101 protein-coding genes and 1 tRNA gene (1 of these 102 only partly in view) are annotated in these 115,343 nt (G+C 42.8%); 55 read left to right on the top strand and 47 right to left on the bottom strand.

The window, feature by feature from the left end:
- The 3 genes from ABIB39_RS03600 to pdeM form a co-directional block, all read right to left on the bottom strand.
- Window positions 1–1,530, bottom strand: partial view of a beta-galactosidase trimerization domain-containing protein gene (locus ABIB39_RS03600; protein ID WP_354427378.1) — the 5' portion only. It extends 426 nt beyond the left edge of the window; the window shows 1,530 of its 1,956 coding nt (coding positions 1–1,530); the start codon lies at window positions 1,528–1,530; the stop codon falls past the left edge of the window.
- Window positions 1,531–1,603: 73 nt separating this feature from the next.
- Entirely contained in the window at window positions 1,604–2,038 is a 435-nt protein-coding gene (locus tag ABIB39_RS03595; RefSeq protein WP_354427374.1) for a CBS domain-containing protein, read from the bottom strand.
- 84 nt (window positions 2,039–2,122) lie between these two features.
- Window positions 2,123–2,788 carry a ligase-associated DNA damage response endonuclease PdeM gene (gene pdeM / locus ABIB39_RS03590; protein ID WP_354427372.1) on the bottom strand — a complete coding sequence of 222 codons (666 nt, stop codon included), beginning with the start codon at window positions 2,786–2,788 and terminating at the stop codon, window positions 2,123–2,125.
- A 111-nt stretch (window positions 2,789–2,899) separates the two neighbouring features.
- Here pdeM and ABIB39_RS03585 point away from each other — a divergent pair, with 111 nt between their 5' ends.
- Both ABIB39_RS03585 and ABIB39_RS03580 read left to right on the top strand, forming a co-directional pair.
- Window positions 2,900–3,226, top strand: a complete 327-nt coding sequence (locus ABIB39_RS03585) for a nucleotide pyrophosphohydrolase (RefSeq protein WP_354427370.1) — start codon at window positions 2,900–2,902, stop codon at window positions 3,224–3,226.
- Window positions 3,227–3,341: 115 nt separating this feature from the next.
- Window positions 3,342–4,253 (top strand): DUF4349 domain-containing protein, encoded by a 912-nt coding sequence (locus ABIB39_RS03580; protein ID WP_354427368.1) that lies wholly within the window; start codon window positions 3,342–3,344, stop codon window positions 4,251–4,253.
- Here ABIB39_RS03580 and ABIB39_RS03575 read toward each other — a convergent pair.
- From ABIB39_RS03575 to rnhB, 4 genes are read right to left on the bottom strand one after another with little or no spacing between them, the layout of a single operon-like run.
- Window positions 4,240–4,959, bottom strand: a complete 720-nt coding sequence (locus ABIB39_RS03575; protein ID WP_354427366.1) for a 2-phosphosulfolactate phosphatase — start codon at window positions 4,957–4,959, stop codon at window positions 4,240–4,242. The genes ABIB39_RS03580 and ABIB39_RS03575 overlap by 14 nt on opposite strands.
- A gap of 30 nt (window positions 4,960–4,989) precedes the next feature.
- Window positions 4,990–6,069 (bottom strand): glycine cleavage system aminomethyltransferase GcvT, encoded by a 1,080-nt coding sequence (gene gcvT / locus ABIB39_RS03570; RefSeq protein ID WP_354427364.1) that lies wholly within the window; start codon window positions 6,067–6,069, stop codon window positions 4,990–4,992.
- Window positions 6,070–6,123: 54 nt separating this feature from the next.
- Complete coding sequence (locus tag ABIB39_RS03565; RefSeq protein ID WP_354427363.1) at window positions 6,124–7,317, bottom strand: glycosyltransferase family 4 protein; 1,194 nt, start codon at window positions 7,315–7,317, stop codon at window positions 6,124–6,126.
- Window positions 7,318–7,356: 39 nt separating this feature from the next.
- A complete protein-coding gene (gene rnhB, locus ABIB39_RS03560; protein WP_354427362.1) occupies window positions 7,357–7,992 on the bottom strand; it encodes a ribonuclease HII in 636 nt (211 codons plus the stop codon).
- 110 nt (window positions 7,993–8,102) lie between these two features.
- Between rnhB and ABIB39_RS03555 the strand changes: the two genes are divergently transcribed.
- The gene (locus ABIB39_RS03555; protein WP_354427360.1) at window positions 8,103–8,567 is read left to right on the top strand and encodes a DUF4920 domain-containing protein; all 465 of its coding nucleotides are present in this window, start codon (window positions 8,103–8,105) and stop codon (window positions 8,565–8,567) included.
- A gap of 113 nt (window positions 8,568–8,680) precedes the next feature.
- On the opposite strand, the gene ABIB39_RS03550 is transcribed toward ABIB39_RS03555, so the two are convergent.
- From ABIB39_RS03550 to panC, 7 genes are all read right to left on the bottom strand, one after another.
- Window positions 8,681–9,337: an acyl carrier protein gene (locus ABIB39_RS03550; protein ID WP_354427358.1), complete on the bottom strand. Its 657-nt coding sequence runs from the start codon at window positions 9,335–9,337 to the stop codon at window positions 8,681–8,683.
- Window positions 9,338–9,457: 120 nt separating this feature from the next.
- Window positions 9,458–12,274: a carbamoyl-phosphate synthase large subunit gene (gene carB, locus ABIB39_RS03545; RefSeq protein ID WP_354427357.1), complete on the bottom strand. Its 2,817-nt coding sequence runs from the start codon at window positions 12,272–12,274 to the stop codon at window positions 9,458–9,460.
- 161 nt (window positions 12,275–12,435) lie between these two features.
- On the bottom strand, window positions 12,436–12,618 hold the full coding sequence (locus tag ABIB39_RS03540; protein WP_354427355.1) for a sterol desaturase family protein: 183 nt from the start codon (window positions 12,616–12,618) through the stop codon (window positions 12,436–12,438).
- 93 nt (window positions 12,619–12,711) lie between these two features.
- On the bottom strand, window positions 12,712–13,197 hold the full coding sequence (locus tag ABIB39_RS03535) for a hypothetical protein (RefSeq protein ID WP_354427354.1): 486 nt from the start codon (window positions 13,195–13,197) through the stop codon (window positions 12,712–12,714).
- A 1-nt stretch (window position 13,198) separates the two neighbouring features.
- Window positions 13,199–14,839: a hypothetical protein gene (locus ABIB39_RS03530; RefSeq protein ID WP_354427353.1), complete on the bottom strand. Its 1,641-nt coding sequence runs from the start codon at window positions 14,837–14,839 to the stop codon at window positions 13,199–13,201.
- A 105-nt stretch (window positions 14,840–14,944) separates the two neighbouring features.
- Complete coding sequence (gene panD, locus ABIB39_RS03525) at window positions 14,945–15,295, bottom strand: aspartate 1-decarboxylase (protein WP_354427351.1); 351 nt, start codon at window positions 15,293–15,295, stop codon at window positions 14,945–14,947.
- A gap of 93 nt (window positions 15,296–15,388) precedes the next feature.
- Window positions 15,389–16,240, bottom strand: coding sequence for a pantoate--beta-alanine ligase (gene panC, locus ABIB39_RS03520; RefSeq protein ID WP_354427349.1), 852 nt, complete (start codon window positions 16,238–16,240; stop codon window positions 15,389–15,391).
- 155 nt (window positions 16,241–16,395) lie between these two features.
- Here panC and ABIB39_RS03515 point away from each other — a divergent pair, with 155 nt between their 5' ends.
- The 4 genes from ABIB39_RS03515 (at window position 16,396) to ABIB39_RS03500 (ending at window position 20,913) form a co-directional block, all read left to right on the top strand.
- Window positions 16,396–17,220: a glycogen/starch synthase gene (locus tag ABIB39_RS03515; RefSeq protein ID WP_354427348.1), complete on the top strand. Its 825-nt coding sequence runs from the start codon at window positions 16,396–16,398 to the stop codon at window positions 17,218–17,220.
- A gap of 15 nt (window positions 17,221–17,235) precedes the next feature.
- On the top strand, window positions 17,236–18,606 hold the full coding sequence (locus ABIB39_RS03510) for a DUF4270 family protein (RefSeq protein WP_354427346.1): 1,371 nt from the start codon (window positions 17,236–17,238) through the stop codon (window positions 18,604–18,606).
- Window positions 18,607–18,748: 142 nt separating this feature from the next.
- A complete protein-coding gene (gene glmS, locus ABIB39_RS03505) occupies window positions 18,749–20,584 on the top strand; it encodes a glutamine--fructose-6-phosphate transaminase (isomerizing) (RefSeq protein WP_354427344.1) in 1,836 nt (611 codons plus the stop codon).
- 197 nt (window positions 20,585–20,781) lie between these two features.
- The gene (locus tag ABIB39_RS03500) at window positions 20,782–20,913 is read left to right on the top strand and encodes a hypothetical protein (RefSeq protein ID WP_354427342.1); all 132 of its coding nucleotides are present in this window, start codon (window positions 20,782–20,784) and stop codon (window positions 20,911–20,913) included.
- 75 nt (window positions 20,914–20,988) lie between these two features.
- On the opposite strand, the gene ABIB39_RS03495 is transcribed toward ABIB39_RS03500, so the two are convergent.
- Window positions 20,989–22,482 (bottom strand): catalase, encoded by a 1,494-nt coding sequence (locus ABIB39_RS03495; protein ID WP_354427340.1) that lies wholly within the window; start codon window positions 22,480–22,482, stop codon window positions 20,989–20,991.
- Between the two features lie 90 nt (window positions 22,483–22,572).
- Here ABIB39_RS03495 and ABIB39_RS03490 point away from each other — a divergent pair, with 90 nt between their 5' ends.
- A complete protein-coding gene (locus ABIB39_RS03490) occupies window positions 22,573–23,508 on the top strand; it encodes a hydrogen peroxide-inducible genes activator (protein ID WP_354427338.1) in 936 nt (311 codons plus the stop codon).
- Between the two features lie 92 nt (window positions 23,509–23,600).
- On the opposite strand, the gene ABIB39_RS03485 is transcribed toward ABIB39_RS03490, so the two are convergent.
- From ABIB39_RS03485 to ABIB39_RS03475, 3 genes are all read right to left on the bottom strand, one after another.
- On the bottom strand, window positions 23,601–24,008 hold the full coding sequence (locus tag ABIB39_RS03485; RefSeq protein ID WP_354427336.1) for an HIT family protein: 408 nt from the start codon (window positions 24,006–24,008) through the stop codon (window positions 23,601–23,603).
- Between the two features lie 83 nt (window positions 24,009–24,091).
- Window positions 24,092–24,565 carry a transcription elongation factor GreA gene (gene greA / locus ABIB39_RS03480; RefSeq protein WP_354427334.1) on the bottom strand — a complete coding sequence of 158 codons (474 nt, stop codon included), beginning with the start codon at window positions 24,563–24,565 and terminating at the stop codon, window positions 24,092–24,094.
- A gap of 222 nt (window positions 24,566–24,787) precedes the next feature.
- Window positions 24,788–25,723 carry a 2-hydroxyacid dehydrogenase gene (locus ABIB39_RS03475; RefSeq protein WP_354427333.1) on the bottom strand — a complete coding sequence of 312 codons (936 nt, stop codon included), beginning with the start codon at window positions 25,721–25,723 and terminating at the stop codon, window positions 24,788–24,790.
- Window positions 25,724–25,995: 272 nt separating this feature from the next.
- Between ABIB39_RS03475 and ABIB39_RS03470 the strand changes: the two genes are divergently transcribed.
- Complete coding sequence (locus tag ABIB39_RS03470) at window positions 25,996–26,559, top strand: hypothetical protein (protein ID WP_354427331.1); 564 nt, start codon at window positions 25,996–25,998, stop codon at window positions 26,557–26,559.
- On the opposite strand, the gene rsmA is transcribed toward ABIB39_RS03470, so the two are convergent.
- The gene (gene rsmA / locus ABIB39_RS03465; protein ID WP_354427330.1) at window positions 26,556–27,341 is read right to left on the bottom strand and encodes a 16S rRNA (adenine(1518)-N(6)/adenine(1519)-N(6))-dimethyltransferase RsmA; all 786 of its coding nucleotides are present in this window, start codon (window positions 27,339–27,341) and stop codon (window positions 26,556–26,558) included. The genes ABIB39_RS03470 and rsmA overlap by 4 nt on opposite strands.
- 218 nt (window positions 27,342–27,559) lie before the next feature.
- Between rsmA and pdxA the strand changes: the two genes are divergently transcribed.
- The 5 genes from pdxA (at window position 27,560) to ABIB39_RS03440 (ending at window position 31,920) form a co-directional block, all read left to right on the top strand.
- The gene (gene pdxA / locus ABIB39_RS03460) at window positions 27,560–28,615 is read left to right on the top strand and encodes a 4-hydroxythreonine-4-phosphate dehydrogenase PdxA (RefSeq protein WP_354427328.1); all 1,056 of its coding nucleotides are present in this window, start codon (window positions 27,560–27,562) and stop codon (window positions 28,613–28,615) included.
- 80 nt (window positions 28,616–28,695) lie between these two features.
- Entirely contained in the window at window positions 28,696–29,880 is a 1,185-nt protein-coding gene (locus ABIB39_RS03455) for a DUF5009 domain-containing protein (protein ID WP_354427326.1), read from the top strand.
- A 197-nt stretch (window positions 29,881–30,077) separates the two neighbouring features.
- Window positions 30,078–30,566 carry a cupin domain-containing protein gene (locus tag ABIB39_RS03450; RefSeq protein WP_354427324.1) on the top strand — a complete coding sequence of 163 codons (489 nt, stop codon included), beginning with the start codon at window positions 30,078–30,080 and terminating at the stop codon, window positions 30,564–30,566.
- A gap of 52 nt (window positions 30,567–30,618) precedes the next feature.
- On the top strand, window positions 30,619–31,011 hold the full coding sequence (locus ABIB39_RS03445; protein ID WP_354427323.1) for a VOC family protein: 393 nt from the start codon (window positions 30,619–30,621) through the stop codon (window positions 31,009–31,011).
- A gap of 111 nt (window positions 31,012–31,122) precedes the next feature.
- Window positions 31,123–31,920, top strand: a complete 798-nt coding sequence (locus ABIB39_RS03440) for a hypothetical protein (protein WP_354427321.1) — start codon at window positions 31,123–31,125, stop codon at window positions 31,918–31,920.
- A 143-nt stretch (window positions 31,921–32,063) separates the two neighbouring features.
- Here ABIB39_RS03440 and ABIB39_RS03435 read toward each other — a convergent pair whose 3' ends face one another.
- A complete protein-coding gene (locus tag ABIB39_RS03435; protein ID WP_354427319.1) occupies window positions 32,064–32,246 on the bottom strand; it encodes a hypothetical protein in 183 nt (60 codons plus the stop codon).
- Between the two features lie 387 nt (window positions 32,247–32,633).
- On the opposite strand from ABIB39_RS03435, the gene ABIB39_RS03430 reads away from it, so the two are divergent.
- The 13 genes from ABIB39_RS03430 (at window position 32,634) to ABIB39_RS03370 (ending at window position 46,676) form a co-directional block, all read left to right on the top strand.
- On the top strand, window positions 32,634–35,372 hold the full coding sequence (locus tag ABIB39_RS03430) for a class I SAM-dependent DNA methyltransferase (RefSeq protein WP_354427317.1): 2,739 nt from the start codon (window positions 32,634–32,636) through the stop codon (window positions 35,370–35,372).
- A gap of 386 nt (window positions 35,373–35,758) precedes the next feature.
- Window positions 35,759–36,154: a hypothetical protein gene (locus ABIB39_RS03425; protein ID WP_354427315.1), complete on the top strand. Its 396-nt coding sequence runs from the start codon at window positions 35,759–35,761 to the stop codon at window positions 36,152–36,154.
- Between the two features lie 441 nt (window positions 36,155–36,595).
- Window positions 36,596–37,117 (top strand): YceD family protein, encoded by a 522-nt coding sequence (locus tag ABIB39_RS03420; RefSeq protein WP_354427313.1) that lies wholly within the window; start codon window positions 36,596–36,598, stop codon window positions 37,115–37,117.
- Between the two features lie 17 nt (window positions 37,118–37,134).
- Entirely contained in the window at window positions 37,135–37,326 is a 192-nt protein-coding gene (gene rpmF / locus ABIB39_RS03415) for a 50S ribosomal protein L32 (protein WP_354427311.1), read from the top strand.
- A gap of 17 nt (window positions 37,327–37,343) precedes the next feature.
- Entirely contained in the window at window positions 37,344–38,282 is a 939-nt protein-coding gene (gene plsX / locus ABIB39_RS03410) for a phosphate acyltransferase PlsX (protein WP_354427309.1), read from the top strand.
- An 11-nt stretch (window positions 38,283–38,293) separates the two neighbouring features.
- On the top strand, window positions 38,294–39,298 hold the full coding sequence (locus ABIB39_RS03405) for a beta-ketoacyl-ACP synthase III (RefSeq protein ID WP_354427307.1): 1,005 nt from the start codon (window positions 38,294–38,296) through the stop codon (window positions 39,296–39,298).
- 166 nt (window positions 39,299–39,464) lie between these two features.
- Entirely contained in the window at window positions 39,465–39,938 is a 474-nt protein-coding gene (gene accB, locus ABIB39_RS03400; RefSeq protein WP_354427306.1) for an acetyl-CoA carboxylase biotin carboxyl carrier protein, read from the top strand.
- A gap of 119 nt (window positions 39,939–40,057) precedes the next feature.
- Entirely contained in the window at window positions 40,058–41,392 is a 1,335-nt protein-coding gene (gene accC / locus ABIB39_RS03395) for an acetyl-CoA carboxylase biotin carboxylase subunit (RefSeq protein ID WP_354427304.1), read from the top strand.
- A 71-nt stretch (window positions 41,393–41,463) separates the two neighbouring features.
- Entirely contained in the window at window positions 41,464–42,321 is an 858-nt protein-coding gene (gene tatC / locus ABIB39_RS03390) for a twin-arginine translocase subunit TatC (protein ID WP_354427303.1), read from the top strand.
- Window positions 42,322–42,556: 235 nt separating this feature from the next.
- Window positions 42,557–42,991 (top strand): ribose 5-phosphate isomerase B, encoded by a 435-nt coding sequence (gene rpiB / locus ABIB39_RS03385; RefSeq protein WP_354427301.1) that lies wholly within the window; start codon window positions 42,557–42,559, stop codon window positions 42,989–42,991.
- Between the two features lie 30 nt (window positions 42,992–43,021).
- The gene (locus ABIB39_RS03380; RefSeq protein ID WP_354427300.1) at window positions 43,022–44,602 is read left to right on the top strand and encodes a M28 family peptidase; all 1,581 of its coding nucleotides are present in this window, start codon (window positions 43,022–43,024) and stop codon (window positions 44,600–44,602) included.
- Between the two features lie 133 nt (window positions 44,603–44,735).
- Window positions 44,736–46,118, top strand: coding sequence for a LutB/LldF family L-lactate oxidation iron-sulfur protein (locus ABIB39_RS03375; protein ID WP_354427298.1), 1,383 nt, complete (start codon window positions 44,736–44,738; stop codon window positions 46,116–46,118).
- Window positions 46,119–46,127: 9 nt separating this feature from the next.
- Entirely contained in the window at window positions 46,128–46,676 is a 549-nt protein-coding gene (locus tag ABIB39_RS03370; RefSeq protein WP_354427296.1) for a dihydrofolate reductase family protein, read from the top strand.
- Between the two features lie 4 nt (window positions 46,677–46,680).
- Here ABIB39_RS03370 and ABIB39_RS03365 read toward each other — a convergent pair whose 3' ends face one another.
- A complete protein-coding gene (locus ABIB39_RS03365; protein WP_354427294.1) occupies window positions 46,681–47,529 on the bottom strand; it encodes a DUF4198 domain-containing protein in 849 nt (282 codons plus the stop codon).
- 58 nt (window positions 47,530–47,587) lie between these two features.
- On the opposite strand from ABIB39_RS03365, the gene ABIB39_RS03360 reads away from it, so the two are divergent.
- Complete coding sequence (locus ABIB39_RS03360; protein WP_354427292.1) at window positions 47,588–49,564, top strand: alpha-ketoacid dehydrogenase subunit alpha/beta; 1,977 nt, start codon at window positions 47,588–47,590, stop codon at window positions 49,562–49,564.
- A 44-nt stretch (window positions 49,565–49,608) separates the two neighbouring features.
- On the opposite strand, the gene ABIB39_RS03355 is transcribed toward ABIB39_RS03360, so the two are convergent.
- The 6 genes from ABIB39_RS03355 to gcvH form a co-directional block, all read right to left on the bottom strand.
- Complete coding sequence (locus tag ABIB39_RS03355) at window positions 49,609–50,223, bottom strand: SprT-like domain-containing protein (RefSeq protein ID WP_354427290.1); 615 nt, start codon at window positions 50,221–50,223, stop codon at window positions 49,609–49,611.
- A 111-nt stretch (window positions 50,224–50,334) separates the two neighbouring features.
- Window positions 50,335–52,449, bottom strand: coding sequence for a ferrous iron transport protein B (gene feoB, locus ABIB39_RS03350; protein WP_354427288.1), 2,115 nt, complete (start codon window positions 52,447–52,449; stop codon window positions 50,335–50,337).
- Between the two features lie 12 nt (window positions 52,450–52,461).
- Window positions 52,462–52,677: a FeoA family protein gene (locus ABIB39_RS03345; RefSeq protein WP_354427286.1), complete on the bottom strand. Its 216-nt coding sequence runs from the start codon at window positions 52,675–52,677 to the stop codon at window positions 52,462–52,464.
- Window positions 52,678–52,771: 94 nt separating this feature from the next.
- The gene (locus ABIB39_RS03340; RefSeq protein WP_354427285.1) at window positions 52,772–52,909 is read right to left on the bottom strand and encodes a hypothetical protein; all 138 of its coding nucleotides are present in this window, start codon (window positions 52,907–52,909) and stop codon (window positions 52,772–52,774) included.
- Window positions 52,896–53,291: a VanZ family protein gene (locus ABIB39_RS03335; RefSeq protein ID WP_354427283.1), complete on the bottom strand. Its 396-nt coding sequence runs from the start codon at window positions 53,289–53,291 to the stop codon at window positions 52,896–52,898. Before ABIB39_RS03335 ends, ABIB39_RS03340 begins: the two co-directional genes overlap by 14 nt.
- 7 nt (window positions 53,292–53,298) lie before the next feature.
- On the bottom strand, window positions 53,299–53,679 hold the full coding sequence (gene gcvH / locus ABIB39_RS03330) for a glycine cleavage system protein GcvH (RefSeq protein ID WP_354427281.1): 381 nt from the start codon (window positions 53,677–53,679) through the stop codon (window positions 53,299–53,301).
- A 142-nt stretch (window positions 53,680–53,821) separates the two neighbouring features.
- Here gcvH and ABIB39_RS03325 point away from each other — a divergent pair, with 142 nt between their 5' ends.
- The 4 genes from ABIB39_RS03325 (at window position 53,822) to ABIB39_RS03310 (ending at window position 58,517) form a co-directional block, all read left to right on the top strand.
- Window positions 53,822–54,403 (top strand): DUF4142 domain-containing protein, encoded by a 582-nt coding sequence (locus ABIB39_RS03325; protein WP_354427279.1) that lies wholly within the window; start codon window positions 53,822–53,824, stop codon window positions 54,401–54,403.
- A gap of 112 nt (window positions 54,404–54,515) precedes the next feature.
- Complete coding sequence (locus ABIB39_RS03320) at window positions 54,516–56,957, top strand: zinc-dependent metalloprotease (RefSeq protein WP_354427277.1); 2,442 nt, start codon at window positions 54,516–54,518, stop codon at window positions 56,955–56,957.
- A 33-nt stretch (window positions 56,958–56,990) separates the two neighbouring features.
- Window positions 56,991–58,007, top strand: coding sequence for a Gfo/Idh/MocA family oxidoreductase (locus tag ABIB39_RS03315; RefSeq protein WP_354427275.1), 1,017 nt, complete (start codon window positions 56,991–56,993; stop codon window positions 58,005–58,007).
- A gap of 24 nt (window positions 58,008–58,031) precedes the next feature.
- On the top strand, window positions 58,032–58,517 hold the full coding sequence (locus ABIB39_RS03310; protein WP_354427273.1) for a TlpA family protein disulfide reductase: 486 nt from the start codon (window positions 58,032–58,034) through the stop codon (window positions 58,515–58,517).
- An 81-nt stretch (window positions 58,518–58,598) separates the two neighbouring features.
- Here ABIB39_RS03310 and ABIB39_RS03305 read toward each other — a convergent pair whose 3' ends face one another.
- From ABIB39_RS03305 to ABIB39_RS03295, 3 genes are all read right to left on the bottom strand, one after another.
- Window positions 58,599–59,387, bottom strand: coding sequence for a succinate dehydrogenase/fumarate reductase iron-sulfur subunit (locus ABIB39_RS03305; RefSeq protein ID WP_502916182.1), 789 nt, complete (start codon window positions 59,385–59,387; stop codon window positions 58,599–58,601).
- Between the two features lie 81 nt (window positions 59,388–59,468).
- A complete protein-coding gene (locus ABIB39_RS03300; protein ID WP_354427271.1) occupies window positions 59,469–61,403 on the bottom strand; it encodes a fumarate reductase/succinate dehydrogenase flavoprotein subunit in 1,935 nt (644 codons plus the stop codon).
- Between the two features lie 83 nt (window positions 61,404–61,486).
- Entirely contained in the window at window positions 61,487–62,266 is a 780-nt protein-coding gene (locus ABIB39_RS03295; protein WP_354427269.1) for a succinate dehydrogenase cytochrome b subunit, read from the bottom strand.
- Between the two features lie 209 nt (window positions 62,267–62,475).
- On the opposite strand from ABIB39_RS03295, the gene ABIB39_RS03290 reads away from it, so the two are divergent.
- Window positions 62,476–63,609 carry a TlpA family protein disulfide reductase gene (locus ABIB39_RS03290; RefSeq protein WP_354427268.1) on the top strand — a complete coding sequence of 378 codons (1,134 nt, stop codon included), beginning with the start codon at window positions 62,476–62,478 and terminating at the stop codon, window positions 63,607–63,609.
- Window positions 63,610–63,656: 47 nt separating this feature from the next.
- Here ABIB39_RS03290 and ABIB39_RS03285 read toward each other — a convergent pair whose 3' ends face one another.
- From ABIB39_RS03285 to ABIB39_RS03255, 7 genes are all read right to left on the bottom strand, one after another.
- Window positions 63,657–64,106, bottom strand: a complete 450-nt coding sequence (locus ABIB39_RS03285; RefSeq protein WP_354427266.1) for a GNAT family N-acetyltransferase — start codon at window positions 64,104–64,106, stop codon at window positions 63,657–63,659.
- Window positions 64,107–64,206: 100 nt separating this feature from the next.
- Entirely contained in the window at window positions 64,207–65,070 is an 864-nt protein-coding gene (locus tag ABIB39_RS03280) for a glycoside hydrolase family 16 protein (RefSeq protein WP_354427264.1), read from the bottom strand.
- A gap of 70 nt (window positions 65,071–65,140) precedes the next feature.
- Entirely contained in the window at window positions 65,141–66,178 is a 1,038-nt protein-coding gene (locus tag ABIB39_RS03275) for a family 16 glycosylhydrolase (protein ID WP_354427262.1), read from the bottom strand.
- Window positions 66,179–66,186: 8 nt separating this feature from the next.
- Complete coding sequence (locus ABIB39_RS03270; RefSeq protein ID WP_354427260.1) at window positions 66,187–67,080, bottom strand: PKD domain-containing protein; 894 nt, start codon at window positions 67,078–67,080, stop codon at window positions 66,187–66,189.
- Between the two features lie 11 nt (window positions 67,081–67,091).
- Window positions 67,092–69,176: a hypothetical protein gene (locus tag ABIB39_RS03265; protein ID WP_354427258.1), complete on the bottom strand. Its 2,085-nt coding sequence runs from the start codon at window positions 69,174–69,176 to the stop codon at window positions 67,092–67,094.
- Between the two features lie 19 nt (window positions 69,177–69,195).
- Window positions 69,196–70,707: a RagB/SusD family nutrient uptake outer membrane protein gene (locus ABIB39_RS03260; RefSeq protein WP_354427256.1), complete on the bottom strand. Its 1,512-nt coding sequence runs from the start codon at window positions 70,705–70,707 to the stop codon at window positions 69,196–69,198.
- Window positions 70,708–70,726: 19 nt separating this feature from the next.
- Window positions 70,727–73,849: a SusC/RagA family TonB-linked outer membrane protein gene (locus tag ABIB39_RS03255; RefSeq protein WP_354427254.1), complete on the bottom strand. Its 3,123-nt coding sequence runs from the start codon at window positions 73,847–73,849 to the stop codon at window positions 70,727–70,729.
- 321 nt (window positions 73,850–74,170) lie between these two features.
- Between ABIB39_RS03255 and ABIB39_RS03250 the strand changes: the two genes are divergently transcribed.
- Window positions 74,171–77,113 (top strand): ligand-binding sensor domain-containing protein, encoded by a 2,943-nt coding sequence (locus ABIB39_RS03250; RefSeq protein WP_354427252.1) that lies wholly within the window; start codon window positions 74,171–74,173, stop codon window positions 77,111–77,113.
- Between the two features lie 128 nt (window positions 77,114–77,241).
- On the opposite strand, the gene ABIB39_RS03245 is transcribed toward ABIB39_RS03250, so the two are convergent.
- Entirely contained in the window at window positions 77,242–77,913 is a 672-nt protein-coding gene (locus tag ABIB39_RS03245; protein WP_354427250.1) for a MarC family protein, read from the bottom strand.
- 274 nt (window positions 77,914–78,187) lie between these two features.
- On the opposite strand from ABIB39_RS03245, the gene ABIB39_RS03240 reads away from it, so the two are divergent.
- Together ABIB39_RS03240 and ABIB39_RS03235 are read left to right on the top strand one after the other, a co-directional pair.
- Window positions 78,188–80,962 (top strand): TonB-dependent receptor, encoded by a 2,775-nt coding sequence (locus ABIB39_RS03240; protein ID WP_354427248.1) that lies wholly within the window; start codon window positions 78,188–78,190, stop codon window positions 80,960–80,962.
- Between the two features lie 750 nt (window positions 80,963–81,712).
- Window positions 81,713–81,973 (top strand): KwaA family protein, encoded by a 261-nt coding sequence (locus ABIB39_RS03235; protein WP_502916156.1) that lies wholly within the window; start codon window positions 81,713–81,715, stop codon window positions 81,971–81,973.
- Window positions 81,974–82,111: 138 nt separating this feature from the next.
- On the opposite strand, the gene ABIB39_RS03230 is transcribed toward ABIB39_RS03235, so the two are convergent.
- The 3 genes from ABIB39_RS03230 to ABIB39_RS03220 all read right to left on the bottom strand — a co-directional run bounded on the left by ABIB39_RS03230 (window position 82,112) and on the right by ABIB39_RS03220 (window position 88,634).
- A complete protein-coding gene (locus ABIB39_RS03230; RefSeq protein ID WP_354427245.1) occupies window positions 82,112–83,758 on the bottom strand; it encodes a RagB/SusD family nutrient uptake outer membrane protein in 1,647 nt (548 codons plus the stop codon).
- A gap of 20 nt (window positions 83,759–83,778) precedes the next feature.
- Window positions 83,779–87,006 carry a SusC/RagA family TonB-linked outer membrane protein gene (locus tag ABIB39_RS03225; RefSeq protein ID WP_354427243.1) on the bottom strand — a complete coding sequence of 1,076 codons (3,228 nt, stop codon included), beginning with the start codon at window positions 87,004–87,006 and terminating at the stop codon, window positions 83,779–83,781.
- 932 nt (window positions 87,007–87,938) lie between these two features.
- On the bottom strand, window positions 87,939–88,634 hold the full coding sequence (locus tag ABIB39_RS03220; RefSeq protein WP_354427241.1) for a hypothetical protein: 696 nt from the start codon (window positions 88,632–88,634) through the stop codon (window positions 87,939–87,941).
- Between the two features lie 298 nt (window positions 88,635–88,932).
- On the opposite strand from ABIB39_RS03220, the gene ABIB39_RS03215 reads away from it, so the two are divergent.
- The 5 genes from ABIB39_RS03215 to ABIB39_RS03195 all read left to right on the top strand — a co-directional run bounded on the left by ABIB39_RS03215 (window position 88,933) and on the right by ABIB39_RS03195 (window position 91,700).
- Window positions 88,933–89,199: a helix-turn-helix domain-containing protein gene (locus tag ABIB39_RS03215; protein WP_354427240.1), complete on the top strand. Its 267-nt coding sequence runs from the start codon at window positions 88,933–88,935 to the stop codon at window positions 89,197–89,199.
- Complete coding sequence (locus ABIB39_RS03210) at window positions 89,196–89,510, top strand: hypothetical protein (RefSeq protein ID WP_354427238.1); 315 nt, start codon at window positions 89,196–89,198, stop codon at window positions 89,508–89,510. The genes ABIB39_RS03215 and ABIB39_RS03210 overlap by 4 nt, the downstream gene beginning before the upstream one ends.
- Before the next feature lie 181 nt (window positions 89,511–89,691).
- The gene (locus ABIB39_RS03205; RefSeq protein ID WP_354427236.1) at window positions 89,692–90,087 is read left to right on the top strand and encodes a plasmid mobilization protein; all 396 of its coding nucleotides are present in this window, start codon (window positions 89,692–89,694) and stop codon (window positions 90,085–90,087) included.
- Window positions 90,077–91,057 carry a relaxase/mobilization nuclease domain-containing protein gene (locus tag ABIB39_RS03200; protein WP_354427234.1) on the top strand — a complete coding sequence of 327 codons (981 nt, stop codon included), beginning with the start codon at window positions 90,077–90,079 and terminating at the stop codon, window positions 91,055–91,057. The genes ABIB39_RS03205 and ABIB39_RS03200 overlap by 11 nt, the downstream gene beginning before the upstream one ends.
- A 40-nt stretch (window positions 91,058–91,097) precedes the next feature.
- The gene (locus ABIB39_RS03195; RefSeq protein WP_354427232.1) at window positions 91,098–91,700 is read left to right on the top strand and encodes a hypothetical protein; all 603 of its coding nucleotides are present in this window, start codon (window positions 91,098–91,100) and stop codon (window positions 91,698–91,700) included.
- Window positions 91,701–91,783: 83 nt separating this feature from the next.
- On the opposite strand, the gene ABIB39_RS03190 is transcribed toward ABIB39_RS03195, so the two are convergent.
- Entirely contained in the window at window positions 91,784–92,191 is a 408-nt protein-coding gene (locus ABIB39_RS03190; RefSeq protein ID WP_354427231.1) for a helix-turn-helix domain-containing protein, read from the bottom strand.
- 127 nt (window positions 92,192–92,318) lie between these two features.
- Here ABIB39_RS03190 and ABIB39_RS03185 point away from each other — a divergent pair, with 127 nt between their 5' ends.
- Window positions 92,319–92,582 (top strand): hypothetical protein, encoded by a 264-nt coding sequence (locus ABIB39_RS03185; RefSeq protein ID WP_354427229.1) that lies wholly within the window; start codon window positions 92,319–92,321, stop codon window positions 92,580–92,582.
- Between the two features lie 265 nt (window positions 92,583–92,847).
- Here the strand turns inward: ABIB39_RS03185 and ABIB39_RS03180 are convergent, their stop codons facing one another.
- Complete coding sequence (locus ABIB39_RS03180; protein WP_354427227.1) at window positions 92,848–93,858, bottom strand: helix-turn-helix transcriptional regulator; 1,011 nt, start codon at window positions 93,856–93,858, stop codon at window positions 92,848–92,850.
- Window positions 93,859–94,197: 339 nt separating this feature from the next.
- Here ABIB39_RS03180 and ABIB39_RS03175 point away from each other — a divergent pair, with 339 nt between their 5' ends.
- From ABIB39_RS03175 to ABIB39_RS03145, 7 genes are all read left to right on the top strand, one after another.
- Window positions 94,198–96,330, top strand: coding sequence for a reverse transcriptase family protein (locus ABIB39_RS03175; RefSeq protein WP_354427226.1), 2,133 nt, complete (start codon window positions 94,198–94,200; stop codon window positions 96,328–96,330).
- Window position 96,331: 1 nt separating this feature from the next.
- The gene (locus tag ABIB39_RS03170; protein WP_354427224.1) at window positions 96,332–96,991 is read left to right on the top strand and encodes a hypothetical protein; all 660 of its coding nucleotides are present in this window, start codon (window positions 96,332–96,334) and stop codon (window positions 96,989–96,991) included.
- On the top strand, window positions 96,981–98,798 hold the full coding sequence (locus ABIB39_RS03165; protein ID WP_354427222.1) for a response regulator: 1,818 nt from the start codon (window positions 96,981–96,983) through the stop codon (window positions 98,796–98,798). Before ABIB39_RS03170 ends, ABIB39_RS03165 begins: the two co-directional genes overlap by 11 nt.
- Before the next feature lie 112 nt (window positions 98,799–98,910).
- Window positions 98,911–99,153, top strand: a complete 243-nt coding sequence (locus ABIB39_RS03160) for an AAA family ATPase (RefSeq protein WP_354427221.1) — start codon at window positions 98,911–98,913, stop codon at window positions 99,151–99,153.
- Between the two features lie 42 nt (window positions 99,154–99,195).
- Window positions 99,196–101,136 carry an ATP-binding domain-containing protein gene (locus tag ABIB39_RS03155; RefSeq protein WP_354427219.1) on the top strand — a complete coding sequence of 647 codons (1,941 nt, stop codon included), beginning with the start codon at window positions 99,196–99,198 and terminating at the stop codon, window positions 101,134–101,136.
- Entirely contained in the window at window positions 101,126–102,712 is a 1,587-nt protein-coding gene (locus ABIB39_RS03150) for a DUF7017 domain-containing protein (RefSeq protein WP_354427217.1), read from the top strand. Before ABIB39_RS03155 ends, ABIB39_RS03150 begins: the two co-directional genes overlap by 11 nt.
- A gap of 69 nt (window positions 102,713–102,781) precedes the next feature.
- Window positions 102,782–103,150, top strand: a complete 369-nt coding sequence (locus tag ABIB39_RS03145; RefSeq protein ID WP_354427215.1) for a hypothetical protein — start codon at window positions 102,782–102,784, stop codon at window positions 103,148–103,150.
- Between the two features lie 191 nt (window positions 103,151–103,341).
- Here the strand turns inward: ABIB39_RS03145 and ABIB39_RS03140 are convergent, their stop codons facing one another.
- From ABIB39_RS03140 to ABIB39_RS03130, 3 genes are all read right to left on the bottom strand, one after another.
- Complete coding sequence (locus ABIB39_RS03140; RefSeq protein WP_354427213.1) at window positions 103,342–104,328, bottom strand: virulence RhuM family protein/type II toxin-antitoxin system death-on-curing family toxin; 987 nt, start codon at window positions 104,326–104,328, stop codon at window positions 103,342–103,344.
- Between the two features lie 52 nt (window positions 104,329–104,380).
- Complete coding sequence (locus tag ABIB39_RS03135; protein WP_354427211.1) at window positions 104,381–105,613, bottom strand: site-specific integrase; 1,233 nt, start codon at window positions 105,611–105,613, stop codon at window positions 104,381–104,383.
- 263 nt (window positions 105,614–105,876) lie between these two features.
- A tRNA-Asp gene (locus ABIB39_RS03130) sits at window positions 105,877–105,950 on the bottom strand.
- 177 nt (window positions 105,951–106,127) lie between these two features.
- On the opposite strand from ABIB39_RS03130, the gene ABIB39_RS03125 reads away from it, so the two are divergent.
- The 6 genes from ABIB39_RS03125 (at window position 106,128) to ABIB39_RS03100 (ending at window position 112,209) form a co-directional block, all read left to right on the top strand.
- Window positions 106,128–107,621, top strand: a complete 1,494-nt coding sequence (locus ABIB39_RS03125; protein ID WP_354427210.1) for a xylulokinase — start codon at window positions 106,128–106,130, stop codon at window positions 107,619–107,621.
- Between the two features lie 51 nt (window positions 107,622–107,672).
- The gene (gene xylA / locus ABIB39_RS03120) at window positions 107,673–109,001 is read left to right on the top strand and encodes a xylose isomerase (RefSeq protein ID WP_354427209.1); all 1,329 of its coding nucleotides are present in this window, start codon (window positions 107,673–107,675) and stop codon (window positions 108,999–109,001) included.
- Between the two features lie 47 nt (window positions 109,002–109,048).
- Window positions 109,049–110,734, top strand: a complete 1,686-nt coding sequence (locus ABIB39_RS03115; RefSeq protein ID WP_354427207.1) for a sodium/sugar symporter — start codon at window positions 109,049–109,051, stop codon at window positions 110,732–110,734.
- 111 nt (window positions 110,735–110,845) lie between these two features.
- Complete coding sequence (locus ABIB39_RS03110) at window positions 110,846–111,466, top strand: hypothetical protein (protein WP_354427206.1); 621 nt, start codon at window positions 110,846–110,848, stop codon at window positions 111,464–111,466.
- A gap of 77 nt (window positions 111,467–111,543) precedes the next feature.
- Window positions 111,544–111,759, top strand: coding sequence for a hypothetical protein (locus ABIB39_RS03105; protein ID WP_354427204.1), 216 nt, complete (start codon window positions 111,544–111,546; stop codon window positions 111,757–111,759).
- A 30-nt stretch (window positions 111,760–111,789) separates the two neighbouring features.
- Window positions 111,790–112,209, top strand: coding sequence for a hypothetical protein (locus tag ABIB39_RS03100; RefSeq protein WP_354427202.1), 420 nt, complete (start codon window positions 111,790–111,792; stop codon window positions 112,207–112,209).
- 65 nt (window positions 112,210–112,274) lie between these two features.
- On the opposite strand, the gene ABIB39_RS03095 is transcribed toward ABIB39_RS03100, so the two are convergent.
- Window positions 112,275–115,238 (bottom strand): outer membrane beta-barrel protein, encoded by a 2,964-nt coding sequence (locus ABIB39_RS03095; protein WP_354427200.1) that lies wholly within the window; start codon window positions 115,236–115,238, stop codon window positions 112,275–112,277.
- Between the last annotated feature and the right edge of the window lie 105 nt (window positions 115,239–115,343).

Genomic DNA, 115,343 nt, shown 5'->3' with positions numbered 1-115,343 from the left:
CCATTGGTAGGCGGACAGCGCTATGCCATCTGCAATTAATTCTTCTATTTTATCGATAGCTTTATATTCTAACACATCACCCCCAAACAAGTTGCGTAAAGGTAAACCAAGGCGCGTAGTGGCAACAGCATTTTCGTCGTAATAGCCTGTTAAACCGTCGGCAATTAGTTTGCCGCCCTTCTGTACAAAAGCTTCCAGTAATTGCCAGTATTTAGAGGGAATTGAAATTTGATGCGCTAAAATAATAACTGACCCGGTGTAGTTATCTTGATTAAAATCATATTCGCCTATTTCTTTAAAATTAGCTTGCACACCGGCCTCGCTTAAGGCCTCGTAATAAGCGATTGCCGATTTCATAACTCCACCCTCGTTGCGCCCCTCAAAGCTTTTGCCGCCCATTTGTAGCTTCTTTTCTACCCAAAGTGATTCGCGGGTATAAAGAATTTTGATGCCGGATGCTACTTCTTTTGCATCCTCAAAAAATGCGATGTGATCGTTCAGGGTGCTTATAACCCCGGTGGTAGCCTGCAACCTGTCTGATGGTTCATTATGATAATTCAGCATGCCCCACTCGCCGGCTTCTATACCGGATGAGCGTGGGTTAAGGCACCAGAATATGGCGCCCTTGCTTTCGCTGCCAATAGCTATCCAAAGCCACTGCGCTATTTCTTCTTTGGTAGGGCAAAGCGGCAAAAAGCCACTGTAAGTATTGTTGCCGCCCTGCAACTCGGTCATAAACCAGGGGATTTCGCCTGCTCCCGAGCGAATGATCTCGCAGTTGGCCGCAACCGCTAATGCGTATTGGTGACGGCTAAAATAACCAAAGTGCCAGCTTGCATGTGCCGAGCCGCCAAGGCTGGTTAAAAAGCTGCGCCAGGCAGTAAAATCATATTCGGCCACGTGGGTGAATATGGCGTGGTTGTTTACATGGATAATACTATCCGGATCGTGTTTATGGATCTCATTGATAAGCCATTGCAGGAACCAGGTGTTATAGTAAAGGTGGAAACGCTCGTCTGCAAAATCAAAGTGGTCATATCCGCCGCTGTTATAATCAAAGGCGGCCTGTGCTGCTTTCCATTCTCTAAATTTATCGGTAGCAAATTGCTCTTGTGGGAAATGCCCAACGCCGGGCTCGTTTACCGGCACCCAGCCATAGCAAGATTCGAACTGTTTAAAATGCCCAACCACGTTTTCTACATATCGCGCGATAGCACTCAGATGATCTTCATCCTTGGGGAATTTTAACCCTCCCAGATCTGTAAAGGCAGTAGCTGGGAACAGGTTTCCATAAACTTTAATGCCATACTTATCAGCAGCTTTGTAGGCCTCGTCAAACAAAGTAAAATCCCATTTGCCATCGGCAAAATGCATATAAGTCTCAAACAGGCGGATACGCGTAACCGCCATACCTGCTTCCCGGAGCCGTTTAAACCAAAGGTCAATTTCTTTGGGCGTTTGCCCGGGCTCGATAAAAACCTCGGCACCTATCATGATTGGGGTAGCCTGCTGTTTGGAAGTGTACTGCATAAATAAATATAGGGCATAATTCGCCCCCGGAAACGAATAACTTTTTAAAGCAGGAATGGTTTTAAAACGCGGTTTATGTAGACTGGATGTAGCTATGCAGCTGCTCTATGGTTTCCTTTTGCGAGTGGATGGTTTCGTAAACCAAGTCATTAATAGATACGATGCCACAAAGGTTTTGCTCTTTATCAAAAACCGGCAGGTAACGAATGTTCCGCTCGCTCATGATCAGCATGCAGCTATCCACGGTAGATTCGGGCGTAATATGCGGGAGGCCATTGCTCATAATCTCGCCAACAGTGGTATCGTCAGAGTGTTTACCCATCAATATGATCTTACGGGCGTAATCGCGTTCGGTTACCAGGCCAAGGTATTGGTCATCTTCGGTCACTACTACCGAGCCTATATTTTTTTCGGCCATCAGCTTAAGTACATCTAAAACGGTGGTTTTGGCAGGTACAGCAATAACATTGCTCCCTTTACGGGCAAGGATGTGTTTTACGCTTTTCATATAAATTCAGGTTATTGGAGACCTCAATTTACTAATAACTAATAGAAAAACAACAAGTTATATTAAAATAATAATTTTTCAGGTTCAACTTATGGCGATAACCTTATCTGTAAGCACGCCAAAAACTTTATCATCTTTTCGGCTCAGGATAGCCACTTTGCCGGTAAATTTACCAAAAGAGGGTAGTATAGCCTGGTATTTCCCAAAAGCAAAGCATGGCAACGTTACCTTTTGCCTGCCCTTGCCAACTAAGCTTACGCCGGGATGGATGTGCCCGCATAAAACGTAGCCATCCTCATCTTTCGTCTCCGGGTCGGGCAGTGGGTGATGCAACATCAGGAACGGCCCCATCACCAGTTTTATATGAAGTACAATGCCCAGGTCGTTATAATGTTTATCGCTGATAATATCGTGATTGCCTTTTATCAGGATGATCTCCAGCTTTGAAAACTGACTGCGCCAAAGCACAAACCAATCCCAGTCGTTATTCATATCGCTATGGAAAAGGTCACCCAGGAAAATCAGCTTTGCGGGTTTATGCTCGTATATCAGGTCGGATAGCATGGCAAGGTCATCCTGCTCCATATTTCGGGGGATAGCGATTCCTGCCTTACGGAAATGCCCCACCTTACCAAAATGCACATCAGTTACTATCAGTGCATTTTCTTGCGTCCAGTAAATTGCCTTTTGTGGTAACAGTAAAAGATCCTGGTCTAAAAAACAGAAAGGTGTACCCGCACTCATCGTCATATCGGGGGCAAAGATAAAGGTTTTAAAGCCTCTCCCCAACCTCTCGAGGGAGAGGGAGCTTAAAATACCGGCTTAAGGGTTGAGGTTTCCAAATTTAATATATCTTGCCTCATGGAAATTAAACAAGCCCAGCAGCTGGTTGACGACTGGATAAAAACAACCGGCGTACGTTATTTTAACGAACTTACCAACACCGCCATGCTCATGGAAGAGGTTGGCGAGGTTGCACGCATCATGGCCAGGCAGTACGGCGAGCAATCGTTTAAACCATCAGATAAGAAGGTTAACCTTGCGGATGAAATGGCCGATGTGCTATTTGTACTGATCTGCCTGGCTAACCAAACCGGCGTCGATCTAACCGCCGCACTGGAGAAAAACATGCAAAAGAAAAGCATCCGCGATGCTGACAGGCATAAGAATAATGAGAAGTTAAAATAGCTTTTTTCATTATATAATTCTATAAATGAAAGTAAAACAGAATATAATTCTGTTTTACTTTAAAAATCAAAATATAATAATGTATATTTGGCTAAACCAATTAATCTACATTGTTATGAAAAAGTATTTTTTTATCCTAATCGCCGTAATTGTAGCCTTTACAGCTTGTAACCACAAATCAAACAACGCAGAGCAAGCTGTTTCCATATCCGAGGTTCGTCTTCAACCACCTGTTGTAAAGCCTGACGAAGAGTCCAAAGAAAAAAGCATGGCTTTTGAGGCGCCGATAGTCGTTGACGAACCTCTTGGCAATGCTGATGTAAACCAAGTTGCCAGGGCTAAACCCATCAATGTTGCGAAAAAGATCGTCAAAGAGGGTGAGATGCGATTTGAGACGAACGATGTTGCCCAAACCCGCAAGCAAATCATCAGCTCACTGAAGCAACTTGGTGGATATGCTGAGGATGACAGCGAAACAACTGATGGCGGGATAGGGAGCAAGGAATATACGTTGCTAATTCGCCTGCCCGCAAAAAGCTTTGATGCTTTTTTAGGGACGGTATCTTCAACCGCTACTAAGATCGATAGCCGCAACATCCGTATAAAGGACGTTACCACGCAATTCATAGATACTAAAACCCGGTTGGATAACAAGTTACAATTAGAGAAACGTTATCTGAACTTGCTAAACCGAGCGGGTAAAATGCGCGACCTGTTGGACATTGAGGAAAAGCTGACCGAGATCCGCAGTGACATTGAGGCCACCCAAGGCCAGTTGAATTATATGAGCAAACAGGTTGAATATAGCTCGTTAACAATTACATTTTATACCAAACAGCCCGAGCAGGTTGCCGCAGGTAATGGCTTTGGTTATAAGCTTAAAAGCGCATTAATAAGTGGATGGGAATCTTTACAAAGCCTGTTTTTGGGTTTATTATCAGGTTGGTATCTACTGCTGATAATAGCCGTGCTGATTATATGGATAAAAAAATGGAGAGGAAAAAGAAGACTTGCTAAGCAAGCCTAACCAACTTCTCGCCTTCTAAAACAGGGATGGCGGTTGTAAGGTCAACCTGCAGGCAAAAGTCAATATCTTTTTCGATGCCTAATTTTTTGAGTCGTTCGCCGTGCGATGTTTTGCTTAGGTATTGGCCGATGTTGGCTTTGCCTATCTGGAAAAGGTCATTAGCTGCAATTGCCGGGTCATCAAGCATAAAGCCGTTGCCTTTTAACTGCTCGATAACTGCACCTGCAAAAAGAGTATCTTCCAGATTAAAATTGTTTTTCCACCCGGCACAAACCAATAGGATATTTTCCTGCTGTGTTTTTAACCAGTTACAAAGGGCAGTTAAGTTTAAAAAGGAACCTATTACTATTTTTTTTGCGCTGCGCGATAAATGCAGGGCGTGTGTACCGTTGGTGGTAGTAAGTACAACTGTTTTGCCGGCTACCTTTTCGGCAGTGTAAGAAAAGGGCGAATTGCCAAAATCAAAACCATCTACCACTTTACCATCGCGCTCGGCGGCGATGAGGTAGTTTAACCCTTTCTCCCGGTAAGCGGCGCATTCTTCCACTTCAGATACGGGGATAATAGCATCCGCACCGTTTTCTATCCCGTAACAGATAGACGACGTTGCCCTGAAAATATCTATAACTACCACAATATAATCCGAAACGTTATACAGCGGAATTAAGGCAGGAGAAAGGCAAACGTCTAAAGCTTTCGCAGTCATTGGGTAATTGTAATAAAGGGCGAAGCCCCTCTATTTATAAAACGGTGGCTTTACAACCTGGGCTTTTACTTTATTATCGCGGATAAGGATGTAAATCTCGGTTCCTTCTTTGGCAAATTCGTTTTTAACGTAACCCAGGCCAATTGCTTTTTGTAATGATGGCGATTGGGTACCCGACGTTACTTTACCAATAACATTTCCGTCGGCATCAACTATCTGGTAATCGTGGCGTGGGATGCCGCGGTCTACCATTTCAAACCCGATAAGTTTGCGCGCTACACCAGCGGTTTTTTGTTCTTGTAACGCTTCAGAATTGGTGAATGCTTTGCTGAATTTGGTAACCCAGCCAAGGCCTGCTTCTAAAGGTGAAGTGGTATCGTCAATATCGTTACCATAAAGGCAAAAGCCCATCTCTAAACGCAGGGTATCACGCGCTGCCAAACCAATTGGTTTGATACCGAACGGCTCACCGGCCTTAAACACCTCGCTCCAGATAAATTCGGCGTGCTCGTTATCAAAATAGATCTCGAAACCACCTGCGCCGGTATAACCCGTGGCAGAAACCACCACATTATCAATACCCGCAAATTTACCTTTGGTAAAGGTATAGTACTCCATCGAAGCCAGATCGATGTCTGTTAAGCTTTGCAAAGCGTCTGCAGCTTTAGGGCCTTGTACCGCAAGTAAAGATGTACGGTCTGATATATCCTTCATCTCCACACCTTCGGTGTTAAATTTGCTGATCCAGTTCCAATCTTTCTCGATGTTTGAAGCGTTTACAACCAGCATGTACGTTTTCTCGTCCATACGGTAAACCAACAAGTCGTCTACAATGCCGCCGTCTTCGTTTGGCAGGCAAGAGTACTGCACCTTGCTATCATATAATTTCGATGCATCGTTGCTGGTAACACGCTGGATGAGGTCAAGTGCTTTTTCGCCTTTCAAAATAAACTCGCCCATGTGGCTCACATCAAATACACCTACGCTCTTGCGCACGGTATCGTGTTCGGCGTTTATGCCAACGTATTGTACGGGCATATTGTAGCCCGCAAAAGGCACCATTTTAGCACCCAGATTGGTATGTATTTGTGTTAACGCTGTATTTTTCATGGTGAAAATTATATCACGGCAAAAATAGCAAAATAGCTGTAGTACGCGGGTAGTTTATATAATTGATTGATAAAAATCGGCAAGCTGTTGTGTAATGGTATTCACATCGTGCTGCTGCTCTATAAGGCGGCGCGCGTTGCGGCCAATTTCGCGGCAGTAATGTTCGTCGGTAATGCATCTTTTCATGGCGCGATGGAAATCGTCGGTATTGTTGGCGATAATAATATTTTTACCGTTCTGGATATTGATCCCTTCAGCACCAAGGGTGGTAGAGATGATGCATTTTTCCATTGCCATACCCTCCACAATTTTTACCCGCATGCCGCCACCGGATAGCAGCGGAACGATCATGATAGATTTGCTGTTCACAAATTTAAGTGCATTATCAACCTCGCCATGTATGAACACCTTCCCCAGCACTTCATAATCATCAAACCGCTCGGGGATGTTATGGCCTGCTACATAAAACTTGGCTTTCAGGTCGCCGTCGATTAGGTCTTTATGGAAATTATCTATAAACCACTCTATGCCCTCGCGGTTGGGCAGCCAATCCAGCGAGCCCAGGAAAAACAGGCTTGGGAAATCTTCTTTGCTGTGGTCGGGTTTATATAGCGAAAGGTCTATCCCGATAGGCAAAACCGTTAACGGTATTTTAGTACCGAATGACAGCATGGATGTTTTATCCTGATCGGTAAATACTACTATGCCGTCAAACTTATTTAGCAACTCCAACTCGTAGTTTTTGATTCGGCGGGCAAGTAGCTGCAGATACCAGCGTTTAAACGGGTCACTTTTTTGCTGGGCCAGCTTTTGCCAAACCTGGTGCTCGATGTTATGCGCCCTGAAAATTATTTTTGCCTTTGAGTTTTTGCGAATCACATCCAGGTAGGGCGCCACAAATATCCCCTCTAACTGGACAATGTCGTACTTGTTGTCTGTTAAATTCCTAAACAGCAGCTTCTCGAAGCCGGCATTATAATACTTATCAATATTGTAAGAGTTATTAGTAAACAGGTTGCTCACCGCCTCTATCATGGTTACGCGGGTGTCGATATCGTACTCGGTATAGTTAATCTTTTCAAGTAGCTCATCGCGCTCACGGGGGGCGCTGTTCTTTTTTACGTTGAGGGATATCAGGGTAACGTCGTGCCCAAGCGCTACCAAACCTTTTATGGTATTGCCTACCACAATAGGGTAACCACCATTCTGCGGAAACGGCGTGCGGTGGGTTAGTATTAATATCCTCAAAACAAAGGTCAGTTGGTTGCTGTAAAGGTATTAAACCCTTTAGGCTTTAACAATTATCTCGTCAAAAATAGGGATACCCGGCTGGGTTACTTTAAATGTTTTACGGTGATATGGCGTATGCCCGTGTTGGAGCACCATTTTACGGTGACTGATGGTTGGGTAGCCTTTATTGCTATGCCATTCATATTCCGGGTGTTCCAGGGCTATCTGCTTCATGTAATCGTCCCGGTAAGTTTTGGCGAGGATAGATGCTGCCGCGATGCTGAAATATTTGGCATCGCCCTCCACAATACAGTGGTGTGGGGTATCTCGGTATTTATTGAAACGGTTACCATCTATAATTAAAAACTGTGGGATGCAAAGTAACTTATCAATAGCGCGGTGCATGGCCAGGAATGACGCGTTGAGGATGTTGATCTCGTCTATTTCGATATTATCGCACCAGGCAACGGCATGGGCAATGGCTTTTTCCTCTATCTCTATACGGAGCTGGTAGCGGGTTTCTTCGGTTAATTGCTTAGAATCGTTTAGCAGGTGGTGGTCAAAATCACGGGGGAGAATTACTGCGGCCGCAAATACAGGCCCCGCAAGGCAACCACGACCGGCTTCGTCACATCCGGCTTCAACAAACTCGTGCTGGTACCTTGCTAATAAAACCCGTTCGCTCTTTTTCACCCTGTGCAAATATCTTAAAATAATTGGCCCGCGCCCAATTGCTGTTGAAAAATAACCGCTAAAATCAAAAGGGGCAAACTAACAACTAATACAAATGTTAAAACAGCGTAATGAAGAAATTAGTATTCGTCATTTTTATTTTTTGCGGGATAAGCTGCTTTGCTCAAAAGCACGTGCACCTGCCGCATGGAATGGTATTTGGCACCAAGCCCAACCACATAGCGCCTGTGCCCGCTAATAACATAGAAGCATTTATGGGTAAAAAGATAAGGCAAACCACCGCGCTTACCGGGACACTCATACGGGTTACCAAAGAAAAAGGCGGCTGGTTTGAAATGGATGCGGGCGGGGGTAAGATTATAGCTGCGCATTTTAAAGACTATGACATTACCCTGCCAACCCAATTAAAAGGCCGGGGCGTAATTATACAGGGAGTAGCCCAGCGCATTTTAACGGCCGATGATATGCAGCACTTTGCCGGCGATACGGTAATAGGCAGTAAACAGCACCGGGAAAAGGTTAACCCAAAAACAAGGATCACTTTCGAAGTTTCGGGGTTAATGGTAGACAGGTAGGGAAGCTTGTCCCCGCGTATCATTAAGAGATACGATAAAACAAAAATAGCGATAGGCCTAAACCCATCGCTATTCACAAGCTTTTCGCTTTATTCTTTTCGCTTTCAACCTACTTAAGCAAACCTCGCTTCTTTTCTTAAAGAAGCCGGTTCGACATGAAGGTAGTGGGCGAATAATTCTTTTACTTTTTCGGCTACTTCGGCACGGTTAACAGTTTGGGCATTACGTCGGCATTTAAGGTAATGCTCACGGGCGATTTTTTCTGACAGGTCGCCAAGGGTTTTTACCTTAAGTTCGCGGCCAAATTTACCTGCCAGTATCAAGCCGGTAATAGAGATCACCATACCTATGTAACCAACAATGCCAAATACAAAACTAACGGTTACAGATACCACCAGCGCTATGGCAAATGCCCATATTACCAACGGTTTTGGTCGCAGCAGGTTCATATGTAAACCCATTTCGTCTTCCAGGTCGGCAACAACCTCTATACGGTTATCGCGCGGGAAAAGCTCACAAAGCTTAGTTTGTGGTTTGAGGTCGCATTTCTCGATCGGTTTTTTAGCGTTGATCGCATTACGCAATTTATAAAAAGCCTGTTGCGTGGTGCAACTTTCGCCCTGTACTTGTTTAACCTTGTCAACAACCATGTCGCACAGGGCGCCAAAAGTTTTTATGTGTTTAAGATCTTCGTCTGCGAATCGGATATTGAACGATCTTTCGATCTTTAACAAAACATCACTTACATCCTCCGGATCGATATTATTCAAATTAACGACCGGTGTATTTTTTAAACTAACTTTCAATCCTATAGTACTAAATTAAACCATTTAGCCGCCGCGAAAACCCGGGGCGCTAATATTAAATTCAAAACCGGTGCCAGTTTTAAATTACTTGCTCAAATACATTGATTTTTCTTTATACAGGTGCCTGAAGTATGGATCCTGCAAATCGGGTATAAACCTTATCGCTTCCCCGGTCGATTTCATTTCGGGGCCCAGTTGTTTTTCAACCTCGGGGAACTTATCAAACGAAAATACAGGCTCTTTTATTGCATATCCTTTAAGCTTGCGCTCAATGGTAAAGTCTTTTAGTTTGTTAACGCCAAGCATTACTTTGGCGGCAATATTTATGTACGGCACATCGTAAGCCTTAGCTATAAATGGCACCGTACGTGATGCACGCGGGTTTGCCTCAATCACAAATACCTTATCTTCCTTAACCGCGAACTGGATGTTTAGCAAGCCACGAACGTTTAACGCACGTGCTATTTTGGCAGTATATTCTTCCATCTGGCTGATCACGTTATCGCTCAGATCAAACGGTGGTAATACCGCGAATGAGTCGCCCGAGTGGATGCCGGCAGGCTCAATGTGTTCCATTAAACCAATGATATGCACATCCTCGCCATCGTGGATAGAATCTGACTCAGTTTCGGCAGCGCGATCCAGGAAGTGGTCAATTAATACCCTATTACCGGGTAAATTTTTCAACAGATTTACCACAGATTTCTCCAGGTCCTCATCGTTTATCACGATGCTCATGCCCTGGCCGCCAAGTACGTAACTTGGGCGCACCAACACCGGGTAGCCTACTTCGTGCGCAACAACCAGTGCTTCTTCGGCACTTTCTGCAACACCATATTTAGGGTAAGGGATCTCTAATTCTTTCAACAGGTCGCTAAAACGGCCGCGGTCTTCAGCAACATCCATATCATTGAATGATGTACCGATGATCTTGATGCCATGCTCATGCAGCTTCTCGGCCATTTTAAGGGCGGTTTGGCCACCTAACTGAACAATAACGCCTTCCGGTTTCTCCAGGTCGATTATCTCGCGTACATGCTCCCAAAAAACGGGCTCGAAGTACAGCTTGTCGGCCATGTTAAAGTCGGTAGATACAGTCTCAGGGTTACAGTTGATCATAATGGCTTCGTAACCGCTTTCTTTAGCGGCTAATAAACCATGCACACAGCTGTAATCAAATTCGATACCCTGGCCAATACGGTTAGGGCCCGATCCCAATACGACGATCTTCTTTTTATCAGATACGATAGATTCGTTCTCGCCTTCGTAAGTAGAGTAGTAGTATGGCGTTTTCGCAGCAAACTCGGCCGCGCAGGTATCCACCATTTTGTAAACACGTTTTATGCCCAGTGCTTTGCGGCGCTGATAAACATCTTCTTCGGTTACATTACCTAAAACGTAGGCAATTTGGGTATCCGAAAAACCACGTTGTTTAAGGGTGAAGAAGAAATCTTCGGGGATATTATTTAATGAGTAGCGGCGTAGTTCTATTTCGATGTTCACTACATCCTGGATCTGGTTCAGGAACCAGCGGTCAATTTTTGTTACCTTTCGGATAGATTCAATTGGTACACCCAGGCTCATGGCATCATAGATATGGAACAACCTGTCCCAACTTGGATGCTCCAGACTGTGCATGATCTCGTCCAGGTTGCGGCTTTGGCGGCCATCGGCCCCAAGGCCGGCACGTCCAATCTCCAAACTCTGGCAGGCTTTCTGTAAAGCCTCTATAAAGCTGCGTCCAATGCCCATAACCTCGCCTACCGATTTCATGGTAAGGCCAAGCTCGCGGTTAGCGCCTTTAAATTTGTCAAAGTTCCAGCGGGGGATCTTCACGATCACGTAATCTAATGTTGGCTCAAAGTAAGCCGACGTTGTTTTGGTGATCTGGTTCTCTATTTCATCAAGGTTGTAACCTATGGCCAGCTTTGCAGCTATTTTAGCTATGGGGTAACCTGTTGCTTTTGATGCTAATGCTGATGAGCGCGATACGCGTGGATTTATCTCAATAGCGATAATGGTTTCATCGGCCGGGTTAACCGAGAACTGTACGTTACAGCCACCTGCGAAGTTACCAATGGCGCGCATCATTTTAATGGCTTGGTTACGCATCTCCTGGTAGCAGCGGTCGCTAAGGGTCATGGCCGGTGCCACAGTTATCGAGTCGCCTGTGTGGATGCCCATCGGGTCGAAGTTTTCGATAGAACAGATGATGATAACGTTATCATTACCGTCCCTCAATAACTCTAATTCGTATTCTTTCCAGCCTAAAACGGCTTGCTCTACCAAAACCTCGTGGGTTGGCGATGCCTGCAAACCGCGGCTTAAAGCAGCGTCAAAATCTTCTTTTTTATGTACAAAGCCCGCGCCTTTACCACCAAGGGTATAGCTTGGGCGAATTACCAGCGGGAAACCAATTTCCTGCGCGGCTTCTTTACCTTCCAGGAACGAGTTGGCTATTTTTGAAGGAGCCACCCCAACGCCAATATCCACCATTAACTGGCGGAAGGCTTCGCGGTTCTCCGTTTTCTCTATGGCGGCTATATCAACCCCTATAATTTTAACCCCGTATTTTTTCCATAAGCCTTGCTCATCAGCCTCGATGCAAAGGTTTAACGCGGTTTGGCCACCCATAGTAGGCAGCACGGCGTCAATCTTTTGTTCGATGAGTATTTTCTCAAGGCTTTCCACGTTAAGCGGTAGCAGATAAACATGGTCGCCAATAACCTTATCGGTCATGATGGTGGCGGGGTTGCTGTTGATGATGGATACGGTGATGCCTTCATCCTTTAACGAAAGGGCAGCCTGCGAACCGGCATAATCAAACTCACACGCCTGGCCTATAATAATAGGGCCCGAACCAATAATTAAAACGGATTTGATGGAAGTATCTCTGGGCATAGGGCTTTTTAAGTCAAAAAGTTAAAATTCAAAAGTAAAAATGGATGGTCCATTTCACATAAATCCTATGCGCTGAAAGGCGAAAAATCCCGACCTCAGCGTCGGGGTGCAAAGATAGCATTTTGCAGGTATTTGGGTAGTTAAATTTGTAAAAACATGTATTAACATTTGTGTACATCTTTAAACTTAAGCATGTCTGCCAATCGTAACTCCTTATCTGTGTCAAATCCACACGATGTTGTAAATTCTTTTGGGTTGCTGTATGTGCCAAAAAGCATGTCCCACCACACTATATCGCCGTAATTACTGGTGTGTTTATTATACTCGTGATGGATGCGGTGCATCTCGGGCCGTTAAAAAATATAGCCTATCCATTTAGGTGTTTTAATATTGGTATGGTAGAAAAACTCGCCTAATATAATAGTCCTTATTTCATATTAGTCTTTAAACAAAGTAACCAATTTGGGGAAAACACTCCCTTTTTCAGTATGATTAGTGAAATCGATTTCTGGTAGACTTGATGTAAATAATAATTCATTACTGCTAATCCGCTTCAAATTAATTTTAACATTATTCCCTGAAACTTCATCCCTGTAGGTTCCTGAAAATTCATTATTGTTACCCACTGAAATTAAAGACATATCTAACGTAAAACGATTTGCTATTTGCGACCCTCCCTTGATAAAATGTGTGACCTTTACATTTAGGAAATCTACATAGATATCTATTGTGCCGCGCTTAATTTGCTTCTTCTCGTTGGCAATGCTTAATTTAAAATCACTACCAGCTGATTTCCAATTACCTGAAAAATCATTTTTTATGGGGTTTTCGAGGTATTTACCTTGAGTTAATTCTAAGTTTTTTAACTGTGCGTTTGCACAATTGCAAAACAAAACTGACAATACTATTAAGAAATTTTTCATATTAGTTACAATTTTTTAAAGTTATAGTATTTGTAATAGGATCGTAAGATTCAACCACCCAGTTTGAAAAATCAGTGTTGGCTTTTAAAACAGAAATCCCCATATTTAGAGTGTTAATCATACTTAAAAGATTAGTTTCATTTTGAATGGTCGTATTGCCCGCCTTAATGTAGTTATTATAAATATTATCAAACAAATCTCTTCCTAACTGATCTGAAAAATACGTGGTAAATGCACTCGTGAATTTCTGATAATCACCAATCATCATAGAATACGTTGTTCCCTGACTTGTAATCACAGAAAAACTGAAACTATCTTTATTTGCAACTTTGTTTTGTTGGACATATTGAAAAAATGCATTTATATCGGAATTACTAAAAGTTGACAACGAAAGTTGAGCCGCATAATGGCTATGAACAATGTATTCTAAAGATGCATTTGCAAGGCTGCTCGGCTGAGGCGCATCCCAAGACAATGTGTTTGGTGTTCCCGTCCGATATTGTGCTACAGTACCCACTGATTTTAAATATCCGGTTTCATAGTTAAGATTAAGTTTACTTTTCAAATCTGCTAATTGAGTTTTAAGATCCGCTTTGGCTTTTTGTTTTCTGATTTTATCACAAGGATCCTCCGGTGGCGGTACTGGCGTACACGGATTGGTTCCGCCACCTCCACCACCACCAGGTACCAAGTTAACATGCTGACCGCCTACAATTGCTACCCCACCTACCGGCGGGCATGGGTTAGGGGGAGGCGGGGGAGGAAAATCGCCGGGATTTGTGCCGCCGCCGCCACTACCGCCACCGCCTGAACCGCCACTACCACCACCATCTGGTACGTCATAGCATTGGGTAATATAACTGGTCGTATAAGTGTAAGTACAATCATACATTCCCGTAGCAGGATTGGTAAAACAGCTGGCCGTTGTTGTTACCACAGGTTGAGAATAACAAAGCTGGGCTACGTTAATATCTTGCTTTGAGTTAACTTGCTTAGAAGGTGTTGCCGGTATACCGGATGTAACCGATAGCGTATTTGTGATAATGCCTTTTTCATACCGCCATCCGGCAAGGAATTCACCCTGCGCAGTATAATAGAGCAGCCTGCCGCTGAAGTCTTTATCGTGACTTTTATAAGTATTAAGGTTTAACCGGGCGAAATTTCCGTTTATGAAAGCTGTATCTGCTATTAAAACCATGTACCAGCCCCTAAATACACCTAAACTATCTTTTTGTACGATGAAAGACGTTTTAGTATAGTTGTTCTGTTGTGTAATGCCGTTCGCGTTGGTGCGGTCAAAAGCAAATACTACGGAACTGTTAACGAGGGGTAGTTCAACAAAGCTACCTTTGAATTTGCTGTAAACATCGGGTTTGTTCCAGTCAAGGTTAATTCCTTCATTCCACTTACGGTCGTTTAAAGAATTGGTGGCTTGTGAAGATTGTTTGTTGATCTTGGCGTTTGTTTCGAACCAGGCTTTTGCTTCTTTTATAGTTATAGATTGCACTGTATTATCTAAAGGGGTTGTACTTGTTGTAATTTCTTTTTTACAGCTGTAAACAAGTACAACAATAAAAAGTGAGAGCAGAAAAAAAGTAAATGCTAAATGCCGCTCAGCAAACCGCGAGAAATAATTTTTCATTTGTGATAAATTTGGTATGTATTACATCCAAATATAACACATTAATAAACTTAAAAGCAATCCCGTTAACTTTTTTTAACACGGATGAAATATTCGCTAAAAGGTTTACTTAATTAACTTATTATTAGCATCCGGGAAAATAAGAATTGGCTCGTAAGCACGGGCCTCATCAGCCTCCATGTATGCGTATGACATGATGATCACGATATCGCCAACCTGGGCTAACCTTGCCGTCGCGCCGTTAAGGCATATGGTACCGCTGCCACGTTCGCCCCTTATAACATAGGTTTCGAAACGGGCGCCGTTGTTATTGTTAACAATTTGCACCTTTTCGTTCGGGATGATATTAGCCGCGTCAATAAGGTCTTCATCAATGGTTATACTGCCAACGTAGTTCAATTCGGCCTGTGTAACCTTAACGCGATGAAGCTTTGATTTTAATACCTCAATAATCATGGTGCAAAGGTAGGAATATTTGGTTGATGGTTCATAGTTGATAGTTCATGGTAATGTTTCGCGTTTGTAATATCTGTATGACGGTTCTATGATCTATGAACCGTTAACTACTACCCATTTAATAATCACATTATCTATCAGCCTTGTTTTGCCAACGCGGGCGGCAGTTAGTGCAACAATATTTTTGGTATCCTCATTAGCAGGTAATAGCGTTTCGCCATCTACTATCCTGAAGTACTCTGGCTCAACACCATTTTCGGCTGTCAGTTTATCCATGGCTTGTTTTTGTAATGCCTCGATATTGTGATCGTCGAAATTGGCTTCTACCCAGTTAAGTGTTTTTGATAAAATGAGTGAGTATTGCCTGTCTTCGGCAGTTAAATGCACATTGCGAGAGCTCATGGCAAGGCCGTCGGCTTCTCGTTCTATAGGGCACATCACCATACTTACCGGGATGTGCATCAACTCTATCATTTTGCTCACCACCATAAACTGTTGGTAATCCTTCTGGCCCATATACAGGTTGGTTGGCTTTACAATATCAAGTAGTTTAAATACCACCTGCATAACACCCTGATAATGGCCGGGCCTAAATTCACCCTCCAGTAAATGTTCAAGTTGCCCAATGTCTAAATGCCATTGCTCATTATCGTCATACATCTCGTTAACCCCGGGGTTAAACAAAACATCACAACCGGCTTGCTCCAGCTTGGCCATATCGGCCTCGATAGGGCGGGGATATTTTTCGAGGTCTTTAGGGTCGTTAAACTGGGTGGGGTTTACAAAAATGCTGCATACGCTAATTGTATTGGCTTGGTTTGCCTGCGCAATAAGCGACAGGTGGCCATTGTGCAGCGCGCCCATGGTAGGCACAAAGCCAATAGTTACGGTGCCCTGTTCAGATAAATATTCGCGAAGATCCTTGCGGGTGATAAATGTTTTCAAACTAAAATAAAGATTGCAAAAATTTGGCAAAGGTGTACAATTACTTAAAAACTACCAAACGCTGTTGCACAAGTGGTTGCCAGTTCATATAATAATGCTTATATTTGCACACTCAAATTTTTTGAACTTCTTATACATTTATTAATAGATTAGTGATGGGTAAATCAAAACTACTGTTCATAACTCATGAAATGTCTCCCTTTCTCGAATTAACAAAAATTGCTGAGATAACGCGCCAACTTCCGCAAGCTATGCAGGATAAAGGTTTCGAGATCCGCATTTTGATGCCACGTTTTGGGAACATTAATGAGCGCAGGAACCGTTTACATGAAGTTATCCGTTTATCAGGGATGAACATCATTATTAATGATAATGATAATCCGCTGATCATCAAGGTAGCTTCTATCCCTGCAGCACGCATGCAGGTTTACTTTTTAGATAACGAAGAGTATTTTCAACGCAAGCACGTTTTCAACGACAAAGACGGTAAATTTTATGCCGATAACGACGAGCGTATGATCTTCTTCTGCAAGGGTGCATTAGAAACTGTTAAAAAACTTGGCTGGGCGCCGGATGTTATCCATTGCCACGGATGGATGAGTGCTTTGGTGCCTGCTTATTTAAAGACAACGTACAAAGACGACCCTACATTCAAAAATTCAAAAGTAGTTTACTCAATCTACGGAAATGAGTTTACGGAAAAAATGGATGATGATTTTGCACGTAAAGCCATAATGGGCGATATGACCGAAGCTAATACTGAAGTTTACAAAGAAGGTACCAATACAGCCATGTATGCGGGTGCTATCCATTACAGCGATGGTATTGTTTTAGGCAGTGCCGATATTGATGCCGATGTGTTAAATAATGTTAAAAACAGCAATAAATCGGTAATGGAATACGTTTCCACTTCTGATTTCGAAAATTATTACAATTTTTACGAAGAAATCACCAACGAACAATTGGTGGATGTTGCTTAAGCTTTAAAATTATATATGAAATTTTACAAATTAGGCTTATTAACCCTGTTAATAAGCCTTTTTATTTTGAATAGCTGCAAAACGCAGGATGGTATAGGTTTAGACCCGGCCAACCATATAAACGGTAGCTTGATAACAGATAACAGCGTTGTGGCTACAACCGTGCTTGAAGATTCTATTATTACAAATAATTTATCTTCTCGTGCACCGTTGGCCTACTTTAAGGATCCTGAATTTGGTATTACCGAAACTAACCTATCGGCAGTATTATCTTTGCCAGCTTCTGTAGCCTATACACCGCCAACAGGCGTAATTAAGGTAGATTCGGCTATATTGGTATTGCCTTATGCAACAAACGGCTTTTACGGCGATTCGCTTTTGTCAAGCTTTAAGATTGATGTACGCCAGCTAAATGAGCGTATAACGCCTTCAAAATCTTACTCTAATAACAAGCATTTTGAAACTATTTCAACTATAATAGGGTCAAAAACATTCAAATCAAGATCGCACGATAGTTTATATATTAAAGCGATAGTTATTGGCCGGCCAGATACGCTGATTAGGGTTAAGCCACAAGTTCGGATCCCACTTGATCCCGACAGGATGTCTGAATCTTTTTTTGGTGCAACGCCATCATCATTGGGCAATAATACGGTGTTTCAAAATACGTTTAAAGGATTAAATATTTCACTTGATAAATCCACAACAACTGGCGTGGGCGGTAATATGTTTTTTAGACTTGATTCTGCTGTGGTTACTTACTATTATCGCAGAACTAATGCAGGTGCTATCGATACCGCTGCGGTATCGTTGCCGTTAGCTACAAATGTAACCGAAATTAAGCACGCCTATAGCACACAAGTACAGGCTGCTTTAGACGGTACATCTACAGATAATTTGGTTTATTTACAAGGCCTTGCCGGCCTAAGGTCGAAAATTTCGTTCCCGAATGTCAAAAATATATTTACCGAAGGCGCTAATAATGTAATTATAAACCGTGCGGAACTTGTGGTAAGTGTTAAGCCAGGCACCGGTACACCATTTGCGCCAGGTAAAAGGCTTACGCTGTATAAATACGATATTGCAAAGCAACGTGTAAATTTACAGGATGCATCCCAGTTAGATCCACGGGCATCTGTTTTTGGCGGCAACTTTGATGCTACAAAAGGCGAGTACCATTTTATAGTAACCGCGTTCTTGCAAGATCTGCTGTTAGGTAAAACGGTTGATTACGGTACCTTCCTGGCACCGGTTGACCCTACTGCCACTACTACCCTTAATATTAATCCTGCTTCTACTTATGCCGATAGGACAATTATAGGCGGCAAGAATGCATCACCCTATAACATTAAGCTTAACATCATTTATACCAAGCTTAATCAATAAAAAAACTTTTTAAAGCCTTTGAAAAATACCCCAAATGGGGTATTTTTTTATATCTAATTTTTAACCTTGATAATGCTATTTATCTCCTTACTTTTGTTGCACATCTAATTCTATCAATTACAATACAAAATTCTATTTATTTATGTGCGGCATAGTAGGTTATATAGGTTTTAGAGACGCCTATCCAATAGTAATAAAAGGACTTCACAGGCTTGAATATCGCGGCTACGACAGTGCTGGTGTTGCCCTTGCAAATGATGGTCTAAAACTTTTTAAAAAGGCCGGAAAAGTAAGCGATCTGGAAGCCCATGTTGAGGGCCAGGATCTTGCCGGTACAGCGGGTATGGGCCATACCCGCTGGGCTACCCATGGCGCGCCAAGCGACAGAAATTCGCATCCGCACTCATCAGGCGACAGCAAGCTTACCATCATCCACAATGGTATCATTGAAAATTACGCTACCCTTAAAGAAGCCCTTTCATCAAAAGGCCACGAGTTTAAAAGCGATACCGATACCGAGGTATTAATACACCTTATTGAAGAAATAAAAGACGTCACAGGCCTTGGCCTGCGCGAAGCGGTTAGGCTTGCCCTAAACCGTGTTGTTGGTGCTTATGCCATTGTTATTATGAGCGCGGATGAGCCAGATGAGCTAATAGCGGCCCGCAAAGGAAGCCCCATGGTAATTGGCGTTGGTAAAGGCGAATATTTTATTGCATCTGATGCTACACCAATTGTGGAGTACACCAAAAACGTCATCTACCTAAATGATAACGAGATTGCTTACGTTAGGCGCGATGACCTGCTGATCAAAAATATAGACAATACTATTCAAACCCCTTACATACAAGAACTGGAGCTTAAGCTGGAAATGCTTGAAAAAGGCGGCTACGACCACTTTATGCTTAAAGAGATTTACGAGCAACCGCGCTCTATCCGCGATTGTCTGCGTGGCCGTATCTATCCAGAGCAGGGTTTGGTTGCCCTGGGTGGTATAAAAGAATACATTGAAAAGCTAAAGAACATCGACCGTATAATTATTGTGGCATGTGGCACCTCATGGCATGCGGGTTTGGTAGGCGAATATTTAATTGAAGAATACGCGCGTGTACCTGTTGAGGTAGAGTATGCATCCGAATTTAGATACCGTAACCCAATTATATCTTCAAAGGATTTAGTTATTGCCATTTCACAATCCGGCGAAACTGCCGATACTATGGCGGCTATCGAGCTTGCTAAAGAAAAAGGCGCTACTATATTTGGCATCTGTAATGTTGTTGGTGCATCTATACCACGTATTACGCATGCAGGGGTTTATACCCACGCAGGCCCCGAAATAGGTGTGGCATCAACTAAGGCATTTACTGCACAGGTTACTGTATTAACGCTTATAGCTTTCTACATAGCCCAGCAACGCGGTACAATTACCCAAAGCAAATTTATTGAGTACTTAACCGAGCTTGATGAGATTCCCTCATTGGTTGAGCAAACCTTGAAATGTAACGATGTGGTTAAAGCCATTGCCGAGCGTTTTAAAGATTCTACCAATTGCCTGTTCCTTGGCCGTGGCAGTTCGTTCCCGGTTGCGCTTGAGGGTGCTTTAAAACTAAAAGAGATTTCTTACATCCACGCGGAAGGTTATCCTGCTGCTGAGATGAAACACGGCCCTATCGCCTTAATTGATGCGGATATGCCGGTTGTGTTCATTGCTACCAAAAACTCATCGTATGAGAAGGTTATAAGCAATATACAAGAGGTTAAAGCCCGTGGAGGCCACGTCATCGCTATTGTATCTGAAGGTGATACCGATGTTAAAGCAATGGCCGATTACACCATCGAGATCCCGCAAACAGGCGAAACTTTTGTACCGTTACTGGCAACTATACCGTTGCAGCTGCTATCATACCACATCGCGGTAATGCGTGGTTGTAATGTAGACCAGCCACGTAACCTTGCAAAATCTGTGACAGTTGAGTAGTGATTAGTGAACTGAGATTTGTTCGCTAAATTTTATATTATACAAAGGCCGGTAGTTGTTATCGGCCTTTTTTTGCGCAATATCTTTAACCTCAAATCTTTAGCTTCAAATATATTTCACCTAATCTCCCATCTCCAGTCTCCAGTGGCTAAAACTGGAACAATCCTTGCCATAATTTATTTAACTAAAACTAATATATGGCACACCGCGGGAAACGAGGCCCATGCTGGGCAGGCTACAAAATAGCAGGCATGAAGAAAAAGAATGGCAAAAAAGTGCCTAACTGTGTTAAATCGGCGTCATCACCAAAACGAAAAGCTAAGAAATAAGGAAGCCGCCCGTGTTTGGCGGGCGGCTTCTATAAGCATAACGTTTGTCTAGACTTTTTTTGTCTTAGCTTCAACCTACGCCGGCATATGTTTCATGGTCTCGCTAAGGTCTAACTGCAGGCCTTGTGCTACTGCCATACCTAATCCAATATCCGCCCGAAACCAGTGGCAAAGCTGCCTGTTGGTTATTTCGTCTTTTTTAGGGCCATCAATACCACTCATGGAGTGTACAATGTTTTTCACCAGATCTTTTTTAGCCTCATCGCTCATCAGCTTGTATAGGTTTCCCGGTTGGGTGTAATGGTCGTTCTCGCCATCGGCATTGCGGTCATACCAATCTGCAACTTGGGCATTTATATCCCAAGCCGGTTCCTTATAACTTGGGTCGGCATGGATATCATCAAAACTGTTTGGCGAATAATTAGGGTTTCTACCGCCATTGCCATCAACCCGCATCCTGCCATCGCGCTGGTAATTGTTCACCATAAAGGGGCAACGGTTTACCGGGATCTGCTCATAATTAGCCCCAAGGCGGTAACGGTGCGCGTCGGGGTAAGAAAGTATGCGGCCCTGCAACATTTTGTCGGGAAAGTAGCCTATGCCATCTACAACGTGTGCCGGTGCAAAGGCAGCCTGCTCTACGTGTGCAAAATAGTTATCGGGGTTTTCGTTTAATTCTAAAACACCAACATCAATAAGAGGGTAGTCGCCATGTGGCCATACTTTGGTAAGGTCGAACGGATTGATATGATAGGTAGCAGCTTCCGCCTCTGGCATTACCTGGATCTTCAAATTCCACTTAGGAAACTCGCCGTTATCGATATGCGTTAAAAGGTCGTGCTGTGCAAAATCGGGGTTTTTGCCTCGCATGTCGCCGGCTTCTTCATCGGTAAAATTCTTGATGCCCTGTTGGGTTTTAAAGTGGAACTTCACATAGAAACGTTCGTTGTTATTATTAATGAACGAGAACGTATGGCTGCCAAAGCCATCCATGTGGCGGTAACCATACGGTGTGCCGCGGTCGCTCATTAAAATAGTCACCTGGTGAAGGCTCTCGGGGTTAAGCGACCAAAAATCCCACATCATGGTTGCACTTTTGCAATTGGAATAAGGATCCCGTTTTTGGGTGTGGATAAAATCGCCGAATTTTTTAGGGTCTTTTATAAAAAACACAGGCGTATTGTTGCCAACCAGGTCCCAATTACCGTCTTCTGTATAAAACTTAAGGGCAAAACCACGCGGGTCGCGCTCGGTATCGGCAGATCCCTTTTCGCCACCAACGGTAGAGAAGCGCAGGAATGTGCGGGTTTCTTTGCCTATCTCGTTAAAAAGCTTTGCGCGGGTATATTTGGTAATATCGTGAGTGATGGTTAAAGTGCCATAAGCGCCCGAACCCTTTGCGTGCACAACCCGCTCGGGGATGCGTTCGCGATTAAAGTGGGCCATTTTTTCGTGCAGGATAAAATCCTGCAATAGAATAGGGCCGCGTGGTCCTGCTGTTTGAGAGTTCTCGTTTTCTGCGTACGGCTTGCCCGATGCAGTAGTAAGTTTCTTTTTTATAGGGCCCATTATTTACTTAGATTAGTAAAATCAAACTTCACTAAAAATTATGAATAGAAAAAATCAATAATTACTATCTTTAGATAGATTATATTGATAATGACTATAACACAACTCGAATACGTTATCGCGGTTGACACCTACCGCAGCTTTGTGGCCGCCGCCAATAAATGTTTTGTTACCCAGCCAACGCTTAGTATGCAGATTCAGAAGCTGGAAGATACGCTTGGCGTAAAACTTTTCGATCGCAGCCATCAGCCGGTTATTCCTACCGAAATTGGTGAGGAGATCATAGCACAAGCGAGGATTTTACTGGCCGAAAGCGAAAAAATAAAGGAAATTATCACCGACAGACAAAAAGAATTGTCGGGAGAATTAAAGGTGGGCATCATCCCAACGGTGGCCCCGTATATACTACCCAAGATACTGAACGGCTTTATTGAAAAATATCCGCAGGTAAAACTCATTGTTTGGGAGCAAACTACCGAGATGATCATCCAGCAGCTAAAAATGGGGACGTTGGATTGCGGCATCCTATCTACCCCTTTGCACGAAAACAGCCTGACGGAAATCCCCGTTTTTTACGAAAACTTTGTAGCCTACGCATCCAAAAACAGCAAGCTCTATAAAAAGAAAACCATTACGCCCGATGATATTGATATGGAAGAGATTTGGGTGCTTAACGAAGGCCATTGTATGCGCGAGCAGGTGCTGAATATTTGCCAGCGCCGCAAAGCCACAAAAGGGTTTCAGCATTTTGAGTATAACACGGGTAGTGTTGAAACTTTGAAACGCATGGTGGATATGAACAATGGCGCAACCATTTTGCCCGAACTTGCACTTGCCGATATGAACGACCGCCAGCGCGACCGTGTGCGCTACTTTAAAAGCCCCGAGCCAGCACGCGAAGTAAGCATAGTGATACACCGTAATTTTTTAAAACGCCGAATGATAGAAGCCCTAAAAGTAGAGATCCTTGATTTTGTGCCAAAGCGTTTGCGTACAAAAAAGAAGAAAGAAATAATGGAGATATAAGGCGATAAATTGCAGAGACGCGATTACTTCGCGTCTCTTATAAGATTGCCTTACCAAAGGGACACGCAAAGCATTGCATCTTTACTGTAATGTTATTTGTTGGTCACTTCCCTCAAAGCCTCAACAATTTTTAAAGCAGTTGTGGCAAGTTCGTCTGCTGTTGGGCTAAGTTTTGGGCGGGCAAAATTCATATCATCTACCTGGTTCATGGGTATCAGATGAATATGGGCGTGGGGCACTTCTAAGCCAATTACGGCTACTCCAACCTTTTTACATGAAATAGCTTTTTTAATGCCCGTTGCCACGATTTTGGCGAACATCTGCAAGCCTATATAAACCTCATCATCCAGGTCAAAAATATAATCAACCTCGGTTTTAGGTATCACCAATACATGGCCCTCTGCCAGCGGGCTGATATCTAAAAACGCCAGAAACTCGTTAGTTTCAGCAACTTTGTGCGACGGTATTTCGCCTGATATAATTTTTGAAAAGATGCTCATGGTTGGGATATAATTAGTGATTTAATGAGTTGGTGAATTAGTGATTTTGAAATTCGCTCAATCACTAATTTACTCATTCGTCATTACCTGGAAATTTCCATTACCTCAAATTCAATAACACCTGCAGGTACGGTTATCTCGGCAACTTCGCCAACAGATTTGCCCAAAAGGCCTTTTGCAATAGGTGACGTTACCGATATTTTACCGGCTTTCATATCCGCTTCGCTTTCTGATACCAATTGGTAGCTCATTGTAGCGCCACTTTTTAAGTTTTTAATTTTTACGATAGATAGCGCCAAAACCTTTGATGAGTCCAGTTTAGATTCATCAAGCAAACGCGCGTTTGCAAGGGTTTCCTGCATCTGGGAAATTTTACCTTCGTGAAGCCCTTGCGCTTCTTTGGCTGCATCGTATTCGGCGTTCTCAGATAAGTCGCCTTTATCGCGCGCCTCAGCTATTGCAGCACTGATGTTAGCGCGGCCTGTAGTTTTTAAATATTGTAATTCTTCTTTTAATTTTTCTAAACCTTCTTTGGTATAGTATGATACCTCTGCCATAACACAATTATAATTAGTATTTATTATCAGATTACGCCAAAAAAAACCGCCCCCCTACTTTTTCCATAGAAGAGCGTGATGGCCTTAAAAACAAACAAGACTACGTGGGTTACCCTGCATAGTCTTGTTTAGTGTAAAACGAAGATAATATAATTAAGTTTTAATATCCAAATTTTTTTGTTGCACAAATTGAACTGATCTTGACTATTCACCTCCCGATAGCTACAGGGACAACCCAAGCTTAGAAAGCTTGGTGGCCATCACTTCGCTTATTTTGCGGTAGCTTTCAAACGTCCAACCGGCAACGTGGGGGCTAAGTAACAGCTTGCCGCTTTGGCGCAGTTCATCAAACCATTTTTGCTGGCCCAGCGCCGGGAATTTTTCTACCTCCAGCACATCCAACCCGGCAGCTATAATTTTGCCTTGTTTAATGGCATTAAGCACCGCCTGTGTTTTTACAACCTTGCCGCGGGCCGTGTTGATAAAGAAAATAGGCTTTTTAAAATGGAACAGGTATTCATCATCCACCAATCCATCGGTTTCTTTAGTTAGCGGAATATGCAGGCTCAGCACATCGCTGGTGCGTACAATCTCTTCCATGCTTACCTCGCGGGCGTATTGGTCGCTAAAGCCCGTTTTATATTTATCGTAAGCAATAACCAATACCCCAAAGCCCGACAGCCTTTTGGCAAAGCTGCTGCCCATGTGGCCGTAACCGATAATACCAACAGTTTTGCCCTTAAGCTCGTGCCCGCGGTTTTCCTCGCGCAGCCATTTGCCGTTACGGATCTCGGAATCGCCACGGTTAATGTTATTCATTAAAGATAGCAGCAGCCCCATAGCATGCTCGCCCACGGCATCCATGTTGCCTTCGGGCGCATTGATCAGTTCTATGCCTTTGGCAATGGCGTAGCCCTCGTCAATATTGTCCATACCGGCACCGGCGCGGCAAATAAAGCGTAGGTTTTGTGCTTTATCAATCAAGGTCTTATCCACCTGGAATTTTGAGCGGATAGCCAATCCATCATAATCATTAATAATAGCGAAGGCTTCTTCCAACTTCATATCTGGTTGGTAATTTACGGTGTAGCCAAAACTTTGGGCTTGCTCCATAAAGGCGGGGTGCAGGTCATCAACTATAAGGATGTGATTTTTCAAGGATATAAATGTTTGATGGCAAAATTAAGAAAAAGCAAGTCATTAGTTTAGGCTTACGATATATGTGTTTTAAGCGTGACGATTACTCACTCTGTCGTTGCTTCGCTCGATATCTCTCTCCGCTTTGCGGAAAGAGGGAATTCTTTTGATTACCTCTTTGCGTAGAAGAAAGGGTAGACCAGCGAAGCGTTCCCGACAGCTATTGTGACGGGGTGAGTAAGATCTTAAAACCGGGTCTAAAACTGGCACGTAAATAGCATATAGAATGCCATATGATGTACCCATTTAAAAATACCCGCAGCGATATAAAGCAATATATAGATAGACTATCTCATGATGGCTTTAAACAGATCTTTGAAAAAATAGACCAGGTCAGTATCAAGAAAAGTGTCGACAAAATGGGACTTGATAAATTTATTAACAAATGCGCTTACATCGCGGCCGGTAGCGGGGCAATTGCCGGTAGCGGTGGCATCATGACCATGTTGGTAGGTATGCCTGTAGATTTTGTGAACCTGATAACCCAGCAGTTTAGGGTTACCATGGCAATTATGTATTATGCTAAGGGTAGTTACAGGATAGACTTTAATGAATTTATGCAACTGGTGGCAACCTCTTTTAAAATTGAAGCAGGTGTAGCTGTTACCAAAACCATGCTGGAAGGCATCGCCGAAAAATTGTTACTTGCCTTCGGCGTACGTGCAGCAGAGCGCTTAGTGCCAGTTGTTGGCGCCGTAATTGGCGGCACAGCAAATTATATGTTTATTAAACGAATGGCTCAAAAGGTTAAAGAATTAAACCGGGTAGATAAACGAGTGGTTGTTCCGGTGGTTTAGAGTTGCCTGTTTTCCGCAATCTCATTTGTCAACTTCACAAAATCGGCAACACTCAGGCGCTCGGCGCGCAGGTCGAGGGTTTTGTTATCTACCATCTTTTCTTTATTTATTAAAGACGATACCGCATTGCGCAGGGTTTTGCGGCGCTGGTTAAAGCCTGCCTTAACCACCTGCCAAAATAATTTCTCGTCGCAACCCAGGTCGGCGGTTTCGTTACGGGTAAGGCGGATAACTGCGGATAGCACCTTTGGCGGTGGATTAAACACTCCTGCCTTTACGGTAAACAGATATTCTACCTTGTAATAGGCTTGCAGGAACACACTCAGGATCCCATACTCCTTACTACCGGGCTTTGATGCACAACGCTCTGCAACTTCCTTTTGGAACATACCTACCACTTCGTGCACCTGGTCGCGGTGATCCAGGATCTTGAAAAGGATCTGCGAAGAGATATTGTACGGAAAGTTACCCATCACCGCCATTTGGCTTTCAAACTTTGCTTTAAAGTCCAATTCCAAAAAATCGTCGTTTATCAAACGTTCGCCTAAAGCGGGGTATTTCTTTTTCAGGAAGATGTATGATTCGGTATCGATATCGATCAGGAACGTTTCGTAATCAGGTTTTTGCAGCAAAAAATCGGACAGGATACCCATACCCGGGCCAACTTCTAATACCTGTTTGTATTTGCCTTCGGGGCGCAGGCTATCCACAATTTTTGAGGCAATATTTTTATCAGTAAGAAAGTGTTGCCCAAGATGTTTTTTTGCCCTTACTAATGTCATTATCAGTTTTTATTTGAGCAAATTAAGGCATATTTGTGCTTTAATCAGAAATTATAAACTTAAAATCTTTTTATTTGCATGTTGGCCAATAAGCTAATGGCTTAAAACACAAAGCAAATTAAAGAATATTCCGTTGCTTTTTAGACAAGTAGAATCGGTGCAATCACATTGTATCATCGGTGTAATCGTCAAAAAGCGATCGATGAAATCATAAAATCATGAGCGACAAACCTAAAATAGGAATAAGTATTGGCGATGTTAACGGGATAGGGCTCGAAATTATCCTGAAAACCCTATCGGATGCTAAAATATACGAGTACTGCACACCCATTGTTTACGGGCATACCAAGGTGGCATCGTTCCACCGCCGCGCTACGGAATTAGGAGAATTCAACTTTAATGTGATAGATCAGCCTGCCGATGCACAGCACCGCAAACCCAATATGATCAACTGCTGGGAAGAGGATGTAAAGATAGATCCGGGCCAGATAACTGCCGAAGGTGGCAAATATGCCTACCTATCCCTGCAACGCGCTACCGACGACCTGCTTGCCGGCAATATAGACGGGCTGGTAACAGCGCCCATTAACAAAGACAATATCCAGAACGAAGACTTTAGCTTTCCCGGCCATACAGAATACCTACAGCATCGCGATAGCAAACCCGAATCATTAATGTTTTTGGTGAGTGATACCCTGCGTGTTGGGGTAGTGACCGGCCACATCCCGGTTTCAAAAATTTCGGAAAGCCTTACGACAGATAAGATCATCCAAAAGTTAAAACTGATGAGCGCCAGCCTGCAGGACGATTTCTGGATCCGCAAGCCAAAAATTGCAGTACTGGGCCTAAACCCCCACGCCAGCGATAATGGTTTGATAGGCAGCGAAGAGCAAGATGTAATTATCCCGGCGATAGAAGAGGCCCGTAACAACGATGTATTGGCCTTTGGCCCGTACCCTGCCGATGGCTTTTTTGCCAATGGTACCTACCTGCAATTTGATGCTGTACTGGCTATGTACCACGACCAGGGGCTTATCCCGTTCAAGCAAATAGCATTCGAATCGGGCGTGAATTATACCGCTGGGTTAAGCTTTGTGCGCACCTCGCCAGACCATGGCACGGCTTACGATATCGCGGGTAAAAACATGGCGTCAGAGATCTCATTCCGCGAGGCTTTGTTTACGGCACTGCATATTATAAAGCGTCGTAAGGAAACCATCGAACTAAATGAAAACCCGCTTGTGTTTGCTAAATTAAGCCGTGACAGGGATTAAATAAGTCATTCGGAGATACTGTTTTAAATTAATTGCCGTTAGATTAAAACATTTATCTCTAAAAATCATTTCCCTGTTTAATGAGTAATTTAATTAACCGCATCAGGTCAATCGATGCGTTTCGTGCGGTTACCATGTTCCTGATGATCTTTGTAAATGATCTGGATGGCGTGCCAAATACCCCCGAGTGGCTCAAACATGCAGGTATAAATGCCGATGCTTTAGGACTTGCCGATACTATTTTCCCCGCCTTTTTATTTATAGTAGGCCTATCTATACCGCACGCCTTTAAAAAGCGCCTTTATAACGAGGATGCCAAGCTGCCGCTGCGTATCATAACCCGGTCGTTCGCGCTGATATTTATTGGGTTTTTCCATGCCAATATGGAAACCTATAACGAGGCTACCACTGTTTTACCTAAGCCGGTTTGGGATAGCCTTGCCACCTTTAGTTTCTTCTTCATCTTTTTAGATTATAGCAAAACCACGTCAAAATTAAAGCAATACCTTTTCCAGGGGTTCGGCGTGGCATTGCTGATAGCGGTTTGTATCGTGTACAAAAGTACCGACCCTGCCCAGCCGTGGCTGCACCTTACCTGGTGGGGCATATTGGGGCTAATAGGCTGGTCGTACCTGGTATGCGCGTTTATTTACTACTACAGCAATGGGGTGTTATGGGTGCAGGCCGCGGCATGGATCTTCTTCATGTTCTTCAATATCGATTTTCACTTTGGGATGCTTAACTTTTTAAGCCCCGTGCAAAAATACATGTGGATAGCCGGCAACGGCGCCATGCAGGCCTTTACCATGGCCGGGGTATTTGTATCGGTGCTTTATATGCGCCTAAACCAAAACAAAGAGATAAAAATGCTGTGGGTAGCCATGCTGCTGATGGCTGTGATACTATTCAACCTGGGCTTCATAGTACGTTACTTTAGCGGGGGTATTTCTAAGGCGCGCGACACCCCTTCGTGGGTGTTGATATGTACGGGGATAAGCCTGGTGGTGTACGCCTTCTTTATCTTTTTGGTAGATGTGAAGCACAAGTTCCATTATTTTAAGGCGATAGAACCCGCGGGTACCAACACTTTTACCTGTTACCTGCTGCCGTTTTTGTTTTACCCGCTATACCAGATGACCAACCTTGGTTATCCCGAATACTTTGACCAGGGCACCGGCGGGCTGATCAAGTGCGTGTTATTTTCATTCTTAATGGTATGGCTAACCGGCCTGCTGCAAAAGATAAACGTGAGGCTGAAGATCTAACCGTGTTCACGTTCACGGCCGTGAACGCCCGTGAACATTTTGAAAACGCTGATTATCAGAGTTTTAAAATATGAGAAATTTACAGGTTAGTAAAAACGCTCCCGAAACTCCTTTAAAACAGCCGGGAAAGATACTTGCGGCTTTACCCGACTGAAATATTTTATACCTTGCCAACCATTTTTCAATAACCGCATAATATGCCCGCCAACGCCCAATACTGGATAGATCATTTAAACCTGCAACCGCACCCCGAGGGTGGTTACTATAAAGAAGTGTTCCGCTCTGTAAATGAGGTGAGCAAGGCCGGTTCTGCCGACTTGAAGCAGGGATGTACATCCATCTATTACCTGTTGGAGGGCCGGGACTTCTCCGGCTTCCACCGCCTCACGTCCGACGAGCTTTGGTATTTCCACAAGGGCTCGCCACTGCACATCCACGTTTTAGAAACCGACGGCACGCACCGCACCATCCAACTTAGCGACACTGATACCGGCAATCTGCAAGCCGTTATAGCACCCAACACCTGGTTTGCTGCCGAGATTCCCACAGCCACAGGCTTCGCCCTAATGAGCTGCGCCGTTGCCCCCGGCTTCGACTTTGCCGAGTTCGAGATGGCGAAGAAGGACGAGCTGCTGGCGGCATACCCGCAGCACCAAGAGTTACTGGGGAGGTTGTGCAGGGAGTAAGCCCGAAAGCGGGTACAATTATTGCGCTTACTTTATAACCAATCACAAATACATGAAAGCGAAAAAGATCTGGGCAAACTTTAGTGTTAAAGATGCCGCCCGTACCAGTCAATTTTACACACAACTGGGCTTTAAAGCCAACAATACCAACAACTACCCCAAGCTTGCAAGCTTCGCGTTTGGCGAGGACGGTTTTGTGATCCATTTTTTTGAACAGGGCTCACAGATAAACGATTTTTTGACCGTTGGCGCTACCAACGAGATCATATTTACGCTCTCTGCCGAAAGCGAACAAGAAGTAAAAGAATGGGAAGATAATGTAAAAGCCGCCGGTGGCAGCATTTTCCAACCGGCAGGCAGGGATAAGGGCGGCTACTACGGCTGCGGCTTTGCAGACCCCGACGGCCACAAGTTTAACATCTTGCTCATGGAAGACGGGATGTGATGATGGAGTTTGAAAAAGGTACTGTATAGTGTTTCCTCTAAAAATAACACCCTTTGTTGTCGCAATTTGTAAGCGTCAATTCTTAAGCCGATATTTAGAAAAAAAAATATTGTGAAAATTCGTTTTAAAGAAACCCCTACCATTGGCGTATTTGGGGACGTTCGTAAAGACATAGAATATTTAGTTCTTGGCATAGATGTCAATCAGTATTATATTCTTACTGAAAATAACGAGGTAGGTACGGATCATAAAGATTTGTATATAATTACTGAACATTCTCGTCCTGAGTTTTGGGTAGAAGAGAACGGACAGATAGTGCCAGAAGAATGGCTTTGGAAAAACTTTTTTAGTTTGAATGACGAACCTTATCTTGAATGGGATGAGATTTGGTTTATAACGCAATTTGCAAAAGGGCTTGAAAAATTTAATTTACCCGTCTTTCCGTCTCTTTTTAAAAAGGCATATGATAAATCTTACAAGGAAGAATTAATTGGTAGTTACTTGAAAATAGCATCGGATTATGATTCATCAGCAGATAGATACGGAGATTCGGAATACACATTTAAAAATTGGAAAAATGGAATTAATCTTCCTTATTTCCGTTGGGAAGGTAGCACCCCTCAGCATTATGAGAAGATATTAATTACAAGTGCTGATAAAACCGGTTATGATGTAGTAACCGACTTATTAAAGCAAATCGGTAGCCCATTTGAATACCATAAATTTGATATAAACTTAGATTACTTGCAGGTAATAAGAAACAGGATTCTGTTCTCACTTTGGTCAATCTGGGGAACAAAGGAATTTCAAGTTTTTCAACTTAAATATAGCTCCGGTGGTTTTAAATCAGATTACCTTCTTAAAAAGAACGATGATGTATATCTATTATCATTCGATTATTACACATAACTGTAATCTCCTCCTATGTTGCTTAATATCAATTAATAAGTTTCCTCTGCGTTCTCATGGAACAAGCCTGGGTGCTATATACAGTTTTGGCAGCTTAGGTTTCAGACTCTTTATTCTATTACCTTTTCCGTCCTTTTAGTGTTTTAATCAATATTGTTTTGAGGCCATGACAGCTTTGCGTTATGATATAATGCTGCTTTGGCCTGCAAGTCCACAAAGTGAGTGATGCCTTTTTCTTTATAAATAGTTAGCGTTTCTAACGTATTATATACCACTTTGAGCAATCTTCTCGCGACCGCGACAATTGCCTTTTGCGCCTTCTTCAATTACTTGTTGTTTTATAAATATCCTCCGTTGATTATCTATGATATACATTTTTATGAGCCCGGATGTTTTTCAAATCATAATACTTAGGTTATCTCAGCCCCGTTTTCCGCTCATACGCCTGCAGGCATTACGCACGGCTGTCACACTGAGCCCGTCAAAGTGCCGGTATCCGCTTCACCCGGGTTTAAAATTTACAGCCTGTATTACAAAACATCACGTAGCGCCGTTAGCTGCTAAAGCTTTGTAGAAGAAATCATTCACGATTTTTAGCGTGCCGTAGGTACGCAACGTGCAATCGGTGTTTTCTACTATCGTTTAACCCGATTAGGTTTTTCCTAACAGTAAAAATGTGGTATGTTAGTATGCTATAACTACAACCACACCAAATGGCATTAAGCTGGAACGAGATAAAAGACCGCGCAGTAGCGTTTTCTAAAGAATGGGCTGATACGCATAACGAAGAAGCTGATGCTAAACCCTTCCTGGAGGCTCTTTTAAACGTATTTGGAATAACGCGTAAACGGGTAGGCACATTTGAGCACCGGGTAAAAAAACTAAGTGATGCGGATGGCTATATCGATCTGCTTTGGAAAGGCATGATCCTGATAGAAATGAAAAGCAAGGGTAAAAACCTTGATAAGGCATTTATACAAGCGAAAGACTACATCCACGGGTTAAAGGAACATGAACTACCCAAATATATCTTAGTATCAGATTTTCATCACTTTAGGCTGTTTGATACAGAGGATGGCAGCACTAAAGAATTTACCTTGCCCGATCTGGTAAAGAACGTAACGCATTTTGGATTTATAGCCGGGTATCAAAAACGGACCTATAAGGAACAAGACCCTGTTAACATAAAGGCAGCAACCCTAATGGGTAACCTGCACGACAGGCTTAAAGAGATAGGTTACGACGGCCATCCTTTAGAGGTTTACCTGGTGCGCATCCTTTTTTGCCTGTTTGCCGAAGACACTACCATATTTGACGTACAGCAGTTTCAGGATTATATTGCAGAACGTACCCACGAAGACGGCAGCGACCTTGCCTCTAAAATACAGGAAGTTTTTCAGGTGCTGAACACCCCGCATGATAAGCGATATAAAAATCTTGACGAGCAGCTAAACGCGTTTCCTTACGTAAACGGAAAACTGTTTGAAGAGATCCTGCCCTCTGCCAGTTTTGATGCCAAAATGCGTAAAAGCCTTTTAGAGTGTTGCTACCTGGATTGGTCTAAAATTTCGCCGGCCATATTTGGCTCGATGTTTCAGAGTGTGATGAACCCAACCGAGCGCCGCAACTTAGGCGCGCATTACACCAGCGAGAAAAACATCCTGAAATTAATTAAGCCCCTGTTTTTGGATGAGCTTTGGGCCGAATTTGAAAGCGTTAAAAACAGCCGTGGCAAACTATCCGATTTTCATAAAAAACTAAGCACCCTTAAATTTTTAGACCCCGCCTGTGGCTGTGGTAACTTTTTGGTAATTACCTACCGCGAGTTGCGGTTATTGGAAGTAGCCATACTTCGTGCCCTTAACAAAACCGGGCAGGGCTTTTTAGACGTGCGCGACATTATATGGCTTGATGTGGATATGATGAGCGGTATAGAATACGAGGAGTTCCCCGCCCGTATTGCCGAGGTAGCGATGTGGCTGATGGACCACCAGATGAACATGGCCATAAGCCAGGAATTTGGGCAGTACTTTGTGAGGTTGCCTTTGAAGAAAGCGGCACGCATTGTTCATGGAAATGCATTAAGAATAGATTGGGAAAGTGTGGTTTCTAAAGATGAGTTATCTTATATCATTGGCAATCCTCCGTTTATCGGGCATCAATGGCGAACATCACAACAGATGGCTGATATGGAATTAGTTTTCGGCGATTCCAAAAGAGCGGGAAGATTGGATTATGTTGCTGCCTGGTATTTAAAAGCCGCTAAATACATTCAGGAAACGAAAATTGAGGTTGCTTTTGTTTCTACTAATTCCATTGCACAGGGTGAACAGGTAGGGATATTATGGGCTCTGCTTTTAAATCTATATAAGATTAAGATACATTTTGCTCACAAAACATTTAGCTGGACTAATGAAGCCAAAGGAAAAGCGGCTGTTCATGTTGTAATAATTGGATTTGCTAATTTTGATGCCACTACCAAAAGAATCTTTGAATATGAAAATATAAAAGGTGAGCCGCACGAAATTTTTGTAAAGAATATAAATCCATATTTAACAGAAGGCAAAGATATTTTAATTGAATCAAGAGGTAAACCTATTCATAATTTCCCCGAAATGTTTAAAGGTAGCCAACCGACTGACGGGGGGTATTTAATTTTATCAGAAAATGAAAAGATCGAATTTATTAAGAAGGAACCGCCCGCAGAAAGTTGGATGAAGCCGTATATTGGAGGCGAAGAATTAATAAATGGCAAATTAAGATATTGCTTGTGGTTAACTGATTGCCCTCCTGCAGTTTTAAAAAAAATGCCTCATGTTCTCAAACGGCTTGATGAAGTCGCAAAGTCAAGGCTGAACAGTGCAACGGGCAGTGTTAGAGAATACGCTAAATATCCTTCTTTATTTACTCAGAATCGACAGCCTAATTCTGATTATTTAGCAATCCCTGAAGTGTCCTCAGAAAGTCGTAAATATATACCTATTGGTTACCTTGCAAAAGATGAAATAGCAAGTAATAAATTATATTTAATTCCCAATGCGTCACTCTATATCTTCGGTATTTTGATGTCGTCTATGCACATGTCATGGACTGCAACTGTTTGTGGAAGGATGAAATCGGACTACAGCTATTCCCCATCTGTATATAATAGCTTTTCATTCCCGTTTAATCCGAGTGCAAAGCAAATCGCAACCATTGAAACAGCTGCGCAAAAAGTTTTAGATGTACGGGCATCGTTCCCGGATAGCTCTTTGGCAGACCTTTATCACCCGCTAACGATGCCCCCCGCACTTACCAAAGCACACCAGGAGTTAGATAAAGCGGTTGACCTGGCTTACCGCCCGCAAGCATTTATTAACGAAACCAAGCGCATGGAGTTTCTATTTGAACTGTATGAAAAATACACCGCAGGGCTTTTTGCAAAAGAGAAGGTAAAAAAGGTAAAAGCATAAAAGATTTGTCAGTCTGAGCTTGTCGAAGACCTTTGCGTTTTTTAAGTGGTACTGTTACGGCTGCGGCTTTGCAGACCCCGACGGCCATAGGTTAACTTATTTATGGAAGACGGGATGTAATGAGAGGATTTGAAAACGTTTTGTACTGCGTTTAGATTATCTCAGCTCCGTTTCCGCTCATATGCCAAAAGGCATTACGCGCTTTATAAATATACCCCGAGTGGTGGTTTAGGGTTTCATACAGTTGGAATCAGTGGTGGGATAGGTCTTGAGGTTGGTGTTAGTGGCACAAATGTAAAAGGAACCGCTTCGTATAACCGGTTTCAATACCATACCGGTTCAGGACGTTTGATTAAATCTGACGCAATTAAATAGCAACATTATAGATGAAAAAAGCAAGCACAATTTTCGTATACGGTCTTATTTCCTTGGGATTCCTATATTTTGGATTAGGCAGTATTTTATACGATAGAAGGCTCTCTAATGAACCTATTAATGCACGAATAACCGAATTGGTAAAATTCAAATCTGGTTATGTCGTTTATTTCGAGCAAGGGACCAAAGTGAATCAATTTAGATTTAAATTTAATGAGATTTTTAAAATCGGTTATAATAATTACTTCTACAGTGGTTCATTTCATATAGATGCCGATGAATTGGAAAAAAACATTAAAATAGGAGATCGGATCGAAAAAAAGGCAAACAGCTTGCAACTAAAAATATTTATAGCTGATTCAAAAGGAGGTTATAAATACTACAAAACATTTCATGGTGGCCTGTAAGATAAATAGGTAAAAGTTTCTTGGTATTTTAAATCGTTTCAATGATCGAATGATGTGCGCTTTTTAAGTGGTTGGACAGGCTCACCATGACCATTGTCGATGCAGGCCTGCCACCTTTGCCATATCTACCCATTTAGCCCTAAACCAGATTGCAACGTTTACCGGCCTTGCGCCTAAGGCCTGCAGGCGTATGAGCGTAAAGCCCGGGCCGCAGGCAACGCCATAATATCACATCCACTAACACACCCCTAACCCCTCTCAAGAGGGGAATTGACCACAATACACCCGCACTTCACACCCCACTCCCCGCACCAATCCACCCGCTCCCCGCACCACAAATCCCGCCACATCGTACCCCTGTTAATAACCCTAAAACCAATTAAAAAAAACACTTTCCGGTTATGGAAAATTTACCTACATTTGCGGGCTAATTGTTGCTCATTGAAATCGCTAAAGACATATTCAATACCTTTTACCGGCCTTAAGCTGGGCAAGCATTATTTTGAATACGAAATAAACGATGCCTTTTTTGCAGAGTTTGAGTATTCGCTGGTTAAAAAAGCCAACTTGTTTTGCAAGCTGGAACTGGACAAGCAGGAAACAATGCTGATCCTTAACTTTGACATCACCGGTACGGTTAACGCCACCTGCGACAGGTGCCTGGCCGATTACCTGCAACCTGTGGATATACACGAGCAGCAGATTGCCCGCTTCACCGAAGAGGAAATGGGCGAAGACGACGAGATAATTACCCTCGGCAAAAACGATCATGAGATTGACGTTGCCGGGCTGATATATGAATATGTTAACGTAGGCCTTCCGTTTATTGCACTTTGCAGCAACCAGGGCGACGGGAAACAATGTGACGAGGAAATGCTGGCAAATTTAGATAAGCTTGCCACTAATGATGAACAAACCGAGAGCACGGACCCGAGATGGGAAGCTCTTAAAAAATTAAAATAATATAATAACAAAAAGTTATGGCACACCCAAAACGGAAAATTTCAAAATCAAGAAGAGATAAACGCAGAACGCACTACAAAGCAGTATTGCCTACTTTAACTACTTGCCAAACTACCGGTGCGGTACACATCCCTCACCGCGCTTACACTGTTGATGGTAATGTTTACTTCAACGGCAAAATCCTTATCGAGAAGGCAGTAGCAGCTTAAGTTTAAATTTTCTGAAAATGAAGATTGGCTTAGATATTATGGGCGGTGATTACGCCCCCAAGGCAGCAGTTTTAGGGGCAATTGAAGCTTATAAAGTTTTAACTGCCGGGCAAAAGCTTGTGCTTATTGGCGACAAGGAAGTAGCCCTCGGTATTCTTCAGGAAAATAATTTTAGCCCCGATAACTTCGAATTTGTACACACAACCGAAGTTATTGGCATGGGCGAACACCCTACAAAGGCCATTGTTCAGAAACCCGATAGCAGCATTGCCATTGGTTTTAAGTTGTTGAAAGAGGGTGCCATACAGGCGTTCTCATCGGCAGGTAATACCGGTGCTATGTTGGTGGGCAGTATGTTCAGCGTAAAAACCATCCCCGGTGTTTTGCGGCCGGCCATGACAACCATTGTACCCAAACTTAAAGGCGGTTTGGGTATTATTTTGGATGTTGGCGCCAATGCAGATTGCAAGCCAGATATGCTTGTGCAGTTTGGTGTTTTAGGCAGCCTGCTTGCCGAAAGCATTTACGGCATCCCTAACCCGCGTGTAGCGCTGATGAATATCGGCGAAGAAGAGGAAAAAGGCAATATGCTGTCGCTGGCTACGTATCCTTTAATGAAAGATACCAAACTGTTTAACTTTGTTGGTAATATTGAAGGGCGCGACCTTTTTGAAGACAATAACGATGTTGTTGTTTGCGACGGTTTTACTGGCAACGTGATTCTTAAACTTGCCGAATCTTTTTACGTTATTACCCTTAAGAAAAGATTAAAAGACGAATTTTTTGACCGCTTTAACTACGAGCAATACGGCGGGAGCCCTATACTTGGTGTTAATGCCCCTGTTGTTGTTGGCCATGGCATATCAAGCCCCGAGGCTATCAAGAACATGGTGCTGCTTTCAAGAAATATGATCGAGACCAATCTTATAGACAAAATTAAACTGGCTTTTCAGTAAAAAAATATAGAATGAGCAAAATTCATGCTGCTATTACCGCTGTAAATGGTTACGTACCCGAGTACATCTTAACCAATCAGGAGCTGGAGACAATGGTAGATACCAACGACGAATGGATAATGAGTCGTACCGGGATCAAAGAGCGCAGGATATTAAAAGGTGAAGGCCTTGGCACATCAGATATGGCCGTACCGGCTGTAGAAGGCCTGCTTAAAAAGCGTGGCATCAGTGCCGAGGAGATAGACCTGATCATTTTTTGCACCACCACACCCGATCTTCCCTTCCCTGCTACGGCAAACATTCTTGCACACAAAATTGGCGCTAAAAATGCCTGGGGATACGATCTGCAGGCGGCTTGCTCGGGCTTTTTGTTCGGCTTAGCTACCGGGTCGCAGTTTATCGAGAGTGGCAAGCATACTAAAGTATTGGTAGTGGGCGGCGATAAAATGTCGTCGATAATCAACTATGAAGACCGTGCCACCTGTATCATATTTGGCGATGGCTGCGGTTGCGCACTTTTAGAGCCCAATACCGAAGGTTATGGCATTATGGATTCGGTACTTAAAAGCGACGGCGCGGGTTCGCACCTGTTGTTTCAAAAGTCGGGTGGTTCGGTTAGCCCTGCATCGCATGAAACTGTCGCGAACAAAGAACATTACGCTTACCAGGAAGGCCAGGCGGTATTTAAATTTGCCGTTACCAACATGGCCGAAGTTGCCGCCGAAGTAATGGACCGCAACAACCTTACCGCCGATGATATTGCATGGCTGGTACCACACCAGGCCAACAAACGCATTATTGATGCTACCGCAAACCGCACCGGCATCACGTCTGATAAGGTTATTGTAAACATACAGCGTTACGGCAACACCACAAACGGCACAATTCCGCTATGTTTGTGGGAGTGGGAAGACAAATTCAAAAAAGGGGATAACCTTATTTTAGCGGCCTTTGGCGGCGGGTTTACCTGGGGCTCTATCTATTTGAAATGGGCTTACGATAAAAAAGAAGCTTAATTAAGCTGTGCAGATTTTAAATGTGCAGATATGCAGATTTTTAATTAAAACATCTTAAAATTGTACGTGTTAAACAACTAATTCATTTTAAATCATCTGCATCTTTGCACATCTGCACATTTGCATATTTATAAATACTTTTATCCAAGACCAATTATCGCTTATTATGGATATTAAACAGATTCAGGATCTAATACGCTTTGTCTCAAAATCGGGCGTGAACGAAGTATCGATCGAGCAGGAAAATTTTAAGATCACCATAAAAACCAACGAAGCACCTACTTATGTAAACGCTTCTGTACCTGTAGCACAGCCACTTGCTGCGGCCGCCGCGCCACAACCAAGCCTGCCTGCTGCAGCACCGGCTGCCGAAGCCGCACCGGTTGCCGATACCTCCAACCTGATCACCGTAAGGTCGCCAATGATTGGTACCTTCTACCGTTCATCATCACCGGATAAACCATTGTTTGTTAACGTGGGCGATGAAATAAACACCGGCAGTATCCTTTGCATCATCGAAGCGATGAAATTATTTAACGAGATCGAATCTGAAGTATCAGGCCGTATTGTTAAGATCCTGGTTGATAACGCATCACCGGTAGAATACGACCAGCCTTTATTTTTAGTAGAACCTAAGTAAATTTGAAAATTGATTAATTTGAAGATTTGATAATGTCAGCTTCAAATTAATGAGCTTTATACTTTGAAGATTAAAGAAATTTTCAAATAAACACATTTTCAAATTTTCAAATTAGAATCATGTTTAAAAAAATATTAATAGCTAACCGAGGTGAAATTGCCCTGCGAATTATTCGCACCTGTAAAGAGATGGGCATTAAAACCATAGCTGTATACTCCACCGCCGATCGTGATAGCCTGCATGTGCGTTTTGCAGATGAGGCTGTTTGTATTGGCCCCCCTGCAAGCCGCGACTCTTACCTTAATATCCCCAACATTATATCGGCTGCCGAATTAACAAATGCCGACGCGATACACCCGGGATATGGCTTTTTATCCGAGAACGCAAAGTTCTCTGCCATTTGTGCCGAGTACGGGATCAAATTTATTGGTGCCACTGCAGACCAGATCAACCGCATGGGCGATAAGGCTTCTGCCAAAGAAACCATGAAAAAAGCCGGCGTACCCATTGTACCGGGCTCCGAAGGTTTATTGGATAGTGTTAAACAAGGCATTGTAATAGCCAATAAAATAGGTTACCCCATTATACTTAAAGCAACTGCCGGTGGTGGTGGCCGCGGTATGCGCATTGTTTGGAAAGACGAAGAGTTTGAGAACGCCTGGGATAGCGCACGTGCCGAATCTGGCGCAGCCTTTGGTAACGATGGCTTATACCTGGAGAAATACGTACAGGACCCACGCCACATAGAGATACAGGTAGTTGGCGATCAGTACGGTAAAGTTTGCCACCTCTCCGAACGTGATTGTTCTATACAGCGCCGCCACCAGAAACTGGTAGAAGAAGCACCATCACCTTTTATGACAGATAAGCTTCGTAAAAAAATGGGTGAGGCTGCTATTAAAGGTGCAAAAGCCGTAAAATATGAGGGTGCCGGTACGGTAGAGTTTTTGGTTGATAAAGACCGCAACTTCTACTTTATGGAAATGAACACCCGGATCCAGGTAGAGCACCCGGTTACCGAAGAGGTGATCAACTTCGACCTGATAAAAGAACAAATTAAAGTAGCAGCAGGCATCCCGATATCGGGCAAAAACTACGAGCCAACAATGCACGCCATTGAATGCCGTATCAATGCCGAAGATCCTGCAAACAACTTCCGCCCTTCACCGGGTAAAATAACAAACTTCCATTCGCCGGGTGGCCATGGTGTACGTGTGGATACGCATGTTTACAGTGGTTATGTTATCCCGCCAAATTACGATTCGATGATAGCCAAGGTGATCTGTATGGCCCAAACCCGCGATGAGGCTTTGGCAACTATGGAGCGTGCGCTAAGCGAATTTGTTATAGAGGGGGTTAAAACTACTATACCTTTCCATTTAAAATTACTGCAGGACCCTAACTTCCGCGCGGGTAATTTCACCACCAAATTCATGGAAACGTTCGAATATTAATATTTATACAATCTTAACGGGTTAATACAACGTAATTAGGTTTCCGGCGTTAATAGTGCTGAAATAAGGTAATGAGCGATAACAAACTGATACAAGCAATAAAAGAAAAAGGCCAGACCATGGAGGCCGAAATGTCGTTCTTTGATCACCTCGAGGCCCTTCGCTGGCATTTGGTGCGTGCGGCAATTGCTATCGTTATATTCACCTGCGCGGCCTTCTATTTTTACGACTTTATATTCGATACCATTATCATGGGTCCATCAAGGCCAAGTTTTTGGACATATCGTATGCTTTGTAACCTTGGCGACTACCTGCACCGTGATGGGTTTTGTATCAATAAAATAAACGTACAACTTATTAATACCGAAATGGCCGGGCAATTTACGCTGGAGATCAATTCGGCATTGTTAATAGGCATCACTGCTGGTTTCCCGTACTTACTTTGGGAAATTTGGCGATTTATTAAGCCAGCTTTGCATGAAAAAGAACGTAAGGCAGCAAGTGGCTTTGTTATGTATGCAACCGGATTATTTATATTGGGTGTGCTTTTCGGTTACTTTATTATAACCCCGGAGTCTATCAATTTCTTATCGGGTTTTACTGTAAGTTCAAAAATTCAAAACTTGTTTACTGTTGATTCTTATTTGTCGTCAGTAGCTACCTTAACATTGGCAACAGGTATTGTTTTTGAATTGCCTATACTGGTTTATGTATTGTCTTCATTAGGAGTGCTTACCCAAAAATTCATGCGGGAAACGCGCCGATATGCAGTTGTGGTGATTCTTATAGTGGCTGCTGTTGTTACCCCAACGCCGGATATGCTTACCATGACTATTGTAAGCATACCGCTGTTTATCTTATACGAAGTAGGTATCCTGGTGGCTGGAGTGGTAGAAAAACGTAAAAGGGCACGCGAAGCAGCGCTATAATTTCTTAAAATAATATTGAATGATGAATATCCTATTTTGAACACCGAAATAGGATATTCATCATTCCCTTTTTAAATCCGGTACGCCGTTTATTTCTTTCTGACAAAATTTCAAGTGATCAGCACTCTTCCATCTTTGAAATTCAAAATTCTTTATTCGATATTGCTTCTGCTCGTCCTCAATTCTAACAAAATCTTTACCTTCGGCAACACAATTAAATTTTAAATTTGAGCTGATGAAAAAAGGGTTAACGATAGCTATTGGTGCCGACCACGCAGGTTTTGATTACAAGCAGGCCATAATGGGGATGTTTGATGATATCACCTTTAAAGATTTTGGCACCTATTCTACAGAATCTGCCGATTACCCCGATTTTGCCCACCTGGTTGCCACTGCTGTTGAAAAAGGCGAGGCCGACTTTGGTTTCCTGCTTTGCGGCAGCGCCAACGGTGTAGCCATGACGGCTAATAAACATCAGGGCATCCGCGCGGCATTGTGCTGGAAACCCGAAGTTGCCATCCCCGCCCGTACCCACAACGATGCTAACGTACTTTGTATCCCCGCCCGCCATGTTACAATCGACGAGGCTAAACAAATAATTGAGATCTTTTTAACGGAAGAATTTGAAGGCGGGCGCCATGCCACCCGCGTTAATAAAATTGGCTGCTAACTAATAAACTGACCCCATTACCAAAAACAAATGAAGAAACTTTCTCTATGGATCACCGGCATCGCCTTTTCGGCAACTGCCTGTGCCCAGCAAAATCCTACCGCGCTTAAGTACGGTAACATCATTAACGCAACCGATGCCAAAAAGCACCTGAGCATCCTGGCATCAGACGAGTTTGAAGGCCGCGAAACCGGCAAACCCGGTGCCGAAAAAGCCGCGAACTACATTGCTGCCGAATTTAAAAGATTAGGCCTGCAGGCTCCTGTAAAAGGGTCATACTTTTTAGATGTGCCTTTAACCGAGAATACGGTTAACGTTAGCCCTTTAACTATAAATGGACAAGCTTTTGCTAACTGGAAAGATTTTGTTTACCAGGGTTCTACCGATGCGAATGTAAACGCCGCCGAGATTGTATTTGTTGGTTTTGGTACTGCTGATGAACTTGCGGGTGTTGATATCACCGGTAAAGTTGTGCTTTGGATAAATGAAGACAAACCGGAAGCGGGTAAAACACCAAATACAAGCTACCGCATGACAGAAGGCCGCAGGGCGATTGTAAAAGCAATGCAAGACAAAAAACCGTTATTAATATTAGCGGCTAACGAAGGTGTTGCAACTGTACTTGCACGTTTTAAAGGGGTAAACCCAAGCGGCGGTGGCCAGATATCAATTAAGAAAGACGGTGCTGAGGCAACTAAAAACACTGCAGCCCCATTGTTTATTGTAAACGGCCCTCTTGCTGATGCTGCTTTAAAAGCAAGCGGTAAAACATTTGCCGAACTTAAAGAAGCTGCTAAAACCGCAAAACAAACACAAACTTTAAAAGCTACTGCCGGCGTCACTATCAGCGCTACCGCTAAAGATGTTAAGGCTGTTGACGTTTTAGGTTTTTTACCGGGCAACGACCCTAAACTTAAAAGTGAAGTATTGGTATTCTCTGCACATTACGATCACATCGGCTTAAACTCCGATCCAAACGCTAAGGATAAAGTAAACAACGGTGCTGATGATGATGGTTCCGGTACTACCGGGATCTTAGAAATTGCACGTGCGTTCTCTAAAGCACAAAAAGATGGTAAAGGCCCCCGCCGCAGCGTACTGTTCTTAGGTAACGTTGGCGAAGAAAAAGGACTGTTAGGTTCTGAATGGTACACAGATCATCCGGTTTATCCGTTGGCTAATACTATTGCCGATCTAAACATTGATATGATAGGCCGCGTTGGCGAAGAGTATATTGGCAAACCAGATTCTGCTAACTATGTGTATTCTATCGGTTCGGCTATGCTAAGCACCGACTTGCATAACATTGGCGAGGCTGCTAATAACAACTACACCAAAATGAAATTGGATTACAAGTACGATGATGCCAACGATCCTAACCGTTTCTACTATCGTTCAGATCATTATAACTTTGCTAAATACGGTGTCCCAATCATATTTTACTTTAACGGTGTACATGCCGACTACCACGGCCTTGGCGACGAAGTGAGCAAAATCAATTTCCCGCTATTGGTTAAACGTGCGCAGCTTGCATTTTACACCGGCTGGGAATTAGCTAACCGCGATGCCCGCCCTGTTGTTGATAAAAAACCGGTTACCCCGGCAAAATAATATCGTACTGTTACAAACAATAAAAGCGGCCCATAAAGCCGCTTTTATTGTTTGTATAATATAATTGCGGGGGTTAAAACACTATTTTAACACAATATTAAAACTCTTGATCGCTTTGTTTACTTTCGTATAAATGGGAAACACCGCCGAAGATTTTTTGGTAGCCTCGCAAGAAAAGGCGTTCGAGCCGGGACACCGTGCCATTATCAATAAAAGTATTGATAAGTACGATGCCGCGTTTGATAAGGGCTTATCGCGGATGATAAACCTCGATAACACAAAAAAGAAAGCACATACCATTAAGTGGAAAGTGATGGAGAACCTAGACAAATTTTTGCCCGAGTTTGAATCCAATTTCCTGAAACGTGGCGGCAAAGTGATCTGGGCAAACGATGCCGAAGAGGCCAACCGCGAGATCCTGAACATCATTCAAAAAGCAGGGGCTAAAACCGTCATCAAATCAAAATCGATGGCTACCGAGGAGATCCACCTCAACGAGTTTTTGGAGAAGAACAACATCGAATCGTTAGAGAGCGACCTGGGCGAATACATTATTCAGCTCTTGGGCCAAAAACCCTATCATATGGTTACCCCGGCCATGCACCTCTCTTTAGCAGACATAGCCAAACTGTTTAACGAAAAGTTTGGGACCCCGCTGGGTATTACCGCTGAACAACTTACCCAAAAGGCCCGCGAACTACTGCGGGAAAAATATTTGCAAGCCGATGTAGGCATTACCGGTGCCAATTTTATCGTTGCCGATACAGGCAGCATCGCCATTACCGAAAACGAGGGCAATGCAAGGCTAACCACTTCTTTCCCCAAAATTCATATAGCGGTTGTTGGTATTGAAAAAGTGATACCATCCATAACAGACCTGGATGTGTTTTGGCCAATGTTGTCCACCCATGGTACGGGGCAAAACCTGACGGTGTACAACACCATACTTAGCGGCCCCCGCCAACCAAACGAAACCGACGGCCCCGAAGAAATGTATGTGGTATTGCTTGATAACGGCCGCACCAACTTGCTTGCCCAAAAAGAGCAACGCCAGGCTTTATATTGCATCCGCTGTGGTGCCTGCCTTAACGTATGCCCGGTTTTCCAGAATATTGGCGGTCATACTTACGACACTACTTATGGCGGCCCCATAGGCTCTATAATAACCCCGCACATGCGCGGCATGCAGGAGTTTAAGCACCTCAGCTATGCATCTACCCTGTGCGGCAAATGTACCGAGGTTTGCCCGGTAAAGATCGACATACATAAAATGCTGCTGCTTAACCGCCGCGATGCGGTGAAAGAAGGGCTTGTTGCCACCAAAGAAAAATGGGGCTGGAACATCTGGACAAAAGGCATGCTGAAACGTAGCTTTACCGACTTTTTTGGCGGCAAAACCAAGAACCGTTTGATGCGCATGTTCTTCAAAAAACCATGGGGCAACCAACGCGAAATGCCCGAAGTAGCTCAAAAGTCATTTAGCCAGCAATGGCAGGACGGGCACCGCCCCGAATAACAACCCCTTATGCGTAAAGTAATTTTAAACCTGGCTATGAGCCTTGATGGTTTTATTGAAGGCCCCAATGGCGAATACGACTGGTGCCTTACCGACCAGGATTATGGTATGGAAGAGTTTTTTAGCCATACCGATGCCGTGTTTATAGGCCGCAAAAGTTTTGAGATGATCCGTGCGGATGCAGGGATGTTCCCGGTGAAAGATATCTACGTGTTCTCTAACACGATTGAGCCCCGGCCCGGCGAAACATTTAAAGTTATCCCGTCTGCTAATTACAGTAGGGCTGTTGAGGATATTGTAAATGAAGATGGCGGCGATATTTGGCTGTTTGGTGGTGCCGAGTTGGTGTCTGCCTTTATGAATAAACGGCTGGTGAGCGAAGTGATCCTATCTATCCACCCCGTTATTTTAGGCGGAGGCAAACCCCTGTTTAAAGATATTGAAAGCCGCGTAGGCCTTAGCTTCGTCAACCAAAAAGCATACGATACCGGCCTGCTGCAGGTCCGCTACGAGCTAATGCCCTGGTTTGACCCGGAGAAGCTTCAGTTTTTAGGATAACTAATTAGTGCTTATCCCCAAACCCAAACTCTTTATAAGTATTAGGCGCATCGTTACGGTTGCTGAACGAGAAGGTGTAGCTGGCAACCCACGATTCATAATCCGCTTCTTTACCTTTAGATGCCTCAAACTTGGTAGCCCTTAACAGGTAGATCCCTTCGCGGCTAACGCTAAAGTAAACTTTGCCGGCTGCATCGCTCGCCAGTTTTTGCGGGTACACATTGCCCGATTCTGTTTTAATGTAAAGCATCACCTGCCCGGTAAAGGGCTTGCCTTTAAAGTTTACCAGCGCGGTAATATCATCACCATAATTTAGCTTGTACGGGTTCTTTTTCAGGATGATCTCAAAATCATCATTCAACACCTTTTCGTAAGCGTTACCACTCGGGTCATCAACGGTAATAAGCGTTTTTAGGTAGCGGTTATATTTTTCAGTAAAGTTTAAGGCGTTGCTGTTTTTAAGCTTATCGGCAATTTCATCATACCCTTGTTCTGTAAGGTACGGCAGGAAATCTTCGCGGGGTATCTCGTTCAACTCGTTGCTGTTCATCTGTACCAGTACCAGGCCGCTGTTTTGGATGCCATAATTCAATATTGGCGTCGCGTCATTCTTGGTAAGGGGCGCCAGGTCTGTTTTTTTGGACCCTTCGTAGATGATAAACTTGGTTGTCTGCTTGGCAGCGTATGGCACTTCGCGTTCTTTCACCAGGTTTTCGCCTGATAATAAATGCAGATTAAACTTATCGCCTTTGTGCAGGTAAAAGTTTTCGGGCATCAAAAAATGATCTGGTATAAAAGATACCAAACCTAAAAACGCAAACATTACAAGGAATTTGACGTACAAGTGCTTCATAGCGAAAAGATGGATTGCTCAAACATACAAAGTTTTAAAAACTTCTTAGCTTTACCGGATGACATTTGACCGGAAAAAGATAGATAACGATGGTTTGATAACGTTTTATAAGAAACTGTTATTGCCTCGCCTGGTCGAAGAGAAGATGTTAATTCTGCTGAGGCAGGGCCGTATTGGCAAATGGTTCTCGGGCATAGGCCAGGAAGCCATATCCGTAGGCAGCACCATGGCGTTAAATCCCGAAGAATATATCCTGCCCATGCACCGCAACCTGGGTGTATTTACTACCCGCAATATCCCAATTTCGCGCTTAATGGCCCAGTGGCAGGGTAAAGCATCCGGCTTTACAAACGGCCGCGACCGCTCCTTCCATTTCGGCACACAAGAGTTTAAGATCATCGGGATGATATCGCACCTTGGCCCGCAACTGGCCCTGGCAGATGGTATCGCCCTTGCAGATAAATTAAAGAACAATAAAAAAGTTACCCTGGTGTATACCGGCGAAGGCGCCACCAGCGAAGGTGATTTCCATGAGGCGCTAAATATTGCCGCCGTTTGGGACTTGCCGGTGATATTTTTGGTAGAAAATAATGGCTACGGCCTAAGCACCCCTACAAACGAGCAATACCGTTGTGCATCCATAGTAGACAAAGCTATTGGCTACGGTATGGAAGGCCGCAAAATTGATGGCAATAATGTACTGGAAGTTTACCACACCATAAGCGAACTTGCCGCAGAGATGCGCGAGAAGCCAAGACCGGTACTCATAGAGTGTATGACCTTCAGGATGCGTGGGCACGAGGAGGCATCGGGCACCAAATACGTACCGCAGGAGTTATTTGACGAGTGGAAGCAGAAAGACCCGTTGGATAATTTTGAGAAATACCTGCTTGATGAAGGTGTGCTGCGCCCGGAGTGGGTGCCTTATTTGAAAAAAGAGTTTACAACGCTGATCGACGCCGAAGTTGAAAAGGTTTTCAGCGAACCCGATATAATACCGCACGTACAAACCGAAGAGCAGGCGATGTACCGCATGTTCAATCCTCAGCAGCATTTGGTATCTGAAGTTAGCACCAACAAGCGCTATATTGATGCCATAAGCGATGGCCTGCGCCAAAGTATGCGCATGCATCAAAATATGGTGATAATGGGCCAGGATATTGCAGAATATGGCGGTGCATTCAAAATTACGCAGGGTTTTTTAGAAGAATTTGGTAAAGAACGCGTACGCAATACGCCCATTTGCGAATCGGGCATTGTGGGTACGGCGATGGGGTTGGCCATCAATGGCTATAAATCTATTGTGGAGATGCAGTTTGCCGATTTTGTTACCTGCAGCTTTAACCAGATCGTAAACAACCTTGCCAAAACGTACTACCGCTGGGGCCAAACGGTTGATGTAGTGATCCGTATGCCGGCAGGTGGTGGCAGCGGCGCGGGCCCATTCCACTCGCAAACTAACGAGGCCTGGTTTACCAAAACGCCGGGGTTGAAAGTGGTTTACCCTGCCTTCCCGGACGATGCAAAGGGTTTACTGATGTCGGCGATAGACGATCCTAACCCGGTTATTTATTTCGAACATAAAAACCTGTACCGCAGCATGAGTGGCAACGTGCCCGATGATGATTATTATGTAGAAATTGGGAAGGCCCGAATAGTACGCGAAGGCACAAAAGCCAGCATTATCACCTTTGGTATGGGTGTGCACTGGGCGATTGAATACGCCGATATTCACCCCGACAGATCCATCGAGATCCTTGATCTGCGCAGCCTGCAGCCATGGGATAAAGATGCGGTGATCAAAACGGTAAAGAAAACATCCAAAGTGCTGGTATTGCATGAAGATACCCTCACCAGTGGCTTTGGCGGCGAAATTGCGGCCTACATAGGCGAGCATTGCTTTAAGCACCTGGATGCGCCCGTGATGCGTTGTGCCAGTCTGGATACCGCCATCCCCATGAACAAAGCCCTCGAAGACCAGTTTATGGCCAAAGCAAGGCTGGAAGAGGTGATGGATACTTTGTTGAAATTTTAGGTAATCCCGATTCCTCAGACGGGTTGAAAAATGTAGCGTAATGTCTAACCCTCCTCCATCACCTCCACCTCAGCTACAGGGCTAAACAAATAAACCTTGCGCGTGCTTATCTCTACACATTTATATCGTTTGCGCAGTTTCTCTTCCTTGCGGAACACGCGGCCGTCCTTGAGCTTAAATATTGCCTTTAACGGCAGTTTCTCTACCGTATGAACAGATTCTTTTGGCGGGTCGTATTTGCGCAGGGAGCGGTACAGCGTAAGGTCTGAACAGCTGGATGCCGCGGGGTTGTTAAGATAACTGGTTATAGCCTGCTTTACATCCGGCGGGAACACATCTTTCTCGAAGAAAGGCTGCATCATTTTTTTAAAGTTATTCTTCCACTCGGTGCCGTGTGGTTTGGCTTTTTGCTTATGCTCGTTCCAGGTATGCAGGTGTGCAAACTCGTGTACGGTGGTCACCAGAAAAGCGTAGGGGTTAAGGTCGAAGTTAACGGATATGCGGTGGCCTTTGCCATCATAGGGCGCGCGATAGTCGCCAAACTTGGTGCCCCGATTGCGCGAAATCTTAAATTCACATTTAAAGTAATCTATCCAGCGGCCAATAAGCGGGGCGGCATGCGGCGGAAGATACTGCTCTAATACTTTTACTTTATCCAATTTTTACCTCTGTATCAAAGATAAGGGTTTAGAGTAGAAAGTCTAAAGTAGAAAGTCCAAAGCTTTTTCTGCCTATTGTAAACTTTTTACTTTGAACTTTTGGCTTTAAACCTATTTCAACAAATGGTACACCAAAAACGCCGCGCCATAGGCTAACACCGTCATATAAGCGAACTGGGCGGCGGGCCAGCGCCAGTCTTTGGTTTCGCGGTACACAACGGCTACGGTGCTGGCGCATTGCATGGCAAAGGCGTAAAACATCATTAGCGAAAAGGCTACGGCAAGGGTAAACACAGGGCCGCCGGTAGTGGGGTTGCGGGCATTGCGCATCTTATCCTGTACCGAATCTATCCTGTCGGCATCGCCATCTACACTGTAAATGGTTGCCATGGTGCCTACAAATACCTCTCGGGCGGCAAAAGAGGTGATCAGCGCTATACCTATCTTCCAGTCGAAACCGATTGGTTTAATAACGGGTTCAATAATGTGGCCTAAAACACCCGCGTAAGAGTTTTCCAGTTTTTCGGTAGAGATAACACGAGTCAGGCTATCCGGCGTCATGGTTTTGGTGTATTGCGGCTGTTGGTATTTTTGGTCGATATTTTTAAAGCGATCGCCGGGGCCGTATGATGACAGCACCCAAAGTATTACCGATACGGCGATGATCACCTTGCCTGCTTCCAGCACAAAGGTTTTTGCACGCTCATACATGCTGAACAAAACGTTATTCCATCTTGGCATACGGTACACGGGCAGTTCCATAATAAAGTAGCCACGTTCGCGGGCCTTTAATACAAACTTCATTACATAAGCTACTATTACTGCCGATACCAGGCTTAGTACGTACATCCCCGTTAGGGCAAGGCCCTGCAGGTTAAAGATCCACCAAATATTTTTATTGGGTACCACAAGCGCTATCAATAAGGTATAAACCGGTAAACGGGCCGAGCAGGCCACCAATGGCGTAACCATTATGGTGATCATCCTGTCCTTCCAGTTCTCAATGGTACGGGTACTCATGATGGATGGTACGGCGCAGGCAAAGCCACCTATCAGCGGCACTACCGACTTACCGTTGAGCCCTACCTTCCGCATGATCTTGTCCATCATAAAAGTAACGCGCGACATGTACCCGGTATCTTCCAATATGGATATAAAGGCGAACAGGATCGCTATTTGCGGGATAAACACCATTACGCCGCTCAAGCCTGCAACAACACCGTCTATCAACAAACTGGTAAGTGGCCCGGCAGGAAGTACATGGCGCAATCCGCCCTCCATCCAAACAAAAAGATCTTCTATCAGCGACATTGGGTACGCCGACCATGCAAATATCGACTGGAACATGAACAGCAATACCCCAATAAATATCACAAAGCCAAATATCCGGTGGGTAAGCACTTTATCTATCTTGTTACTTATCGATTCATCCTGCGCCGTAACGGGCGTTTTAACGGTATCGTAAAGGAGGTCGTTTATGTAATTGTAACGGGCAATGGTTTCGCTGGCCTGGGCCTTTTGGGTATGGAAACCGTGTTCGTTTTCCAGTTCTTCAATGCGGTTGCTTTGAGCGGGGGTTAAAAACTTTAAGGTTTCGTGCTGATGCGCCAGTTGCAGGGCAAAGTACGGGTTATCGGTATCAAGCTCTTTGCTGATGCTTTGGATAATACCCGGTGCAAGGGCATTTACATCGATGCTATCTTGCTGCAGCGCAAATTTATTGGCGTACGATATCGCATTCTTCAGTTCGCTGATGCCTTCTAACTTGCGTGCCGATACGGGTATGATCAATACCCCCAGTTTTTGGGCCAACAGGTTAATATCGATATCTATACTTGCCTTTTTCGACAGGTCAATCATGTTCAGGGCAATAATAACCGGGATCTTCAAGTCGGCAACCTGGGTGTAAAGCAGCAGGTTGCGTTTTAGGTTAGTAGCATCCAGGATAACAACGATCAGGTCAGGCGTTAGCTCAGTATCTTTTTCTGCCAGTACAGAAAACACGATAGATTCGTCCTTGCTCTTAGGGTAGAGGCTATAAGTACCGGGAAGGTCAATTATTTCGGCATGGCGGCCATCGGGCAGTTGGCAGTAACCAACTTTTTTATCAACAGTAACCCCCGGAAAATTTCCAATTTTTTGATTTAACCCGGTTAGTGCATTAAAGAGTGTCGATTTACCGGTGTTTGGATTTCCTACAAGCGCTACTCTGATATCGGCTTTCAAGTGCTGGCTATACTATTGCAAAATAATGGTTGATGCTTCAAATTTACGCAGGCTAAGTTGATAGCCCGATACATGGATAGCGATAGGGTCGCCAAGTGGTGCAATGCGCGATACCCTTATCGGTTCGCCGGGCAGGCAGCCCATTTCCATCAGCTTTACAGACATTTCAAGATCGGTAAATTCCTTTACAATTCCGGTTTCTCCTACTCCAAGCTGCTCAAGCGTCATGTGTGTAAATATTAGACCACAAATGTAAGCTTATTTAAAACAAATCCAAATAAGGACTTTGCAGGAAGAATGTAAAATTTAAAAAGAATAAGCGCTAGGCGTTAGCTGCTTTTTTAACAGAAGGTTTCAGGTGGCTAAAGTGCGGGCAGTTACAATCTTTTTTAAAGATGCCGCACGATGATAATAAAATAGTTACCGTTGCTATTGCGAGGGTATATCTAACTTTTTTCATGATTTAGCGCATTACTGGTTATCAATACTCCAAAAACTCCCATACACCCACCAATAGTATCGGCTAAAAGGTCGTTCCAATCGCCGCTGCGCCATGTAAAAACACGTGATTGCAGCACTTCAATTAATGCGCCATAGCTTATCAGCACAACAGTGTTTTTCAAGGCTATCCCTATCGGGATGCTGCGGGTGTTCCATTTACGGATGCTGCCCGCGCAGTATAATATCGAAAGCACAAAAAACAAACCGCAATGCACCAGCTTATCAAACCCGGCAAAAAATATTGGCGATTCGCCTACGCTGCCAAGAGGCAACGCGCATATTATTAAAATAAAGAGGGCCCACAAAATAGCAGGCCCGTAATATTTTAGTGTATTATTCATTTAAAATTTAGTGGCCAATAACGCCTTTGTACGCGTCAGCATCTAAAAGGTTATCTGCATCGGCAGCGTTGGTAATTTTAATTTTCACCATCCAGCCATCTCCGTAAGGGTCGCTGTTCACCAATTCGGGCTGGCTATCCAGTTTACTGTTAACTTCAAGTATAGTACCATCAAGCGGCATAAAAAGATCAGATACTGTCTTTACAGCTTCTACCGTACCAAAAACAGACTCTTTAGTTACATCCTGGCCAACAGTGTTAATGTCGATATAAACTATATCGCCTAATTCACCTTGTGCAAACTCGGTAATACCGATGTAAGCTTCGTCGCCTTCAACCCTTATCCACTCATGGTCGCTTGTGTATTTTAACTCTGCCGGAAAATTCATATCTGTTAATTTATCTGTCCAAAAATAATAAAACTTTAAGGTATAACAATTAAAACATCAACAAACTATAAGTGTAGCAATTAAAACTAATTGGCGTAATAATTGTTAAATATTAACTATAAAAACTAAAAATATCTACAAAATGAAAAAATTAAGTTTAGTGGCAATGGTGGCTATTGCAGCCTTATCATTCCAGGCGTGTAACAATGCCGCAAAAGACAGTAAAGAAAGTGCCGACAGTGTAAATGCTGTTAAAGACACAACCACCAACGGTTCTACAGGTATTGCTGTAGATGCAAACGACTCTAAATTCGCTACCGATGCTGCTAACACTGGCATGGCAGAAGTTGCTGCGGGTAAATTAGCTTCAGAGAAAGCGGTTAACCCACAGGTTAAAGAGTTTGGTGCTATGATGGTTATGGACCATACTAAAGCCAATGAAGAATTAATGGCTATCGCCAAAACTAAAAACATTACTTTACCAACTGCACCGGATGCCGACCACCAGAAAATGGCGGCCGATCTTGCTGCTAAAACAGGTAAAGATTTTGATAAAGCTTACGTTGACGCCATGGTTGACGGGCATAAGAAAGTAGCATCGATGTTAGAAGATGCTTCTAAAAATTGCAAAGATGCCGACCTGATGGCCTTTGCAACTAAAACATTGCCTACAGTTAAAGCACACTTAGCTAAAATTGAAGCGATTCAAAGCAGCATGAAATAAGCTTAGGCTATTTTTTTAGAAAAGGGATGGGCGTAAGCCTATCCCTTTTTTATTTGCCAATTTGCATAAGGCCGGTAAAAACAATAGTTTTAACAAACTTTCCTTTAGCCTTATGAAAAAAAACCTGCTCCTTGTTTTTTTACTAATATGCTGCTCACCGCTACTTAAGGCCCAAAAAACAGACGATAATATCCCGGCCAAAGTAAAGGGCTTAACCAAATACAGCGGTTACTTTAATTTTTACTGGGATAATAAAACCGGCAAGATCTATCTGGAGATTGATAAATTTGATACAGAGTTCTTATATGTAAATTCCCTGCCATCGGGTATTGGCTCAAACGATTTGGGGTTAGACCGGGGGCAAATAGGTGATAGCCGCATAGTTAAGTTTATTAAAATAGGCCCCAAGGTATTACTGATACAGCCTAATTATAGTTACAGGGCAAACAGCACCAATGCTGATGAGCGTAAATCTGTGGAAGAAGCGTTTGCACAGTCGGCCATTTACGGCTTTACCGCCGTTGCTGCCGATGGCGATAAAACGCTGATAGATATTACTTCCTTTTTGCTTCGCGATAGCCATAAAATAGCCGAAAGGTTAAAAGGCCAGGGCAGCTATAGCCCTGATGAAAACCGCTCTGCTATTTATTTGCCCAATACAAAAAGTTTCCCGGACAACTCCGAATTTGAAGCTATTGTTACGTTGGCCGGTAAAGATACCGGGCCCGAAATTGCTTCGGTAGCACCCGATGCCGGTGCGGTTACCGTGCGTATGCACCACTCTTTTATTAAACTACCCGATGCAAATTACAAGCCCCGGAAGTTTGACCCACGCTCGGGCTACTTTAATATCGGGTATATGGACTACGCTACACCAATAGACGAGCCCATCACCAAAAGATACCTGGCGCGCCACCGTTTAGAGAAAAAAGACCCTGCCGCAGCCATGAGCGAGCCAATTAAACCCATTGTTTATTATGTTGACCGCGGCGCGCCCGAGCCTGTGCGCAGCGCTTTAATTGAAGGAGCATCATGGTGGAACCAGGCTTTTGAAGCGGCCGGGTACCAGGATGCTTTCCAGGTGAAGCTGTTGCCCGAAGGTGCCGACCCAATGGATGTGCGCTATAATATCATACAGTGGATCCACCGCTCTACAAGGGGTTGGTCATACGGCTCATCAATTACCGACCCCCGTACCGGCGAGATCATTAAAGGGCAGGTTTCATTAGGATCGTTACGCGACAGGCAGGACTTTTTAATTGCCGAAGGTTTTGTGCAACCCTATGAGGACGGCAAACCCGTTAGCGATAAAATGCTGAAGTTAGCTGTTGCCCGTTTGCGACAGCTTGCGGCACACGAAGTTGGCCACACACTTGGCCTGCAACATAATTTTACTGCGAGTGCAAATAACAGGGCCAGTGTAATGGATTACCCGCCACCTTTGGTAACACTGAATGCCGGCGGCCCCGTTGATTTAAGTAAAGCTTACACAACCGAAATTGGCCCTTATGATAAACGTGCTATCCTTTATGGCTACCAGGATTTCGCAAAAGGAGTTGACGAGGACAAGGCGTTAAAAGGCATCGTTACCGAAACCATTAAACAAGGTTACCAATTCATATCAGATGATGACGCCCGCACAGCCGGCGGGGCGCACCCCTATGCTCATTTATGGGATAATGGAAACAACGCGCCCGATGAACTAAACCGGCTGATGATCCTACGTAAACATATTCTGGATAATTTTTCGGCAAAAGCTATCAGGCAAGATGCACCAATGGCCACTATGGAAGAAGTTTTAGTGCCTATTTACCTGCTTCACCGTTACCAGGTAGAGGCTACTTCAAAAGTGCTGGGTGGCTTATATTATACTTTTGCTTTAAAAAACGACGGGCAAACCATCACTAAATTTATATCGCCAACCGAGCAGTGGAAAGCATTTGATGCATTGATGGCAACGTTAACTCCCGATGCTTTGGCGCTACCCGAAAAACTGATAGAGATGATCCCGCCCAGGCCTGTAGGCTTCCCGCGCACACGTGAAACCTTTAAGGCACGCACGGGCGTAACTTTCGATCCGATAGCAGCGGCTGAATCGGCGGCGGGGACTACCTTAACGTTTATGTTAAACCCAGAACGGGCCGCCCGTTTAATAGAATACCAGGCGCGTAATAGTACACAACCCGGATTGCTCCCTGTTTTTAACAAACTAATAGCGCAAACCTGGAAGGCCCCACAGCCTGCCGGCTACAAAGGTGAATTACAACGCTTGGTGAACAATATAACCCTAAAGAAGTTGTTAACTTTAGCAGCCAATACCAATGCTGCAGATAACGTGCGCGGCATTGCACTCATGGAAATTAATGACCTGGAGAGGTATATGAAGGATGCTGTTAAAACAACTATAGGTAGCACAAAGGCAAATTTAATGTTTGGCTTGGCGCAGATCAAGTTATTTGAAAGTGCGCCGGAGAAGTTTCAGCCCGAACCACCATTGCCAATGCCTGATGGTTCGCCCATAGGAACTGAAGATGAAAAATATTTCGATAATTAAATTAAACGCCTTAAAAGGGCGTCATACAAATATATGCAAGCACCAATAGTTACAGGCTTAATGGCCTACGGTATGTCCGGCCGCATTTTTCACGCACCGTTCATCAGCACCAATCCGGCTTTTAAATTAAAGGCCATTGTGGAGCGTACCCATAAAAAAGCCACTGAAATTTATCCTGAAATAAAAAGTTACGGCTCGATAGATGAGCTATTGGCCGATGACGAGATAGAACTGGTTATTGTAAACACGCCAAGCAACCTGCACTTTGAGCACGCCATGCTGGCCCTGAATGCCGGTAAACATGTACTACTTGAAAAGCCCGCTGCCGCTACATCAGCAGAAGTTAAAAAACTTTTTGATACCGCACGCAAAATCAATAAACACCTTATGGTTTATCAAAATCGCAGGTTCGATAGCGGTTTCTTGTCTACCAAAGAAGTAATAGAAAGCGGGCGCCTGGGTAACCTGATAGAAGTTACCTTCCGTATGGACAGGTACAAAGCTGCTATCGGTGTAAAATCTTTTAAAGAAACTAAAGGCGTACCTGCCGGAGGGCTGGTTTATGACCTTGGCGCGCATTTGGTAGATAATACCATCGCCTTGTTTGGCAAACCATTATCATTCAACAAAACTATTGGTATGTATCGCGAGGGGTCTGAAGTGCCCGATTATTTCCATTATCATTTAATTTACCCCAACCAACTAAATGTTTACCTAACATCGGGCTTACAAATAGCAGGTGAAACCCCAGGCTTTTGGGTTAACGGCACACTTGGCAGTTTCATTAAAAACAGAAGCGATGTGCAGGAAGCACAGCTTGATAAAGGCATGATGCCAACCGACCCGGCATACGGCATTGAGCCGGCCGGCAATGAAGGCCAATTAACCACTGTTGGTATTGATAACCAAAAATGCACCGAACTGGTACCATCTGCAAAAGGCGATTACAGCCAGATATTTGACGCTGTTTATCATACAATGCGTAATAATGCGTTATACCCTATAACAGAAGAACACATTGCCTGGCAATTAGAGTTGCTGGAGGCATAATTACACCCAATGACCATAAAAGAAATGAAAAGAATTTTATTAATGTTAACCCTGCTTATTGCAGTGGCTTGTACTAATGCGCAAACTCCTCCAACTCCCCCTGTAATTGCGCCCTATAAAATTTTAACTACCAAAGATGTTTACAGCACCCCTGCCGACCTGAAAAAGAACCAGCCGGTTATGCTGATCTACTTTGCTACAGATTGCGGGCATTGCCAAAAACTGGTTAACGATATGAAGCCTTTTATGAAGGACTTTAAAAACATCCAGGTGGTGATGGTTACCTTCAGCGATATCCGTATGGTAAAAACTTTCCAGAACGATTACGGGTTGACCGCGTATCCAAACTTTACTTTAGGCACCGAAGGTTATACCTACACCGTACAAAAATATTACAAGCTTCAGCACACCCCGTATATTGCTATTTATGACCATAAAGGGAAATTGGTACAGGCGTATGAAAAACCGCCGGAAATGAAAGAGTTGATAGCTACGGTAAAAAAAGCATAATAAGCAAAAAGATATTAAATTACAAAGCCCGGTTGCAGATGCAGCCGGGCTTTGTTGTTATGGTGAGCTTGTTATCTAAAATTATTCGCCACTTGTGTGATCATGTGCGTGTTCTTCGCGGAATAGTTTGGCGCTGAAGAAATCGTTGTTCATGAACGCAATATTGTTCAGGGTTATCTCTTTAGGGCATTCTGCTTCGCAGGCGCCGGTATTGGTACAGTTACCAAAACCTTCCTGGTCCATTTGGGCAACCATGGCTTGTACGCGGCTGTAACGCTCTGTTTGGCCTTGTGGCAATAAACCAAGCTGGGTAATTTTTGCTGATGTGAATAGCATAGCCGATGCATTTTTACATGCAGCAACGCAGGCGCCACAACCAATACAGGTAGCCGAATTGAAAGCCTCATCGGCAATTACCTTAGGGATAGGGATGATGTTGGCATCGGGCACACCACCGGTATTTACCGATACATAACCACCAGCCTGTTGGATGCGGTCGAAAGCAGAACGGTCTGTCGCCAGATCTTTTACTATCGGGAACGCGGCCGAACGCCAAGGTTCGATAGTAATGGTTTCGCCATCGCTAAAGGTACGCATGTGCAGTTGGCAGGTTGTAATAGCCCTCTTTGGGCCGTGCGGGTGGCCGTTGATATATAACGAACAAGAACCGCAAATACCTTCGCGGCAGTCATGATCAAAATAAATAGGCTCATCATTCTTGCGGGTAAGGCTTTCGTTCACTACGTCAAGCATTTCCAGGAACGACATATCCGGCGAAATATTTTCGGCCTTATAAGTCACAAACTTGCCCGGTGTTTGTGTATTTTTTTGGCGCCATACTTTCAGCGTCAGGTTCATGTGTCCACTCATGTTTGTTTGAGATTGGAGTATCAAGTAGTTAGTATAAAGTATCATGATTTTGTCTCGATACTTGATACTTGCTACTAAGTACTATTTATAACTACGTTGTGTTAACTTAACATTTTCAAAAATCAGCTCTTCTTTGTGCAGCTCTTCTTCTTCGTTTTCGCCTTTAAATTCCCAGGCTGATACAAACGTGAAGTTTTCGTCATCGCGTAAGGCTTCCCCTTCTTCAGTTTGCGACTCCAAACGGAAGTGGCCGCCACACGATTCGCGGCGCGCCAAGGCGTCCGTAACCATCAGTTCGCCAAGCTCGATGAAATCGGCCACACGGCCGGCTCTTTCAAGGGCAGCATTTACTTCTTCATTTTCGCCGGTTACAATTGCGTTAATCCAAAAATCAGCTTTTAACGCTTTGATAAGGGCTTTTGCTTTGGTAAGGCCTTCTTCGGTACGTGCCATACCACAATACTCCCACATAATGTGGCCAAGTTCACGGTGGTACTCAACAACTGTTTTATTGCCTTTTAGGGCAAGCAACTTGTTGTTGTAAGCTATTACATCTTTTTTAGTTTGCTCGAATGCGGGGTGGCTTGTATCAACCTTTTTAGGGCCAATGGTAGCCAGGTAATCACCAAGGGTATAAGGAATAACGAAATAACCGTCAGATAAACCCTGCATTAATGCAGATGCACCAAGGCGGTTTGCACCGTGGTCGCTAAAGTTACATTCGCCCATGGCGTAAAGGCCCGGTACGTTTGTGCTTAAATTATAATCAACCCAAAGGCCGCCCATGGTATAGTGTACCGCCGGGTAAATACGCATCGGCTGCTTGTACGGGTTCTCATCAGTTATTTGCAGGTACATGTCAAATAAGTTACCATATTTGGCACGCACGGTGTCTTCACCTAAACGTTGTATCGCCTCGGCAAAATCAAGGTAAACGGCTAAGCCGGTTGTGCCTACACCTTTGCCCTCGTCAGACATTTCTTTGGCGTTACGTGAAGCCACATCACGCGGTACAAGGTTACCGAATGACGGATATTTTCTCTCCAGGAAGTAATCCCTGTCTTCTTCTTTAACCTCAGAAGCGGTGATCTCTTTCTTTTGCAGTTTTTGCGCGGTTTCTACCGTTTTTGGCGCCCAAACGCGGCCATCGTTACGTAACGATTCAGACATCAGCGTAAGCTTACTCTGGTGATCACCGGTAACCGGGATACAGGTAGGGTGGATCTGGGTGTAACAAGGGTTGGCAAAGTAAGCACCGCGTTTGTGCGCCCGCCATGCCGCCGTTACGTTACTACCGATAGCGTTGGTAGATAAGTAGAATACGTTACCGTAACCGCCCGTTGCTAAAAGTACCGCGTGGCCCGCGTGTGTTTCTATCTCGCCTGTTTTTAAGTTACGGGTAACAATACCTTTGGCGTGGCCGTCAACAACAATTACGTCAAGCATTTCGGTACGGGTGTACATTTTCACTTTCCCCAGGTGAATCTGGCGGTTCAATGCCGAGTACGCACCTAATAAAAGTTGCTGGCCTGTTTGACCACGCGCGTAAAACGTACGTGATACCTGCGAACCACCGAACGAACGGTTATCCAGCAAGCCGCCGTACTCGCGGGCAAATGGTACGCCCTGTGCAACACACTGGTCAATAATATTTACCGATACCTCTGCAAGGCGGTAAACGTTGCCTTCGCGGGCGCGGTAATCACCACCTTTAATGGTATCGTAGAAGAGGCGATAAACGCTATCGCCATCGTTTTGATAATTTTTTGCAGCGTTAATACCACCCTGTGCAGCGATAGAGTGCGCACGGCGCGGGCTATCCTGAAAGCAGAACGATTTAACGTTGTAACCAAGCTCGGCAAGTGAAGCAGCTGCCGAAGCACCCGCTAAACCTGTACCCACAACAATAACATCGTACTTACGCTTATTGGAAGGGTTAACCAGCTTTAAGTTAAATTTATGCTTGCTCCATTTTTCGGCTAATGGGCCTTGCGGAATTTTCGCATCTAAACTCATTTCTTTTTATTTACGATTTTAGAATTACGATTTTAGATTTTAACATTAAGGTTATAAATCGAAAATCGCAATTCGTAAATTAATTATAAACTTTTCAAATAGTACACTATTGGCATCAGGGCAAAACCTAACGGTATAATTACCGCGAACAGCCAGGTGCCAAAGAAATAAATTATAGGCTTATACTTTTTATGTACCCAACCCAACGTATGAAATGCGCTCTGGAAGCCATGCAGCAAGTGAAACGCTACCGCACCCATTGCTATCACGTAAAACGCTACATACCATAAATGGCTAAAGCTTGATGTGATACGTGCATGCAGGTCCTTCACACGAACGATCTCTACATTGTTTTCTGTAGATATCGAACGCTCAAAATCGGCGATCTCCGGTTTGTAGTCTGATACTGTTGTTTCATTAGTCGCCAGGTTGGTGCGGTACTCTTTAAAGCCCAGGATGTTATTGTACTTGTAGGTAAACCAAAAATCGCCCATGTGGATCACGATGAACAACAGCAGGATAGAACCAAGTAAGCCCATGTTTTTTGACGCCCATGATGCATTTGATTGGTTACGCACAGCATACCCTACCGGCCTGGCCCTGCGGTTTTTAATGGTTAATACCAAAGCATATACAGCATGCACAATTATGGCAAGGTATAAAAGGTAAGCTATTACCTCGATAGGAGGAAAATGCGTCAGGAAGTTTGCGTAGCTGTTAAATGCAAAGCCTTGGTCGTCCTTAAATAACAAAAGGTTACCGCCAAGGTGCACAATTAAAAAAGTACACAAAAACAAGCCAGTTAAAGCCATTATCAGCTTCTTTCCCAGTGATGAGTTAAAGGTTTGTTTAAATTCGCTCATTATTGATCAGATTTATTTAGGCAAAAGTACCAAAAGATAGAAATGGTTTCCACTTAAAGCAGTGATATTGGCTATTTAGAAACAGTCTAAGGAGATTTGTATGACAATTTACTTTAACAGCACAATAATTTTAAATATCTGTGCGTAAAATTCTACCGCCAAATAAAAACATTTCGATAATTTAGTGGCATCCTGTCACAAATAATTTTATGAAATATTTATACTTCCTCGCACTTATTCTGCTGGTATCAGCCTGCAACAAGCAACCTAAATTAGCCCTAACTTTTAAAACCGGCGCTGTAAAAAACGGCACTATCACCTTAAACCAGGTTAATGAAATGCTTTTTAGCCAGCCTATAAAAGATGGCAGCGCAACTATTGATAAACCGCTGGCTGCACCTGGGTATTATACCATATCAATTATTGACGGCGATAAACCGCTAAACACCAAACAAACCTTTGAACTGTATCTTGAAAACGGCAGCTACACTGTAGAAACCAAAGTAAACGCCCTGTACCCGACTGTAACCTCTGCCTCGAAAACACAGCAGCAACTTAGCGACTATTATAAGATAGAGAATGAAATGGCGGGAAGTTTAAACTCGGCTGTTAATTCGGGGCTAAGCTTCCTGGAATCGAGCGAGGCACGTAACCAGTCGCCAAAGGAACATTCTGCACTTATTGTAAAAACCCGAGGCTACCAGATCCAGCGCCGAAAACTGGAGCCGAAAGTTTTGGATGCTTACATGACCAAATACCCGGATAACGTTGTTGCTGCCCATATTATGGCACAGCAGTACATGGATGAATATCCCGCCGAGTATGGAGCATTGGCTAAAAAATTAACTGCCGAAGCCAGGAATAGCGATGACGGCCTTAAGGTTACCAACAAGCTAAATGTATTGGTTAAACTTTTGCCGGGAGCTGATGCCCCGGAAATAACAGGTGTTATGCCCGATGGCAAACCATTTGACAGGCACGCCATAAAATTCAAAGCTATATTGGTAGAGTTTTGGGTATCCGGTAGCCAACTTAGTGTAACAAACCATTCTAAAATTATAAACGGGCTAATTGTTGGCGACCGCGACCGGAATAAATTTGGTGTGGTAAGTGTTTCTACCGATACTAAAGCCGACGTTTGGAAATGCTCCATAAAGCAAAGCAACCTGATTTGGCCGCAGGTGTGCGATTTTAAAGGCGACAGTTCCCCAAATGTTGCCAATTGGAAGATCGGTACCATCCCCACTTACTTTTTGGTGGATGCCAACTGGAAGATCATCAAAGCAAACATCGATATATTAGACGTGGACCAAGAGGTTCACGAATACTTCAACAAACATTAATGAGAAAGCCCTTTAGAAAATCTAAAGGGCTTTTTTATGCGGTTAGCTTACGGCTTTCTTATCATTTCTACGTGTTCTATGCCATCTTCGTCGTAACGCCCGCCCTCGGCAACAAAACCTAACGATTCGTAGAATGGCAGCGCATAAGTTTGCGCCCCAATACGGATGGTTGCCGGGCCAAACAGATCATTGCAACCCCGGATAGATAATTCCATCAACTTTCTCCCTAAGCCACTGCCCCTTGCCTCCGGCGATGTAATAACACGGCCGATGGATACCTCGGCATAAGATAAACCGGCGGGCAGAAGCCTGCTATAGGCAGCAAGCTTATCATTAGTATAAACCAATACATGTTGACATTTCTGGTCTTTATTATCCTGGTCAAGGAACACACAATTTTGTTCAACCACGAATACTTCGCTGCGCAGGCGCAACATTTCGTATAGTTCGTTTACGCTAAGTTCGGCAAAGGGTTTAATAAAGTGGGTTATACTCATGGCAGTGGTATTTGCCAGCAAAGCTAATTTTAATAGGTGGAAAAGCAAAAAGCCCCCTGGTTGTATATCCGGAGGGCTTTGCTTAGCAGGGGTATGCTTCTTATTTGTTTTGGGTTACTTTAACCCAGTCGACCCACATTTTGGCTTCGCCATTTTTAATCTTTTTTAAAGATGATTCGGAAAGGCCGTAATACGGTTTTTTGATTCCGTTTATTTTGAACGGATAGATGCCGCCAACCGCGAAATTTAGGATAAGGTGCTGCTTATTATCAAATACCCATTTGCCGTAATGCTGTGCCATGGTGCGTGTAACACGAAACATAGGCTTACCATCATACTTAAAAACAAGGGCATCGGGTGTCCATTCTACGCCGTAAATGTGCCATTGGGTGGCATCATTGTTTTTATCAAAATATTGGCGGTTTACAAAGGGCGTTTCGCCGCTGTAGCCGGGGCCGTGTACAGCCGCGCTCACCCAGTCGGCTTCGCCAATAAACTCCATGATATCAATCTCGCCATCGTTTGGCCACATGCCGTTACCCAACATCCACCAGGCAGGCCATAAACCATCGCCGGCTGTGACTTTTATACGAGCCTCTGCTGTACCATACGTAAAATCGAACTTACCTTTGGTAACATACCGGCCGGATATAAAATCGAACTGTTGATTATCAAATGTTTTAAAGTTTGGGGAGTATTGCGGTTTTAACACCAGCACCCCATTTTCGATGTACGCCGTAGCAGACGAATCTACATAGGCCTGCAATTCGCCATTGGTATGGAAACCGGTTATTATCGGGCTCCACTTGGTGCGGTCGATCTTACTTTCTGAAAAATCATCAAAGAAGATAACATTGCCTTTAGCGCTACCTGCAACCTGTGCCTGCTTTACCGATGAACATGAGGCAGCAATAGCTACCACGGCTGTGATGGCCGCGAAATAAATACACTTTTTGTAAAGCATAAAATTGATTAGGGGATTGTGTTTTAAACAGAAAGGCCATCGTTAAATGGCCTTTCTGTTTATTAATTGATTATTTATAAACGCGAACGTAGTCTACTTCCATCGAATCGGATGTGAAGTTAGGGTCAACCGCCGGGCCGCCAAAGTTACCGCCAAATGCTACGTTCAGTATCAGGAAGAAATCCTGGTTAAACGGCTTGTCGGGGCTGTTATCAAACGTGTAGAAAACCACACCATCAATAGCAAACTTCATAGCGGTTGGCGTCCAATCCATGCTGTACACGTGGAACGCTGTAGATGCAGTAGGGTTTTGAGTAGTACTACCTACGCCCCCCGCTCCTGAATGACCAGGGTAGTGCATGGTAGAAAATATGGTGTTCTGTAGTTTACCCACGTGCTCCATAATATCTATCTCGCCACAGCCGGGCCATGGTGTGCTATCGATGTTACCACCCAAGGCCCATATTGCAGGCCAGGTACCAACACCTGCAGGCAACTTGGCTTTTACCTCTACACGGCCGTATTTAAAGGCAAACTTACCTTTTGTAAGCAACCTTGCAGATGTATAGCCAAACCCACTGTAATTTTCTTTTTTAAGGTTGATCTTTAAAGTACCGTTTGATACCGATGCGTTATCCGGACGGTTGGTATAGTACTCCAACTCGTTATTGCCCCAGCCATTGTTGTTACCCAAATCGTAACCCCACTTGCCCGGATCAGGCGCGCCAGCGGTATTAAACTCATCCGACCAGATCAGCGCCTCACTTGCAGATACATTAACAGAAATGGTTTTTGTACTTGTTTTGCCGTTTGAACTTTTGGCCGTAACTTTTACATTATAGGTGCCCGCAACCGGGTACTTATAGGTTAAGCTACCTGTAGTGTTTGTTTGGAAAACGCCGTTGCCGAAATCAAACTCGTACGATACTGCGTTGTCTGCAGTTACCGCGAAGGTCACTGTACCGCTTTTATCAGTGCTAACCGTTGGTGTCACACTGATGTTGGTTGGCGTGCCTGCAGTAGCGGAGCCACCCGTATCATTGCTTTTAGAGCAATTGGTAAACAAGGCTACCAATGCTATCATTAAGAAAGCGTTTAATCTTCTCATATCTTTATCTATTTAACTTTAAATTTCTGATACCATGCAAGGCCGTCAATACCAATATTACGCAAGGTAATGCTTGTTTGGGTAAGCTGCATTATTTCATAGGTATTACCACCTGTACCAAATGCAATTAAGCCCTTATCAGGAACTACGAATTGTATGCGTGTAGAGTTTGCCGATGTTGAACCTGATGTAGCATCCATAAAGGCAAGTTTTTTTGTACCTGTCGCGTCAAAGTCATAGCAATTATCGCCGCCTGCTTTACCATAAAATACGGTAGCACCGGCAACAAAGAACGACTGGCCTTTATTGTTTATAACCATATTGATCCCTGTACCATCTTTAGTAAAGGTTATTTCATCGTCATATAAACATTCTGCGCGCTGGTTAGGCTCTGCCGCGTAGTAGCTTGGGGTATAACCATCTGCCGGGCCAACACCAACGTGGCCTGGCGTTAAACGATCTATAACCCATGTACGAGATGTACCATTAGTTAGGTTTTGCGTAATGGCAGCAGGGATCTCAAACGATACATACACCCTTATTTTTTGGCTTACTGTAGACGTTACACCACCCGTGCCAATAGCACTAACGGTAATGGTATAATCGAAAGTACCCGGGGCAGAGTATTTGTGTACTTTATCTCCGCCAGGCACAATTTCGGTTATGCCATCGCCATAATCAACTTTGTAAGATATGGCGCCTGTGCCCGCGGTAGTAACGGTTACTTTACCAGTGCCGCCACCATCGGGGTTGGTCGCATTTACTCCGTCAATAGCTGTTGTTACGCTTATATCCGTTGGGGTAACTATGTTACCGAACGAATACTTCTCTTTTTTACAGCCTATCACAATGATAACGACTGCCAAACAGATGGTTAATAATGCTTTTATATTAATTTTCATCGCTATATAAATTAATTAAGTGTGATATCATCGAAATACCAGGTGTAGTTGGCCGAGCCGTTGCCTGCTGTGCCGTTATCAAATATCAATACGATTTTTTGGTACGATTTTGCTGTATTGATAGTGCTGTAATCGAAGGTCAGTTCTTCCCATTCGTTTACTTTGGTGGTGGTCACTTCTTTCTCGAAGCTGGTATTTCCGTCGGTAAGGTTCTCTACCTTCAACAATACTTTAGTGCCTGCCCTTGGCGAGTAAACTTTCATTTTAAGTATCTTCTTGGTGAAGTCGATAGGGCCTGCAAGGGTTATGTAGCTGCCGCCGTAAGTAGCGCCAGCATTTTTAACCATTTTAGCCACCTTGGTGCTGGTGTTAATACCTGTCGCCGATGGGTTATTTACCACTGTTACTACACCGCCTTCAAAATCAGTAAAGCCGTAGTTTAATGTCGTTGACTGGAAATCAAGCGGGATACCCAATATTGACGACGGTTGCGGTACAAATTTTACATCGTCCCAATAGAACACCTTGCCGTTACCTGCTGTACCAAAATCGAAAAATACGGATGCCTTATCGTAAGTATTTGCCGCGTTAAGTGCAGGTGTACCTGCAACAGGTGCTGTAAAGTCGAACGTTAAGGTTTCCCATGCATTGGCAACGGTAGTATTAGCCTCAGTTTCTACCGAAACGTTACCATTGTTATGATCCTCAATTTTTAACCGTACATGGATGCCGGCAGCGGGCGAGTAAATGCGCATGCTCATTTTAGCGTACGATGCTGTTACCGGTATTTTTGCAGAGAAGCCAAGCGGGGTTCCAATAGTAGTACCTGCCCATACTTCGGCACCATTAGGTTTGGTGGTCTTTTTAACTTTGTTTGATGCATCTGTTGGGTCATTAGCATCAACAGTTGCATTGTTACCAAAATCGGTAACGGTGTAGTTGGTGTTTGGTGCATCAAACGTAACCGGCAAGTTTATTTGTGCAATTTGGATAGCCATTTGCAGGTCGTCCATATAAAACACTTTACCGCTGCCCGCTGTACCAAAATCAAAAAACACAGATGCCTTATCGTAATTAAACGCGGCATTTAAGCCGGGCGTACCAGCCGATTGATTATTAAAGTCGAACGTCAAAGTTTCCCATGCGTTAGCAACTGTAGTTTTAGCATCCGTTTCTACCGCGTTGTTACCATTAGCGTGCTCTTCAAGTTTCAACTTGATAGTTAAACCCGCAGCAGGCGAATAGATGCGCATGGTCATTTTTGAATTTAGCGTACTAACCGGGATTTTAGTTGCAAAGCCTGTTGCAGTACCTAAGGTAGTACCTGCCCAAACTTCGGCACCTGCAGGTTTGGTAACCTTTAATACCTTGTTGGCATTATTTTTAGGATCTGTAGCCAATTCCGATTGGTTGTTGCCAAAATCGCTGGTTGTGTAATCAAAGTTAGCATCGTCAAACGCTAATGGAAGGTCTATTTGTTTACCTATTTTAATGGTTTGCTCAACTTTGGTTGTTGCAACGCCACCGCTTAACGCTACAACCCTTACGGTATAAGTACCTGCTTTTGCATAGTTATGAGTAGCCGTTTGCTCCTGTAAGAACGAATCGTAGGGCTCGGGGTTAGCTGTTGCTTCATCGCCGTAATACACATGAAACATGGTTTCGTAATCGGCAGTTGCGCCAACTGTTAATGCCAGGCCGTTTGTGGTAATGGTTGTTTTAAGATTTGCCGGTGCTTTGAACGATACGGTTAGCGGTTGGGTAGATTCGGCACTTTTGCCGGAAACACCATGGCCAACTATTTTAACATTGTACACACCCTCGGCATATTTATGCTGGATGTTTTTACCAGCGGCTACTTTTACGTAGGTATCGGCACCATCGCCGTAGTAAATATCAAAGGAAGATACACCTTCGCCGTTTGGGGTAATGGTTACCAAACCGGTATTGTCTTGTGTAATATCAAATAACACCGATATTTTGGTCGGGTCTGATACCGTGTTTACAAACGAGGTATCATCAAACTTTTCCTTTTTACAGCCTGTTATAACAGCCAGTATCAGGGTTATGCTCAAAAAATATTTTATTGCATTCATGATCTTAATTTTTTAAGGTTTAATAGCCCGGGTTTTGTGTTAAACCTGTAACGTTAATTTCTTCTTGTGGTACAGGGAACACTTCGTTTTTGCCGGTTACAAAACCGGTAAGCTTGGTGGCCGCCTGCCCTGTTCTAACCAGGTCAAAAAAGCGGTCGCCATCCATAGCTAACTCTAATCTTCTTTCATCCCAAATGGCTTGCTTTAAAGCAGTACCTGTGGCGGTTACGGCATGTGTATCATCACCAAAAGCGCGTTTACGTACCTGATTAAGGTAACCTTGTGCTTTAGTATCATTTGGTGCTGTTGAACGGTTATTTGCTTCGGCAGCCATCAACAATACTTCAGAATATCTTAACACCCTAAAGTTGTTTAGATAGTTAAGCTCTACCTGGCCCGATGTTTCACCTTTACGTGGTAAGTATTTACCGTTATACAAGCCCGTGTTTTTGTAAGGTGCTACCTGGTAGCTGATGTTAAACGCTGGATGGGCTGCTTTGTAGTCCTCAATATTGAATGCGGTTATTGCTTTACGCTGATCGCCCGCTGCATATGCTGCGGCAAGGTTTTGTGTTGGCAGGTTACTGCTCCAGCCGGCAGCGAATGGCATGCCGCCAACGCCGTTCAGGCCCCTTATGCCGTTCTGCTGAACTGCATAGTTACCCTGGCCACGTGTTGCGCCACCCCAGTTGTAGTATGGCGAACCATTGGTGTATTGGACCTCGAAAACCGACTCGGGGCCGTTTTCGCCGGCTGCTAAGTAGATAGAAGCGTAATCGCTAACCAGGCTAAACGCGCCCGAGGTAATAACCGGCTCTAACGCCGCTGCGGCTTCGGTAAATTTATTCTCGTACAAATAAACCTTGCCTAACAACGCCTGTGCAGCATATTTGGTAACACGGCCTTTTTGACTTTGGGTATTAGTTAATGCAGCTATAGCCGTGGTCAGGTCTTTTTCTATTTGCGCGTAAACCTCTGCTTTAGGTGCGCGGGTTAACGATTTTGCATCGTTGTTGTCTAAACGTTTATCGATAAACAACGGCACATCGCCCCACATTTTTGTTAGGGTAAAGTAGTAGTATGCACGTAAAAAGTAAATCTCGCCAAAAAGGGCATCCTTACCATTAAAGCTAACGGTTTCGCCGGCTTTGTTTTTGTCTTTATACTGGATCAGGTAATTAGAGCGGTTAACGCCTTCGTAGGCCACCTGCCACAGGTCAAGTATGGTTGAGTTTACCGATGTTAGGGTAAAATCATCTATTTGCTGTAAAGACAAAACGTCTGATGCGCTTTCGCCACCTGCTACCGAGTTGTCTGATGCGATATCGCCCACAACCACTGCCTGGTTTAACCACTGCACCGGCGAGTAAACGCTGACAGCCATAGTGCGGTAATCAGTTTCAGATTTTAGGTAATCCAGATCGGTAACTAAAAACCTATCGTGAGGGTTGTTCTCCACCCATTTTTTACATGCTGTAAACGATGTCAGTAACAGGACCATCGCAATTAGCTTTATATATCTCTTATTCATCGTATTGTTTTTTAATGAATTATAATTTAATGTCAAGGCCCATGCTGTACGTTCTTGGCTGCGGGTATGCGCCACGGTCAACACCGGTATCAAGCACTCCGCCAGAGATCTCAGGATCGTAACCGGAATATTTGGTGAATGTAGCAGCGTTACGTACCTGCGCGTAGATCCTTATACTTTTAAACACTTTACCCTGCATTAAACGCGGGAAGGTATAACCTAACTGGATATTTTTGATCTTTACGAATGAGCCATCCTCTACATACCTGTCTGATGCGCGGATGTTGCTGTTAGCATCGGTAAATGAGTACCTTGGGTTACGTGCATCGTTTGTAGTACCCGGCCCCGTCCACCTGGCCAGCACACCACGAAATTTATTGGTGTAGTTTGCGTTACGCTCATAAGCGCGGTAAATATCATTACCGATAGAGGCGTAAGTGAACGCGTTAAAATCAAAGTTTTTGTAGCTCATGGATAACGTCCATCCTAAAATAACATTAGGGAACGGGTTGCCAATGTTTGTACGGTCATCTGCATTAATAACACCATCGTTATTTATATCCACAAAGCGGATATCGCCCGGCTGCGCTCCTGTTTGTGTTGGCGCTGCTGCTATTTCTGCCGCGTTTTGGAACAGGCCATTAGTTTTATATCCGTAGAAATAACCCGGTGCCTGGCCCTTTTCAAAAACAGTAACCTGTTGCGACTGACCGTTGAAGTAGCTGCCGCCAAATATTTTAGCGGTGCCATCGGTATTGGTTGCGGTAACTAAGCTTTTAACAGTTGTTATGTTAAAGGTATTGCCCAGTTTAAAAGAGCCGCCAATGGTTTCGTTGTAGCCGATAGAAATATCTAAACCGCTGTTTTTAGTTGACCCGATGTTGGCTGCAGGGACAGGTATAGTACCACCCGTGTAAACTGTTGCCGGTTGGAACAACAGGCCGCCTACACGTTTTTCGTAATAATCTGCAGTGATGTTTAATTTACCATTAAACATAGTAAGGTCGAAACCAACGTTAGCTTGTTTCTGGCTTTCCCATCCTAATTGTTTATTTTCTGTTGCGCCAAGGGTAGAACCCGGGTAAAACACATTGCTAAAGTTATAGCCATTACTGTTTGCAGTAGGGCCGTAATCAGGACCGCCCGTTACAATAGTGGTTGCCTGCGTATTTGTATTATCGTTACCCACAGTACCATAGCTACCCCTTATTTTTAAGAAATTTATTGCCGGTACATTAAAGAAACTCTCTTTACTTGCAACCCAGCCTACAGAACCTGAGAAGAAATTGGCAAACTTGTTATCGGCACCAAAAGCGGTAGAACCGTCGCGGCGTGCGGTGAATGATGCCAGGTATTTCTCCTTGTAATCATAGTTCAACCTGCCAAAGAACGACATGTTGCGTTTAAAGTATTGGTAATAGTACCCGCCTGTTGCGCTTGGGTTGGTAGCTGTATTTGTACCCGTTGCTGCAGAGTAATCTGCAAATTCCCATGAGTTGAATGGCACATCCTGCCTGTTTACACCCGCCGCGTTGCCAGACTCCTTAGACAATGAAAAGCCCACAACGGTTTCAAATGTATGGTCTTCTGCTACTTTAAAGTTGTAGTTGGCAAATGTTTCCCAGGCGTAGTTAAAGTTGCTTACCTTATCGTGGTTTACACTGTTATGCTTATCTATCACGGTAGAGCCATCGGCGTTCATGCTGTTATCAACATTAAGCGGCCCGTAAAACACCAAAGGGGTAAAGCCCTTGCTGTTGGCATCGTACTTGGTGTAGCCAAACCTGCTGCTTAGTTTCAGGTTCTTTAAAATATCGTATTGGGTTTCAAATTTACCGTACAATTTACTTCCAAGGCTGGTATTATAAGTGTTGTCAAGCTTGGTTAACGGGTTGTAAACTTCAGATAACAACAGGTTGCTGTAGCCATATTTACCCACACTGTTAGGGTCGGTATTTAAAACCGATACGGTTGGGTCGAAGTTTAGCGCGCTGCCAATTACACTGTTAAACGAGTTTTCCTGGATGCCTTTAGAGTTTAATATTACACCAGTAGTGTTCAATATAAACTTAAGTTTAGGCGTAAGCTGGAAATCAAGGTTGGCCGTAAAGTTTCCACGATCAAACCTCGACTTATCAATACCGCCAACTATACCACCCTGGCTGGTGTAACCACCCGATAAAAAGTAAGTTACCGTTTCGCTGCCGCCACGTACACCTAATGTATGCTGTTGCAAAGGCGCGGTTTTAAACACTGCTTTTTGCCAGTTGGTACCTACACCTAAAGTAGACAGGTCCGGGAAAATAACACCACCGCCCGATGCAACGCTGCCTTCATTTAGAATAGCGCCATACTCTGTGGCGTTTAAAACGCCAATGTAACGGGCTATTTCCTGAACACCATAGCTGCTGTTAACGGCAAGCTCGGTTTTCATGTTTTTTCTGCCCGTTTTAGTAGTTACCACAATGATACCATTACCACCTTTAACACCGTAAATAGCGGTGGCAGACGCATCTTTAAGCACACTGATAGATTCGATATCTATAGGGTTTACCGAGTTAAGATCGGCAAGTGATTGCTGCACACCGTCGATAACGACCAATGGTGCCGACCCAGCGTAAGAAGGGATGCCCCTGATAGCTACTGTTGGCGTTGAGCCAGGCGTACCACCTTGCACCACGGTAACACCCGCTGCTCGTCCCTGTATTGCTTCTTCTGCACGTACCGGGTTTTGCCTTTGGATGTCCGTACTTTTTACCGTTGAGATAGCACCCGATACCTTAGTTACCTTTTGGGTGCCGTAACCAACAACTACCACCTCATTAAGGGCGTTATTCACATTATCCTCTAAGGTGAAGTTCTCTGTGCCGGCTTGTGTTACTTTCCTTTCGGCAGATACCATGCCTACAAAAGATACTACGATAGTGCCTCCGCCTTGTGGGATGTTTAACGCGTAATTACCGTTTACATCGGTAACAACGCCCATCGTTGTTCCTTTAATTGTTACTGAAGCGCCGGGCAATGCCTGTCCGTCGGTTTGTTGGGTTACTTTACCTGTAACGCGAAGGCTTTGGGCATAACCCTGGCTCGCAAAACAGAATAGCAAAGCAATCCCCATAAAAAACTTGAGTTTTAATTGCATAAAGGTTTGTGGTTAGATTAAATTAATAGGCCGTTCGGGGCGGCCACTGGTTGGTTGTAAAAGTTTATTCATACGGTCTTCTTTTCGCGCATAAAAATGCACGGTCATAATTTAGCTAAAGTGTTTTTTATAAAACGGTTAAAAATTGGTTTGTACTACCGCGGTAATTGGTTGTATGGCCGCAGCAATTGGTTTATAGGGATCAAATGTAGAGCAAGCGCATACCAATGCAAAATTTCGCACTACATCACTACTACACAACCTTGAAAAATCATTTAAAAACACGGATATTAGTAAACCAATTGTAAAACCTGTATAATTTTGACTGCACGCTATAAACCCTTATTTTTTAGGCTACTACTTTTAGTAGTACTTGTTGTTTTTGGGCAATGGGCAATGGCGCAGGCCTACATTGGGCAGCGCAAAACGGTTAATTACGAGAAAAGGCAGTACAACGCGGGCACCCAAAACTGGAAAATACGCCAGGACGCGCAGGGCCGCATGTATTTTGCCAATAACGAAGGGGTGCTGGTGTTCGATGGGTCATACTGGCAGCTATATCCGCTGCCCAACAAAACCATTGTACGCTCATTAGCGTTTGGTGCCGATAAAAAACTTTACGTTGGCGGGCAGGACGAGATCGGTTATTTCGCCCCTGCTAAAAATGGGCTGCTTGAATTCACATCGTTAAAAAACCTTATCCCAAAAGCCGACCAGGCATTTTCTGACATATGGGATATCGCCGCTTATGGGGGCGATGTATTCTTTCGCACCCATGATAAGATATTTAGATATAGCAACGGTAAAATAACGGTTTACCATTCGCGTTCATGGTTGTTCCTGGGAATGTACCGCGATAAGCTACTGGCCCACGACGAGCAAAAAGGCCTTTTGGCTTTTGCAAATGGCACCTGGCAGCCTTTTATTGCCAAAGCTAACCTGCCTGATGGGTTCTACATTACCAACATATCTAAGTTTAATGATACCTCCAGCCTGATTACATCCGCAAAAGATGGCTTGTTTTTGCTAAGTGGCAACAAGCTGAATTATTTTAAGCTGAACGGGGCCGGCATAGATATCCATCAACATTTTTCGGCAGCTACGGCTCTACATGATGGTACTTACCTGGTGGGTACTTATGTCAACGGTATTTACCAGTTTGATAAAACGGGGAATATCATCGAAAATATCGGAAAAAAAGAAGGCTTGCAAAACACCAACGTGCGCTGTATGTATACCGATGCAAACCACAATGTTTGGCTTGGGCTGGATAACGGGATCGACTACATAGCCTACAACAACGCGGTTAAGCATATAAACCCATTAATATTTAAAGATGGCGGGGGCTATGGCGCTGCCCTTTTTAAAAATAATTTATACTTCGCTCTATCAAACGGGGTATATCAGTTACCTGTTAATGGAGTTAGCGACCTTAGTTATCTGAAAAACGACTTTAAAACGACCGGCGAAGGGCAAACCTGGAACATGGCCGAAGTAAACGGCCGCCTGCTTGCGGGGAAAGACGACGGCCTGTTCGAGGTATTCGGCGACAGGCTTGCTCCTATTTACAACGCTACCGGTTTCTGGACGTTTCAATCCCTTAAAAACAAAGCAGGCGAACCTTTGATAGCGGCGGGTAATTATTATGGCGTTCGCCTTTTTGATAACAAAGGCGCCAACCTTATTGATAAAGGCAGTGTGGGCAAATATTATGAGTCGGCGAGGTTTATGCAGGTTGATGAACATAATATGATCTGGACATCGCATCCTTATCGCGGGGTTTATAAACTGGACCCAAACACCGGCAGCGTTAAAACCTATACTAAAGACCAGGGCCTGCCCTCAACCCTAAACAATTTTGTTTTTAAAATAAAGGACCGGATCATTATCGCAACCGAAAAAGGTATATATGAATACAACCCGGCTACCGACCGTTTCATCCAATCGCCGCAATTCAAGAAAATATTTGGCGACAGGGGTTTACGGTACCTTAAGGAAGATGCAACCGGCAACGTGTGGTTTGTGCAGGGAAAAAGCGTTGGCGTGGCCGATTATACATCGGCACCAACCATTATCAACATCCCCGAGTTGAATAACCGCATACTAAGCGGCTTTGAGAATATTTACCCGGTTAACACCAATAACGTATTTGTAGGCAGCGAGAACGGTTTTTACCACATCAATTACGCCAGGTATAAGCAAAATATACGGCCTTTAAATGTTTACATCCGTAAGGTAAAAGCAACCTATGGCACCGATAGCTTGCTTTATGGCGGTTACTTTGCGGGTGTAAGCGATGATAAAAAGCAAGCCACCGAAAACACCCCGTCATTAGCGCACAACTGGAACTCGCTGCACTTTGAATACTCGTCGCCAATTTTTGAGGAACAATCTAACGCCGAATACAGCTATTTACTGGATGGCTTTGACAAGGAATGGTCGGAGTGGTCTAAACGGCCGGATAAGGATTACACCAACCTGCCCGCAGGTAATTACACCTTTAAGGTGAAGGCCCGCAACCATCAAAATAATGAATCGGCGGTAGCGGTTTATGCCTTTGTTATAAACCCGCCGTGGTATCAAACCATTTTGGCCTACCTTATATATGTGGTGATTTTTGCGGGTGCCCTTTACTATCTGTATAAAATACAGGAAAGGCAACACATTGCTAAACAACAAAAGCAACTGCATCTTCAGCAGCAAAAGAACGAAGAAGAGCAAAAGCAAATAGCTTACCTGCACCAACTGGAGCTGGAGCGATCTGAAAAGGAAGTGGTGAAACTGAAAAACGACAAGCTACAATCCGAAATAGAATTTAAAACGTCCGAACTGGCATCTGCAGCCTTAAACCTGGTGCAGAAGAAGGAGTTTATACTAAAGGTGAAAGAAGAGTTGCAGCATATTCAAAAATCGGGCAGGGAGATGGTGGAAACTACCGAGATAAAAAAGATATTGCGCCTGCTGGCCGAAGAGAATAAGGTGAACGAAGAGTGGGAACAATTTTCCATTCACTTCGATAAAGTGCACTCCAACTTTTTAACCGTAATAAAAGACCGCTACCCAAGCATCAACCAGCAGGAACTAAAGCTTTGCGCCTACCTCATCATGAACCTATCCAGCAAGGAAGTCGCCCAACTAATGGCGATCTCTGTACGCGGGGTAGAGATCAGCCGCTACCGTCTCCGCAAAAAGCTCCAGATCCCCACAGAAATGAACCTGTTTGAGTTTTTGTTTAATATACAAAGGGAGATAACGAAGGGGTGATAGGGGTGACTAATTTAGCTTTAACTAATCACTTCCGTAATAACACCCTCGCCTAATCTTATCAATAGGAACCGTGTGTATAACCTGTATCAATACAGCATTGACTATCCCGGTTTCATAGTATATCCTTACAACTTAAAAATCGTCTTCAACCCGCTTATCCCGATCTGCAAGCCCACACAAAATATCAAAAATGCCGAGATGCGGTTTACGATGTTTTCGCCGTTCTCTCCCAGGTAATTGATCATGGTTTTGGTGTTGAGGTAAAAGAAATAGATCATGGAACACATTACTACGATAGATACTAAGATGGCGCCGGTGGTCATGTAATAGCGGGCGCTACCCATGGCGTCGCCTTGGGCGCTTAGGGTAAATAGTACGGATATGGTGCCCGCGCCCGTGGTTGCCGGGAAGGTAATGGGGTAAAAAAGCTTGTTAGCGATATGGCTAAAGGCAGATACATTGGGTTGCCCGTCAAGGTCTTCGGGCGAGGCCTTTTTCTCGTCGGACGACAGGAACTCCCACCCCATTTTACAGATCATGATGCCTCCCGCCAGCTGTACCACCGGGATAGAGATGCCGAACAACCTCAAGATCCATTGCCCAGCAAATAACGATACGGTGCAAATCAAAAAAGCGTAAAAGGTTATTTGGGTAACGGCTTTCCGCTTCTCGCCCTTTGTAAGGTTCTCAAAATACGGGCTCACCATAAAGGCCGAGCCTATTGGGTTAACAACGGGGAACAAGGCAATTATACCAATGAAAACAAGGTGGACAAAAGATTCGTAAAATTCGGGCATCGGGTGTCTTATATATTCCCATAAAGATATACTATGCATAGCAACTATCAAAAAAAGGTAAGATATCACCCTGCAAAAGGCCTTTTTATCCGCCAACTATGGGGTATAATTATTTTACGCCCGTAATTACCGCGACATTTTTGCCAATAACATCAATTCTCCGTTCATTCTGTGAACGATTTTGCCATAATATTAAAAATATGTTAAGTAAACATAAATACTATTGCAAAATCATTACCTTGTAGTTATATAAATTTACCCCAAACTATTATATATGAAGAAAAATCTACTCCTTATCGTCACATTGTTATTTATGAATGCCACGGCATTAATGGCGCAAACCGGCAATGTTACCGGCGTTGTAACAGATGCAGGCACTAACCAGCCCATGCCTGGTGTAACCGTAACTGTAACCAACGGTGGCAGTGTTGCCATTACGGGTGCTAACGGCACCTATTCTGTTAAGGCACAGGCATCAGCCGGGATAGTGTTTACCTACACCGGGTATAAAACGCTAACTACAAGTGTTAATGGTCGCAGCAAAATCGATGTTTCTTTATCATCAGAGATCTCACAACTGAACGAAGTGGTAGCTATTGGCACACGTTCGGCAGGGCGTGTAAAACTGGAAACGGCAGTCCCGGTTGATGTAGTGAACATTAGTAAAGTATCCAGTAATACCGGGCGCCTTGATCTAACCGACATACTTAACTACGCGGCCCCGTCTTTCAACTATAACAAACAATCAGGCTCGGATGGCGCCGACCACGTGGAACTGGGAACCCTGCGCGGCCTTGGGCCCGACCAAACCCTCGTGCTTGTTAACGGTAAACGCCGCCACAGCACCGCTTTTGTTTCGGTATTTGGCACACGCGGCCGCGGTAACTCGGGGGTTGACCTTAGTTCGATACCAACCGCTGCAATAGACAGGGTAGAGATATTGCGCGATGGCGCATCGGCACAATATGGGTCTGATGCTATTGCGGGTGTTATTAACTTGGTTCTAAAGAAAAATATAGGAGAGTTTACCGCCAACGTAGGTTACTCCGGCTATTATGACCCTGCCTTTAATACCGGCAAAGGCGTATTAGCTGCTTACTACCCCCATGGCAACGCTATAGACGGCAACGGCATTACCATAGATGCCAATTATGGCTTTGCTATAGGCAATAATGGCGGTTTCTTAAATTTAACCGGCGATTTCGCTAATAGCGGTAAAACGTTTCGCCAAACAAAAGATACCGCCACCGCTAACCTGCAGGCGTTGCCTTTTAACCCATACAGGCGTGCAAATGGCGATGCTTCATCAACAAGCGGGTCTTTATTTTTCAATAATGAAGTACCCCTTGCCGGCACCCGCACAACCTTTTACAGCTTTGGCGGCTATTCATACAAAGCAGGAGATGCTTATGCGTTTACCCGTAACTTTTCCGGCAAGCCAGAGCGTTTCCCCACTAATGCCGGTGGCGACCTGATACCGGTTAGCGGCATTATTTTCCAGGACCCAAGCGGCGATTCGTACTATAACCCGCATATACAAACACATAATACCGATTTAGCTTTGGCCGCGGGCCTTAAGGGCACCATCGGCGAAAACCTGGATTGGGACCTTAGTAATAATGTAGGTAATAACAAATTTCACTTTTTTGGCGATAAAACATTTAACGCCTCTTTAGGCCCGCAGCAAACACATTTTGATGATGGCGGCTCGGAGTTTTTACAAAATACCACTAACTTAAACTTTAGTAAGCATTTCCCTAAAGCGGCAGCAGGCCTAAACCTTGGCTTTGGTGCCGAATATCGTTACGAACGTTATAAAATATTTGCCGGCGAAGAGGCTTCTTATACCAATTACGATGCTACCGGCGTAAAGGCAGCGGGTTCGCAAGGGTTCCCCGGTTACCAGCCTGCCGATGCGGTAAATGCTAACCGTTCGGTTTTTGGCGGCTTTGTTGACCTCGAGCTGGATGTAACTAAAAAATGGCTTATAGATTTTGCCAACCGCTATGAGCACTACAGCGATTTTGGATCGAGCTTTACCACAAAGTTTGCAACGCGCTATAAAATTACCAACACCTTCAACATCCGCGGATCATTAGGTACAGGTTTCAGAGCGCCATCACTACAACAGATCAACTATAGCAACACGTTCACTAATGTGCAGGGGGCTGTTGTATCTGAGGTGAAGATAGCACCAAACTACAGCCCTATCACAAAAGCGGCAGGCATCGCTAACCTTACACAGGAGCGCGCAAAAAATGCAGGCATTGGCTTTACCTTTAAACCAATCCCCGAATTAAGTTTTACGGTTGATGGTTACATTATTAAGGTAAAGGACAGGGTGGTGCTTTCGGGCCAGTTCAGCGCGTCGGATGCAACGCTCGATCCGGCATTTACCGCCGCACTCGATAACCTGCATGTAAGCTCGGCACAATTTTTTGCCAATGCGGTTAATACAACCAACCGTGGTTTAGACGTGGTTATTGATTACACCAAAAACGCGGGCAGTAACCGCTACAGGTTATTGTTTACCGGTAACTTCCAGAGTATGGATATCGATAAGATAAATTACCCGCCCATATTGGGTAAAACTCCCGCGTTAAAGCAAACATTTTTGAGCGACCGCGAGCAGAAGTTTATCCTGGCATCGGCACCTCCGCAAAAATTTGCCCTTAACCCCGAGTACGGCCATAAAAGTTTTACAGTAGGCGTACGCGTAACCTACTTTGGCAAAATAGACCTTTTAGGTTACGGCGACGGCACTACGCTTAGCCCAACGGTACCGCTTGATAACGGCAGCGCGCAAGTACCCGACCAGTACATTTATAGCGGAAAAGCCGTAAGCGACCTTTACTTTGGTTACAGGCTTAATAAAGCTGCACGCATATCTATTGGTGCCGATAACATTTTTAACGTACACCCGGACTTGGGTTATGTTGTGGGCGCAAAAGGCTGGGCGTACAACAATGAACCTGCCGGCCCGTTTGATGCCGTGCAAATGGGGCAAAATGGCCGCCGTGTCTTTTTAAGAATGGGTTTTAACTTTTAAAGCGCTTTCAATAAAAGATACGGTATCACTTAATATAAATAAAAAAGCCCTTTAGACATCCATCTAAAGGGCTTTTGCTTTGCGAAACGGCCGGTATCTAAGGCTGTAGGGATGATAGGTAGATATTATAACCTGTTGACCTTAAAAAATCTTAAAACAAAAAAACGCTTAGATAAATCTAAGCGTTTAATTTTTCCTGCGGAATGGACGGGTCATGAACTGAGTTCATAAGTCATTCATTATCTGAATATTATATTTAAAAAATCTAAGTACTTTATGAATCACGCAAAAAAAATGTAATGACTCTAAATCGTTGATTAAATATATAAAATAATATACAGATTCTTTAAATTTTTACTAAAATTTAAATGTCTAATCGAAGATAATTACACAACAAATAGATCAGTTGTGGCTCATTTAAATGATGATTGAGAGGGGTTCGATTCTCCTAAGGGCTCGGAGCCTATCCAGAATACGACGTATTCTGACACCGTTATTTTTCAGCTTAGCGCAATCGTCAAAAGTGTATGATGGTCAAAGGAATAATCACTGGAGAAACTGCGTCCTGACGACATCTGGAACTTTGTCCGGCCTAACCCGATCTCACTCAGCTCACTAGTCTTTTATTAATCGGCGACCTTTGCTTTTGGCACTTCCTGTACCTGCTGCAAGGACCGTCTGACCTGCCCATAACGATCAGGAAAATAGACTTTAAAACTTTGAGCACCTGACCTTCTTGACCAATATACCGTGCCTTTTCTGCGAATGAAGCTGGAGGGAAGGGATCTGGTGATGACGATCCCGCTGCTGTTTCTCATCGGTGCCATATTTGTCCGAACCAATCTATTTTACAAGAACCCGTTTTTGGCTTTATTGGGCTACCGACTGTATCAAGTGGATACGAGGGAAACAAGCGGTGCTATTTTTATTTCCAAACAGGCGCTTCAGACCGGCGATACAGTTTATAACATCTTTCTAGCTGATAACATTTATTTCGTAAAAAATATCTAATGCAGCCGCTGGCCTATTACCTTGATGAGGAAAGCGCTTTAGCCGCGGTACTCCGAAAAACAAAAAAGGCCGCGAAAACTACGCGGCCTTTTGGGGTATTAAATATTAACTGATATAAAGAAGATAGTTTCGGTATTATTAGTTAGGGTTAACGATAGGGGCGCTACCAGCATCAGGTGGATTTAAAACTGCTTCGTCAGCAGGAACATCCCAATAATCAAGGAAGTTGTAATTGATAGTAGCATGGGTACTTACAGTGCCGGTGCTGCCAACAATTACCGCATCGGTTATGCCACCTCCTTTTGAAATATCGTATATGATACCGTAGCGGCGGGCATCGTAAAATGCCAGTCCCCTGAATACCAGTGCAACGCGGCGTTCGCTTCTTAGCATGGCGGTTGCCTGGGCAGTACTCAGGTTTGTGCCGGCTAATGGTGCCAACCCTGCACCCTGTGCGGCACGCACATTATCTATACTTTGCAGCGCTGCGGGGACGCTGCCCGTATTTATCAGGGCCTCAGCTTTCATTAATTCGTTCTCCTCGTATGATGGGCCGATGTAAAGCTGATAGTTACCGGGGGTACGGTCGCTGAGTACCTGCACACCGGGCAGATTTTTTCCGCCGTCTTCCAGCTGCCACCTCGTACTGAACGTAAATCCGCCTACCTGATTTAAATATGGCGTTATGGCGGTGAAGTTGTTGCTCAAACGTTTATCGCCGGTTTGGTAACTCTGAATAAAGCGCTCGCTGATTTTAAATGTGCTTGATTTGGGCGGGCCGGTAGTTAGAGCAGCTACGGAGCCGCCGGTTGCCGAAAAGAACCCGTTTGATACCGAAGTACGGCCTGCAAACACATTGTCGGAACTGGTTATACCGCTGTTTACCAATGTGAGCACTTTGCTCCAGTCTGCTGATGTCATATCGACCACCTTTTTGTTGGCTACAATGTTCCGGGCTTTTAAAGAATTAATGTTATGCACAAACATGGTCGGGTTAGGCACCGTGCCGTTACCTGTTTGAACAAAACTTGGGATCAGCTTCTCCATTACTACCTGGTAATCTGCAGTGTTTGTTATACCTGTTAACAAAGCCGCTGCGGCATCAAGGTTTTTATCCGATTCGGCAATAAGCGCCGCGCTGTTTACATAGGCGGATGTGATTCCGTTTACTTTATCGTTGATGAGACCTGCATAATATAAAGAGCCTAATTTACTATAGGCAAAACCCTTCCACCAGTAGCACCAGGCTTTAATGGTATTCTTCTTAGTAGCCTCATCGCCGCTAAACTTTATATCGTCTACCAGTGCCAGTACCTGGTTGCAGGCATTGTTTAGGCCATACATGTAAGTCCACTCCAGGTAAAATACGTTTGAGGGGCGTTTATCGCGGGTATTACTGATACGTAACACTGATTTTTGCGGGGATGAATTGGTGGTTTTGGTATTGTCATCAAATATGGCATAATCCGGCAGGTTCACTACGTTGATGTTAATATTGGATGCCTCGGCACCAATGTTGTCGCCCAGTAATTCATGATATTGAATGCCCTGCGAAAAATAGCTGTCGCCCAGCGCATTCAGTCCGTTTAAAACGGACGGGTTACTTCCGTTAAAGCCCGATAGGTAAATCCCTCCTGATGCCAATGAAATGATACCGGACTCCGTACCCGCCTGTTCTAAAGTAGGGGAGTTAGGGTTTTTTACATCAAGTTCTTTTTTACAAGATGCGGTACCCAGCAAAACCGCGGTTAAAAGCCAGGTTGATAATATTTTATAGTTTTTCATTTCTAAAAATTTAAGGTCCATTAAAATCCAAGGTTTAATCCTATTTGATAAGACTTCAGGTTGGGAGACGAACTGTTGTCAACCCCTCGGTCAAACGCCGAATTGGAATTACCGGTACTAATTTCGGGGTCAAACCCGGTGTACTTAGTAAAGGTTAATAAGTTACGCCCAGTGAAGGTTAATTGCACCTTTCTGAAGACCTTGTTTTTAATTATCCCGGAAAAGTCGTAGGACAAACTCACATTTCTTAACCGCACAAATGAAGCATCTTCATAAAAATAATCTTTAGTACCATTACGTGCAGGGCCGTTACGTGCCCCAAAATAATCGGCATAAATACTTCTGTAGTATGCAGTGTAAGCTGCTGTTGTGCCACCTATCGTTACAGGAACGTCGTAATCGCTGCTTATCCCGTCACGATACATCCACTCTTTTGTTTGGTTATAAAGGTGGCTACCATGCACCCAATCAAACTGGAAGCTTAAGCTTAGCTGTTTGTAATTAAGGCTGTTGATAAAAGACATGTTGAATTTAGGGTTAGGGTCGCCAAATGAGTATGCCTCGTTGGTAAATTGTACACCTTTGGTTGTTTTATCGACAACCATCCCGTTCACAATTTCATAATTACCCAAATCAGCATCAGCAATGTACCTCACGCCACTTTGGTTTAGCTGAGTAAGGCTAGTTAAAGCTTTATAACCGTATATCTGGCCAATTTTAGTGCCAGCATTTAAAGTAAGCTGTGTGCTGCCTGCGGAACTTGCCAGGATAATGGATGGGCCGTCAATAGCATCTATTTTAGATGTTTGATGACTGAAGTTGGTGGTAAAGTTCCAATTGAAATTTTTAGAGTGTAATACATTAATATTTAACGATGCCTGGAAACCGTTTGACGAAAGTGAAAGAGCGTTGGTTTTGAAAGTGCTTGCACCTGTAGATGGCGGCACAGCCACATCGTAAATTACATCTGTTCCTTTACGTGTCCAGTAGGTTGCACTAAAATTGAATACAGAAAGCCATTTGCCGCTCCATCCGTTTAAGGAGAAATCGGTACCAGCCTCAATTTCGCGTGATACCTCTACATTAAGATTTGAATTTTTGCTAGCGTTTTGCAGGGCAAAAGCCAGGTTAGTGCCCAGGTTTTGAGGAACCAGCACCGGATACCTGTCAAATGGCTGTGGCTGTATCCCGGCTTTACCATATGCGGCCCTCAATTTAAATTCAGAAACCCTGCGGCCTAAACCACTGTTTTTCCAGAAACCAAAAGAAGAAGGGCGGATGTAAACGTTGGCATTGGGGAAAGTAAACGGTTTTGAACCCTGACCAAATGCAGATGAGTAATCGCTCCGGAAACCACCTGATACACCTCCATATTCACCAACGTCAATTTTTTGATTAACCACGTAACCATAAGTTACAAATGGTTCTGTATAGTCAAAAGCAACCGACTGTGTTTGGGTTTGGTTAAAGTTGAAGATGGGATAACTTGGCAAACCTAAACCGTAAGTGTCAAACTCTTCGTAATTGTTTTTTCGGTAATCATACTGCAGTAATGTGGAAGTTGTTATCGGCAGGTTTATATGAAAATCTTTCTCAAAATCGGTACGGATAGTAGCCGAAGCATTGAAGTTTTTAAAAGTAGTTTTATAGCTGTTTTTGTTTAACTCACCTGTGTTCTCACCATTATAATTGCTGGTAAAAGTATTCAGGTTTTGCGAGGCAATGTTGGCGGACTGATTCTGATAGATGTAATTGGCTTCACGGTTGCTGTAGTTTAAGCCATATTTGGCACTCAGCTCAACAAATTTGTTGACCTTATAGCTCGCCTGTATGTTTTGTAATATATCTACCCGGTTATCACGCGTGCTGCCATATTCGGTATAATAAAAAGGGTTGCTTCCGTTTACACTCACCGTTCCGGAGTTTAAAGAGAACGGAAGTGTACCGTCTGCCAGTGTTTGATTAAAGTTATAAAAAGGTGAAGAGTTTAAAGCATTAAATAGCCCGCCAGAATTACCGACGCCTAAGCTCCTGTTGAGCGTGCTGCGGTTATAAATTAACTGCGTTACTGATCGTAAGGTGAAGCCCTTAAAAAGCTCAATGCCTAAATTGCTCACAAGGTTTGTACGATCGTTATAGCCGTTGGTACGTATGGTACTTTGCTGGTGGTTATTGGTTAGACCTATATTGTAATCAAACTTATCTGTAGCGCCAGATACATTTACGCTGTTATTGGTAGTATATGCCGTACGGAAGAGTTGCTGGATGTGGTCGTAGTATTTGAGGTTTGTGCCGTAAGGTTTGTCAGCAATATTTAGTGGATTTGACATTGCTGTTGGGTTTCCGTTACCGGCAGGGAAAGCCCAGGTTACCCCGGGATAGGTCCCGTTCTCATCCAAAGCTATAATATTACCATCATTATCTACAAAGTTGCCCCTGTCATCTGTTTTAAAGCTGGTTAATTTTGCCTGGTGTACATTGCCGCTATTAATAATGCTACTGGCTGCCACACTGCTTGATATATTAATTTGCGGTTTGCCTTGCTGGCCTTTTTTGGTAAAGATCTGGATAACACCGTTGGCACCCTGTGCACCATAAATGGTAGACGATGCAGCTCCCTGCACTACTTCAATCCGATCTACATTGCTCAGATCAAGTAAGCTGATATCGGTAGCTCCCGATTCAACACCATCAACCAGTATCATTGGAGATGTACCCCGCTGTATGGTATTGATACCTCTGAGTACAATGTTTGTGCGGGCCCCTGGCGTACCATCAACCGAGGATATTTGCGCACCAGGAATTTTACCTACCAGTGCTTGGTCTATAGAAGCCGTAGGTGCCTGGGGCAGGTTTTTTGACGAAACAGATTCTACCGAGATACCAAGTTTTGCCTTACTGGTAGCCACACCAGATCCGGTAACTACCACCTCTGTAAGCTGCCGGTTAGCAGTGATCAGTTTTACATTGATCACACTGCCTGTCAGGGGTAGTTCGGCGGTGGTGTAGCCAATGAAACTGAAAGTTATGGTGGTGGCTCCGGCAGGCACCGTTAGTGAATATTTTCCTTCTGCTGAGGTTTGGGTACCAATACCGGTAGCTTTAACAGCCACACTTACGCCCGGTATGGGTAAACCATCATCCTGGGCTACTACAACACCCGTAATTGTGCGGGTTTGAGATTGGGCTGCGAGACTGGAAAAGACCATAACAATCCCAATAAAAATTTTGAGTAAATTTTTTTTCATGAATTTGATCAGTTAGAGTTAAAAGTTAATTAACACAATATACTGATGTAACATTTATATTACAATTGGGGACAAACTTTTACTTTATTGGTAAAAACGTTAGTAATAAATGATTAGAAATTAGGTAAACTTTGTAAAATCGCAGATATTTTTATATAATTCATAAAGATTTATATATAAATAATTAATTTAACGCCTAAAAGAATAATCTTAAGTCTAAAAATCGCTTCTAAAAATACTTTATTGCCGCTATTGCGGATTTAATTTTAATTTTTTTAAGATTATTTGACTTTTGATAGTATTTAACGTACATTTTGGGATATTTAAAAATAACCTTACCTTATATTATAATAACGTAAGTTCGTTTAATCAGCTAAACTAATTGATTGTCGTTAGTTCCTTAACGACGTTTAGGGATGGTTTTTTAGGTAGAGACGGTCAGCACAAAGTGCGTCTATTGTGTTCATCAGGAAGTTATTGACCGACCGTTGCTTGGTGTGCTGTAATAATTCATAAACTATTAATAAAAAATTTCTAAAGGCATAACACAAATCGATGCTCTTCATTACCAGAATCGCCTGATCAAATCTTCCGGATTATCCGACTAGTCTGCTTTGGTAGCCCGTAGGGGAAACTTTGAAACGAAAAAGGCCCTTAATCTACGATTAAAGGCCTTTTCGATGTTTTTGATAACATAATCAGCGGAATGGACGGGACTCGAACTATTCCTTTATATCGTTGAAAATCAATGTTTTTACTTTGTTAAAAAATGATGCTCACCAAATGCTCACCAATTTTTTGCAACTATTTGACTGTAATTGACTTAACTCAAATATACGAATTAATGCGATTTATAGCAATTTAATTAATCAATTCAGGTAGATTTTAGCGGGCATTACGTCAGCATATCCCGACATTTTTTTTCCCTTTTGCTAAAGGTAATCCGGCCACTTATTAACCTGACATATCAACTCATCAACATTCATTGTCGGGTAGTATGATACTGCATACTCCCTAAAAGCGACTTTTGTTTCCGGCCTCTCCCATTCCATAACAGAGAGTATAAGCATCGGCCATCTTTTAGTCTGCCGCATAAAACCATATAAGGGCATATATGGCGGTGCATAATAAAAGGAGTTATCCACCAGCTTATCATATAATATTTTATTAAACGCACGTTTCATATCCCTAATCACATCATAGGCGACGCTATATTTCCCCCCATGCCTCATGGTTTCAGACAGTGCAGACAAGCCCTCATCATGAAAAAAAACATATAAGTAATCCATAAATCCTTTTTCGGTTAAATCGCACAAATCTTTACTATAATAGGCGTAAGCCTGCTTAAATACTTCTAATGAGAAATCTTCCTTGTGCTTATCCACAATAAAATTAAGCACTTCCATTTCTTTTGCGATCACCTCATCCATAGATGGGCCTTTAGAACCAACACCGGGAACCGTTAACAAGTACCGGGGCTTGGAAAATAGCTCAAAATAGTAACTCTTAAAAAAAATAGTCTTTCTTTCAAACGTAAGCTGTAAGTACAAAGGATGAGTAAGCTTTCCGTGAAAGTCAACCTCTTTCAGCCGTTCATTCAAATAAGTTTTATAGGCGATTTTATACACTTTTTTAAAATAATTTTTTCTGATGCCTTTTGAACGATTTTGGTAGGTAATGCTTATTTAACACCATAAGGACAAAATGCAAATACTACCAAAAGTAATCAAATCAAATTAGCCTATTGGTTAATGATAGTTCAAAGATACTAAAATGTTTTGTTGATATTTTAATTTATCAAAACATATATTTACCTTAGTCCTTTCTAAAAGTATCACCAGCCCTTCATCCAATTCTTGGAATAACCAAACCATTGCCTGAACAGGCAGGGGATAAAATATTTTTAACTGTAAAACATTAACCAAAATGACAGCAATCGAATTAATTACCAAAGAAGATTTAAAGCAATTTAAAAGCGAACTACTAACAGAAATTAAAGCCATAGTCCAGCCGGGGCAAGGGCAAAGCAAGCAATGGCTGAAAAGCAACGAAGTAAGAAAGCTGTTAAATATTTCACCAGGCACATTACAAAACCTGCGTATCAATGGCACACTGCGCTACACCAAGATAGGCGGCATGATGTATTACAAATTAGAGGACATCCATAAACTGTTGGAAGGAGGCTTGCAATGATAAAAACAACAAAGCTTAAAGAAACGGCAGGCTACAGCAAGTGGGTGCGGCGGATGAGCAAAGACCAGCACCTTTATGCAACGCATATCAGTTTGTTCACAGCCATATTCGTTTGCTTTCAGCGTGACGGATTCATAAGTCCCTTTTCTGTTAATCGGCGGGAGCTTATGGCCTTTAGTAAAATCGCATCCATTGCGACCTATCATAAATGTATCCGGGAACTGGATAGGTATGGCTACATCCGTTACCAGCCATCCTACGACCCAGTAAGGGGAAGCCTGGTATACTGGCGTGATTGCCCGATGCCGTAAGGCATCCGGGACAATCACGGTATAGACAAATAGTTGTATACATGGCGGTACGTAGTACCGGCTAACAGGAGGGGCTTTTAGCCCCGGTGCAGGGAGCGAGTTAATGTTTTTGCTACACAAAAACCCGGATACACCCGCTGGGGTGATCCGGAACTCGCTCCCGTTGGTCGATTTTTTAAGAATGAAAAGGAATAAATTTATGACAGCAATTACTGAAAATAAGACTTTGACTAAAAGGCGGCCTCCCGGAAGACCAAAGAAAACGATCAGGCGAAGTGATTTTTTAATGGTACGCTTAACCCCAACGGAAAGGATATTGATTGAAGGCCGTGCAAAAAATGCCGGGCTAAAACCGAGCGAATGGTTTCGAAGGGCGGCTAAGAGCGCCAAGGTTTTTCCGCGCTTTACCGCCGAGGAAAGCGGATGGTTCAGGATGCTGGCAGGACTTGCTAACAACCTCAACCAGTTAACCCACCTGGCTCATGTTACCGGAATATTTTCGCTGGCTTTAAAATGTCAGGCGATGCTTAAACAGATCGAAGAATTGTTAACTAAAATTGGCAGTCATGATGGGTAAACCAATCACAGGGAGAAGTTTTGGCGGATGTATCCGCTACGTGGTCGATAAGCAGGAGGCGAAGATACTGGCAGCCGAAGGCGTAAGGATGCAAAATGCCAGTACCCTCGCCCATGATTTTAACCTGCAACGTAAAATGCAGCCGGAGTTGGGTAAAGCAGTTGGGCATTTGGTACTCAGTTGGAGTAAGGAAGACCTATCTAAGCTAAGCGATGAAATCATGGTGGAACGGGCAAAAGAGTATATGGAAAAAGTAGGCATCCGTAATACACAGTATGTAATCGTACGTCATAGCGACCGGGATCACCCGCATCTGCATTTGGTTTACAACAGGGTTGATAACACTGGCAAGACCATCACCGACAAAAACAACTTTGCGAAGAATGTCAAAGCTTGTAAGGAAATCACGTTGAAACACGGCTACCATTTGGGCGAGGGTAAAGACCTGGTGAACCGACAAGCATTGAAAGGCAAAGAAAAGATCAGGTACGAACTCTATGATGCGATAAAAGCATCCATGAAAACTGCTACCACCTGGAAAGGCATGGAAGCAGAACTGGCTAAGCAGGGTGTTGGCATTGCCTATAAATTCCGTAGTGGCACTAAGGAGGTGCAAGGCATCTCGTTTGAAAAGGGGGACATTAAAATGAAAGGTTCCGCTATTGACCGGAGTTTGAGCTACGCTAAGATAGATGCTACCCTGAATCGTAACCAGCACGTACATCTTTATCACGCCGCAATGAAAGCAAATGAGCCATTGGTAGCCAGCCAATTGCGTGAGGCCATTCGGCAGAGTGTTCAGGCCGAATATCATCATAGCCCAGACGGCGGTAAAGGGCTGCTGCAAATTTTGTTAGAACCACAATTTGCGGGAGCGACCCCCGACCCAATAGGTGATGCGGATATAGCCCGTAGAAAACGCAAGAAACATGAGGCCGAGCAGTCCCAATCACAAGGGATCAGCCGGTAATGAATTATTAAAATTAGAATGAACTTTAAAATAAAGAGTTATGCAAAATGAAGAATTAGAAGAAAAAGTTACCATGATGGAAGAACTGCTTCAAGGATTTGTAGGTAGGATGAATGTGATAGAATCGGGTATGGCTGATTTCCTAAAGACCTTTTTAGAACAGTACAAGGTAACGTTGGAAAGCATTGCCGCCCGGATTGAAATAGCCAATAAACGGTATAATGATCAGAAAATTCAGGAGCAAATCGATGAAATAAAACGGATTATGGCAACCATACCAAAGGTTATCGGTGTCAAAACAAGCCATCATTTCGGTGCCTTGTCAAAGACTTTGATTATTGGCATCGTATGTGGTTTTATCGTTACTGCCGGATCAATCGGAACAGCGTTATACCTCAATCATCAAAATAACAGATTAAATAGTGAGGCTTATAATTATTGGCTGGTCAGGGCGCTGTACCCCGAAATATCAAAGACTATTGAAACGAAATTAGCCGCAGATCCGAATGGCTTTACAGAACAGGCACAGAAGCAAATGGATAAACAGAATGCTATTATCGCAGCTCAAGCCCAAGCAGAACAAGCAGACAAAGACCAGAAAGCGGCAAAGGAAAAATTGGAAAAAGTGAAGTCAGGCAAATAAGATAATCCTGTTAGATTGATATTGTGGGCGGGAGCGGCAGTAAAACCGGCTCCCGTTTTTGCGATGTTAAATTACTATACAGATTACTTGCCTTTTAAAAGCTCAATCTTTTCCTTTTCTGCTTGGAGTAGGCGTTCGTAGAGCTTTTTATTTTCTTCAAAAAGTTCAACCAATTTATCTAAAGGATTGAAAGTACATGTGTTGTTATGACCAAAATTACTACTGGAAACTGATTGATTAAAAGTATTAAAATAATTGACCACAGCTTCTTCGCTAAAATTCTTTATAGCATCTGCCGTTACCCCTAAAACCTTGGCTATCTTTTCTAAAACATCATCTTCTAAAATGTCGCTTTGTTCCATACGGGAAACAGATTGCTGACTAACCCCTAATTCAGACGCGAGGGTTTCCTGCTTAATTCCCCTTAACTCGCGGATACGGCCAATTTTTCGCCCGATGTTGGTATTTGTTGGTTTGGTAAATGCTTCCATAGCTTCAAATATACAAAGTTTTCTTAATGGTAAATATAACAGGTTGGTGGGTAAAATACTCACGTTATGGGTTTGACACATGCTTATTCCTACTGAATTTTGACTTTAATGATAAAAGAACTGCACCATGAAAGTAATAATCAATAACATCAACATTTACCACATCCATGACATTAAATTTAATGGTGGTAATAATAGTTTTAATATCAATAGTGATAAAATCGGTGACGCAGATTTGAGCAAATTTTACCCTACCGTTGTTGTTAACGAGAATATAAATAACAACGATCACCCATTGATTGCGCAATTAGAAGCTTGTATTTTACAAAGTGAGCGTGAAAAAAAGCAATTATTAGATCAGCTTCACAATGAATCAAATGATAACTTATGAAATATATGCTTGATAATTAACCGAAAAATATTTTTAGTTCTTATATGCCCCCATGCAGCTGCTGCAAGCGGCTCCATTGCACCACGCGCTAACGCGCCGGGTTCCATTACGCCGCTAGCCTCGCCGCCTTTGCAGGAATGAAATTCGCTGCGCTCATAACATACCTGCTTAATAGATTAAGGATCTGCTTGTTTGAGTGTAAGCAGTGGAAAATGGAAAATTACAACATCTGTCATAAAGAAGAGATTGGATCTGTATTATTATCTTAATAATAATGCTTTCGAGCATCTTCCAATCTTTTTTTAATTAAATCAACAAGCCTGTTAGGACTAAGGACTTTAATACTATTTCCATAGGATAAGATTAATCGTTCTAATTCATAATTTATCATCACATCCAGGCTAACTTCAAATAAGTCCTCAGTTAACCATTTAGACTTTTGCGACCCATGCAATGGCTTAGAGGCTATATATTTCCCGGTTGGGCCGATAAAATGCAGGTTTATATTTTCAACGATAGCATCGATTGGTTTGGTGACACCTACGATGTCCTCAAAATACTCTTCCCAATCAATTGTTGTATTTTCCAGATATCTTGCCTTTACTTCTTCTATAGATATAATTCGGTCTAACGCCAGGTTCCAGTCAGGTTTATTCTTTTCAGGATTAAAGCCAAATAAAAACCACCGGTTATTATACTGTTTCAAATAGTAGGGGTGTAAAACAAGATCATAGGACTGGTCACTATTAAAATCTTGGTAAGTTATTTGCAAAACCTTTTCATAATTGATGGCATTAAAAAGTTCCCCCAGTTTTTCAATACCTTTTAAATAAGGGTTGGAATCAAAACTAATAACAGATTTTTGCTGATGCAAGGTTAAGCCTTGCTGCAACTTAGGCAAAAGCTCATTCATCCACTCAAATTGTGGCATCCCATTAAATTGACTTAAAATTTGAATTGCCGATTGCATTTGGTTGATCTCCACCACGTTCAATGGCATGTTATTAATAGAGTATGAAGTATCAGCATACCGATAAAATACTCTTTTATCAATTCTATGCCTCTTCAGTTCAACAGTCCACCCTTCATTGCTTTCCATAAAGGCTATATCCTGCAATATTTGCCGACGGCTGATGCCTCTACTATGTGGATCAATTTCAACCAATACTTTACTGCATTCAGCAATAAGGTCATTGATAAAATAACGCTTCCCGGTATTTCTGAAGCATTGATCGAGTATTTTGTTCCGGATAAGTGGATTTTTAGTAACGGCCATCTATAATTAAAGGGTTTACGGATAATTGTTAATTTTCAAACTATATTTAACCCCAATACAAAATTAATCTTTCTGTGCAGTAAATCTGCACACTTGAATATTTACTTTGTACAAGTTCTTTGAAAGCCTGCTGTAAGATATTGATTTACGCCAACTGGAGATTGCAAAATTTCAGATCGGTTGGTAGCTGGCGGCTTCGCTGTCAGCTGAATGTTCTACTGGTCATTATGATGTTGACCTGTTGGGAGTTGTTATTATTGGTATTATATTATGGTATTGATATTTTACTTGTTCATAAACAAAGAATAAATACAGCAGGCTTTACTGAACCCTTATCATATGAAAATAGAACACGAAAATAAGGATCAAATAATAAAGGCTTTCCGTCAATTGAGCAGTAAAGAAGATTTGTTGAATCTACTTAACTATGCAAAAAAACTTATTTATGGAGAAAAAGTTATTCCATTTGAACTAAAACAGTTAACATGGCATGCCAATCCCAAGGCAAACCCCAATCGTTATAAAACTTTTGAGATAAGGAAAAAGTCTGGAACAACCAGAACCATTCATGCGCCTGTAAAAGGTTTGAAAGCTATTCAAAGATCGCTCAACCTAATCCTTCATTGCATGTTCGAACCACACCGGGCAGCTACCGGCTTTGTACCAGGCAAGTCTATCGTCGATAATGCAAAAATCCATACAGGTAGCTACTATATTTATAATATCGACTTAAAAGATTTTTTTCACAGCATCGACCAGGCCCGGGTTTGGAAATGCCTGCAAAACAAGCCCATTAGTTTGGGGTTTAGCGATTATAAGCTCACCGGTGATACTGCTCGTATTATCCAAATGATGGGCGCTGATCTTGTACAAGCTGAAAAAAACAAAAAGTACGGCATAGTTAATATTATAAGTGCCTTATGCTGTACAGAAATGATCGTTGAACGCCTAAATGATAAAGAGGAAAACATACAGTTGGTAAAAAACGTATTGCCTCAGGGCGCACCAACCTCGCCTATAATAACCAATATAGTTTGCCAGCGTCTTGATTATTTATTGTCGGCAGTTGCAAAGCACTTCGGATTACGATATACCAGGTATGCCGATGATATAACCTTTTCATCGCTACATAATGTTTACCAAAAAGACAGCGATTTCTTAAAAGAACTGCATCGCATCATTGAACAACAAGGATTTCTAATCAAGCAAAGCAAAACCCGGTTGCAAAAACAAGGCTATCGCCAGGAAGTAACGGGTTTACTTGTAAACGAAAATGTAAACGTGCAGAAACGCTATATAAAGCAATTGCGCATGTGGCTATATTATTGGGAGCAATACGGGTACGAAAAGGCCAATACCTTTTTCCTGCCACACTATTATGCCGACAAGGGAAATATCATTAAAGGGAAACCTAATATGGCTAATGTCATCAAAGGCAAGCTGGATTATTTGAAAATGGTTAAGGGCGGGGAGAATGAGGCTTATTTGAAGCTGAGGGGGAGGTTTGAGGGATTAACGAAACCTATAATTTTGAAGGATTCCGAAACTGTAGAAGATAGTAAACAAAGGAATTTTAAAAAAGAGGAAATTGATCTATCAAGACATAAACCAATAGACGTAAGCAATTTTTTAAAGCATTTTAAAACAAGCTATGGTTTAAAATTTCTTACGCATGATTATGATGTACCCAATTCTACTTTTAATAGGGAAACAATATTAAGTTTTGCAAAGAAGGAATTTGAGGAATTAACAGGTAAATATATAATTACATCTAATTTATATGCGAGAATAAATCAATTTGCTTTTGGTGATCCAAAAGAAATTTGGTGGTTTAATAAGGTAAAGTATAATCTTAACTGGAATGCCCCTGAACTAATAGAATGGATTAATAAAAACCCTAATTTGCATCCTATTTTAAGCGATAAGTATAATGAGACAATGATTTCTCCATTCAAACAAAGCGTTGAAATAAAAACACCCCAGCTCCAGGAAATTGTTAATAGAAAGTTGGCTAAAAGTCTTGGAAGTCTATACACAGCGTTTGAAATAAACGAAACAATATTTAAAGATTTAGACAAAGCAAACTTTTATACCGATGTGGACTCATTAGAAATTGGCTTGGGTTACTTGTTTAACGCAATAAAGCAAAGAGCTTCTAATAGTAAAAAAATACGTTTCGAATTTTCAAGGCAATCCGATACACATGGTCGAAAGCGAATTCTTAAAATTATTCATTTAGGATCTGATTGTGATAAACCACTTGATAAAGAGGAGTTGTTTCAAGGAGATTTCTTGGAAGCTGAAAAAGCATTTTTCGGGATTTGCGATTGGTCAATTATTGCAAAATCGCCAGATACTTCCGTAAATAAATTGAATGTTTTGTTTGATATAAATTCAGGTGTAGGTTCCAGGGAGAAAATTGATGATTCATTAATTGACGGCTTCACACATATATTAACATTTTACTCTTAAGATGATCTATTTAATAGATGACAATAAATACGGACAAATGGCTGAAAACTATCGAATAGATTTCACTAAGGTCCTTGCAAAATACCCTGATTCAATTACGTGGTTAATGGATTTATCAGCATCTTCCCCGGAAGTAATAATTAAAAATTGCTCGTGTATCTTGATTCATGATTCTTTAGATGGGAAAGAAAACAAAGAAAAAGTAGTCGCATTGGCTAAAATAAATAATATTCCATACTGTATTTTTAGTAATGGATTTACTGCAACCATATTTGCTGGCATTTCAATAAAAGAAATTAAAAAGGACAGACTTTATTTTAACCTCATAGTGTTTTTAAATCATTTTGTAGAACAAAAAACAATAGATTTCAAGCTATTATCGCTTGGGGAAAATTATGAAGTCGAAAAGGCATCTATTTTACAAGATCGTCTTATAAGTGGTACTATATTTAATAATCGAAGCAATTTTAATTACGAAGTGGCATTTCCAGGAGGAAGTCAAGCATTTAAGGATTTAATTGAATTAGTTCATTTAAGTAATCATGCCGTAGATTTCTCATCCTTTGAAGATGAATTTAACTCTTCTGATACAACTGCTGAGATAATGAGGCAAGAGGTCATAAAGATGGCAAAAAAAATAAAACAGAAATATGAACGATAAAATTTTAGTTATTGAAGATGCTTCTACGAGATTTTCTGAAAATGTAAGTTGTACAAAACTTAAATATAATCAACAGTCAAAAGATGAAGATATTCACTTTTGGATTTTAAAAAACAAGGACTTGTTTGAAGGAGTTGAAAAAGTAATTATTCCCTGTAGGTTAGGTGCTGACGATGCGGAATTTATGGGATTATATTTGGGATTGCACATTCGATTGACAAAGGAATTAGATAAATTTCGCTATTTACCCATAATCTTCATTTCCGAAGATGCCAAAGAAGAAATTTTAGAGAATCAGATTAATAATAACAAAACCAAATCTTCACTATTGCTTTTTACAAAAGGCACAAAACTAATTTCCAGTTTTGATTTAAGTGATGTTATCCAGAACCAAATTAAACCAATAGAAATAGAAGAATATTATTATTCTTTTATTTCAAATATAGAAATACCCATCCCGGAAAATTCGAGTGATCATTCAATAACTAACGAATGGAATATTTATAGGTGGTTTGAAATGATTGAAGATTATGACAATCAAGAATATAAGTTATTGTCTGAATCTATCTATAATTTGAAGGGGATTCATTCATTATATTTTAAATATAGGGATGAATTATCAAAACAAATAGCACATAAAACACATAGACAAACTTTCAAGAAAAAGGACAAGAAGCGTTTAGAAATACAAGGGATCATCGATAAAAAAATATTATTTATTGATGATGAAGGACATAAAGGTTGGAATCCGTTGTTAAAATATATATTTGATAATTCAGGCGCGGAAATTAGCTTCTATGAGAAATTTGATAAAAACGAAAGCCAAAAAGAACTTGTTGAAAAACTGGTAAAAGAATTCGTAATTACAAAACATATTTTTGATTATGACTTATTAATTATCGATTTAAGGTTATGTGATGACGATTTTAAAAATGAAAATATTGAAGAACTGTCAAGCTTTATCTTTATAAAAGAAATTGCGAGGGTAAATAAGGGGTTTCAAGTGATGTTTTTTACGGCTTCAAACAAATCTTGGAATATTAAAAAAGCCATCGATTTACATGCAACTGATTATATTGTAAAGGAAGCACCATATCAATTATTTGATAAAAATCAAAGCTATCTCAAGTATGTGGAATTTGGAAAAGGCGTAAAAAAATGCGTTGAGCGATCATTCCTTTCAAAATTAAGACTCGAAATAGATGCGCTTAAATCCAATAATATTTTGAGTTCCAATTCCCCCGACAAGATCGAATTCACGAATTTAGTCTTTTCAAATGGCGGCCTTTTTGATGAACTCTTTTCGGTTTTGGAATTAGATCATAAAGCATTAGCGAATAACGCTTTATTGATTTGTTTTAATATTTTAGAAAATTACGCGGATTTGTTTGGCGCATTCGAAGGAACTTGGATGATATGGGATAAAGCCGATCGAGCACAATTAAATTATTCCGCAAATTCTTCGCAGACCCTTTTTGAATTAAAATTCGGATTTTTTTCAGATATAATGCAAAGCTCAAACGACTTCGATAATACACTTATTGGGGTTGACTTTTATCCCTCGTTACAACAAAGGCACATAGACCATCGAAAAAAGGCAAAGAAAGCATCACCGATACTTAAAATTGCCACTGTTCTAAAATACAGAAATAATATCCCTGATGTTGATATCAACAAGCTGTTTCGATTGCGTTTTATTAGAAATAACGCAACTGCGCATTCAGGAAATATTAAACCAGGCATACAAATAAGTGTAGATGATGTTGAATTTTTGATAAGTAATATTTTTAAGGCTATTTTCTTTTAGCCAGATTATTTAAATTATGGGGTTTTTAAATAAAATATGGCAAAAGACAGTCTAACATCCAGTGCGGCTGTTCTGCACAGTTGCTCTATCTCTTTGAATCGAAATTAATACCATGGGTATATTCAACCATTTCCAGCAATTAAAACTAAGTGCCGATCAGGAAACAGCCTTGCAAAAGCTCGAAGCCTTTTTAAAGGGCTCTAACCAAGTGTTTATGCTCAAAGGTTATGCAGGTAGTGGTAAAACAACAATTCTAAAGGGGCTGGTTGATTATCTCGTTTCGATAGACAAAGATTTTGCATTAATGGCCCCAACTGGGAGAGCTGCGAAAGTGATCCGCGAAAGAACAGGCTAGGAAGCATTTACCGTCCACAAAAGCATCTACAGCTATAGCGAAATGGTCGAGGAAAAAGAGGGCGAATCCTTCCTATACTATTTCAAAATCCGAAACAACACTGATGTTACTAATAAAATATTCATCATTGATGAAGCCTCCATGCTTTCTGATGCAAAAAGCCAAGGTGAATTTTTCCGATTCGGTACAGGGTATCTGCTAAGCGACCTGATAACATACACACGGGTGTCGCATCCGTTGGTTCATTCTAAAATAATATTCGTAGGCGACCCATGCCAGTTGGCCCCTGTTGGAGATAATAGCTCCAAAGCTTTCGATGCAGTTTACCTGGCCGATAAATTCAATGTCGCCATTGAAGAAACCGAAATGAAAGAAGTAAAACGCCAGGGCGGCGAGAGCGGAATATTAAAAGCAGCGTCGAAGGTTCGTAAATCATTATCGTCCGGTTATTTTAATGACTTCAATTTGAAGGAAAATGGCAAAGATATTTTTAATCCATCCTATGAATTATTTTTACAAACCTGGCAAAACGTAAGCAGTCCCAAAATCATTATCGCGTATAAAAATGAAACATGCCTGAAACTCAATCAACAGATCAGGGAAATGAAATATGGGCGTTCAGGGCTGCCTATACAGAAAGGTGATATAGTTATTATGGGGGGAAACAACTATCGAAAGGGTGTTTCTAATGGTGAGTTTGCTATAGTGAATGAGATAGCTGATGTGGTGAAGGTAGAACCAGTTCATTTTTACGCAAAGGCTCCATCAAATAAATCTTCTGAAAAGGCAGTGGCCATTGAGGTTATTTTAAGATGGAGAACCGTTGAATTAGTTTTCCCTGATGCGGAAAGTAATAACAAAGTAGTAAAAGGTCAGATGCTTGAAAACTTCCTAAATGGAGATAATGTTTTAAAGCCGGAAGAAATGCAAGCTTTGTATGTTGATTTTAAAAAGCGGCACACTGGTCTAAAGCCCCATACGGATGAATTTAAAGAAGCGATAATCAATGATGAGTATTTTAACTGCTTATTAATGAAATATGGTTACGCTGTTACGTGCCATAAAGCCCAGGGTGGTGAGTGGGATAATGTTTTCACCGTTTGGGATCATGAGAATCAAAAGAATTTTGATTGCTTAAAAGATCCGCAGATCAGAAGAGGCAAGGATAACTCGGGCTTTTATAGATGGGCCTATACAGCGTTAACAAGGGCGGCTAAAACATTGTACGCAATCAATCCGCCTTCATTTAATTCTTATTCGAATATCACTATAGTTGACCAGACGGTTGTTAATGCTTTGAATGAATTAACCGGGAAGCAATTGCAGCCAGAGGAGGTCACCTTGGATAATGAACTATTGCAGCAGCTGAATAACATGGGCTTAATGAATGAGCCCATTCAATTACAAGATCATTTTATCAAACTTCAATTGGCTGTGCAGAAACTTTATATCAATATCGTCGACTGGCAAAGGAAGGGCTATGAAATAAGATATAAGTTTCAAAGAGAAAATGCTATTGTAACAGGAAGAACAAGCATAAATGGCAAAAACGAGTTTAAAAATGCGCTGATCATAATACCATCGCTATCTAACAATCAAGATTTATATTCGGAGATTGAAGGCCTTTGGAATCATTTGCCGGAAATTTCTATTGAACGAAATACAGCAGAAACCATACTGACCAGGATGGAGTTTGATTTTGAGTTGGACGAAAAATTTCCTTTCACACACGATCTGTTCGATGATTTAGTGCTGTTATTGTCCCCGATTAGTGTCGTAATAGATGAACTGGAACACCAGAGGTATAAAGAAAGATACACCTTCAAACGTGGTCAGGAATCAGTAGTCATTGACTTCGAATACAATGATAATGGTTTTTGGGGCAGGGTTGTACCTATCAAAAATAAAACGAACAGTCAGCAACTGTTAAATGAAATAACTACCGAATTGCAAGCTTTTAAACAAGAGAACTATGCCGGCTAAAGAAATAAAGGAGCTGCGGGTAGCGGGCAGGCTCAATGAGGCTCTGGCTCTGGCTAAACATGAGTATGAAGAAGCTATGCAAAAAGTTTCTCCTGATGATGAAAATGATCCGCTAAACGAACTACGCTTGTTAGGCAACAACGCAATTATGATTTGGCCTAAACGTAATTTGAGTTGGGTTTATTATGAATATCTGAAGAAGAACAATACATCGGAACAATTTGATCTTTTTCAGGCAGATTTGATTAATATAAAAAATTTAGAACTACCCACAGAAGAAAAGATACTTTTTGATCAGGTAAGCTGGCAAGTGGGCAAAATGGGCTTTGCTTTATTAAAAGAAAACCCGGTTGATACCGATAAATTCAGTGCATTGTTTGAGTTGGTAAATTCTTTTCGCTTTACAATATCCTCTGAAGGATATAGCTTTTTGTTCAAAGCATTTCATAAAGCTTTTAAGGATACAGATAAATACATTCCATTTGCCGACTGGTGGAATCTGAAGAGTTTCCGGCCCGAAGATTACCAACAGGAAACAATGCCAAACGGCAAAGAAGTAATGGCACTGGCGGAACAAGCATACATAGCCTACGCAAAACACTTACTGCCTGCCACAAACGAATACGGTGAATACTTTTTCGACAGACAAAAAGCAGAGACATTCCTACCCTTATTGGACGCGTTGGTGGATAACTACCCGCAAATGCAATACCCGGCATATTTTAAAGCCAAACTACTATTGGCTTTAGGCGATAGGGATAACATGCTTTCGGCACTATTGCCATTTGCCAAAAAGAAAAAGAATGATTTTTGGGTATGGGAAATATTGAGTGAAGTATTTTCCGCTGATCCAGAAAAAGTTCTCGCTTGCCATTGCAAAGCATTAAGCTGCACAAGTCCCGAAGAAATGCTTGTCAAAACTCGTCAAAAAATGGCTGCAACGTTTATTCAAAAACAGCTCTTTGACGAAGCCAAGACAGAAATAGAAATTTTCGTCAAAGCCCGAAACCGTAACGGATGGAGAATATCCAATGAAGTTACCAACTGGCAAAACCAGGATTGGTATAAAAACGCAACGGTTAAATCGTCAAATTTTGATTTTTACAGGCAGTACACTACCATCGCAGACGCATTGCTTTTTAGTGATGTGCCGGAAGAAACTATAATAATAGATTTTGTAAATTCTGATAAGAAAATGTTAAATTTCATTGCTTCAGAATCAAAATTCGGCTTTTTTAAATACGATAGGTTTTTGCCGAATGTAAAAATTGGCGAAACTTTAAAAGTTCGGTTTAATGGCAATGGAGCAGAAAATGGCAATTATCAAATTTTTACGCTTGAGAAAACGGACGGCCATGTACTAAAGCAACGTTTTTTAAAAGAGGTCGAAGGCAAGGTTGAAATCGGTGAAGGAAAATCGTTTGGCTTTGTTAATCATATTTTTGTTCATCCATCAGTGATTAAACGATTTAATGTCAAAAATAATCAGGAAATAAAAGCAATAGCAATTAATTCATTTCAGGTTGAAAAAAAGCAATGGTCATGGAAGGTATTTGATATATTAGAAAATAATTAAGCAATAGGATGCTTTAAAAAACAAATATGTTAATACCGTAATTGTTAAACTTTAAAAATAAATAATATCATGAGTAAAATAGTTCTACTGAGTGGTAACCCCGAGGAAAGAAAAAAACAATTGGAAGAGCTTAAGAAAACAGGTGTCAAAACACTTGATGGTGGGCCGTTGCCAATAGGCACGCACTTATTTACCGTGTCCGGAAATGATATTTGGGGAACAAAAAAAGCTGGTGGTTATGATCTAATGACTGTAGCAGGTGTTTTAACAAATTCTGATACCGGCGAGAAAGTTACTTTTAATAATTCAGAAGATTCAAAAAAATTAGTCGTGCCAAGCAAATTTCGTTTTCTTATAGAACCCAACAAGCGTTTATATTTAACTATTGAATTTACAAAAAGTGGATGGAAAAGTGTGACTAATGTGGTGACTGCTTAGGGTTAAAAATTTCCATATTCACCGGGTCCGCGAATTTAGCCCACGCCGGGATAAATGTCAAGGCTACACAGAGCGGGCAGTTGTGTTTTGTTTTTTAGTGGCTTGCCCGGCCTTGACATTTATCCCGGCTCGCGCTGTTGGTTGCTTAAGCGGTAAATATGGGATGGTGTGCTTAATGGGCTTATAGCAGATTAGGCGTTGTTCGCATTAATCAGGTTGACTACCACTTTCACCATCATATCTTTTTCATCCGGCTTACTTTCGGCAATCATCAAGGTTAGGGCTACCAAAGCATTGTCGGCTATCCGTTTAGAGCCATCTTCCCGGTAAAGTATTCCGTTCTTTTCTAAGAACCAAACGAACAGGTAGGCGGCTATTCGTTTATTACCATCCGAAAAGGAATGATTTTTTACAACAAAGTATAAGAGATTGGCCGCCTTTTCTTCTATAGTGGGATAAAACTCGACACCGCCAAAGGATTGATAAATTGTCCCGATAGACCCTTTAAAGGAATCATCCTTTTCATTACCAAATAAGCCACCGCCGCCAAATTTATTTTTTAACTCCTTAATAGCTTGTATAGCTTCATCATATGTTGCCACAAATAACTGCTGATCGGTAGTCCCGGTAAGGGATAGCTGCTGATGATCGTATTTGTCTAAGATGTCCAGCGCATAACTATAATCCGCTACTACTTTTAATAAGCCCGTTGCTTCATCCGTTGTCAATTTTTTATTTTTCAGCACGTTACCTAAAAGCTGTACCGTTTGCTTTAAAGAATTGAATTGCTCTGTTTGCTCTTTTAATCTTTGCTCGTTAATAGCGTATCCTTTTACTAAATAGTCTTTTAACACTTTGTTGGCCCAAATACGAAATTGAGTACCTCGTTTTGAGTTTACGCGATAACCAACTGAAATTACGGCATCAAGGTTAAAATACTCTACTTCGTAGGTTTTACCATCGTTGGCAGTTGTTGCATTTTTTGCAACAACTGAACTACGGTCTAATTCTTCTTCGGTGAAAATATTTTTTAAGTGCCTTGAAATAACAGATTTATCTCTTTCAAATAGTGTCGATAATTGATTAAGTGAAAGCCAAACAGTATCGTGTTCAAGCGTAACATCTAAGGTTGCCTGGCCATCGGGTGTTTGATATATAATAATTTGATTAGTATTCATAAAATTTAAAATTAAGTGTTTTTTCTTTAGTAAGTGTATTGATCTATGAACCTTATGCGACAACCAATTTAGAAGTACGCTTTTTTACGGCCAATTTATTTTGAAGAACCTGCATATCTTCACTAATCTTTCGATCCATTACTTTAGCATAGATTTGTGTGGTTTTAATACTGGTATGTCCCATCATCTTCGCAACGCTTTCGATGGGAACGCCATTATTAAGCGTTACCGTAGTAGCGAAAGTATGCCGGGCAATATGAAAGGTCAACAACTTAGAAATGCCGCACAGGTCGGCAATTTCCTTTAAATAGGCATTCATCTTTTGATTGCTCATAACAGGCAACAAGGTATCCTCTGCAACACATTGGGGGTGCTTATCGTAAGAGCGGATAATTGACAAAGCCACCGGCAATATTGGAATCCGGGATAAAGTGTCGGTTTTCTGCCGGCTTGTATGAATCCATAAGTTACCATCAATACCCTTTACCATTTCAGACCGTTTGAGTTTATGAACATCAACATAAGCAAGACCCGTATAACAGCAAAAAACAAAAACATCCCTAACCACACATAAGCGGTCAATAGAAAATTTCCTTTTATACATTTTCTGTAACTCCTCTTTGGTCAACGCTTCCCGGTGGACGGCCTTTTGTTTTGGTTTGTAATTAAGATAGGGGTCAACCGTTAGCCAGCCATTACCTAAACAGATACGAATAATTTTGCCTAAATTTTTGATGTATTTAATTGCCGAGTTATTTCCGCATTTGCGAACACTCCGCAGGTAGTATTCAAAATCATTTAAAAAAGCGAAGTTGATTTTTGTAATCGGTATATCCGAAACATTATGCTGCCATTGCATAAAGTCCACCGTGTGCATTAGGCAGGTTTTATAACGTTGCAAAGTACTTTTTTCAAACTCCTGCCCGACAAGGCTTTCCATTTTTGTGTTGTGATCTTCAAATACAGTTATTAAGGTGCGTGATTTCTCTACCTTGCCTATAAACTTGTTTTTTAAGGCTTCTGCAGTAACCATTTCCTCATTTACTGTCATCAGGTGGTGCAATTCCTGAACGTTGGCCTGTAGCTTGTCCAGGTAGGCGTTTAAAACCCTGACATCTTCTTTAGTGCCATTGGCTCGCCCTGATTGCGCATTCCAGCGTGAGGGTTCGCAAGTTTTTCCGGCAGACGCTTCGGCGCGATGTCCGTCAACAGTAAAGCGTAAATAAATAGCTACGGGGCCGCTTTCGTAATTTGACCGTTTCTTCAAATAAAAAAGCAAATTCATGTTTGTTCTCATTACAAATGATTTAAAAGGTGAAACAAAATTGTTCATTTCATCACTTGCAGTCAAGATGTTCATTGATTGAACAGGCTGTAAAGCAGATATTTACAGCGTTTCTGGTGAGCAATCCCCTTACTCAAATATGCTCACCGAATTGCTCACCAGTTTTATGCTAAAACATGAACAATTTGGTGTTTTTGAGTAAACTAAAAAGCCTGTAAACATTTAATTTACAGGCTTTTAGTTGTTTTTGACATTGTTTTCAGCGGAATGGACGGGACTCGAACCCGCGACCTCCTGCGTGACAGGCAGGCATTCTAACCAACTGAACTACCACTCCGTTTGGGATTGCAAATATACGCACCTTTTTGTTTTACACAACTCTTTTTTTAAATTTCTAGTTTTTATTGTTTCCCACTTAATTCACGTCACACAGACACTTTATCAAAAATTACGTTAAATTCGTTTTTTCATACCAATTGCAAACGGCTCTCGTAACCTTTTAAAGAACAAAAACATGCTGCTATTAGGCATCGATATAGGCACTTCGTCGGTAAAAGTATGTGTTGTTGATGCTGAAAGCCAAAGCGTTATCGCATCCGCGCAATACCCGGATGTAGAGTCGCCCATCATTTCGCTGCAAACCGGTTGGGCAGAGCAATCGCCCGAAATGTGGTGGCAGCAAACGCAGTACGCCCTGGCTTTGTGCGTAAAAAAAAGCGGTTTCGAAGCAAAAAATATTTCTGCAATTGGCATCGCTTACCAGATGCACGGCCTTGTTTTGGTGGATAAGGGGCAAAAGACACTTCGTGACAGCATTATTTGGTGCGATAGCAGGGCGGTTGAAATAGGCGATAAAGCTTTTAATGATATCGGTACCGAAACCTGTTTATCGCATATGCTTAATTCGCCGGGTAACTTTACGGCATCAAAACTGGCGTGGGTAAAGCAAAACGAGCCGGAGATTTACAATAAGATAGACAAGATGATGCTCCCCGGCGATTATATCGCCATGAAATTAACGGGCGAGATCACCACCTCGGCATCAGCCTTATCAGAAGGCATCTTCTTTGATTTTCAATTCAATGGCCTTTCAAAAGATATTATAGATTATTTTGGTTTTAGCGATAAGTTGTTCCCAACGGTTAAGCCTGTATTCTCGTCACACGGCCGCGTTACGGCGGATGTTGGATCGTTATTGGGCCTAACGGCGGGTATTCCGGTTACCTACAAGGCCGGCGACCAACCCAACAACGCATTATCACTAAACGTGCTTAAGCCAGGCGAAGTAGCTGCTACGGCGGGAACGTCGGGTGTTATATACGGTGTAAGCGACCAGTTGGCGTACGACCCGCAATCGCGCGTGAACACATTCGCGCACGTAAACCACACCAACGAGCGTAAACGCCTCGGGGTGTTGCTTTGCATTAACGGCACCGGCAGCCTGTACCGCTGGATTAAAAACACATTCTGTAGCACCCTTACTTATGAGCAGATGAATGCAGAGGCTGCAAAAGCACCAATTGGCAGCGATGGCCTGCGCATTTTACCTTTTGGAAACGGCGCCGAACGGATGCTGAACAATAAACAAATTGGTGCGCACCTGCATAACATTGATCTTAACTTACATACCCCCGCCCACATCTTTCGTGCTGCTCAAGAGGGTATTGCCTGTGCATTCCGTTATGGGTTGGATATAATGCGGGAGAACGGCATGAACCCCACTGTGATCCGCGCCGGCAAAACCAATATGTTCCTGAGCGATCTATTCACCCAAACTTTTGTAAATGCCACGGGTGTGCCTGTGGAGTTGTATAATAATGATGGTAGCCTTGGCGCAGCTTTGGGCGCGGGCATCGGTGCAGAGATCTATTCATCGCAGGCGGAGGCTTTTAGCAAAGCCGGCCGCGTGGGCTACATTGAACCGGATAATACCGAAGCCTTTGAGGCGATTTACCGGGATTGGAAAGCTATTCTTGAAATGCATTTGGAGGGGACGCAAGACAATTAAGAATCAGGACACAAATAACTAATTTGCCAACTCAATAATAAATGTAAATCCATGGGAATAGTAACAGGAGAAAAAGAGTTTTTTAAAGGCGTTGGCCAGGTTAAATACGAAGGGCAACAATCTGATAACCCGCTGGCGTTTCGCTGGTATGACGCGGATAAAGTGGTAGCCGGCAAAACCATGAAAGATCACCTGCGCTTTGCATGCGCCTATTGGCACTCTTTCAATGGTAACGGCGCCGATCCTTTTGGCGGGGCTACGCATATTTTCCCTTGGGATGCGAAAGCTGATGCCGTTGAACGCGCGAAAGATAAAATGGATGCCGCCTTTGAGTTTATCACCAAAATGAACTTGCCATACTATTGTTTCCACGATGTGGACGTGGTAGATTATACCAACAACCTTGACGACAACGACCGCCGCTTGCAAACCATGGTTGAATATGCCAAACAAAAACAGGCCGATAGCGGCGTTAAGTTACTTTGGGGAACCGCAAACGTATTCAGCCATTCTCGCTATATGAATGGGGCATCCACCAACCCCGATTTTAATGCGCTGGCACATGCAGGTGCACAGGTTAAGGCCGCCATTGATGCAACTATTGCTTTGGGTGGCGAGAACTATGTTTTTTGGGGTGGACGCGAAGGTTATATGACCTTGCTGAATACTGATATGAAACGCGAGCAGGAGCATCTTGCTAAGTTTTTACATACCGCAAAAGATTACGCCCGCAAGCAAGGCTTTAAAGGCACTTTCTTTATCGAGCCAAAACCCTGCGAGCCAACCAAACACCAGTATGATTATGATGCTGCAACCGTGCTTGGGTTTTTACAGAAGTACGATCTGTTGGGTGATTTTAAATTGAACCTGGAAGTTAACCACGCAACCCTTGCCGGGCATACGTTCCAACACGAGTTACAGGTAGCTGCTGATAATGGCCTGTTAGGTTCGATAGATGCGAACCGTGGCGATGAGCAGAACGGCTGGGATACCGATCAGTTCCCGAACGATGTAGCCGAGGTTACCGAGTATATGCTCATTATTTTGCAGGCAGGTGGCTTTGCCGGCGGCGGTATAAATTTTGATGCAAAGATCCGCCGTAACTCTACTGACCCTGCCGACCTTTTCTACGCCCATGTTGGCGGTATGGATGTTTTTGCAAGGGCGCTGATTGCTGCTGATAATATCCTCCAAAAATCAGATTATAAGAAAATAAGAAGCGACCGCTATGCCTCTTTCGACAGCGGTGCAGGTAAAGATTTTGAGGCCGGCAAACTATCATTAGAAGACCTGCGCAAATATGCCGGCAAAAACGGCGAGCCCGCCGTCGCAAGCGGCAAACAAGAATATCTCGAGAATTTGATTAACCGATATATATAACTATTATTAAGCTCCAATTATTAACCATTTTTAATCCAAGTCCCTAAATGAAGACCTTATCAAACGGCGATTATGTCGTGTTTTTTATCTACTTTATCATCGTATCCTGTTATGGGTATTGGATATACAGGCGTAAACATAATGCCGATGCTACCTCTAAAGATTACTTTTTGGCCGAAGGTTCCCTTACCTGGTGGGCAATTGGCGCATCACTAATAGCATCAAACATCTCTGCCGAGCAGTTTATAGGCACCAGTGGGTCGGCATTTAAAATGGGGCTGGCTATTTCTACTTACGAGTGGATGGCCGCGGCAACCTTAATTATCGTAGCGGTTTTCTTCATCCCGATATATCTCAAGAATAAGATTTTTACGATGCCGCAGTTTTTGAACCAGCGGTACAACGGCACGGTGGCTATGGTTATGGCTATATTTTGGCTATTGTTGTACATCGTGGTAAACTTAATGTCTATCCTTTACCTGGGCGCTTTGGCTATCAGCGGCATATCTGGTATCGACATCACGGTTTGTATTACTTTACTTGCTGTGTTTGCCGTTTTCATTACTCTCGGTGGTATGAAGGTGATCGGTTATACCGATGTTATACAAGTATTTGTATTGATATTGGGCGGATTAGTGGCTACTTACTTAGCTTTAAATTTGATCAGCGAAAAATCGGGCACAACGGGTTTATGGAATGGCTTGACCATTATGCGTACCGAAGCTGCCGACCACTTTAAAATGATATTTGATAAAAGCAATCCTAACTATATGGAGATGCCGGGCCTATCTGTATTGATTGGTGGTATGATCATCGTGAACCTTAATTATTGGGGTTGTAACCAATACATCACCCAGCGTGCCCTTGGTGCCGATTTGAAAACCGCCCGTGCGGGAATCCTATTCGCGGCCTTCCTAAAATTACTGATGCCAGTTATTGTGGTATTACCGGGCATCGCGGCTTACCTGCTTTATCAGAAAGGGATGTTTCACCAGGAGATGATGAGCTCAAAAGGCGTTATGGACCCTAACAAAGCCTATCCATCGCTTTTAAACTTATTACCCACTTACTTGAAGGGATTGTCATTCGCGGCGCTTACGGCAGCTATAGTTGCTTCGCTTGCAGGCAAGGCAAACAGTATCGCAACTATCTTTACATTAGATATCTATAAAAAAGCCATCAACCCCGAGGCTACAGATAAAAGCCTGGTAAAGCTTGGTAAATGGTCTGTAGTGGTAGCAATGGCGCTTGGTGTAATTATGTCGTTATTAATTGGAGAGCAATTAATGGGCGAAGGCAAGCAAGGCTTCCAATACATACAAGAGTACACCGGTTTTGTATCTCCGGGTATCTTCGCCATGTTTATATTGGGCTTCTTTTGGAAAAAGGCTACTTCTAACGGTGCGTTATTTGCCACCATTGGCGGGTTCTGCTTTTCGGTATTCTTTAAATTTTTACCCCGATTTGCAAACTTGGAATGGCTTAACCAATTCGGCTTCTCAAAATTAAACGAAAAAGGTGTTTACGAAATACCGTTTATAGATCGCATGGGCTTTGTATTCCTGCTATGCGTTCTGGGTATGTGGATCATCTCAAAAATTGACCTTGCTAAAGGGGTTAAAACTAACGGGCTTGAAATTGATGCCGCCATGTTTAAACCATCGCGCGCGTTTACTGCCGGTGCTTTAATTGTATTTGGTATTATCGTAGCACTGTATTCATTCTTCTGGTAGGATATTTTTCTTCAGATAGAAGGCGGCCTTGCCAAAGGCCGCCTTTATTTTTGCCCCAGCTTATCAAAACAACGCTGTAACCTATTGTGTTATGTAATTAAACCACACACTATGCATAGCGCCACAGAAAATATCCCACCACAAACCGAAGGCGAAAAAAACGACTTTATACATTTTGTTGATTGCGCAACCGTTGAAAAAGCACACCACTTATTTTTATTAGCGAAAGATAGACTAAAGGATATCTCGCAGTGGCATGTGCTAAGCGGACCGCACTCGGCAAAGTTTGCTTTAACAGATACCCAGGGTAAAGAAATTTATAAGATGGCCGAAAAAGGCGACATATTTTATATCAATTTACCCATCCCCACACCTGGCTCATTAGCCGGGGACGGTAAGGAATGGGTACGTATTGACGCTTTAGAAGAGGACGGTGATACCAATACCGAAAGTGAATACATCACTATAACAGTTAGGCCTATAGCAAACCCGCAACAGCCCGGTAAAGCAATAGCTCACTTTTTTAGCCACAACTCTACCAATACATTAATTGTAGAGCGGTATAAAAACCATGTTAGTGCCGCAGCATATGGCCGTAACGAAACCGCTAATAATACTGATACCGGCTTTTACGATACCGTGCGTAATACCATTATAGCATTGGGTGCCCGTAAGGGGTTATCCGGCCCGCAATGGAAAGCATTAATTACCGGGATTCTTGAAAAACAATAAAATTCAATTATCGCTTTTTATTTTAAACTAATGGCAACGTTTATAGTCTAACGCGTTACATTCCAAATAGTACTAAATTGAAAAAATCATATTTATTAACCGGAGCGGTTATTATATTGAGTGCATCAACCATTCTTGCACAAGGTACCCCCAAACAAACTACTTCACCATTTATTTTCCCAGAATTTACTACCGGCACCGTATTCCAAAAAAATGGGGCAACGCTTGATGCTTCGTTAGATTATAATATAGTAACACAGGAAATGATGTTTGACCAGGAAGGCAAAAAATAATTTTAGGCGATGTAAGTAGTATCGATAGCATTGTTATTCAAAACAAGGTGTTCGTACCAGCCAGCCAGAAGTGTTTTTTTTGAAAAGCTTACCAAAACGCCCGTTGCTTCGTATTCGCAATATAAGGGTAAAATTGTCCAGGGCGATTCGCTTGAAGGCTGTATCGGTACAGCAAGCTCAACATTTAACGGGCAACTTAACGGCAGAAAAAATGATAGCGATAAACCTGGCAACTACGATCTTAAATTAGCAGCAGGTTACACCATTGATAATCAAACAACTTATTGGCTTAAAGCCGGCAACGAATATAAGCAGATAAGTACCCTTAAAGCTTTTTCAAAGCAGTTCCCGGGTAAAGAGGCTCAAATTGACTCTTTTGTAAAAGAAAACAATATCAGCATAGCCAAGATACAGGACATGATCAAATTGACAGCGTTTAGCAATAAATAATCGGCTTTAATTATAAAAAGAAAGGCCGCCCAAAATAATTGAGCGCCTTTTATATTTACAGGCAATTAGAACGGGCCGCCACCTGGAGGGCCGCCCATGCCACCACCGCCGCCCGGTCTGCCACCACCATTACCGCCACCATCTCTCATGCCGCGGCCCGGATCAGCTGAAGGGGCCTTGCCTGAGAATTTTTGAAGGCGGAAAGTAAACGTTAGTAAGTAATAACGACCAAGCCTGTTTACGTTTGTTTGGGTAACAGTACTACCATTGGTCGTAGTAGCGAAACCTGTATTTTCATTAAATAAATCGTATGCGGCTAAACGCAGGGTACCACGATGATCTTTCAGGAACCTACGCTCTAAATATGCATTTAAAATATTAGGATTTTTGATATTAAGGGCCTCATCATAACCGTAGTTTAATGTTTTGGTATAATCATAGCTTACGGTCCAATCTTTCCAAACGTAGTTTTTGCCGTTTAACCCTAATTCAAGCGAGCGGATATTTGTGTTTGAGTTGCCTAGAGATGTTAATGAGTTATCAGTTTTGCTCACAGTATATTTACCGTATAACTCTGCGTCGATTATATCCGTAATATTTGTCCTGAAACTTAGGCGCGGACTTAAGCTGATAGTTTTCGCTATGTTTTTCGCTATCGGGGTTATGTCGTTATTTTCATCAACACTTTGCGAAAAACCTATGTTGTTAGTATAATTAGCGTTACCATTAAATGTTAAAGTATAACGGCGTTCTTTCCAGGGTTTGGAGTATATAAAATTGGCGCCGGCTGAATAATAACCGCTGGTATTGAGATATTTAATTAATGTTGAGTTTCTAAAGTTTGCCAGGCTTGGGTCTGCAGTGATAGCGGCAGCAGTAAAGTCTGGGGCGTAGTTTATTATGTTTTGTACTATTTTATTATCCGTTTGTGAAAAGTTTAAGCCAACCAGGAAGATATTACCCGTTTGAAAACTAAATGCATTATAACGTAATGACAAGTTATTTGTAAACTCAGGGCTTAAGTTAGGGTTACCTTGTACCGGGTACAATGCATTTGAGAAGTCAACAACAGGTTGTAACTGGTTAAAAGCAGGTTGGTTGCTGCTGCCATTGTAGTTGAAGCGCAATGCCTGGCTCCTGCTAAAGTTGTAGTTGAAACTTGCAGCAGGGATGATGTTAAATGTTGATATACTTGTTGAAACGTTATTGCTTAAGTTAACGCCATCTAATTTTGCCGGCTGCGCGCCAACACCCAATGTTAAGTTATACTTTTTCTCAACCACGCGGTAATTAAGTCCAAAGCGGTTTGTTGTAAATGTATAGTTGTAGTTATTACTTAACAAGGCGTAGTTGTGATACATGTCTGGGTTGCTGGTGTACAGAGTATCCGTTTCTTTGTCGCTCGAATTAAAATTATGATTGAATGCGTAGTTAAGCTCGAGGAAGGACACCTTGCCAATTGGCTCCTGATATGACATGTTTAGCCCATAGGTATGGGTCTTGCTATCAGTGTATATTACTTGGTTTGCAGGTGTGGTTGTTATGCCAACGGTATAATCGTTTATAGGGTTATCAAATTGCGAAGTTTTGTTAGTGCTTACGTTAAAGCCAATTAACAAATTACGTTTACTACCCTTAAAGCGGTGATTAAAAAACCCTGTGAGGCCATAACTTGGTGCGGTTGAAGTGCTAACTGAGTTTGATGTATAAGCCAAACTGGTGGCGCCGTTCCTCACTAATGATTGATCGTCAAAGCTCGTGACATCTGTACCGGTATAGCTAAATGTTGGGGTTACCTTTAAATAGTTAAGCGTATCGGGTTTCCACTCCAGGTTGAAGTTGAACCGGTGGTTAGTTGGCGTGCTGGTTTCCTGGCTTTTCTGAGTGCTTTGGCTTGGATTATTTTCAGAATAGTTGTTTTGCAGGGTTGTGGAGTTTGTATAAGTAGTATTATTACTAAAGCTATAACTACCGTAAACCGATAGGTTTTTACCCCACTGATCCCTGAAGTTTAAACCTATTGAACGTGCATTGGTAATACCGTTTGCATTGGTAGTAGAACCGGAAGAGCCGCCACGCGCAGCATTACCACGGCCACCACCGCCTCCACCAAAACCATTGCCACCTGCTGCAGCACCGGTTGCGGCACCGTAGCTAAATGTGTTTACGTTGGTGTTGTTAAGGTTTCCTAAAACTGAGATCTGCTGGTCCCCCTTAAATTTAAAAAAGTTTACAAGGCCTATGTAACGGGCATCGTTTTTAACATCTGCATTTTCTTGCTTCGGTAACCAATCGCGGCCCGCGCCGGCCGTGGCCTGGCCAAAGTAACCGTAGTTTTTATCCTTGCGTATGGTAAAGTTTAAGATTTTGGCCGGTTCGCCGGTTTTAACGCCGGTAAGGTTTGCCTGGTCGCCATAGTCATCAACTATTTGTACGCTTTCAATAACATCGGCAGGCAGGTTTTTGGTAGCGCTTTGTACATCGCCCCCAAAAAAGTCTTTACCGTTTACCCGTACTTTGGTTATCTGTTTTCCCTGCGATGATACGGTACCATCTTTAGCTACATCAAGCCCCGGGATTTTTTTCAGTACATCTTCAATAGGAGCATTTTCGCGTACCTTATATGCAGATACTGAGTATTGTACAGTATCTTCTTTAAACACCACCGGATTGACACCTACAATGGTTACCGCACCCAATTGCCTGGTTGATGATTTTAATATTATGGGATCAAGCACAACGGCTTTGCCGTCTGCAGCAAAGGTGAAATGTTTAATAAGCCCTTCGTAACCAATAGAACTGATGGTTAACGTTATTTTGGTACCCTTTACTGCCGGGAAGGTGAATTTTCCGTCAACATCCGCAATGGTAACTGTACTGTCGCCAAGTTCGTTGCGCAGCTTTATGTTACTACCGGGCAGGGATAGTTTGGTAGAATCGATAATAGTTCCGCTTACAGGCCTTTCCTGCGCGGTGGACTTTAAGGCGTTAATGCAAACAAATGCTAATATTAAATAAAGGTACTTCATAATCATTTTTTACACGTAAGGGGCTGTTACAGTATCGGATAGACACATTTATTGAGCAAATGTTCACTTTATTCGGTTTAAATATTTAATAATCATAGCATTGTT

This window comes from Mucilaginibacter sp. UYP27 (assembly GCF_040547175.1).
Taxonomy (GTDB): Bacteria; Bacteroidota; Bacteroidia; order Sphingobacteriales; family Sphingobacteriaceae; genus Mucilaginibacter.
The sequence above is the reverse complement of the archived record's forward strand: the minus strand, read 5'-3'. Positions and strand labels throughout refer to the sequence as shown.

What these genes read in the sequence shown, in the direction of transcription:
- ABIB39_RS03495 (WP_354427340.1), bottom strand. Translation starts at nt 22,482, where the DNA reads ATGGGCCCTATAAAAAAGAAACTTACTACTGCATCGGGCAAGCCGTAC.
- ABIB39_RS03115 (WP_354427207.1), top strand. Translation starts at nt 109,049, where the DNA reads ATGAAGACCTTATCAAACGGCGATTATGTCGTGTTTTTTATCTACTTT.
- ABIB39_RS03255 (WP_354427254.1), bottom strand. Translation starts at nt 73,849, where the DNA reads ATGCAATTAAAACTCAAGTTTTTTATGGGGATTGCTTTGCTATTCTGT.
- pdxA (WP_354427328.1), top strand. Translation starts at nt 27,560, where the DNA reads ATGAGCGACAAACCTAAAATAGGAATAAGTATTGGCGATGTTAACGGG.
- ABIB39_RS03450 (WP_354427324.1), top strand. Translation starts at nt 30,078, where the DNA reads ATGCCCGCCAACGCCCAATACTGGATAGATCATTTAAACCTGCAACCG.
- glmS (WP_354427344.1), top strand. Translation starts at nt 18,749, where the DNA reads ATGTGCGGCATAGTAGGTTATATAGGTTTTAGAGACGCCTATCCAATA.
- ABIB39_RS03425 (WP_354427315.1), top strand. Translation starts at nt 35,759, where the DNA reads ATGAAAAAAGCAAGCACAATTTTCGTATACGGTCTTATTTCCTTGGGA.
- carB (WP_354427357.1), bottom strand. Translation starts at nt 12,274, where the DNA reads ATGCCCAGAGATACTTCCATCAAATCCGTTTTAATTATTGGTTCGGGC.
- ABIB39_RS03150 (WP_354427217.1), top strand. Translation starts at nt 101,126, where the DNA reads ATGCCGGCTAAAGAAATAAAGGAGCTGCGGGTAGCGGGCAGGCTCAAT.
- ABIB39_RS03295 (WP_354427269.1), bottom strand. Translation starts at nt 62,266, where the DNA reads ATGAGCGAATTTAAACAAACCTTTAACTCATCACTGGGAAAGAAGCTG.
- ABIB39_RS03240 (WP_354427248.1), top strand. Translation starts at nt 78,188, where the DNA reads ATGAAGAAAAATCTACTCCTTATCGTCACATTGTTATTTATGAATGCC.
- ABIB39_RS03140 (WP_354427213.1), bottom strand. Translation starts at nt 104,328, where the DNA reads ATGAATACTAATCAAATTATTATATATCAAACACCCGATGGCCAGGCA.
- ABIB39_RS03200 (WP_354427234.1), top strand. Translation starts at nt 90,077, where the DNA reads ATGATGGGTAAACCAATCACAGGGAGAAGTTTTGGCGGATGTATCCGC.
- ABIB39_RS03110 (WP_354427206.1), top strand. Translation starts at nt 110,846, where the DNA reads ATGCATAGCGCCACAGAAAATATCCCACCACAAACCGAAGGCGAAAAA.
- ABIB39_RS03370 (WP_354427296.1), top strand. Translation starts at nt 46,128, where the DNA reads ATGCGTAAAGTAATTTTAAACCTGGCTATGAGCCTTGATGGTTTTATT.
- ABIB39_RS03305 (WP_502916182.1), bottom strand. Translation starts at nt 59,387, where the DNA reads ATGAGTGGACACATGAACCTGACGCTGAAAGTATGGCGCCAAAAAAAT.
- ABIB39_RS03365 (WP_354427294.1), bottom strand. Translation starts at nt 47,529, where the DNA reads ATGAAGCACTTGTACGTCAAATTCCTTGTAATGTTTGCGTTTTTAGGT.
- ABIB39_RS03145 (WP_354427215.1), top strand. Translation starts at nt 102,782, where the DNA reads ATGAGTAAAATAGTTCTACTGAGTGGTAACCCCGAGGAAAGAAAAAAA.
- ABIB39_RS03535 (WP_354427354.1), bottom strand. Translation starts at nt 13,197, where the DNA reads ATGAAAAATTTCTTAATAGTATTGTCAGTTTTGTTTTGCAATTGTGCA.
- ABIB39_RS03500 (WP_354427342.1), top strand. Translation starts at nt 20,782, where the DNA reads ATGGCACACCGCGGGAAACGAGGCCCATGCTGGGCAGGCTACAAAATA.
- ABIB39_RS03300 (WP_354427271.1), bottom strand. Translation starts at nt 61,403, where the DNA reads ATGAGTTTAGATGCGAAAATTCCGCAAGGCCCATTAGCCGAAAAATGG.
- ABIB39_RS03580 (WP_354427368.1), top strand. Translation starts at nt 3,342, where the DNA reads ATGAAAAAGTATTTTTTTATCCTAATCGCCGTAATTGTAGCCTTTACA.
- gcvH (WP_354427281.1), bottom strand. Translation starts at nt 53,679, where the DNA reads ATGAATTTTCCGGCAGAGTTAAAATACACAAGCGACCATGAGTGGATA.
- ABIB39_RS03490 (WP_354427338.1), top strand. Translation starts at nt 22,573, where the DNA reads ATGACTATAACACAACTCGAATACGTTATCGCGGTTGACACCTACCGC.
- ABIB39_RS03165 (WP_354427222.1), top strand. Translation starts at nt 96,981, where the DNA reads ATGAACGATAAAATTTTAGTTATTGAAGATGCTTCTACGAGATTTTCT.
- ABIB39_RS03430 (WP_354427317.1), top strand. Translation starts at nt 32,634, where the DNA reads ATGGCATTAAGCTGGAACGAGATAAAAGACCGCGCAGTAGCGTTTTCT.
- gcvT (WP_354427364.1), bottom strand. Translation starts at nt 6,069, where the DNA reads ATGAAAAATACAGCGTTAACACAAATACATACCAATCTGGGTGCTAAA.
- ABIB39_RS03270 (WP_354427260.1), bottom strand. Translation starts at nt 67,080, where the DNA reads ATGAAAATTAATATAAAAGCATTATTAACCATCTGTTTGGCAGTCGTT.
- ABIB39_RS03230 (WP_354427245.1), bottom strand. Translation starts at nt 83,758, where the DNA reads ATGAAAAACTATAAAATATTATCAACCTGGCTTTTAACCGCGGTTTTG.
- ABIB39_RS03320 (WP_354427277.1), top strand. Translation starts at nt 54,516, where the DNA reads ATGAAAAAAAACCTGCTCCTTGTTTTTTTACTAATATGCTGCTCACCG.
- ABIB39_RS03455 (WP_354427326.1), top strand. Translation starts at nt 28,696, where the DNA reads ATGAGTAATTTAATTAACCGCATCAGGTCAATCGATGCGTTTCGTGCG.
- panD (WP_354427351.1), bottom strand. Translation starts at nt 15,295, where the DNA reads ATGATTATTGAGGTATTAAAATCAAAGCTTCATCGCGTTAAGGTTACA.
- ABIB39_RS03315 (WP_354427275.1), top strand. Translation starts at nt 56,991, where the DNA reads ATGCAAGCACCAATAGTTACAGGCTTAATGGCCTACGGTATGTCCGGC.
- ABIB39_RS03485 (WP_354427336.1), bottom strand. Translation starts at nt 24,008, where the DNA reads ATGAGCATCTTTTCAAAAATTATATCAGGCGAAATACCGTCGCACAAA.
- ABIB39_RS03260 (WP_354427256.1), bottom strand. Translation starts at nt 70,707, where the DNA reads ATGAATAAGAGATATATAAAGCTAATTGCGATGGTCCTGTTACTGACA.
- ABIB39_RS03195 (WP_354427232.1), top strand. Translation starts at nt 91,098, where the DNA reads ATGCAAAATGAAGAATTAGAAGAAAAAGTTACCATGATGGAAGAACTG.
- xylA (WP_354427209.1), top strand. Translation starts at nt 107,673, where the DNA reads ATGGGAATAGTAACAGGAGAAAAAGAGTTTTTTAAAGGCGTTGGCCAG.
- accB (WP_354427306.1), top strand. Translation starts at nt 39,465, where the DNA reads ATGGATATTAAACAGATTCAGGATCTAATACGCTTTGTCTCAAAATCG.
- ABIB39_RS03210 (WP_354427238.1), top strand. Translation starts at nt 89,196, where the DNA reads ATGATAAAAACAACAAAGCTTAAAGAAACGGCAGGCTACAGCAAGTGG.
- ABIB39_RS03325 (WP_354427279.1), top strand. Translation starts at nt 53,822, where the DNA reads ATGAAAAAATTAAGTTTAGTGGCAATGGTGGCTATTGCAGCCTTATCA.
- plsX (WP_354427309.1), top strand. Translation starts at nt 37,344, where the DNA reads ATGAAGATTGGCTTAGATATTATGGGCGGTGATTACGCCCCCAAGGCA.
- ABIB39_RS03360 (WP_354427292.1), top strand. Translation starts at nt 47,588, where the DNA reads ATGACATTTGACCGGAAAAAGATAGATAACGATGGTTTGATAACGTTT.
- ABIB39_RS03205 (WP_354427236.1), top strand. Translation starts at nt 89,692, where the DNA reads ATGAAAAGGAATAAATTTATGACAGCAATTACTGAAAATAAGACTTTG.
- accC (WP_354427304.1), top strand. Translation starts at nt 40,058, where the DNA reads ATGTTTAAAAAAATATTAATAGCTAACCGAGGTGAAATTGCCCTGCGA.
- ABIB39_RS03575 (WP_354427366.1), bottom strand. Translation starts at nt 4,959, where the DNA reads ATGACTGCGAAAGCTTTAGACGTTTGCCTTTCTCCTGCCTTAATTCCG.
- ABIB39_RS03285 (WP_354427266.1), bottom strand. Translation starts at nt 64,106, where the DNA reads ATGAGTATAACCCACTTTATTAAACCCTTTGCCGAACTTAGCGTAAAC.
- ABIB39_RS03345 (WP_354427286.1), bottom strand. Translation starts at nt 52,677, where the DNA reads ATGACGCTTGAGCAGCTTGGAGTAGGAGAAACCGGAATTGTAAAGGAA.
- ABIB39_RS03470 (WP_354427331.1), top strand. Translation starts at nt 25,996, where the DNA reads ATGATGTACCCATTTAAAAATACCCGCAGCGATATAAAGCAATATATA.
- ABIB39_RS03310 (WP_354427273.1), top strand. Translation starts at nt 58,032, where the DNA reads ATGAAAAGAATTTTATTAATGTTAACCCTGCTTATTGCAGTGGCTTGT.
- ABIB39_RS03585 (WP_354427370.1), top strand. Translation starts at nt 2,900, where the DNA reads ATGGAAATTAAACAAGCCCAGCAGCTGGTTGACGACTGGATAAAAACA.
- ABIB39_RS03175 (WP_354427226.1), top strand. Translation starts at nt 94,198, where the DNA reads ATGAAAATAGAACACGAAAATAAGGATCAAATAATAAAGGCTTTCCGT.
- rsmA (WP_354427330.1), bottom strand. Translation starts at nt 27,341, where the DNA reads ATGACATTAGTAAGGGCAAAAAAACATCTTGGGCAACACTTTCTTACT.
- ABIB39_RS03375 (WP_354427298.1), top strand. Translation starts at nt 44,736, where the DNA reads ATGGGAAACACCGCCGAAGATTTTTTGGTAGCCTCGCAAGAAAAGGCG.
- ABIB39_RS03215 (WP_354427240.1), top strand. Translation starts at nt 88,933, where the DNA reads ATGACAGCAATCGAATTAATTACCAAAGAAGATTTAAAGCAATTTAAA.
- ABIB39_RS03095 (WP_354427200.1), bottom strand. Translation starts at nt 115,238, where the DNA reads ATGAAGTACCTTTATTTAATATTAGCATTTGTTTGCATTAACGCCTTA.
- ABIB39_RS03445 (WP_354427323.1), top strand. Translation starts at nt 30,619, where the DNA reads ATGAAAGCGAAAAAGATCTGGGCAAACTTTAGTGTTAAAGATGCCGCC.
- ABIB39_RS03180 (WP_354427227.1), bottom strand. Translation starts at nt 93,858, where the DNA reads ATGGCCGTTACTAAAAATCCACTTATCCGGAACAAAATACTCGATCAA.
- ABIB39_RS03340 (WP_354427285.1), bottom strand. Translation starts at nt 52,909, where the DNA reads ATGAAAAAAGTTAGATATACCCTCGCAATAGCAACGGTAACTATTTTA.
- ABIB39_RS03265 (WP_354427258.1), bottom strand. Translation starts at nt 69,176, where the DNA reads ATGAATGCAATAAAATATTTTTTGAGCATAACCCTGATACTGGCTGTT.
- ABIB39_RS03225 (WP_354427243.1), bottom strand. Translation starts at nt 87,006, where the DNA reads ATGAAAAAAAATTTACTCAAAATTTTTATTGGGATTGTTATGGTCTTT.
- ABIB39_RS03335 (WP_354427283.1), bottom strand. Translation starts at nt 53,291, where the DNA reads ATGAATAATACACTAAAATATTACGGGCCTGCTATTTTGTGGGCCCTC.
- ABIB39_RS03135 (WP_354427211.1), bottom strand. Translation starts at nt 105,613, where the DNA reads ATGAATTTGCTTTTTTATTTGAAGAAACGGTCAAATTACGAAAGCGGC.
- ABIB39_RS03530 (WP_354427353.1), bottom strand. Translation starts at nt 14,839, where the DNA reads ATGAAAAATTATTTCTCGCGGTTTGCTGAGCGGCATTTAGCATTTACT.
- ABIB39_RS03155 (WP_354427219.1), top strand. Translation starts at nt 99,196, where the DNA reads ATGGTCGAGGAAAAAGAGGGCGAATCCTTCCTATACTATTTCAAAATC.
- pdeM (WP_354427372.1), bottom strand. Translation starts at nt 2,788, where the DNA reads ATGACGATGAGTGCGGGTACACCTTTCTGTTTTTTAGACCAGGATCTT.
- ABIB39_RS03515 (WP_354427348.1), top strand. Translation starts at nt 16,396, where the DNA reads ATGGGTAAATCAAAACTACTGTTCATAACTCATGAAATGTCTCCCTTT.
- ABIB39_RS03380 (WP_354427300.1), top strand. Translation starts at nt 43,022, where the DNA reads ATGAAGAAACTTTCTCTATGGATCACCGGCATCGCCTTTTCGGCAACT.
- ABIB39_RS03595 (WP_354427374.1), bottom strand. Translation starts at nt 2,038, where the DNA reads ATGAAAAGCGTAAAACACATCCTTGCCCGTAAAGGGAGCAATGTTATT.
- rpiB (WP_354427301.1), top strand. Translation starts at nt 42,557, where the DNA reads ATGAAAAAAGGGTTAACGATAGCTATTGGTGCCGACCACGCAGGTTTT.
- ABIB39_RS03290 (WP_354427268.1), top strand. Translation starts at nt 62,476, where the DNA reads ATGAAATATTTATACTTCCTCGCACTTATTCTGCTGGTATCAGCCTGC.
- ABIB39_RS03510 (WP_354427346.1), top strand. Translation starts at nt 17,236, where the DNA reads ATGAAATTTTACAAATTAGGCTTATTAACCCTGTTAATAAGCCTTTTT.
- ABIB39_RS03170 (WP_354427224.1), top strand. Translation starts at nt 96,332, where the DNA reads ATGATCTATTTAATAGATGACAATAAATACGGACAAATGGCTGAAAAC.
- ABIB39_RS03245 (WP_354427250.1), bottom strand. Translation starts at nt 77,913, where the DNA reads ATGCCCGAATTTTACGAATCTTTTGTCCACCTTGTTTTCATTGGTATA.
- tatC (WP_354427303.1), top strand. Translation starts at nt 41,464, where the DNA reads ATGAGCGATAACAAACTGATACAAGCAATAAAAGAAAAAGGCCAGACC.
- ABIB39_RS03405 (WP_354427307.1), top strand. Translation starts at nt 38,294, where the DNA reads ATGAGCAAAATTCATGCTGCTATTACCGCTGTAAATGGTTACGTACCC.
- ABIB39_RS03540 (WP_354427355.1), bottom strand. Translation starts at nt 12,618, where the DNA reads ATGCACCGCATCCATCACGAGTATAATAAACACACCAGTAATTACGGC.
- ABIB39_RS03160 (WP_354427221.1), top strand. Translation starts at nt 98,911, where the DNA reads ATGGGTATATTCAACCATTTCCAGCAATTAAAACTAAGTGCCGATCAG.
- rpmF (WP_354427311.1), top strand. Translation starts at nt 37,135, where the DNA reads ATGGCACACCCAAAACGGAAAATTTCAAAATCAAGAAGAGATAAACGC.
- ABIB39_RS03185 (WP_354427229.1), top strand. Translation starts at nt 92,319, where the DNA reads ATGAAAGTAATAATCAATAACATCAACATTTACCACATCCATGACATT.
- ABIB39_RS03555 (WP_354427360.1), top strand. Translation starts at nt 8,103, where the DNA reads ATGAAGAAATTAGTATTCGTCATTTTTATTTTTTGCGGGATAAGCTGC.
- greA (WP_354427334.1), bottom strand. Translation starts at nt 24,565, where the DNA reads ATGGCAGAGGTATCATACTATACCAAAGAAGGTTTAGAAAAATTAAAA.
- ABIB39_RS03125 (WP_354427210.1), top strand. Translation starts at nt 106,128, where the DNA reads ATGCTGCTATTAGGCATCGATATAGGCACTTCGTCGGTAAAAGTATGT.
- ABIB39_RS03275 (WP_354427262.1), bottom strand. Translation starts at nt 66,178, where the DNA reads ATGAGAAGATTAAACGCTTTCTTAATGATAGCATTGGTAGCCTTGTTT.
- ABIB39_RS03190 (WP_354427231.1), bottom strand. Translation starts at nt 92,191, where the DNA reads ATGGAAGCATTTACCAAACCAACAAATACCAACATCGGGCGAAAAATT.
- ABIB39_RS03280 (WP_354427264.1), bottom strand. Translation starts at nt 65,070, where the DNA reads ATGCTTTACAAAAAGTGTATTTATTTCGCGGCCATCACAGCCGTGGTA.